Genomic DNA, 98,689 nt, shown 5'->3' on the forward strand with positions numbered 1-98,689 from the left:
CCGTGGCTGAGAAGATCCGCGAGCGCACCGAACAATTGCGCTTCGACTTTGCCGGGCAGCCACTCCAGCTCACCGTCAGCATCGGCTTGAGCACCCGGCAACGCGGCGATACCCTGCACAGCCTGATCGCCCTCGCCGACCACGCGCTGTACCGTGCCAAGCAAAGCGGGCGTAACCGCGTCTGCAGTGAAATCCCCAGGTCCGACCCGCCATGAGCGCTACCCCAAATGATCCCCGCCTGTGCCCTGCCTGTGGCGCCAGCAACCAGTGCAGCCTTGCCGATCCACGCAGTGCCGCGCAGGCCTGCTGGTGCTACAGCGTGCAGATCGACCCCAAGGTGCTCGAGGCGCTGCCCGCCGAGCTGCGCGACACCGCCTGCCTGTGCCCGCGCTGCGCGCAAGTCGAGGCACACGTGCAAGCAGCCAGGGCCGCGCGCAGCCGGTAAACTGCGCGTCCGCACGTCCAGCCGAAGCACGCCATGCGCCTTGATCGTTTTTTGAGCAACCTACCCAATTTCAGCCGCCAACAGGTACGCCTGCTGCTGGTCGAACGGCGCGTGCGCGTGGATGCCCAGGTGGTGGCCGACCCGCACCACGAGGTGCGTGAGTTCAGCCGCGTGGAGGTCGACGATCAGTTGCTGCAAGCAGGACGCCCGGCGCGCTATTTCATGCTGCACAAACCGGCCGGCTGTGTCAGCGCCACGTTCGACCGGCAACACCGCACCGTGCTCGACCTGCTCGACGAGCCGGACAAAGATGACCTGCATATTGCCGGCCGCCTTGACTACAACACCACCGGGCTGCTGCTGATCACCAACGACGGCCAATGGTCGCGGCGCCTGACCCAGCCCCGCACCAAGCTGCCCAAGGTGTACTACGTGGAGACCGAGCAGCCGATCGAAGCCGCCTATGTGGCGAAGTTTCTCGAAGGGTTCTATTTCGCCTTCGAAGACCTCACCACCCTGCCCGCACAGTTGCTGCCACTGAGCAGCCACAGCGCCCGGCTGAGCATCGTCGAAGGCCGCTACCACCAGGTCAAGCGCATGTTTGGCTTCTACAACAACAAGGTCACCCGCCTGCACCGCGAGCGCATGGGCCCGCTGAGCCTCGACCCGGCGCTGGCGCCCGGTGCCTACCGTGCCCTGCACCCCGCCGAAATAGCCGCGATCTAGACGCAGCGCCGCCTGGCAGAAAAAATCGGCAAATTACCCGAACGGCACTTGCGGGTTGTCCACTCGCCTGCTTGAATCCAATCGTCGGTCTGCATGTGACCAATCAGTCACGCCATTAGTCCAAGACACCTTTTTGCTGGCGACCCATGCCTTGAAGCGTGGGCGTCCGGCCGATTGCCCGCCGAACAATAAAACCCGTCGACCACTGCTGCAACGGATCGACAAGGGCCCCGCTTCAGTTCCAGGCGTATGCCTACCTGTCATAAAGAACGTGCAAGCTTGCTTGTGCGGATACCCTTTTTGCGCCAGGAGTCGATGACATGAGGCCAGAAATTGCTGTGCTGGATATACAAGGTCAGTACCGGGTTTACACGGAGTTCTATCGCGCAGACGCCGCCGAGAAAACGATCATTTTGATCAACGGCTCGCTCGCCACCACAGCCTCCTTTGCACAGACGGTGCGCAACCTGCACCCGCAGTTCAACGTGGTGCTCTACGACCAGCCGTATGCCGGCAAGTCCAAGGCGCACAACCGCAACGACCGTTTGCTGACCAAGGAAATCGAAGGGCAGATCCTGCTCGAACTGATCGATCACTTTGCCGCCGACCATGTGATGTCGTTCTCCTGGGGCGGCGCCTGCACGCTGCTGGCGCTGGCGCACAAGCCGCGGCGAATCGAGAAGGCGGTGGTCAGTTCGTTCTCGCCGGTGATCAACGAACCGATGCGCGACTACCTGGAGCGTGGCTGCCAGTACCTCAGCGCCTGTGATCGCTACCGGGTTGGCAACCTGGTCAATGACACCATCGGCAAGCACTTGCCGTCGCTGTTCAAACGTTTCAACTATCGGCACGTGAGCAGCCTGGACAACCACGAATACCAACAGATGCACTTCCACATCAATCAGGTGTTGGAGCATGACCTGGAGCGGGCCTTGAAGGCGGCGCAGGCCATCGACATTCCGGTGCTGTTCGTCAATGGCGAGTGGGACGAATACACCACCATCGACGATGCCCGGCAGTTTGGCAGGCACGTGCGCAACAGCCACTTCAGCCATATCCAGGGGGCCGGGCACTTCCTCGACATGGAGCACAAGGCGGCCTGCCGCGACACGCGTGAAGCCTTTTTGGGCTTCCTGAAACCGGCCCTGCGCGAGTCGCGCCATCGCTACCACTACGTGCAGGAGCAGCATGCGCTGGCCATCTGAACGACACGGGCGCCTCTAGCGCAGCCGCCGGCATCACCTGCCCGCATGGGCAGAAGGAAGATGCAGACCCTGCGCCAGAGGTCGCCGACAAAGAAGAATTCGCAATCAAGGCTTCAAATCGTCACGCTGTTCTGGTACAAAGTGCGCCTGAAAGCGGGTGTCGTATAATGGCATTACTCCAGCTTCCCAAGCTGATAACGAGGGTTCGATTCCCTTCACCCGCTCCAGTTTCCCTCCCCGCGTTACCCCTCCTGTTCGCTTCACACACTTGGCAATGATTTTTCAAGCGGCATTTGCGCACGCCTGAACCTGCCCCTGCACCCACCCTGTTCTGCCTGCACGCCTTGTATCGCGGCCCTGTCCGGCAATTTCCCGCATCACTTGCCGATCCGCGAGCACGCCACCGTCTGCCATCGTTTCCCCTGCAGCCGGCATTGCTCCGAGCAAAGCACTAGGCGCACTCATTTTCAGTGTGTACCATACACACCATCGTTCCATGGAGGGACGCATGCGCAGTCGAGAGGTGATCAGGATGATCGTTGCCGCCAGTTGGTACGAGGTGGCCTGCAAAGGCAGCCACCATCAATTCAAACACCCGCTGCGTGCCGGGCGGGTTACCGTCCCGCACCCGCAAAGTGACCTACCGATTGGCACAGTGATGAACATATTCAAGCAGGCCGGCCTCGAGCGCAGCGGGCAGGTTCATTGAGTTATCAGGAGGTTTAAGCCATGCAATTTCCTGTTGTACTGCACAAGGATGCCGCCGCCGATTACGGCGTGAGCATTCCCGATCTGCCCGGTTGTTTCTCTGCCGGGGCCACCGTTGCCCAGGCGCTGGAGAACACCCTTGAGGCCATGGCCCTGCATTTCGAGGGCCTGGTCGCCGACAACCAGCCGCTGCCGCGCGCCCAGGAAATCGACGTGCACATCGGCAACCCGGATTTCGAAGGCGGGATCTGGGCCGTGGTGGATTTCGACATCACGCCGTATCTGGGCAAGTCGGTCCGGTTCAACGCCAGCCTGCCGGAAAACCTCCTGCAACGTATCGACGACCGCGTACAAAAGGATCATCGTTACGCATCCCGCTCGGGTTTCCTGGCAGCCGCAGCCCTGCGCGAACTGCTCAGCTGAAGCCCTGCCCCACCACGAAACATTCAAAGGATTGGTACATGTTTCTTTCCCGCTGGCTTCCGGGCCTGGCCAACCTGCTGCAGTACCGCGCCGAGTGGTTCCGTCCGGACTTGCAGGCCGGCCTGTCGGTGGCCGCCATCCAGATCCCGATCGCCATCGCCTACGCGCAAATCGTCGGCCTGCCACCGCAGGTCGGCTTGTATGCCTGCATCCTGCCGATGATCGTGTATGCCTTGGTCGGCAGTTCCCGCCAACTGATGGTCGGCCCGGACGCGGCCACCTGCGCCATGGTCGCCGGCGCCGTGGCGCCCTTGGCAATGGGCGACCCGGAGCGGGTGGCGCAGTTGTCGGTGATCGTTACCGTGCTCGTGGGGCTGATGCTGATTGGCGCCGGGGTGGCACGGGCCGGGTTCATTGCCAGCTTCTTCTCGCGGCCGATCCTGATCGGCTACCTGAACGGCATCGGCCTGAGCCTGCTGGCCGGGCAACTGGGCAAGGTGGTGGGCTTCGAAATCCATGGCAACGGCTTCATCCTCAGCCTGATCGACCTGGCCCAGCGCCTGAACGAAATCCGCTGGCTCACCCTGGCCCTGGGCCTGGCCGCGCTCGGCCTGCTGATCGCCCTGCCACGGCGCTACCCGAAACTACCGGCGGCACTGGTCACGGTGATTGTCGCCACACTGATCGTCGCGCTGTTCGGGCTGGACAAGCATGGCGTCGCAGTGCTCGGTCATGTGCCAGCGGGCATGCCGAAACTGGCCTGGCCGCAGACCAACCTGGAAGAGATGAAAAGCCTGCTGCGCGACGCCCTCGGTATCGCCACGGTGAGCTTCTGCAGCGCCATGCTCACCGCGCGCAGCTTTGCCGCCCGACATGGCTACGCCATCAATGCCAACCATGAGTTCCTCGCCCTCGGCGTCTCCAACCTGGCCGCCGGTGCCTCCCAGGGCTTTGCCATCAGCGGCGCCGATTCGCGCACTGCGGTCAACGACATGGTCGGCGGCAAAAGCCAGCTGGTCGGCATCATTGCCGCACTGGTGATTGCCGTGATCCTGCTGTTCTTCACCACGCCGATGGCCTGGATTCCACAGGCGGCGCTCGGCGCGGTGCTGTTGATGGCCGGCTGGGGGCTGATCGACGTGAAGTCGCTGGGCAAGATCTACAAGCTCAGCCGCTTCGAGTTCTGGCTGTGTGTGCTGACCACCGTCGGCGTACTCGGGCTAGGCGTGTTGCCGGGGATCATCCTGGCGGTGACGCTGGCGATCCTGCGCCTGCTGTACAGCATCTACCAGCCGACTGACGCGGTGCTGGGCTGGTCGCCGGGCATCGAGGGCCAGGTCGACATCAGCCGCCACGAAGATGCGCGGACCGTACCGGGGCTGGTGGTGTACCGCTTCGACGATGCGATCCTGTTCTTCAATGCCGACTACTTCAAGATGCGCCTGCTGGACGCCGTGCAACGCGAGAAAGAGCCGAAAGCCGTGCTGTTCGATGCCGAGGCGGTGAGTTCGATCGACGTCAGCGGGATTGCCGCGCTACGCGAGGTGCGCGATACCCTGCATGCCCAGGGCATCGTGCTGGGCATTGCCCGGGCCCGCGGGCGCTTCCTGCGAATGCTGGTGCGCTCGGGGTTGGCGCGGGAGATGGAGGGTCACCTGTTGTATGGCTCGGTCAGGGCCGGGATTCGAGCGTATCGATTGTGGCGCAACAAGTTGCGCCGGGAGGCTTCCGGCGCATAACCGCGCAGCGCCCCTTAGCTGGCGCGCGACGGCAACAAACCCGGCAGTGCATGCAGCAACGCATTCAGCGCGAAACCGATGAACATCAGCCCGCAGGCACGGGTGATCCACAGTTCGTAGCGGCTGTAGACACTGCGTACGTGCCGGGCGCCGACGATGCCGATCAGGATTACATAAGCCAACAGGCCGCCAACGAAACTCAGGGCGATCAGCATCGGCAGCATCGACCAGTCGAGCACTTCGGCGCGGCTGGAGAGCAAGGCGGTAAAGGTGGCCACCGCAACCGGGTAGGCCTTGGGATTGGTCAGGCCGAACACCACGCCATGCCAGAACGGCTGGCGCACCGGGCCATCCTGAGTGCTGCCGTTGCCCGGCCGGCTGCGCAAGGCCCGCACGCCGAGCCAGAACAGGTACAGGCCGCTGATCAGGCCGAGGATGTCGAACACCGAACTGCCGATCTGCCGCGCACCGACAATCGCCACCAGCGCGGTGCTGCACCAGAGCACGTCGCCGAGCAGGTGCCCGCAGAGAAAGCCGGCGCCAGCACGGCGCCCACGTGTGGCGCCGATACCGAGTACGGCCAACACGCCAGGACCGGGCGTGATGCCATAAATGAAACCGGAAGCAAGCACGGCGAGCAGCAGCGAGAAGGTCATCGGGGCCAGGATCCTGTGGCAGGCGAAAGGCCAGAGTCTACGCCAGGCGTGCCGTGCGGAACCAGTTACGCAGTCGCCGGCGCTGATGAGAACACGCTTGCGTGCTACAGTCGCGCCCTGCGATTTGCAACAACCTCCGATGAGATGCCCATGTCCGCCGCCGACTTCGATGCCACCCTTGCCCCCTGGCCACAGCTCAAGCGCAGCCACCCGTGCAGCGGCCTGCTGCTGGGCAACGGCGCCAGCCGCGCGGTGTGGCGGCCGTTCGCCTACTTCTCGCTGTTCGAGCTGGCCCAACGGGTGCGCAACAAGCCGCTCGGGCTCACCGACCAGGCACTGTTCAAGTCGCTGGACACCGAACTGTTCGAGCCAGTGCTAAGCGCGCTGAACACCACCGTGCAGGTCAATGCTGCACTGGCGATCAGTTCCTCGGCACCGCTGAACCGCTACTACGCGATCAAGGAAGCCCTGATCCATGCGGTGCGCAGCGTGCACATTCCGTTCCGGCTGCTGCCGGCGGCGAACCTGCTGGCGATCAATGCCGAGTTGCGCAGTTACCGCAGTGTGTTTTCAAGCAACTACGACCTGCTCGGCCACTGGGCGGTCAGGGCCGCGCCGGAAGGGTTCCAGTCGTTGTTCGACGAGGAAGGCGATTTCGATGTCGCCCGTACCCATGGCAGCGGCACGCGCATGCTCTACCTGCATGGCGGCCTGCACCTGCTCAAGACTCAGGACGGCGGCACGCGCCAACGCGCTGCCGAAGGCAGTCAGTTGCTCAATGGATTTGCAATCAACACGCCGGGGGATGTGCCGCTGTTCGTCAACGAAGGGCTCAGCGACGACAAGCTGCGGGCGATTCGTGCATCGGACTACCTGACCTGGTGCTACGCCGAGCTGGCCGCGCACCACGAGGGGCTGTGCGTGTTCGGCCAGCATCTGGACCAGGCCGACCGGCACCTGCTACGGGCGATCCGCGAGGCACAACCGGCGCATGTGGCGGTAGGTATCCTGCCGGTGAGCGAAGCGGCGATTGTCAGCCAGAAGCAGCACTATACGCGGTTGTTCGAGGGGGCTGCGGCTGAGCTGCTGTTCTTCGATGCGTCGACCCATCCGCTGGGCGATGCTGCGCTGAATGTGCCAGCGCCAGCGGCCAGCGCGGTAAAGCGGCGGCGCTAAAACGCTACCGCGCCTGCCCCCCCACAGTGGTCGGCTTCGATTGAGCGGGCAGGTGCAAATCCACGTAGCAAATAACAATAATTATCGATACCATTCGCAACCTTTCTCGCCGCGACGCTCTGGAAAGCTTGCATGCAGCGCCCTAAACCCGACCCATTTGCGCATGAACCCTGCCGCGGTTTCTACGCCGATATCCTGTATTTCCTGCGCAAGCGCATGGACAACGCCAGCGATGCGGCCGACATCACCCAGGACGTGTTTACCCAATGGCTGGGGTACCGCGACAAGCACCGGGTCGAGCAACCCCGGGCGTTTCTGTTCCAGGTGGCGCGCAATCTGCTGCGTGATCACTGGCGTCGACAGAAAGTCCGGCATGCCGTCCTCGACGAGGACGCCGAGCTCTCCACTGAAGCGCCCGCCTCCCCGGTGACCGACCCGATGGCCAACGCGCAGACCCAGCAACGCCTTGAGCAGTTGAAAATTGTTCTTGCCGAACTCTCGCCGCGCCGCCGCGAAGCCCTTATGCTGCACCGCTTTGAAGGTTTGAGTCAGGCGCAGATCAGCGAACGCATGGGGATTTCCATCAGCATGGTGGAGAAACATATCGCCGCCGCGCTCCTGCATTGCAAACAGCGCCTGGACCGCGAGCACGGCACGGAGCAGCCCCAATGAGCGTCACCCCTGAAATCGATAAGCGTTCGGTCGATGCCCAGGCGGCCAGCTGGTTCAGCCACAACCAGAACGCGCCTTCGCGCGCTGCGCGCAAGGCCTTCGAGCAATGGCTGGAAACACCCGAGCACGCTCGCGCCTACAGCCAGTTCGAACAGCTGTGGGCCGACCTGGCCGCGCTCAAGGCACTGAACAAACCGGCGCCCTTGCCGCAGCGCCAGGCCAAGGTCTGGCGCCCGGCCCTGGCGGCAGCCGCAGCGCTGGTCTGTACGCTGCTGGCGAGCAACCTCGGCGTGCCGAACACCGTTTTCGAGCAGCACCTGGCCAGCACGCACCAGGCACTGCACAGCGTGCGCCTGCCCGACGGCAGCGAACTGAACATGAACGCCAATACGCGCCTGCGTATCGACTTCAGCGCCGAACGCCGGTTGATCCATCTCGACCAGGGCCAGCTCTACATCGACGTCGCCGCGGACAAGGAGCGGCCATTGTTCGTCGACGCCGGCACGGCCCGCGTGCGTGTGGTCGGCACCGGTTTCGACCTGCGCCGCGGCCAGCGCGAACTGGTGCTCAGCGTCGCGCATGGCACGGTGGCCCTGGAAACCCCCGGCGAAGGCCGCGCGCCGGCGTTGCTCAACGCCCGTCAGCGCGTCACCTACGACCTCGCCCGCGGCAGCCTGAGCTGGCAGACCGTCAGCGCTCAGGAAGTCGCCGACTGGCGCAGCGGGCATGTGTCGTTCCGCAACCGCGAACTGGCCAGCCTGGTCGACGAACTGTCGATCTACCGCCCCAACGCCGTGCTGCTGGCCGATAGTTCCCTGGCTGGCTACAAGGTCTCCGGCAACCTCGATGTGCATGACCCGGACGCCCTGCTCAACGCCCTGCCGGCGCTGCTGCCGGTGAAAAGCGTGCCCTTGGCCGATGGCCGCCTGCGCATCGAGCGACGTTCGCAGTAAATCGCTGAGAATATTTTTCATTCGCATATGAGGGTTTTTCGACGCACCGCGTCTTCCTCCCGTCTGCGTAGTCATTGCAGGCCTTTCTGGCCTGTGTCGCCGTATTGGGGGATTTCATGTTGCGTGCGTTTCGACCTTTCAAACCGTTGCCGGTCCGTTCTTCGCTGCTCGCCGCGTGCCTCGCACTGAGCTTGCAGGCCCAGGCCACGCCGGTGCAGCTGCAATTGCCGGCGCAGCCGCTGGCCGTCTCGCTGAGCCAGCTGGCCCAGCAAGCCAAGGTGCAATTGCTGTTTGACGAATCGTTGCTGCGCAACGTCCAGGCCCCGGCTCTCAACGGCCCGTTCGAAGCCGCCGACGCCATTGCCCGCCTGCTGGCGGGTAGCCGGTTTGCCGTGGTCCAGGTTGGCAGCACCTACGTGGTGCGTCCGAAAGACGACGAAACCACCCCGCGCAGCGTCGATGCCAACGGTATCCAGCTCAACGCCCTGAGTATCGTCGGCAACGGTCAACAGGTCGACGCGGCCACCGTCGGCCGCTCGACCCTGACCCAGGTCGACATCGACCGGCACCAGCCGAGCAACATTCCCAACCTGCTCACCACCCTGCCCGGGGTGAACATGGGCGGCTCGCAGGAACCCGGCGGCCAGACCATCAATATCTGGGGCATGGGCGATGCCGAAGACGTACCACTGACCGTCGACGGTGCCACCAAAAGCGGCTTCGAGCGTTACTCGCAGGGCACCATCTTCATCGAGCCCGAGCTGATCAAGCGCATCGAAGTGGAAAAAGGACCGCACTCGACCTTCGTCGGTAACGGCGGCTTTGGCGGTAGCGTACACATGGAAACCAAGGACGCCCCCGACCTGCTGCAGGAAGGCCGTAACGCCGGCGCCATGGTCAAATACGGCTATTCCAGCAACGATCACCAGCAGATCTACAGCTCGGCGCTATTCGGCCGCACCGACGACGGCCGTGCCGATGCCCTAGTCTACCTGACCAAGCGCGATGGCGACGACATGAAGCTGGCCGGTCATCAGCCGAACAAGAACAACCAGTACCCGATCAACCCCAAGCGCCTGCCGAACACCGCGCAGGACCTGGACGGTGGCCTGTTCAAGCTGAACCTGCACCTGGACGACGAGAACAGCGTCAACCTGTCCTACTCGCGGTCGAACAACGAACGCTGGACACCGTTTTCCTCGATCAGCTACCCGACCCCACCGAGCCAGGCCAACATCGACAAGTACGGCTATGAAGGGGCGCTGCGGCGCTTCCTGGCCAACCGCCAGACCATCGACACCACCTGGTCGGCCACCTACAAGTACCAGCCAATCGACAACCCGCTGGTCGACCTGGAAGTCAGCTACTCCGAGTCCGACACCGAGCAGACCGACGAGCGCGACGCCACCGCGTACTTCCAGATGGCCACCGGCGGGCGCAAGATGGAGACCGCCTACAAGGACCGCATCGTCGAAGTGCGCAATACCGCGCTGTTCGCCAGCGGCCCGCTGGAGCATGCACTGACCACGGGCGTGCAACTGCGCCGGCACACGCGCGACACCGACATGTGGATGCCGGGCGCCATGTACGACAACGCCAAGTACAACTACGGCCACTTCCAGCCGTACTTCATGCCCAAGGGCAAGGTCGACACCGACAGCCTCTACGTGCAGGACGCGATCACTTGGGGCGACTTCACCCTGACCCCGTCGATGCGTTACGACCACGTGCGCAACGAAGGCGGCGGCAACGACGCGCCGTACTATGACAATCTGGCCGCCGGCCATGATTACAGCGCCCAGACCTACAGCGGCTGGTCGCCGCGACTCGGGCTGTTCTGGAAAGCCACCGAGCAGCAGGCGTTCTTCGCCGACTACAGCCAGACCTGGCGCGCCCCGGTGATCGACGAGCAGTACGAAGTCCAGGGTCTCGGCTCACGCACCGCTAGCAGCCGGGGCCTGGACCCGGAACGCATCACCGCCATTCGCCTGGGTAGCGTCACCAGCCTGTCCGACGTGTTCAGCGAACGCGACAGCGTGCAGATCCGCACCACCCTGTTCCAGAACCGGGTCAAGGACGAGATCGTCAAATCCACTGGTATCGAGTGCAACCAGCAGAACATCACCGGCGGCAACATCGGCAAGAGCTGCCCAGCGGGCCTGATCGCCAACTACCGCAACGTCAACGATGTGGTCTACAAGGGCTTCGATGTCGAAAGCTTCTACGACTCGACCTACCTGTTTGGCTCACTGTCCTACTCATGGATGACCGGCAAGCACGAAAACGCCTACACCAACCCGTGGGGCCCGAACGTCTGGGCACGCGATGTGCCGGCACCGAAATGGTTCGCCAGCCTGGGTGTGAAGATTCCGAGCTGGGATGCCCAGGTCGGCTGGACCGGGCTGTTCGTGCGCAAGACCGACCGTGTACCGAGCGACAAGTACTCGGGTAACGCCGCCAGCGTCCTGGGCGACAGCTACTACGACCAGCGCGAAAACGAATCGTACGACGTGCAAGGCCTGTTCGCCCGCTGGACCCCGCAGCAGCCGTACCTGAAAGGTACCGAGGTGAACCTCACCGTGGACAACCTGTTCAACCGTGACTACGCCCCCATGCTCAGCGGCGAGAACGTCTGGAGCCAGGGGCGCAACGCCAAGGTCAGCATCACCCGGTTCTTCTGACCCGAGCCGACGTCGGCCGCCTGCAACGGGTGGCCGGCGGCAACTGTACGGACACCTTTGTGTCCAGCTGTAACAAGATTCCCCTTCGCGCCTGTGGCTCAATGAGTGCACTTCCCCGTTTCAAGGCGCCTTCATGTCTTCCCGCGAAAACACCGGCATGGCCCTCGGCCTGCTCGGCGTAGTCATCTTCAGCCTCACCCTGCCCATGACGCGTATTGTCGTGCAGGAAATGCACCCCTTGCTCAACGGCCTGGGCCGCGCACTGTTCGCGGCGATTCCGGCGGCGCTGCTGTTGCTCTGGCGACGCGAGCGCTGGCCAAGCTGGCGGCAAGTGAAGGGGCTGAGCCTGGTAGCGTTGGGGGTGATTCTCGGCTTTCCGGTGTTCTCGGCCTGGGCCATGCAAACCGTGCCGGCCTCGCATGGCGCGCTGGTCAATGGTTTACAGCCGTTGTGCGTGGCGGTGTATGCCGCCTGGTTGTCGCACGAGCGGCCGTCGCGGGCGTTCTGGGCCTGCGCGGCGCTGGGCAGCGCGCTGGTGCTGAGTTATGCGCTGATCATGGGTGCCGGGCAGATTCAGGCGGGCGACCTGCTGATGCTGGCGGCGATCGCCGTGGGCGGTCTGGGGTATGCCGAGGGTGGTCGCCTGGCGCGGGAGATGGGCGGCTGGCAGGTGATCTGCTGGGCGCTGGTGCTGTCGAGCCCGTTGCTGCTAGGGCCGGTGCTGTACCTGGCGTGGCAGCAGGAGACGCCGATCAGCGCCAGGACCTGGTGGGCGTTTGGTTATGTGTCGCTGTTCTCGCAGTTCATCGGCTTCTTTGCCTGGTATGCCGGTCTGGCGCTGGGCGGGATTGCGCGGGTGAGCCAGGTGCAACTGACGCAGATCTTTTTCACCATCGCCTTTTCGGCGCTGTTCTTTGGTGAGCAGGTGGAACCGATTACCTGGCTGTTTGCCGGCGGGGTGATCCTGACGGTGCTGCTGGGGCGGCGGACCAAGGTGCATCCGGCGTCAGTCATTAAATTGCATTGAATTCATCGCGGAACGAGCCCGCGATGAGGCCCACACGCCTTAAGCCGGCAACAAGCCATCCGCCCGCAGCAGCGTTTCCAGGCAATGCTCCTGTACCCCATAGAACGCCTTCAACGCCTGAATCTTCTCCAGCAACGCCCCCGCCTCCAGCGGCTCGCGGCGCTTGGTGGCGAGGATCATCTTGTTCTTGTTGGTGTGCTCCAGCGAAATGAACTCGAATACCTTGGTGTCGTAGCCGCACGCCTCCAGGTACAACGCGCGCAGGCTGTCGGTCAGCATCTCCGCCTGCTGCCCGAGGTGCAGCCCATATTGCAGCATCGGCTTGAGCAGCCCCGGCGTGTGCAACTGCGGGCGAATCTGCTTGTGGCAGCACGGCGAGCACATGATGATCGCCGCCCCACAACGGATCCCGGTATGGATCGCGTAGTCGGTTGCTATGTCGCAGGCGTGCAGGGCAATCATCACCTCGATGGCACTCGGCACCACTGTGCGCACATCGCCATGCTCGAACACCAGCCCCGGATGCTCCAGGCGGGCCGCCGCGGCGTTGCACAGGTCGACCATGTCCTGGCGCAGTTCCACCCCGGTCACCTGCGCCTCGCGCTGCAGGGTATTGCGCAGGTAATCGTGAATCGCAAAGGTCAGGTAGCCCTTGCCCGAACCGAAGTCGGCTACCCGCAGCGGCTGCTCTGCCGTCAGCGGGGCACTGTTCAGGGCGTGGGAAAACACCTCGATGAACTTGTTGATCTGCTTCCACTTGCGCGACATCGCCGGGATCAGCGCCTGCTGCTGGTCGGTCACGCCCAGGTCGCGCAGGAACGGCCGGCTCAGCTCCAGGTAGCGCTTCTTCTCGCGGTCATGCTCGCCCGCCGGAACCACACGCGCCTGCTGCACGGCATTGCGGTGCAGCATCGGCTTGCCCTTCTTGCTGAACTCCAACTGCACTTCGTCGCTCAGGCTAAGCAGGTGGGCATTGCGGAACGATGCCGGCAGCAGCTCGGCAATCAGCGCCTGGGCGTCTTCCAGCGGCAGGTTGCGGGTGATGTCGCGAGTCTTGTAACGATAGACAAACGACAGGCTGGGCTGGCCCTTGACCATCAACGGCTTGGCGATCACCCGTTGCAGGTCGACCTCGTCGCCGACATGGCGCGCCAGCACCAGCTTGATGAAGGCTTCCTGTTGCAGGGCAGTCGCAAGCAGCGCCAGAAATTGCGCACGCGCATCCGGCGCGGCCTGGGCGGTGGAGGTGTCGGACATGGGGAATGGGTGCCTCGGGAATGACGGGGGCGCCGCAGGGCGCACGATGCCGGGCATTTTACGTGGATGCCCGGCGCACGCCCAGCGTTTGTCGATCAGCGCTGCCGCTTGCCCAGCACTAGCGCAGGATCACCAGGCGATTGGGCAACTCGTTGCGCGCCTGGGTCAGCGGCACGTGCTGGCTGAGCAGCTTGCCGCAGGCCTCGATGCAACTGACGAACCCCTGCACCGTCTGCCCGGCACGCACCTGCTCGGTGAAACGCTGCACGATGGCCTCCCACACCTGGTTATCCAGCCGCCGGGAAATCCCCTCGTCGACGAGGATCTCGACATACCGCTCGGCCTCACTGACAAAGATCAGCACCCCGGTGCTACCCAACGTGTGGTGCAGGTTCTGCTCCAGAAACTGCCGCCGCGCCAGGTTCGACGCACGCCAGTGGCGCACCGTACGCGGAATCAGCCGGGCGGTCAGGAATGGCAGGCGAAACAGCAGGCACAGCACCAGGAAACTCAGCCACTGCAGCATCAGCAAGCCGTGCACGCTGAACCAGCCGGTCAGGTAGAACACCAGTCCAGGCAGCACCAGCGCCAGCAGGCTGGCCCACAGCAACGGGATATAGGTGTAGTCGTCGGCGCGGGCGGCCAGCACCGTGACCAGTTCGGCATCGGTGTGCCGTTCGACTTCGGCGATCGCCTCGGCGACCTGACGTTGTTCGTATTCGCTGAGCAGTGCCATATCGCGCTTCACGTCTCTGTGAGTGTTGTTTTACCAGCCGCCCGACGAACCGCCGCCACCAAAGCTGCCGCCGCCACCGCTGAAACCGCCACCACCGCCACCGCCACCCAGACCGCCGAAACCGCCGCCCAGGCCACCGCCGAATCCGCCGCCGGAGCGTCCACCGCCCAGGCCCTGCAAGGCAAACACGATGATGATCAACAGAATGAACAGGCCCACACCCCAGGCCGTCGGGCCGTCTTCGCGACTGCTGCCAACGGCCCGCGCCGGCTCGGCCAGCGGCTCGCCGCCGAGTACCCGGAGCATCGCTGCGGTGCCTTGGAGGATGCCCTGGCTGAACTCGCCGCGGCGAAACGCCGGGGTGATCACGCTGTTGATGATGACCGAGGACTGCGCGTCGGTCAGGCGTTCTTCCAAGCCATAGCCGACTTCGATGCGCAGCTTGCGCTGGTTCGGGGCGACGATCAACAACGCGCCGTTGTCCTTGCCGCGCTGGCCGATGCCCCAGTGCCGGCCGAGCTGATAGCCATAGTCTTCGATGCCCTGGCCTTGCAGGTCGGGCACCGTCACCACGACTACCTGCTCGCCGCCGCTGGCCTGTTCATGTGCGGCAAGCATCTGCTCCAGCTGGGCGCGGCTGGCGGCGTCGAGCAGGTGCGCATCGTCCACCACCCGCCCGGTCAGGCTCGGGAATACCGGTTCGGCGCGCAGCAGCGCACTGGCCAGCAGCAGCGCCAGCAGCAACGCAGCCTTGAGCGCGCGCATCAGAATTTCACTTCAGGCGCTTTGTCGGCATCGGTGGCGGTGGCCTCGAAGGTTTCCCGCAGCGGCATGTCGCTGTACATCACGCTGTGCCAGATGCGTCCGGGGAACGTACGGATCTCGGTGTTGTAGCGCTGCACCGCCGCGATGAAATCCTTGCGCGCCACGGCAATGCGGTTTTCCGTGCCTTCAAGTTGCGATTGCAGGGCCAGGAAGTTCTGGTTCGACTTCAGGTCCGGGTAGCGCTCCGAGACCACCATCAGCCGGCCCAGCGCACCGCCCAACTGCTGCTGCGCAGCCTGGAACTGGCGCAGTTTCTCCGGGTCGTCCAGGGTACTGGCATCGACCTTGATCGAGGTGGCCTTGGCACGCGCCTCGATGACCGCGGTCAGGGTTTCCTGTTCCTGTTTGGCGTAGCCTTTGACTGTTTCCACCAGATTGGGGATCAGGTCGGCACGGCGTTGATACTGGTTCTGCACCTGCGCCCAGGCCGCCTTGACCTGCTCGTCGTAGTTGGGAATGTTGTTGATTCCGCAACCGGCCAGAAGGCTGGCCAGCACGACCAGCACCGCGAATCTTGCACGATGGATTACCTGCATCTTGGCAACGCTCCTTGAGTCTGCGTAAAGCCTCTGACTTGAGGCATAATCGCGAACCGCCGCTGGATGGCGACGGCCCGATCGGCTAAAAGATGCCCCAGCACACTACAACAATAGCCGCTTCCCCCATTTCGGCTGGGTCGTATCCCCGTGAATACGGCCGCAAGCCACGAGAGCTGAATACATGAACAAGCTGTGTTTGCTGGGCCTGCTCGTCAGCCTGGCCAGTCAGACGGCCTTGGCCGCTGCCCCTGCCGAGCCCCTGAAGAACAAGGACGCCTTCATCAGCGACCTGTTGAAGCAAATGACCGTGGAAGAAAAGATCGGCCAGTTGCGCCTGATCAGCATCGGCCCGGAAATGCCCCGCGAGCTGATCCGCAAGGAAATCGCGGCCGGGCGCATCGGCGGCACCTTCAACTCGATCACCCGCGACGAAAACCGGCCGATGCAGGACGCCGCGATCAACAACAGCCGGCTGAAGATCCCGATGTTCTTCGCCTATGACGTGATCCACGGCCACCGCACCATCTTCCCGATCAGCCTGGGCCTGGCGTCCAGCTGGGACATGGACGCCATCGCCCGCGTCGGCCGTACCTCGGCCATCGAGGCCGCGTCCGACGGCATCGACATGACCTTCGCACCGATGGTCGACATCGCCCGCGACCCGCGCTGGGGCCGCACCAGCGAAGGCTTCGGCGAAGACACCTACCTGGTCTCGCGGATCTCCCGCGTCATGGTCGAATCCTTCCAGGGCCAGAGCCCGGCGAATGCCGACAGCATCATGGCGGCGGTCAAGCACTTCGCCCTATACGGCGCGGTGGAAGGCGGACGCGACTACAACACCGTCGATATGAGCCCGGCCAAGATGTACAACGACTACCTGCCACCGTACCGCGCCGCCATCGACGCCGGTGCTGGCGGCGTGATGGTCGCGCTGAACTCGATCAACGGTGTGCCGGCCACCTCCAACACCTGGCTGATGAACGACCTGCTGCGCAAGGAGTGGGGCTTCAAGGGCGTCACCGTCAGCGACCATGGCGCCATCGGCGAACTGGTCCGCCACGGCGTGGCCAAAGACGGCCGTGAAGCGGCGAAACTGGCGATCAAGGCCGGCATCGACCTGAGCATGAACGACAGCCTGTACGGCGAAGACCTGCCGACGCTGCTCAAGTCCGGCGAGGTCAGCCAGGCCGACCTCGATAACGCCGTGCGCGAGATTCTCGGCGCCAAGTACGACATGGGCCTGTTCAAGGACCCGTACGTGCGCATCGGCCAGGCCAAGGACGATCCGGCCGACGTTTACGCCGACAGCCGCCTGCACCGCGACACTGCGCGCGACGTTGCCCGCCGCAGCCTGGTGCTGCTGGAAAACCGCAACCAGACCCTGCCACTGAAAAAAGCCGGGACCATCGCCCTGGTCGGCCCGCTGGCCGACGCCCCCATCGACATGATGGGCAGCTGGGCCGCCGCTGGCCGGCCGAAGCATTCGGTCACCGTGCGCAAAGGCCTGGAAACCGCACTGGGCGACAAGGCCAAGCTGGTCTACGCCAAAGGCTCGAACATCACCGCTGACAAGGCGATTGTCGACTACTTGAACTTCCTCAACTTCGACGCCCCGGAAATCATCGACGACCCGCGCCCGGCCGCGGTGCTGATCGACGAGGCGGTCAAGGCCGCGCAGCAGTCCGACGTAGTGGTGGCCGTGGTCGGCGAGTCGCGCGGCATGTCCCACGAATCGTCGAGCCGCACCAGCCTGGAAATCCCGGCGGCGCAGCGCGAGCTGATCAAGGCCCTGAAAGCCACCGGCAAGCCGCTGGTGCTGGTGCTGATGAACGGCCGGCCGCTGGCCCTGGCCTGGGAGCGCGAGCAAGCCGACGCGATCCTCGAAACCTGGTTCAGCGGCACCGAAGGCGGCAACGCCATTGCCGATGTCCTGCTCGGCGACTACAACCCATCGGGCAAGCTGGCGATCACCTTCCCGCGCTCGGTCGGGCAGATCCCGATGTACTACAACCACCTGCGCATCGGCCGGCCGTTCACCCCGGGCAAGCCAGGCAACTACACCTCGCAGTACTTCGAAGAGCCTAACGGCCCGCTGTATCCGTTCGGCTACGGCCTGAGCTACAGCGACTTCAGCCTTTCGAAGCTGAGCCTGTCGGCGAAAACCCTGAAGCAGGGGCAGAACCTCGACGCCAGCGTGGTGGTGAAGAACACCGGCAAGCGCGACGGCGAAACCGTGGTGCAGTTGTACATTCAGGACGTTGCCGCGTCGATGAGCCGCCCGGTCAAGGAATTGAAGAACTTCCAGAAGGTCATGCTCAAGGCTGGCGAGGAACGCACCCTGCACTTCAGCATCAAGGCCGACGACCTGAAGTTCTGGAACAACCAGCTGCAGTTCGCAGCCGAGCCGGGCGAGTTCAACGTCCAGATCGGCCTCGACTCCGAGGCGGTGCAACAGCAGAGTTTCGAGCTGCTGTAAGCCGCGCCCATGCTCACGGGGAAGTGCCAGGAAGCCTTCCCCATTGCCGGGATAGTGCCCGCCATGCCTTTTTCCTTGCGAGCCCTGCGTCTGGGGCTGATCCTCCTGTTGATCACCGCCGGCACCCTGCTGGCGGCCGGCTGGGCCATGCACCAGGCCAAGCGCCAGGCCATCGTCGAAGATGCCGGGCGCGCCAGCCAGCAACTGGGCCTCTACGCCACCTCGCTGCACACCCTGATCGAGCGCTACCGGGCCTTGCCGGCGGTGCTCGCGCTGGACCCGGAACTGATCGACGCCCTCGCCGCGCCAGTCGACCAGGCCACCCAGGATGCGCTGAACCTCAAGCTGGAACGGATCAACGGCGCCGCCAACTCCTCGACCCTGGAACTGCTCGACCGCAACGGCCTGGCCGTGGCCGCCAGCAACTGGCGCCTGCCGGTCAGCTATGTCGGCCAGAACTACGGCTTCCGGCCGTACTTCAAGCAGACCCGCACCCAGGGTAGCGGGCGCTTCTATGCGGTGGGGGTAACCAGCGGCATCCCCGGCTACTTCCTCTCCAGCGCCATCAACGGCGAGCAGGGCGAGTTCCTCGGCGCCATGGTGGTCAAGCTGGAGTTCCCCGAACTGGAGCGCGAATGGAGCCAGGGCAGCGACGTCCTGCTGGTCAGTGATTCGCGCGGCATCGTCTTCATTGCCAACCAGGAAGGCTGGCGCTACCGTGAACTGCGGCCACTGTCGGCGTCCGACTTCAACGAGCTGGAGGCCACCCGGCAGTACGACAAGCAGCCGCTGGTGCCGTTGCAGCGCCAGGTGCTCAGCCGCTTCGACGACAACAGCCATCTGGTCCGCGTGCAGGGCCCCGGCGGCAACCTCGATTACCTGTGGGAAAGCCTGCCGCTGGAAGCCGAAGGCTGGACCCTGCACCTGCTGCGCAAACCGCAGCCGGGCAACGACGGGCGCAATGCCGGCCTGGCCGCAGCGGCGATCTGGCTGACCCTGGTGTTCGCGATTCTTTTCGTCAGCCAGCGCCTGCGCCTGTCGCGGCTGCGCCAGCGTAGCCGGGAAGAACTGAAGGAACTGGTCGAATTGCGCACCCGTGACCTGCGCACCGCCCAGGAAGGCCTGGTGCAATCGACCAAGCTGGCCGCCCTCGGGCAGATGTCGGCGGCCCTGGCCCACGAACTGAACCAACCGCTGACCACCCAGCGCATGCAACTGGAAACCCTGCGCCTGCTGCTCGACAACCAGCGCTACGATGAAGCGCGCAAGGCCCTGCAACCGCTGGAGCAGATGCTCACGCGCATGGCCGCGCTCACCGGCCACCTGAAGACCTTCGCCCGCAACAGCCCCAGCGGCCTGCGCGAACGCCTCGACCTGGCCGGCGTGGTCGACCAGGCGCTGCAACTGCTCGACCCACGAATCCGCGCCGAGGAAGTCGGCGTGGCGCTGTACCTGGCCCGTCCGGCGTGGGTTCGCGGCGATGCCATCCGCCTGGAGCAGGTGCTGATCAACCTGGTGCGCAACGCCCTCGATGCCATGGCCGACAAGCACTACAAACGCCTTGAAATACGCATCGACATCGCTGCCGACTGCTGGCGCCTGAGCGTGCTCGACAGCGGCGGCGGAATTGCCGAGGAGCACCTGAACAGTGTGTTCGACCCGTTCTTCACCACCAAGCCGGTGGGCGAAGGCCTGGGCCTGGGCCTGGCGATTTCCTATGGCATCATCCACGAAGCCGGTGGCCGCCTGCAGGTCGACAACCAGCCCGGTGGTGCCCGCTTCAGCTTCACCCTGCCCATCGACCCGGAGCCTGTATGTTGAATTCGGTGATTGTCGTCGACGACGAAGCCAGTATCCGCAGCGCGGTCGAGCAGTGGCTGGGCCTGAGCGGTTTCGCCGTGCAGCCGTTCAGCCGTGCCGAGGACTGCCTGGCCCAGTTGCCGGCGCACTTTCCCGGGGTGATTCTCAGCGACGTGCGCATGCCCGGCATGGGCGGCCTGGCGTTGCTTGAGCAGTTGCAACAGCGCGATGCCGACCTGCCGGTGATCCTGCTCACCGGGCACGGCGACGTGCCGATGGCGGTCGAGGCGATGCGCAACGGTGCCTACGACTTCCTGGAAAAACCCTTCACCCCGCAAACCCTGCTCGACAGCCTGCGCCGCGCCCTGGAGAAACGCCAACTGGTGCTGGAGAACCGCCGCCTGCACGAACAGGCCGACCAGAAGTCGCGCCTGGAAGGCACCCTGCTCGGCATGTCGGCGGGCATGCAGCAATTGCGTCGGCAGGTACTCGACCTCGCCAGCTTGCCGGTCAACGTGCTGATCCGTGGCGAGACCGGTAGCGGCAAGGAGCGCGTGGCGCGTTGCCTGCACGATTTCGGGCCGCGTGCCGCGCAGCCGTTCGTGGCACTGAACTGCGCGGCAATTCCCGAGCACTTGTTCGAAGCCGAACTGTTCGGCCATGAAAGCGGCGCGTTTACCGGCGCCCAGGGCAAGCGCATCGGCAAACTGGAATATGCCAATGGCGGCACCGTGTTCCTCGACGAAATCGAGAGCATGCCGCTGGCCCAGCAGGCCAAGCTGCTGCGCGTGTTGCAGGAGCAGCAGCTGGAGCGCCTGGGCGCCAACCAGAGCATCAGCGTCGACCTGCGGATCATCGCCGCGACCAAACCCGACCTGCTCGAAGAAGCCCGTGCCGGGCGCTTTCGCGAGGACCTCGCCTACCGCCTGAACGTCGCCGAATTGCGCCTGGCGCCACTGCGCGAACGCCGCGAAGACATCCCGCTGCTGTTCGCACATTTCGCCCACACCGCCGCCGAGCGCCTCGGTCGCAGTGCCCCGGCACTGAACGCTGCACAGCTGGGCCGGCTGCTCGGCCAGGACTGGCCGGGCAATGTTCGCGAGCTGGCCAACGCCGCCGAGCGCCACGCCCTCGGCCTGGGTGAACCGCAGCCACTGGTCGCGACGGCCGGGCAATCGCTGGCGGCCCAGCAGGAAGCCTTCGAAGCGCAATGCCTGCGCGCCGCGCTGGCCCGGCACAAAGGCGATATCAAGGCGGTCATGGAAGAACTGCAACTGCCGCGGCGTACCCTCAACGAGAAGATGCAGCGGCACAACCTGCTGCGCGAAGACTTTCTCGATCGCCCCTAGCGATAGGCGGATTCTTGCCTATCGCTCCGCAGCATTGAGCGGATTTCCGCTCAACCATCACTGACAAACCCTTCTAATACGGGCCTTCGCGGCCTGGCACGGCTTCTGCTATAGCCGGGTAAGGCTGCGTTTCGGCGCGCTTCACAACAACAACTAGAAGGTCCCGTCCATGGATAACTCCACCACCCTGCCTGCCGGGGCGGCCATAGCGCCTGCTGCGGAAAAAACCACCTCCAGCCGCCTCAAGTCGATTTTCAGTGGCTCCATCGGCAACATGGTCGAATGGTACGACTGGTACGTCTACGCGGCATTCTCGCTGTACTTCGCCAAGGCCTTCTTCCCGGCAGGCGACACCACTGCGCAACTGCTCAACACCGCTGCGATTTTCGCCGTAGGCTTCCTGATGCGCCCGATCGGTGGCTGGCTGATGGGCCTGTACGCCGACCGCAAGGGGCGCAAGGCCGCCCTGATGGCTTCGGTGCTGCTGATGTGCGCCGGTTCTCTGGTGATTGCCCTGACCCCCGGTTATGAAACCATCGGCGTCGCCGCGCCGATCCTGCTGGTCATTGCCCGCCTGCTGCAGGGCCTCTCGGTCGGCGGCGAATACGGCACCTCGGCCACCTACCTCAGCGAGATGGCGACCAAGGAGCGTCGCGGCTTCTTCTCCAGCTTCCAGTACGTGACACTGATTTCCGGCCAGCTCATCGCGCTGGCGGTACTGATCATCCTGCAACAGACCCTGACCACCGAGCAGCTGTATGCCTGGGGCTGGCGTGTGCCGTTCGTGATCGGCGCGCTGTGCGCGGTGGTTGCGCTGTACCTGCGGCGTGGCATGGAAGAAACCACCTCGTTCACCAAGAAAGAGCAGGAAACCGACAAGCCGAAGGAAAGCCTGATGCGCACGCTGATGCGCCACCCGAAAGAGCTGGCCACTGTCGTCGGCCTGACCATGGGCGGCACCCTGGCGTTCTACACCTACACCACCTACATGCAGAAGTACCTGGTGAACACGGTGGGCATGAGCATCAGCGACTCGACCACTATTTCGGCGGCCACGCTGTTCCTGTTCATGTGCCTGCAACCGGTGATCGGCGCGCTGTCCGACAAGATTGGCCGACGGCCGATCCTGATCGCCTTCGGCGTGCTCGGCACACTCTTCACCGTACCGATCCTCAGCACCCTGCACACCATCGAAACCTGGTGGGGCGCGTTCTTCCTGATCATGGCCGCGCTAATCATCGTCAGCGGCTACACCTCGATCAACGCCGTGGTCAAAGCCGAGCTGTTCCCGACCGAGATCCGCGCGCTGGGCGTGGGCCTGCCGTATGCACTGACCGTGTCGATCTTCGGCGGTACCGCTGAATACGTGGCGCTGTGGTTCAAGAGCGCGGGCATGGAAACCGGTTACTACTGGTACGTGACGGCCTGCATCGCCTGTTCGCTGCTGGTGTATGTGTTCATGAAGGACACCCGCAAGCATTCGCGGATCGTCACCGACTGAGCGTCGCCGTCACCCAAAAAAGGGGCGCCCTGTGAAGGGCGCCCCTTTTTCATGGGCAATGCTCAGGACAGCTCTGCCACCGCCAGTCGGCTTTTGCGCTGGGTGACGTTGTAGGACAGGCCGATCATCCCCAGCAGAATCGCGCCAAGCACGGCGGACGAACCGACGGTGCCGAAGTCCAGCCCGCCCTTTTCATGCGGCTTGGTCAGGAAGTCGCCCAGGGTGGCGCCAAACGGCCGGGTCAGGACGAAGGCGACCCAGAACAGCAGCACCGCAGACAGGCGTGTCCAGTAGTGTGCCAGCACCACAACGCCGATGGCACTGCCAATGAGCAGGGCACCGCCGGCAAAACCCAGCCCCGAGTCGTCGGCCAGGTAGTCGCCCAGTGCCGTGCCGAGGGTGTTCGAGAACAGGATGGCCACCCAGTAGAACAGCTCGCCGCGCCGGCTGCGGATATTGTTGACGTTGAGCGGGTCGCCGCTCAGGCGCCAGATCGCGAAGGTCAGCAACAGGATGCCAATAAGGATCGCCGAGCCCGTGGCATAACCCAGGCCCAGGGTGCGGTCCATGAAATCGGACATGGTGGTGCCGGCGGTACTGGTGGAAAGAATCACCAGCCAGTACAGCACCGGGTGAAAGCGTTTGGACAGCAGCTGGGTCACCAGGGTGACGAGAAACACGCTGATCAGCAGCAGCGAGCTGAGCGCGTAGCCGACGTTGAGCGTCATCGACAGCAGGTCGCCTGCGGTTTCACCCAGGGTGGTGGCGCAGATTTTCATGATCCAGAACGCAAGCGTGATCTGGGGAAGTTTATTCATCGGGTGCCGCTCCTTTATTTGAGTGCGGCAAGGGTGCTCAGCAGCGCATGAAAAATCAGTTGGGGAGAAATGAAAAAAGTATTTGAGAGGGCGTTAATGCCCGATTAATTCGAGCTGGGCATTGTGCTTGGACCAGGAAACGACGGTATTGGCAATCGCGGGCTGACCTCGCAATTCAAGCATTACTGCCGAGTATCGAATCGATTGAATCGATATTTAAGCGCTAATTTTTGCGCTTTTTAATCAAATTAATCGGCGTAGCATTAAACCCATAGAAACAAACAACCCCACTACCCCGGAGCAACCACCATGAAAACCAACCTGATCCTGACCTTCGCTTTCTCCGTCCTGGCTGCCAGCGCTGCCTTCGCCGAAGACGGTTCCGAGCGCACCAACATCCACAGCTTCGCCGTTGAACAGACTCAACCGGTCAACGTCGCCGAAGATGGTTTCGATCGCACCGGCGCTGCCAAAGTCGCCGAAGACGGCTTCGATCGTACCGGCGCCGCCAAAGTCGCCGAAGACGGCTTCGATCGCACCGGCGCCGCCAAAGTCGCCGAAGACGGCTTCGATCGCACCGGCGCCGCCAAAGTCGCCGAAGACGGCTTCGATCGCACCGGCGCCGCCAAAGTCGCCGAAGACGGCTTCGATCGTACCGGCGCCGCCAAAGTCGCCGAGGATGGTTTCGATCGCACCCCGGCCCACCGCATCAGCTAACCCCCGATGCGCGTCGCCCCAGCCCGGCTTCGGCCGGGCTTAGTCGTTTTCAGGGCTCGCCGGTCTTGGCACACTAGGCCACCTTCACGCCCACAAGGCCCACCGATGTACTACTACGAACCCGCAAAAGGCCACGGCCTGCCCCACGATCCGTTCAACGCCATCGTCGGCCCGCGCCCGATCGGCTGGATCTCCAGCCAGGACCGCGACGGTCGCCTGAACCTGGCGCCCTACAGTTTCTTCAACGCCTTCAACTACATTCCGCCGATCATTGGTTTCTGCAGCGTCGGGCGCAAAGACAGCCTGAACAACATCGAGCAGACCGGCGAGTTCGCCTGGAACCTGGCCACCCTGCCACTGGCCCAGGCGATGAACCAGAGCTGCGCCGCCGTGGCGCCGGAAGTCGATGAGTTCGCCCTGAGCCAACTGACCCCGGTAGCCTCGCGGGTGATCGCCGTGCCGCGTGTGCAGGAAAGCCCGGTGTCGTTCGAATGCAAGGTCAGCCAGATCATCCAGCTGCAGCGCGCCGATCAGGTGCTGGTGCCGAGCTGGCTGATTCTCGGTGAAGTGGTGGCGGTGCACATTGCCGAGCACCTGCTCAAGGACGGCGTCTACGACACCGCCGCAGCCCAGCCGATCTTGCGCGGCGGCGGCCCGGCGGATTACTTCGAACTGGGCAACCTGTTCAAGATGCGGCGCCCCGAGGCCTGATCACCAGATCAGTTCGGCGTCGGCGCTGACCCCGACCAGGCGCTCGAGCTCGGCGCAAGCCGCTTCGTCGGCGGCCAGTGCGGTGCTGAAGGTTTGCCCGTCGAGCACCTTGTGAAAGCGCGGCGCGCCGCCAGCGCCCAGGCCTTTTACGGCGATCGCGGCGCTGTAGCCAGCCTCGCCCGGTACCACTGCCGAAACAGCTTCGAATGCCGCGAATTCTTTACGTGCCATGCCGGTTACATCCACATCGGTTGCAGGAAAGCGCGCATTCTACCCTGCGCTGAAGGTATGCAGGTCGAGGCTGTCCATCACCCGCGCCTGCACCAGTTCGGCAAACAGTTGCAGACTGGGCGAACTGAAGTAGTCGTTAAGTGCCGATTGATCGGCCCAGACCCCGTTGAGCAGCCAGAGGTCGGCGTCACAGGTCGAGCGTTGCAGGCTGAATTGCAGGCAGCCGGGGGTTTGTCGGGACGGTTCGAGCAACTGTTGCAGGCGCACCCCGAGTTCGGCCGAGCGCCCTGCGCTGGCGCGAACGAAGGAGAGATGGCTGACCGGTGGTGATGAAGTCATGGGCGTAGCTCCTGTGAAGCGGCCAGAGGGAAATCTGCCAGGCTGCCAAGGTTACGAGGGCCAGGTACCGGGGTGGTAGGCGGATCCTGTCGGCGGATTGCCTGATCCTGCGCGAACGGCGATCAAGAGCATCGCGGGACGAGCCCGCTGCCACAAGGCCAGTGCAAACCATGTGGAAGCGGCGGTGCGGCGAAGCGACTCGTCCCGCGATGGGGTCCGCAAGCCAGCAGAAACAGGATCAGGCAAGAACCCGGCAGCATCCAGCTAGCGCCAACGCTTGCACAAACCTATGCTGCGAAGGTCCGCCGAGGAATCCCCGCCATGTCCGCCCCCGAACCCCTTCACCCGCCGCTCGACCCTGCGCTGGAACGGCTGCGCCAGGAGCTGGCCGAGCTGATCCAACGCCATGGCGTCGGCACGTCCGGGGTGCCGTCGGCCATCGCCGACCTGTTCCTGGTGCGTTACGAGCAAAGCGTGCGGTCGATGCCGGCGCTGACGCAGCCGGCGTTGTGCATCCTGGCCCAGGGCAGCAAGGAAGTGACCCTCGGCGAAGAAACCTACCTCTACGATCCGCTGCATTACATGGTGGTGTCGGTGGCGATGCCGATCAGCGGCGTGCTGCTCGAAGCCAGCCCGGAGAACCCCAGCCTGGGCATCCGCCTGGACATCGACCCGGCCGAAATCAACAGCCTGATCGCCGAAACCGGGCCGATGGGCGTGCCGTCATTGCCGTCGGGGCGCGGCTTGTATGTGGAGCGGCTGGACACGCACCTGCTCGATGCCCTGCTGCGGCTGATCCGCCTGCTCGACGCCCCCAAGGATATCCCGGTGCTGGCACCGCTGATTCGCCGCGAGATTCTCTACCGGCTGCTGCGCGGGCCACAGGGCTCGCGGCTGTATGAAATTGCCATGGCCAATACCCAGACCCACCGAGTGTGCCAGGCGATCCAGTGGCTCAACGATTACTTCCACAAGCCGTTGCGGATCGAGGACCTGGCACGGGAAGTGAACCTGAGTGCATCGACCTTGCATCATCGGTTCAAGGCGGTGACCTCGATGAGCCCATTGCAATATCAGAAGCAACTGCGCTTGCAGGAAGCGCGGCGCTTGATGCTCAACGATGGGCTGGAGGCCTCGGTGGCGGGGTATCGGGTCGGCTATGAAAGCCCATCGCAGTTCAGCCGGGAATATAGCCGGCTGTATGGAGCACCACCGTTACGGGATATGGCCAGGTTACGTAGCACCCTTTGAATTGCTATCGCCGGCAAGGCCGGCGAAAAGGGCCTACAGCGCCCTCAGCACATGCTTGATTTCCTGAAACGCGCTCAGGCCCCAGGGCCCCAGCTCACGGCCGATACTGCTCTGCTTGTAGCCGCCCCACGCGGTCTGCGGGAAAATCACCTGCGGCGCATTGATCCACACCAGCCCGGCCTGCAACGCATTCGCCACCCGCTCCGCCGCTTCCAGGTCCTGCCCCACCACGCTGGCCACCAGCCCATACTCGCTGTCATTGGCCAACGCCAGGGCTTCGGCCTCGCTGGCCACCCGTTTCAGGCACAGCACCGGACCAAAGATCTCTTCGCGCCACAGCGCGCTGTCCAGCGGCACCTCGGTGAACACCGTGGGCTGCACAAAGTAACCGCACGGCTGATCCGCCACCCGCGCGCCGCCGCAGAGCAGGCGAGCGCCGGCATTCAGGCCACTGTCGATATGCCCGAGCACCCGCCGATACTGCGCCGCATTGACCAGCGGCCCCATGTCCTGCTCGGCCACGAACGGATCACCGACCCGAATCGCTGCCACCCGCGCCGTGAGCAAAGCGACGAAATCCTCGTACAGCGCATCGGCAATCAGCACCCGGCTGGTCGCCGAGCACATCTGTCCGGCATTGAAGAAGCCACCGGCACAGGCCAGTTCGACCGCCAGTTCCAGGTCGGCCGACGCCAGCACCAGCAAGGCCGACTTGCCGCCCAGCTCCAGGCTTACCCCTTTCACCGTTTCTGCCGCGCGCTGCATCACCTGCACGCCCACTGCATTGCTGCCGGTGAACGACACCTTGGCGATGCGCGGATCGCCGGCCAGCGGCGCGCCCACCGCCAGGCCGGTGCCACACACCAGGTTGAACACCCCGTTGGGCAAGCCGGCCTCGGCAATGATCGCCGCCAGTTCCAGCTCCGCCAGTGGCGTGACCTCGGACGGTTTGAGCACCACGCAGCAACCCGCGGCGAGCGCCGGCGCCAGCTTCCAGGCGGTGGTGACCATCGGGAAGTTCCACGGCACGATCAGCCCGACCACCCCGCACGGCTCGCGCCGCACCCGGGCGACAAACTCGTCGCTGGGCAAGGCCAGCGCACTGTCCTGCCCGGCCGCTGCGGCCAGCCCGGCGTAATAGTCGAACGTCGCGATCACGTCGTCGACGTCGATGGCCGATTCACCGAGCGGCTTGCCGCTGTTGCTCGATTGCAGCTCGATCAGCCGCTCGCGGCGCGCTTCGACGCCCCGCGCAATCGCCCGCAGCACGTCGGCGCGCTGGGCGCCACTGCTGCGCGACCAACCGGCGAAGGCTGCCTGCGCGGCAGCAGCCGCCGCGTTGAGCGTCTTGCCATCGCCGCCGGCCACCAGCGCCAGGGCCTGTTCGGTGCTCGGGTTGATCACTCCGAGCAGTTGCGGGCCATGCTGCCAGAGCCCGTCGATGTAAACGCCGGGCAGGGTCTGTTTGAGTGTCAGCATGTGCGCAGCGCCTCCAGCCACTGATTCTGGTCGATTTCGATCAGGCTCGGGCCCTTGCGATCGCAGGCCTGGCGCAGCGCGTCGCGCAGGCCGTCGACACTGTTGACCGCTTGCGCGGCACAGCCCAGGGCCTTGGCCACGCCGATGAAATCCGGGCTGTAGATGTCGACGCCGACCGGCTCGATGGCACGGTTGAGCATGTACTTCTTGATCTCTTCGTAGCCCTGGTTGTTCCACAACAGCACGATCAGCGGCACCTGCGCTTCGGCCGCGCTGGCCAGTTCCGAGAGAGTGAACTGCAAGCCGCCGTCACCAATCAGGCACACCGCCGGCAGACGCTCGGCCGGTTCAACGGCGCTGCCCAGCCAGGCGCCCATGGCGGCCGGCAAAGCGTAACCAAGGGTGCCGTAGCCGGTCGAGGCGTTGAACCAGCGCCGTGGATGGTCGAGGTCCAGGGTCAGGTTGCCGGTGTACACCGGCTGGGTCGAATCACCGACCAGCACGGCATTCGGCAGGGTTTCCAGGATGGTCTGCAGGAAGCGCGTCTGCGCCTGCATCGAGGCGTCCCACTCGGCGGCCAGGGTCTGGCGCAGGCGCGCGGCGCGGGCCACGCCCCAGTCGGCCGCGCGTACCGGCGCCGGCTGGTCGGCCAGGGCTTGCAGCAGGGCCTGGGTGGCCACGTCGGCATCGGCGACCAAGGCGACCTTGGGCGGGTAGTTGCGCACGCTCTGGTCCGGGTCGATGTCGATGCGCAGCAGCGTACCGGGGATCTCGAAGCCGCCCCTGAAGGTGATGTCGTAGTCGGTTTCGGCCAGCTCCGTGCCGATGGCCAGCACCACATCGGCCTCGCAGACCAGCGCGCGGGTGGCGAGCAGCGACTGGGTCGAGCCGATCAGCAGTGGGTGGCTGGCCGGCAGCATGCCCTTGGCATTGATGGTCAGCGCGGTCGGTGCCTGCAGGTAATCGGCCAGGCGGGTCAACGCGGCGCTGGCGTCGATGGCGCCGCCACCGGCAAGGATCAGCGGGCGCCGGGCAGCGGCCAGCAGCGCGGCCATTCTGGCGATTGGCGCCGGGGCGGCACCGGCACGGTCGACCCGCACTGGCGCGCAACCGAGCAGGTGGTCGGCGTCTTCGACCAACACATCCAGCGGGATTTCGATATGCACCGGGCGCGGCCGCGCACCGTCGAACACGGCGAAGGCGCGGGCCAGCACGGCGGGCAGATCGTCGGCCGACATCAGGGTGTGGGAGAACGCCGCCACGCCCGCCACTAGCGTGCTCTGCGCCGGCAGCTCATGCAGCTTGCCGCGGCCGCCACCCAGGGCAGTGCGCGATTGCACGCTGGAAATCACCAGCATCGGGATCGAGTCGGCGTAGGCCTGGCCCATCGCCGTGGCGATGTTGGTCATGCCTGGGCCGGTGATGATGAAGCAGACGCCCGGTTTGCCGCGGGTGCGTGCATAGCCGTCAGCCATGAACCCGGCGCCTTGCTCGTGGCGCGGGGTGATGTGGCGGATGCTGCAGCGGGCCAGGCCGCGGTAGAGCTCGACGGTGTGTACGCCGGGGATGCCGAAGACGTGATCGACGCCGTAGCCTTCAAGGAGTTTTACCAGTACTTCGCCGCATGTGGCCATGTTCGTCTGCCTGTGATTGTTCTGGAACAGAGCGTTATTGGACCGTCGGGCGGCTACCGGCACAATGCAAAAATCCTCATACTAGCCATGTCCCCAGATCATGGCTCAAGCACATGAAACGACTTCCGCCGCTCCCCGCCCTGCATACTTTCCTGGTCACGGCACAGTGCTGCAATTTCACCCGTGCAGCGCAGCAGTTGCACCTTACCCAGGGCGCAGTCAGCCGGCAGATTGCCGGGCTGGAGGAACACCTCGGCTACCCGTTGTTCGTGCGTCTGGCCCGAGGCCTGAGCCTGACCCGCGAAGGCCAGGACTGGCTGCCGCGGGTGCAACAGGTGTTCGGCTTGATCGAGGATGGTGTGCAGCAAGTGGGTGCGCGCAGCGCGACCTTGCACTTGAAGGCCCCGACCTGCGTGATGCGCTGGCTGCTGCCGCGCCTGATGGAGTGGCAGGCGCTGCGCCCGGATGTGCCGGTGGAGCTGACTACGTCGATGCAGTACGGGGTGGATTTTCGCCATGAGGCGTTCGATGCGGCGGTGGTCTATGGCGTGCAGCCCAATCATAGCGTGCAGGTGTTGAAGCTGTTCGACGAGCAGCTCACGCCGGTGTGTTCGCCGCAGTTGCTGGCGGGGCCGTTGCCGCTGCGCGCGGTGGCGGACTTGCAGCAGCACATGCTGCTGCACCCAGAGCGTAACGAGCGGGACTGGGCGTTGTGGTTGACGGCGGCCGGGGCCGAGTTGCCGCAGCAGGGTAAACGCCAGCACTTCGAGACGCTGGACATGGCCATGTCGATGGCGTCGCAGGGCAATGGGGTGGCGATTGGCGACTGGGCATTGATTGCCGAGGATCTGCGCAATGGCCGGCTGGTGATGCCGTTCGCTCTGCGTGTACCGACAGGCAAGGGCTATTACCTGGTGCGGCCACCAAGGTCATGTGCACCGGGGTTGCTGGAGTTGATGGATTGGATGGTGAAGCAGGTGTAGGCGCTGGCTTGCCTGCGCCTACAAGGAAAACGACCGTGCTTCAGTACCCGACCGTAAACCGCGCCCGTGGGTGCTGCGGGTTCTCCACCTCGTCGAGCATGGCAATCGCATAGTCGGCAAAAGTGATCCAGCTTTGGCCCTTGGCATCGACCAGCAACTGGTTCTCGCCGGTGCGGTACGTCCCGGTGCGCTCGCCTTCGACAAACAATGCCGACGGCGACAGGAAGGTCCAGTTCAACCCGCGTTCCTCGCGCAACGCATCAAGAAACGCACTCCCCGCCGCTGCCTCGGCCTTATAGGCCTCGGGGAAGTCCGGCTGGTCGATCACCCGCTCGCCCGACGGCAGCAGCAGGCTACCGGCCCCGCCCACCACCAGCAGGCGCTTGATGCCCGCCTGCTTCAGCGGCTCCAGCAGCACCGACGCCGGTACCGTGGCGAAATGCGCGGCGCTCAGCACCACGTCGCTCCCCGCCACGGCGGCTTGCAACGCCGCGCTGTCATGCACATCCAGCGCCTTCACGGTAATCCCGTCGCGGGCCAGCAACTGCCGCGGGTCACGGGCAATCGCCACCACGCTGTGGCCACGGCGCAGGGCCTCTTCCACCAACTCACTGCCGGCACGCCCGGTGGCGCCGATAATTGCGATCTTGCTCATGGAAAACCTCCGATCAGGATGGAACGACACTTACCACTTCATCTCGCCCTTGGCGACCTTGGCCCCAAGCTCCAGCGAGCTCTCTTCACCCAGGCCCGGGTAACGCTTCTTCATTGCCGCCACCAGCTCGGCCGAGTTGGCCGCCTTGGCGGTTTCTTCATCGAATGCGCGAATGTAGCCGGCAGTGAATTTCACCGCGTCCAGCGCACGGCTGCTGGTGCCCAGGTAATGCCCAGGAACCACGGTGGCCGGTGCCAACTGCTCGATTCGCTGCAAGGTGCCGAGCCAGTCCTGATGGGACGTGGCCGATTGCGTGTCGGCCATCCACACATGCAGGTTTTCCGCGACCACCACACCACCGACCACGGCCTTGATCGAGGGAATCCAGACAAAGCTGCGGTCTGGCTGCGGGCCGTCCAGGCCGAGCACTTCCAGTTGCTGACCTTCCAGGCTGAGGCGGTTGCCCTTGAGCACCTGCGGCACGACGAGCCGCTCAGGCTTGTCGGCGCCCATCTGCGGGCCCCAGTAGGCGAGCTTGGCATCCTTGGTCTGGTTGATATGGTCCACGGTCGCTTGCGAGGCCAGCACCTTGGCCTGCGGGTAGGCGCGGGTCAGGGTCTGCAGGCCGAAATAGTAATCCGGGTCGCCATGGCTGATATAGATGGTGGTCAGTTGCTTGCCGCTCGCTTTGAGCTTGTTCAGCAACTGCTCGGCCTGGCCCTTGCCGAACTGGGCATCGACCAGGATGGCGTCGTGCTCGCCACTGACAATCACCGAACTGACCGGGAACAGCGCGTCGCTGCCAGGGTTGTACACATCCAGCTTCAGCGGTGCGGCCGCCAGCGCCTGGCCCATCGCGCCAGCAGTGACGGCGGCCAGCAGTACGCGGCGTAGGGAAATGAATCGGGACATCGGGCAATACCTGTGCAAGGGGTCGATGGGGCACAGCTTAGTTGCACAAACCGTCACAAAAAATGCGATGCTTGGACATAGTTTGTTTCTGAAATCGGGCAAATCATGGATCGTCTTACCGCAATGCGGGTCTTCGTCACCGTCGTCGACCTGGGCAGCCAATCGGCCGCTGCCGACCAGTTGGACCTGTCGCGGCCGGTGGTGTCGCGCTACCTCGCCGAATTGGAAGACTGGGTCGGCGCACGCCTGATGCAGCGCACCACGCGCAAGCTCAGCCTGACCGCCGCCGGCGTGGAAACCCTGCCGCGCTGCCGGCAGTTGATCGAGCTGGCCGGCGACCTCAAAGCCGCCGTCAGCACCCCCGACGAAGCGCCGCGCGGCGAGCTGCGCATCAGCGTCAGCACCTCGTTCGGCCAGGCCCAGCTGGTGCAGGCGGTGGCCGAGTACGTGCAACGCTATCCGGGGGTGAAGGTCGACCTGCAAATGCTCGACCGCACGGTGAATCTGGTGGACGAGCGCATCGACCTGGCGATCCGCACCAGCAACGACATCGACCCCAACCTGATCGCCCGGCGCCTGTCGGTGTGCCGCTCGGTGATCTGCGCCTCGCCGGCCTACCTGCGCCAGCACCCGGCGCCGCAACAGGTGGCCGAGCTCAGCCGGCACAACTGCCTGACCCACTCCTACTTCGGCCGCAGCCTCTGGCACTTCGACGTGGCCGGCGAGCCGGTCTCGGTGCCGGTGCAGGGCAACATCAGCGCCAACGAAGCAATGACCCTGCAACGGGCGGCCCTGGCCGGCGCCGGCGTGGCGATGCTGCCGACTTACCAGGCCGCCTGTGCGCTGCGCAGCGGCGAGCTGGTGCGCCTGCTGCCGGATGCCAAGCCGCGCGAGCTGAACCTGAACGCCGTGTACACCTCGCGCAAGCACATGCCGGCCACCCTGCGCAGCATGCTCGACTTCCTCGCCGAACGCTTCACTGCCGAACCGCTGTGGGACCGCGACCTGGCCTAGCGGCACAGCACCGCCGCCAACGCTGAACTATGCTTGTGAACAGCACGCCAGTGTGGCTGACAGGAGGTAAGCGTGATGATCCTGAACTCCAGAAAATGCGCTGTGGTCTGCGCCCTTGCCGCCGTCGTCGGCCTGTATGCAGCCGCCGCCTACCGCGTCGAGCAGGCACGCCATCAACCGTATTCGGCGGCCAGTTGCAGCCTGGCGCATTGCGTACCGCACACTGCGACCCTCAGTGCGTTGAGGTAGACGCCCGCGGCTCGCGACGACGGAACTCGCGCGGTGACAGGCCGGTGAGTCGGCGGAAGAACCGCAAGAAGTACGCTGGCTCGGCAAAACCCAGGCTGTCCGAAAGCTGATTGATGGTCAGGCGGGTGTAGATCAGGTCACGCTTGGCTTCCAGCAGGAGCCGCTGAGGGAGGATCTGCAGCGCCGACTGCCCCGCCAATTGCCGGCACAGGCTGTTCAGCGACGCCAGCGAAACCCCGACCTGATGCGCCAACGGCTCGATGCTCGGTTGTTGGCGGAATTGTCGTTCAATCAATTGATTGAATCGTTGCAGGTGGCTCGAACAGGGCATGGTCGAGCTGCTGCGCGAAGCCTCACCGGCACTGCAGGCACAGCTACTGGAGACCTTCCGCAACCTGCTGCTCGGTAGCGCGGCGGTATCATTGCTCGGGCTGGTGGCGGCGGTTGCCCTGCCCAACCGCGAACTACGCGGGCATTGAGTACGCTGGCAGGTGCTCGCTATTGAGGTCACGAGCGGGAATCCTGTCCTGAGGACGCACTTGCGCCCTGAGCGGCCGGTGGACCTTCCGAGCCTTGCACACGTGGCTGCGCCTGGCCCCTGATCCGCCGTATCGCGCGTTGCAACGTGTGCATTTCCTGCTCGCTGCTGGACGGAAAGCGCCGCCCTTCCCTTCGTGCCGTGTTGCTCTCCTGCCTAAGTCGCAGAAGGCGAGCCTCCAGCTCCCGCGTTGGGCGAGCTCGGGCCTGTTGCGCCAAGACATCCGGGGCAAAAGGTGAGGTGCTCGGGCGCTCGGCGAGTTCATACCTCGGTGCTGCCTCTCTGGGGGCAGCAGGATGCGGGTCCACCAGCGAATACGGCGGAGGATACCCCGAGTGTATCGACGCAACCGAGCCGACGTCGCTGGCCCTCCTGCCGGGATAAACCGGTGGAATCGGGTCCAGTACCTGCCAACCAAGGCCGTTGGGCGCTTCCGCCAGGCTGCGCAGCGCGGGCGCACGGGGACGAACCCGGCGCAGTGGAAACAGATCGCCAAGCACTGAAACCGCCTTTGAAAAAGGACTATGGCCCGTCGGGTCTTTGCCGTTTGCCGGGTCTCCCAGGCAATACATATAGGCATTCATCCCGCCTGCGCCAAAAGGGCTCCAGCTATCGGGGCTGTTAAAGCGCATCAGCAGCGGAATGTAGTCGCGGTAGCCGGCGCCCAACGGATAGTGCCGGGTGGCCGCCTCGAACACCTCGCCGTTGAACCCCGGCAGGTCGTCCGCGTCGTCCTTGGCAAGGTGGAACCCATAAGGCAGGTAGGCACACCGGACCTCGGCCGCCGAGCCGGATGCCCCAAGAACCGATTGCTGCGCGTCGACCAGCAGCAACGCTGCCTCGACCTGCCCGGGCTGGCGCCGATGCTGGGCCAGCAGCCGATCAGCGTGCTGGAACAGCGAGCGCTGCGCGTCGCCGTCTATTTCGCTGACCCGGCGCTGGTGCGCATAAAAATAATGCCGGCTCGGCTGTCCAGATGCCTGAACACTGCTGAGCCGGTCGAGGCTATCGTAGCGCTGACGGTGAGTCGAGCCTGCATGAAGTGAAGCCATCGCGAGGGTTCCTGACAGCGGATTATTCCGCTGCGCAGCTTGCTGCACGCCTCGCAAGCTGTCGCCTCACAGAACTACCGGCGAGGTAGCGCCTAAGCGCGGCGCTGGGTCCAGGCCACGGCCAGGCCGCTCAAGCAGATCACAGCGATACCGACAATGCCGAACAGGTCGGGCATGTGCTCGAAGAGCAGGTAGCCATAGAGTCCGGCGAAGACGATCTGGCCGTAGCTGAACGGCGCCAGCATGGCCGGCGCGGCGTGGCGAAACGCCTGGGTCAGGAGCATGTGCCCGAGCATGCCGCAGGTGCCCAGGCCGAGCATGAACAGCGCGTGGCTGAGGCTGGGGGTGGTCCAGAAGAACGGCACCAGCGCGGTCATGATCAGGCTGTTGAGGATTCCGGTGAGGAAGTTGCTGGTGGTTGGACTGTCGATGCCGCTGAGCTTGCGCGTAAGCAGTTGGTAACAACCGAAACAGAACGCCGAACACAGCGGGTAGAGAATCGCCGGGGTGAACAGCACCCCACCCGGCCGCACCACAATCAGCACCCCGAGGAAACCGGCAATCACTGCCAGCCACTGGTGGCGGCTGACCCGTTCGCCGAGCAGCGGCACCGACAGCGCAGTCACCAGCAGCGGCGCCAGGAAGTTCACTGCGGTAGCCTCGGCCAGCGGGATATAGCGCAGCCCGGTGGTGAAGAACAGGCTGGTGCCGATCAGGCACAACGCCCGCGCCAGTTGCAGGCCGGGCCGGCGAGTGCGGACCACCGCCGAGAAGCCGCTGCGCGGCACGAAGACCACCAGCATCAACACCGTGTGTACGACGTAGCGCGCCCAGACCACCATGACGATGGCGTAAAACCCGGAGAGGTACTTCGACAGCGCATCGTGACTGGCGAACAGCAGCACCGCCAGGCAGATCAGGGCGATCCCTTTGAGGGGCTGTTCGGCTCCGCCAAGGCTGGGTTTGGCTGCGGTCATGCACGGCTCGATGAAAAATAATTAATTAGCCGGCTAACTAACCGGACATTGCCCGGCGCTTAAACTGCGCCGGGCCGGCTATTCTTGCCCGGCCCGCCCCAGGAAACAAATGCCTAGGCGCGTGCTACAAAGTTTAACAATCGCTCACAAATGCTCAATTGCGCAAGGCAGGGCTCAAGCGCAGCATATCCAGCCCGGCGTCGACCCATTTGCCGGCATCTTTTTGCAGTTCGAAGCTTTCCGGCAGCAGCAGCCAACGGCTGATGAGGCCATCGATATAGGCAAAAATCGCCACGGCCGCCCGCTCCGCGTGCAAGTCGGCGGGCAGTTGCCCACGGTTCACGGCGTTGCGCAAGGTCAGCACGATGTCGCCATGGCAGTCCAGCGTCGAGGCCTGCCGCTGCTGGCGAATGTCGCACATGTCATCGGTGAACTCGCACTTGTGGTGCAGAATTTCATAAATGCGCCGGGTTTTCGGGTCCAGGACCGTCTGATGAAACACCTGGATCAACAACTGTCGCATGCAGCCGAGCGGGTCCGGCTCTTCTTCGCTTTCACTGGCCCGGGCCAGCGCATCGAGCGGTTCGCGCAAACTGTCGAGCATGGCCTGAACCAGTTCGGCCTTGTTATTGAAATGCCAGTAGATGGCGCCTCGGGTCACCCCGGCAAGCTCGGCGATGTCGGCTAGGGTAGTACGGGCAACCCCGCGCTTGTAAAAGGCTTTTTCCGCGGCTTCGAGGATCTGGCTACGGGTTTCCAGGGCTTCCTCTTTGGTTCGACGGACCATGGCAGTACAACCTCATCAAAGGGCCGGGCGCACGCTGCAGGCGCCTGGGTGCTATGCCGGTAATGCCGGGCTCGGGCAGCTACCGAATGTCTAATATTGCTCTACGCGGGTCATGCTGGACCAAACGTGAGGTGTTTACAAACAACCATGAATGTAAGTATATTCGTTAGTAAGCTACTTATCCACTCAGGAATGTTTTTTCCTACACCCCGTTTCCATTACTCTTGAGCGTCTTCAGCTCTTTCTGACCCGAGGATCTTCATGCAATTCAAGCCAGCTGTTACCGCTCTGGTTTCCGCCGTCGCCCTGGCAACACTGCTCAGCGGCTGTAAAAAGGAAGAAGCGGCGCCCGTGGCGCAGGTTCCTCAGGTCGGCGTCGTAACCCTGCAACCACAAGCCTATACCCTGACCTCCGACCTGCCCGGCCGCACCACGGCGTTCCGCGTAGCCGAGGTTCGCCCACAGGTGAACGGCATCATTCTCAAGCGCCTGTTCAAGGAAGGCAGCGACGTGAAGGAAGGGCAGCAGCTCTACCAGATCGATCCGTCGGTATACGAGGCCACCCTGGGTAGCGCGCAAGCCAACCTGCAATCGACCCGTTCGCTGGCCGAGCGCTACAAGCAACTGGTCGCCGAGCAGGCGGTCAGCCGCCAGGAATACGACGACGCGAACGCCAAACGTTTGCAGGCTGAAGCCAGCCTGAAAAGTGCCCAGATCGACCTGCGCTACACCAAGGTGCTGGCCCCGCTCAGCGGTCGTATCGGGCGTTCTTCGGTTACCGAAGGCGCACTGGTGAACAACGGCCAGGCCGACGCCATGGCGGTGATCCAGCAGCTCGACCCGATCTACGTTGACGTCACCCAGTCTTCGGCCGAGCTGCTCAAGCTGCGCCGCGAGCTGGAAAACGGCCAGTTGCAGAAGATCGGCAGCAACGCCGCCCAGGTCAAGCTGGTGCTGGAAGACGGCAGCCAGTACGCCCACGCCGGGCGCCTGGAATTCTCCGAAGTCTCGGTCGACCAGACCACCGGCTCGGTGACCCTGCGCGCGGTGTTCCCGAACCCCGACCACAACCTGCTGCCGGGCATGTTCGTGCACGCCCTGCTCGGCGCCGGCGTCAAGGACGCCGCGATTCTCGCCCCGCAACAAGGCGTGACCCGCGACCTCAAGGGCCAGCCAACGGCCCTGGTGGTCAACCAGGACAACAAGGTCGAACTGCGCCAGCTCAAGGCCAGCCGTACCGTGGGTAGCGACTGGCTGATCGAGGAAGGCCTGAACGCCGGCGACCGCCTGATCACTGAAGGCCTGCAGTTCGTCAAGCCGGGGATCGAAGTCAAGGCCAACCCTGCCAGCAACGTCAAGCAAGCCCAGCCAACCCAGGCCAATGCAGCACCTGCAGGGGCCAAAGGGGAGTAAACCATGTCGAGATTCTTTATCGATCGCCCGATTTTTGCCTGGGTGATCGCCCTGGTGATCATGCTGGTCGGCGCCTTGTCGATCCTCAAATTGCCGATCAACCAGTACCCGAGCATCGCCCCGCCGGCCATCGCCATCGCCGTGACCTATCCGGGCGCCTCGGCGCAGACCGTGCAGGACACCGTGGTTCAGGTGATCGAGCAGCAGCTCAACGGGATCGACAACCTGCGTTATGTTTCCTCGGAAAGTAACTCCGACGGCAGCATGACCATCACCGCGACCTTCGAGCAGGGGACCAACCCCGACACCGCGCAGGTCCAGGTGCAGAACAAGCTCAACCTGGCCACCCCGCTGCTGCCGCAAGAAGTGCAGCAGCAGGGTATCCGCGTGACCAAGGCGGTGAAGAACTTCCTGCTGGTCATCGGCCTGGTGTCCGAAGACGGCAGCATGAGCAAGGACGACCTGGCCAACTACATCGTCTCGAACATGCAGGACCCGATCTCGCGTACCGCGGGCGTCGGTGACTTCCAGGTGTTCGGTGCGCAGTACGCCATGCGTATCTGGCTCGATCCGGCGAAGCTGAACAAGTTCCAGCTAACCCCGGTCGACGTGCGCACCGCGGTTGCCGCGCAAAACGTCCAGGTGTCGTCCGGTCAGCTCGGCGGCCTGCCGGCCCTGCCCGGCCAGCAACTGAACGCGACCATCATCGGCAAGACCCGTCTGCAGACCGCCGAGCAATTCGAGAAGATCCTGCTCAAGGTCAACCGCGACGGCTCGCAAGTGCGCCTGGGCGATGTCGCCAAGGTTGGCCTGGGTGGCGAGAACTATGCCATCAGCGCCCAGTTCAACGGCAAGCCGGCGTCCGGCCTGGCGGTAAAACTGGCCACCGGTGCCAACGCCCTGGACACGGCCAAGGCCCTGCGCAAGACCATTACCGACCTGGAACCGTTCTTCCCGCAAGGCATGAAGGCGGTCTTCCCGTATGACACCACCCCGGTGGTGACCGAATCGATCAGCGGGGTAATCCATACCCTGGTCGAAGCGATCGTGCTGGTGTTCCTGGTGATGTACCTGTTCCTGCAGAACTTCCGCGCCACGGTGATCACCACCATGACGGTGCCGGTGGTGTTGCTGGGGACCTTCGGCATCCTCGCGGCGGCCGGCTTCAGCATCAACACCCTGACCATGTTCGGCATGGTGCTGGCCATCGGCTTGCTGGTGGACGACGCCATCGTCGTGGTGGAAAACGTCGAGCGGGTGATGTCCGAAGAGGGCCTGTCACCCAAGGAAGCGACCAAGAAATCCATGGGTCAGATCCAGGGTGCCCTGGTCGGTATCGCCCTGGTTCTGTCGGCGGTACTGCTGCCGATGGCGTTCTTCGGTGGTTCCACCGGGGTGATCTACAAGCAGTTCTCCATCACCATCGTCTCGGCCATGGCGCTGTCGGTACTGGTCGCACTGATCTTCACCCCGGCGCTCTGCGCCACCATGCTCAAGCCGATTCAGAAAGGCGAGCATCACGTTGCCAAGCGCGGCTTCTTCGGCTGGTTCAACCGCAACTTCGACCGCAGCGTGCAAAGCTACGAACGCGGCGTCGGCAACATGTTGCGGCACAAGGCGCCGTACCTGCTGGCCTACCTGTTGATCGTGGTCGGCATGATCTGGCTGTTCACCCGCATCCCTACCGCGTTCCTGCCGGAAGAAGACCAGGGCGTACTCTTCGCCCAGGTGCAGACCCCGGCCGGCTCCAGTGCCGAGCGTACCCAGGTGGTGATCGACGAGATGCGCGCCTACCTGCTGGACAAAGAGGCCGACACCGTCGCCTCGGTGTTCACCGTGAACGGCTTCAACTTCGCCGGTCGTGGGCAGAGCTCGGGCCTGGCGTTCATCATGCTCAAGCCATGGGGCGAACGTTCCGCCGAGAACAACGTGTTCAACCTGGCGGCGCGGGCCCAGCAGCACTTCTTCAGCTTCCGCGATGCGATGGTGTTCGCCTTTGCCCCGCCGGCAGTACTGGAGCTGGGTAACGCCACCGGTTTCGACGTGTTCCTGCAGGACCGTGCCGGCGTTGGCCACGAAAAGCTGATGCAAGCCCGTAACCAGTTCCTCGGCATGGCCGCGCAGAGCAAGATCCTCTCGGCGGTGCGTCCGAACGGCCTGAACGATGAACCGCAGTACCAACTGACCGTCGACGACGAGCGTGCCAGTGCCCTGGGCGTGACCATCACCGACATCAACAGCACCCTGTCGATTGCCCTGGGTGCCAGCTACGTCAACGACTTCATCGACCGCGGTCGGGTGAAGAAGGTCTACATCCAGGGCGAAGCCGCGTCGCGCATGAGCCCCGAAGACCTGCAGAAATGGTACGTGCGCAACGCCGCTGGCGAGATGGTGCCGTTCTCCGCCTTCGCCAAGGGTGAGTGGATCTACGGTGCACCGAAGCTGTCGCGTTACAACGGTGTCGAAGCCATGGAAATTCTCGGTGCGCCAGCCCCTGGCTACAGTACCGGCGAGGCCATGGCCGAGGTCGAGCGCCTGGCCGGTCAACTGCCGGCCGGTATCGGTTACTCGTGGACCGGCCTGTCGTACGAGGAGCGCCTGTCCGGCTCCCAGGCGCCGGCGCTGTATGCGCTATCGCTGCTGATGGTGTTCCTGTGCCTGGCGGCGCTGTATGAAAGCTGGTCGATCCCGATCGCCGTGATGCTGGTGGTGCCGTTGGGGATCATCGGTGCGCTGCTGGCCACCAGCCTGCGCGGCCTGTCCAACGACGTGTACTTCCAGGTGGGCCTGTTGACCACCATCGGTCTGGCGGCGAAGAACGCGATCCTGATCGTCGAGTTCGCCAAGGAACTGCACGAACAGGGCCGCAGCCTGATCGATGCCGCCATCGAAGCCTGCCGGATGCGTCTGCGGCCGATCATCATGACCTCGCTGGCGTTCATTCTCGGCGTGGTCCCGTTGGCCATCTCCAGCGGTGCCGGCTCGGGCAGCCAGCACGCTATCGGTACCGGGGTAATCGGCGGGATGCTGACGGCCACGATACTGGCGATCTTCTGGGTACCGCTGTTCTTTGTCAGTGTGTCGTCATGGTTCGGCAGCAAGAAGCCCGAAACCGACGATGCCCCCGAAACTCCACGCTATGAGGCTGGGCAATGAGTAAGTCCCTGTTGTCTTTGGCGGTCACCGCTTTCATTCTTGGCGGCTGTTCGCTGATCCCCGATTACCAGACCCCTGAGGCGCCGGTGGCGGCCCAGTGGCCGCAAGGTCCGGCGTACTCGCCGGCCGAGTCGGCCGCGGTCGCGGCGGCCGAGCAGGGCTGGCGTCAGTTCTTCCACGACCCGGCACTGCAACAGCTGATCCAGACGTCGCTGGAAAACAACCGCGACCTGCGTGTCGCGGCGCTGAACATCGACGCCTACCGCGCGCAATACCGCATCAGCCGTGCCGACCTGTTCCCGGCCATCAACGCCAATGGCAGCGGTAGCCGCCAGCGCGTGCCGGCCAACGTCTCGCAAAGCGGCGAAGCGGCTATCAACAGCCAATACTCGGCCACCGTCGGCGTCAGTGCCTACGAGCTGGACCTGTTCGGCCGGGTGCGCAGCCTCAACGAGCAGGCACTGGAAACCTACCTGTCGAGTGAACAGGCGCGACGTTCCACGCAAATCGCCCTGGTGGCCAGCGTGGCCAATGCCTACTTCACCTGGCAGGCCGACCAGGCCCTGCTCAAGCTGACCGAAGATACCCTCAAGACCTACGAGGAAAGCTACGCGCTGACCAGCCGTAGCAACGAAGTGGGGGTGGCCTCGGCGCTGGACCTGAGCCAGGCGCGTACCGCGGTTGAAGGGGCGCGGGTCAAGCTGGCGCAGTATCAGCGCCTGGTAGCCCAGGACCTGAACAGCCTGACCGTGCTGGTCGGGACCGGGATTCCAGCGACCCTGCCGGCGGCGCAAAAGCTCGATGCCGACCTGCTCAGCGAAGTACCGGCCGGCCTGCCGTCCGAGCTGCTGCAGCGCCGTCCTGACATCATGGAAGCCGAGCACCTGCTCAAGGCTTCCAATGCCAACATCGGTGCGGCGCGTGCGGCGTTCTTCCCGAGCATCAGCCTGACCGCCAATGCCGGGACCTTGAGCCCGGACATGGGTGGCCTGTTCAAGGGTGGCTCGGGCACCTGGCTGTTCCAGCCGCAGATCAGCATCCCGATCTTCAACGCCGGCAGCCTGAAGGCCAGCCTGGATTACTCGAAAATCCAGAAAGACATCAACGTTGCCAAGTATGAGAAGACCATCCAGACCGCCTTCCAGGAAGTCTCCGATGGCCTGGCGGCGCGTCAGACCTTCAACGAACAGTTGCAGGCACAGCGCGATCTGGTGGCGGCCAACCAGGACTACTACCGCCTGGCCGAGCGTCGCTACCGGATCGGTATCGACAGCAACCTGACCTTCCTCGATGCCCAGCGTGGCTTGTTCAGTGCGCAGCAGTCGCTGATCAGCGATCGCCTGTCGCAGCTGGTGAGCGAGGTCAACCTGTACAAGGCGCTGGGCGGCGGCTGGTACGAGCAGACCCAGCCACAAGCCAAGGCAGCAACGCCGAAGGGTTGAGTGCGGTTTGTGTTGCAGAAGCCCGGCATCCGCCGGGCTTTTTTATGCGTCCCGCGATGGATTCACCATAATCCCGTTCGATTACCGCCCAATTCCGTTTGCAACGAATTGCTTCGCCCTCGCCCGCTCGCACACCATCGCAGCGCAGCTTCCTGCAACGCTCACCCTAAAAGATCGTGCCCCGGCCTGAGACGCTTATCCGTCGCAGCGCAGGGTTTCGGCTTAATAAAAACAAGAGAACAGCACCCGATGACAACTCAGCAGCCCGCACGCCACTTGCTTTCCGGTCTTCTCGTCATGACTTGCGCGGCCCCCACCCTGGCCGCCGACAGCGGCTTTGTCGAAGGCGCCACGGCAAGCGTCAACCTGCGCAATTTCTACATCAACCGCAACTTCGTCGACCCTAACAATGCCCAGAGCAAGGCCGAGGAATGGACCCAGAGTTTCATCCTCGACGCCAAGTCCGGCTTCACCCAGGGCACCGTCGGTTTCGGCGTGAACATCCTCGGCCTGCACTCGGTCAAGCTCGACGGTGGCAAAGGCACCGCCGGTACCCATCTGCTGCCAGTGCACGACGACGGCCGTCCGGCCGACGACTTCGGGCGCCTTGGCGTCGCCTTGAAAGCGAAGGTCTCCAACACCGAACTGAAGGTCGGCGAATGGATGCCGGTGCTGCCGATCCTGCGTGCCGACGACGGTCGTTCGCTGCCACAAACCTTTCGCGGCGGCCAGCTCACCTCCCAGGAAATCGCCGGCCTGACCCTTTACGCCGGCCAGTTCCGTGGCAACAGCCCACGCAACGACGCGAGCCTGGAAGACATGTCGATGAACGGCAAAGCCGCGTTCACTACCGAGCGCTTCAACTTTGCCGGTGGCGAATACAGCTTCAACGACAAGCGCACTGTGGTCGGGGTGTGGAATGCCCAGCTCAAGGACATCTACAACCAGCAGTACCTCAACCTGGTGCACAGCCAGCCGCTCGGCGACTGGACCCTGGGGGCGAACCTCGGCTACTTCAGCGGCAAGGAGGACGGCAGCGAACGTGCCGGGAAACTGGACAACCGTACGGCGTCGGCGATGCTCTCGGCGCGCTATGGCGGCAACACGTTCTATGTCGGCTTGCAGAAGGTCAGCGGCGACGATGCCTGGATGCGGGTCAATGGCACCAGTGGCGGCACCCTGGCCAACGACAGCTACAACGCCAGCTTCGACAACGCCCAGGAGCGCTCCTGGCAACTGCGTCACGACTACAACTTCGCCGCCCTTGGCGTACCCGGGCTGACCCTGATGAACCGCTACATCAAGGGTGACAACGTGCATACCGCGCGTGTCAGCGATGGCCAGGAGTGGGCGCGGGAGTCGGAGCTGGCGTATGTGATCCAGTCCGGAATGTTGAAGAACCTGTCGTTCAAGTGGCGCAACTCCACCCTGCGGCGCGATTTCAGCAGCAACGCGTTCGATGAGAACCGGCTGATCGTGAGCTACCCGATCAGCCTGTTGTAACGGCGGCGACACTATCGCGGGACGAGCCCGCTGCTTCAGAAACGTTGCACGGCGCTGCGCTTCCGGGGAGCGGACTCACCCGCCCTCAGGCGGCTTTCACAACATGTACCGTTGACCCACGGGCTCTATTCATATGCAAATAAACTCTAAAAAACATAAAGATACTTAATTGACGGAATAATGGCGTGCATTTAAAAACGCAGTCTGCCGTGGCGACAACAACCTTCGCCCTCTTTTAGGAATGCCGGAAAAGCACATGGACCTCCGTCAGCTACGTTACTTCATCGCCCTCACCGAACACCGCAGCTTTGTCCGCGCCGCCGACGCCATGGGCATCACCCAGCCGGCGTTCAGCCGCAGCATTCAGGGCCTGGAGCAGGCGTTCGGCTGCGTACTGGTCGACCGTGGCAACAAGGACCTGCGCCCCACCCCCGAAGGCCAGGTGGTGCTGCAGCATGCGCTGCGCCTGGTGCAGGGTGCGGCGCAGCTGTCCAGCGAGGTGCAGCAAATGACCAAGCTCGACGCCGGCGAACTGCGCTTCGGCTGCGGCCCGGTGCCGGCGGTGAACCTGGTACCGCAGGCGGTGGCGCAGTTCATCGACCGCTACCCCAAGGTGCGCACCTGCTTCGAAGTGGATAACTGGGAAAAGCTCAGCCGCGCCCTGAGCCGCGAAACGATCGAGTTCTTTGTCGCCGACATCCGTCATTTCGAGGCCGATCCGAACTTCCAGACCCAGCCACTGAAACCACGTCGCAGTCTGTATTACTGCCGCCCCGGGCACCCACTGCTGGCCAAGGACAGCCTGTCGACCAACGACATGTTCGATTATCCGCTGGCAACCACGCTGATTCCGCCCGGCGTGCGCAAGCTACTGGCCAACCTGAGCGGCAAGACCGATTTTTCGCCGCAGGTGGAATCCGAGCATCTGCCGACGCTGGTGAAGATCGTGCTGAGCACCAATGCCATCGGTATCGGCAGCGAAGAAGCATTCAGCGAGGCCATCGCCCGTGGCGAACTGGCTCGCCTTTACTGGCGCAACCTGCCGGCGAACATGGAAAGCATGAATGTTCGCTGCGGCATCGTCAGCCGCAGCGGGTATCGCCTGTCGCCGGCAGCCCGGGCAATGATCGAGACGCTGATCAGCGTGGATCGCCAGGCAGTAGCAGCGTAACCCCGATCACCCGCAGGTAACGTCGATCGGTCTGGCCACCGGCTGAGCCCCATGACCTGGCCAAGTCGCCAGCGGACACGTTGCTGACGTTACGCGGCGAGTGGCAGGAGCATGTCGCAGAGAGCGGGGTAATCCTCAGTCAGGCGCCGTGCCAGCCGGATTAGCCATCCGCGCCAGGTGAGCAGGGTCGAGGATTTCGATCTCGCCGTAGCCCAGGCGCAACGCGCCGTCCTGTTGCAAGGTCTTGAGGATCTGGTTGGTGGTCTGGCGCGACAGCGAAAGCATCAGCGCCAACTGCTCCTGGGACAACTGCAACAGCCGGCGCGGCCCTTCCACCTCGCCGTAGCCGGCGGCAATCTGCAACAGCCGGCAGGCGACCCGGGGTGCCGCACCGAGCAGCGCCTGCTGCTCCAGGGCGACAAATACCCAGCGTAGTTTCTGGCTCATCAGCAGGGCGAAGTCGCGCCAGTGCTGCGGGTGTTTTTCCAGCAGCGCCAACACCGCCGCTTGAGGCACCCAGAGCAGGTTCACCGGGCCTTCGGCGAACGCATCATGGGTGCGTGGCTGACCGTCGAACAGACTGATTTCGCCAAACCACTGCGGGGCTTCGACCAGCGCCAGCAGGGCTTCCTTGCCCTCGGCGCTGACCGCACCGACGCGCATCGCACCGTGCACCACCGCATACACGCCGCAGGGCGCGTCGCCACGCTGGAACAGGCATTCGCCGCTGGCCAGGGCGCGCGGGCGGGCGGCCCGCAACAGGCTATCCTGCAAGGTAACGGGCAAGTGCTTGAACCAGTGGCCGTGCAACAGTTGCTCACGCCAAATGTGCGTTGTGTTCATCCGCGCCTCGACGCTGACTCTGTCGGCTAGGCGACAGACGGTGGATAACCGGGCAGTGCATGCTCGGCCCTACCCTACAGGAGGCACAATAATGAAAAACCTCGTGCAACACCTCAGTCAATATGCGGCGTATCACCGTGACCCGCGCAATATTGCTACGCACTTTGTTGGGATTCCGATGATTGTGGTGGCGGTGACGGTGCTGTTATCGCGGCCAGGCTGGGATGTCGGCGGCGTATGGCTGTCGCCGGCGTTGCTGGTGGCGGCGTGGTCGGCGTGGTTCTACCTGCGCCTGGATGGGCGCTTCGGGCTACTGATGAGTGCGTTGCTGGGGCTGTGCCTGTGGGCCGGACAGGCACTGGCGGTGCAAAGCACCATGGCCTGGCTGAGCGCTGGACTGGGGGTGTTCGTGCTGGGCTGGGTGATCCAGTTTGTCGGGCACTATTACGAAGGGCGCAAGCCGGCGTTTGTCGATGATCTGAGTGGGTTGATCGTCGGGCCGTTGTTCGTGGTGGCGGAGCTGGCGTTCCTGCTCGGGTTGCGGGCGGAATTGAAGGCAGCCATCGAGCAGAATGCCGGACCGGTGGCGGTTCGGCAGAAGAAGGCGGTGATCTGACCGACGCCATCGCGGGGCGAGCCGACTCGTCCCGCGATGAGGCCCGCACGTCACTCCCGCGATTCAACCCCCAACTCATCCCACACCGATTCGGCCAGGTGGAAAGTCGCATTGGCCGCCGGAATCCCGCAGTAGATCGCGCTCTGCATCAGCACCTCCTTGATCTCCTCCCGCGTAACCCCATTGCTCGCCGCCGCGCGCAGATGCAACTTCAACTCGTCATTGCGATTCATCCCGATCAACATCGCAATGGTGATCAGGCTCCGCGTATGCCGCGGCAACCCCGGCCGGGTCCAGATATCGCCCCAGGCATGCCGGGTGATCATTTCCTGAAACTCGCCATTGAACGCATTCAGGTTGTTCAGGCTCCGGTCCACATGCGCATCGCCCAACACTGCCCGACGCACCTGCAGCCCTGCTTCATAGCGCTCTTTCTCGTCCACCAATCGCTCCTCAACGGGCCAGCAGAAAATCAATCAGACGCCGGCTGAACGGCCCGCCGACTTCCACGTTGGACAGATGCGCCGCACGAAACTCGGCGTACTCCGCCCCCACTACCCGCTCTTGAATGAACAGGCTACCGGCGGGCGGCGTCACCGCATCCTCGGTGCCGGCAATCACCAGCAATGGCAGCCGAATCGCCCCCACCTGATCGCGGAAGTCCGCATCGCGCACCGCCCCGCAGTTGGCCGCATAGCCTTCGGGCGAGGTCGCCGCGAGCATGTCGGTAATCCGCTTGGCCTGCGCCGGGTTGGCCGCCGCATAGGCCTGGGTGAACCAACGCTCGATGGAGGCATCGCGCAAACCGACCATCGCCGCCTGTCCCTCGCGCAAGACCCTCTCGATCCGTGGGTTCCAGGTCTCCGGGCTACCGATCTTCGCCGCCGTGTTGCACACCACCAGACGCTGCAAACGCTCGCCGGCATTGATGCCCAGCCACTGGCCAATCAAGCCGCCCATCGACAACCCGCAAAAGTGCGCGCGCTCGATGTTCAGCGCATCCAGCAGCGCCAGCACATCGCGGCCCAGCTGTTCGATGCTGTAGGGGCCCTCGGTGACCAGCGAGCCACCATGCCCACGGGTGTCATAACGCAACACCCGAAAATGCGCGGTCAACGCCGGCATCTGCGTATCCCACATGTGCAAGTCGGTGCCCAGCGAGTTCGACAGCACCAGCACCGGCGCAGTCGCCGGCCCTTCCAGCTGATAATTCAGTACGCCATCGGCGAGTTGTACGCTTCCCACAAAAACCTCCTTCAGGCACTCAAGCGTTGATGTTCGGTGACCGCCCTGGCGACCCAGACGCGGGCCTGGCCCAGGTAATGCGCCGGGTCAAGCAGACGGTCCAGCTCGTCGGCCGACAGCTCGGCGCTCACCTGCGGGTCGTCGCCCAGCACCGCGCGCAGCTGCCGCTGCTCGGCCACGGCGCGCTGGCAACAGCGCTCCAGCAAGTGATGGGCGGTATCGCGGCCCAGCCGCTGGGCCAGCACGCTGCTGACCGCCTCGGCCAGCACCAGGCCCTGGGTCAGGTCGAGGTTGCGACGCATGCGCGCGCTGTCTACTTCCAGCCCCTGGGCAATGGTCTGCGCCTGACGCAAGGCGCCAGACACCAAGCAGCAGATTTCCGGCAAGGTTTCCCACTCGGCATGCCACAAACCAAGGCTGCGCTCGTGCTCCTGCGGCATCGCCGAAAACAACGTGGCAAGCAGCCCCGGCACCCGCGTCGCAGCGCTGATCAGCACCGCCGCGCCCACCGGGTTGCGCTTGTGCGGCATGCTTGAGGAACCGCCCTTGCCCGGTGCCGAAGGCTCGAACACCTCACCCGCCTCGGTCTGCATCAGCAAGCTGACATCGCGCCCCAGCTTGCCCAGGCTGCCGGCGATCAGACCGAGCACCGAAGCCAACTCTACCAACCGGTCGCGCTGGGTATGCCACGGCTGCTCCGGCACGTTCAGACACAATTGCTCGGCCAATGCCTGGGACACCGGCAGGGCCTTGTCACCAAGCGCCGCCAGGGTCCCGGAAGCACCGCCAAACTGCAGGCTGAGCAGGCGCGGCTTGAGCTCGCTGAGGCGCTGCCGATGCCGGGTCAGCGCCCCCAGCCAGCCGGCGATTTTCATGCCCAAGGTCACCGGCGTGGCATGTTGCAGCCAGGTGCGCCCGGCCAGCGGTACGTCGGCGTAAACCTGGGCCTGATGCGCCAGGGTGTTGGCCAACTGTGCAAGGTCGGCCTCGATCAGCGCCAGCGCAGCGCGCAGTTGCAGCACCAACCCGGTGTCCATCGCGTCCTGGCTGGTCGCGCCCAGATGCACATAACGTTCGGCTTCCGGCACGCCGCTGGCGATCACCCGCCCCAGTGCCTTGACCAGCGGAATCGCCGAGTTGCCAGCCACCGCGATGGCCTCGGCCAACGCACCAAAATCGTAGCGCTCGGCTTTGCATGAGGCCTCGATCGGCGCCACCGCCACCTGCGGGATCAGCCCCACACTGGCTTCGGCACGGGCCAGCGCCGCTTCGAAATCGAGCATGCCCTGCACCCGGCCACGGTCGCTGAAAATCTCGCGCATGGCCGGCGCCGTGAAGTAGGCATCGAACAACTGATTGCCCGGTCGTTGAGTCATGGCAGGTCCTTCAACAGGGCGCGCCCGCAAGGGGCGCACCGGCAGGTCAATGGTCGTGGTGCAGGTACGCGGCCTGTTTGGGCAGGCGCAGGCTGAACAGGAAGGCAATCGCCATCATCGCGGTAACGTAGCAGTAAAAGGCCAGGAGCGAGCTGCTGACGGTTTTCAGCGCCAGCAGGATCGGCACGCCGGTCATGATGAAGCTGGCGGTCTTGGCACTCATGCCCGCCGTGTTCACCAGATACTTCTGCATGTAGGTGGTGAAAGTGTAGAAGATCAGCGAGCCAGCGGCGGTGTAGCCGAGCCCGGCGATGCTGCCGGCGTCCTTGTCCTGGCGGGTTTCGGCGCTGCTGGTTTCTTCCAGCGAGCGGCGCAGGAACAGCGAGATCACCGCCGCAATGACGCCGACGATGGCGAAGATGCGCTTGCTGCGTTCTTCGCCAGTGTAAAAAGTTGTGGGCATGAGGGAATACTCCTGGAGGGCCACTGAAGTCTAGACACACTTAGTAACACCCACGTTCCGCAGAACAATCACCCCGTCGCCCTTGGCCTTGCGTGGAAGCCGCCGGCGACGGGGTCATTGGTTTACACGCGCTCGATGGCCAGGGCCAGGCCCTGGCCGACGCCGACGCACATGGTCGCCAGGCCTTTGCGTCCGCCGGTTTTCTCCAACTGGTGCATGGCCGTGAGGACCAGCCGCGCACCACTCATACCCAGCGGATGCCCAAGGGCGATGGCCCCACCGTTCGGGTTGACCTGCGCCGCGTCGTCGGCCAGGCCGAGTTCGCGCAGCACCGCCAGGCCTTGGCTGGCAAAGGCTTCGTTGAGTTCGATGACATCGAAATCGCTGACCGCCAGGCCCAGGCGCGCGGTGAGTTTGCGCACTGCCGGCACCGGGCCGATGCCCATCAGCCGTGGCGCCACCCCGGCGCTGGCCATGCCGAGCACCCGGGCGCGCGGCGTCAGGCCGTGCTTTTTCAGCGCCTCGGCAGAGGCCAGAATCAGCGCTGCGGCACCGTCGTTGACGCCCGAGGCGTTGCCGGCGGTGACGGTCTTGTCCGCGCCGTTGACCGGTTTGAGCCTGGCCAACGCTTCGAGGGTGGTGTCGGCACGCGGGTGTTCGTCGTGCTCGACCACGGTCTCGCCCTTCTTATGCGCAATGCGCACCGGGACGATTTCTTCGGCAAAGAAACCGGCGGCCTGGGCCTTGGCGGTGCGTTGCTGGCTGCGCCAGGCGAAGGCGTCCTGATCGACGCGCGAGACCTGGTAGTCGTCGGCGACATTGTCGGCGGTTTGCGGCATGGCATCGACGCCGTACTGGGCCTTCATCAGCGGGTTGATGAAGCGCCAGCCGATGGTGGTGTCTTCCAGCTTCATGTTGCGCGAGTAAGCGTTGTCGGCCTTGCCCATGACGAACGGCGCACGCGACATCGACTCGACCCCACCAGCAATCGCCAGCTCCATCTCGCCACTGGCAATGGCACGGAAAGCGCTGCCGACCGCGTCCATGCCCGAGGCACACAGGCGGTTCAGGGTGACGCCTGGCACGCTGTCGGGCAGCCCGGCCAGGAGCAGGGCCATGCGCGCGACGTTACGGTTGTCTTCGCCGGCCTGGTTGGCGCAGCCGAAGAACACTTCGTCGAGCTGCGCCCACTGTACCGACGGGTTACGCTCGATCAACGCCCTGAGCGGCACGGCCGCCAGGTCGTCGGCACGCACGCCGGCCAGCGCGCCGCCGAAGCGGCCGATGGGGGTACGAATGGCGTCGCAGATAAATACCTCGCGCATCACGCTTCTCCTGGCGCTTGGCCGTGGGCGGCGGCGGTGCGCGCTTCCAGATCGCGCAGGGCGGCCAGTTCGGTTTCGCTGGGCGCGCCCGTGATCGCGACGTTGTCGGCAAAGCGGATCGCCCAACCGGTGGCGGCGACGATCTGCTCGCGGGTCACCCCCGGATGAATCGCGGTAACCACGAACTCATGGCTGCCGGCTTCCGGCTCCATGATGCACAGGTCGGTGATGATCCCCACCGGCCCTTCGCCGGGCAGGCCGAGGCGCTTGCGCGAATCGCCACCTTCGCCATGCCCGACCGAGGTAATGAAGTCGAGCTGGTCGACGAAGGCGCGGGCCGACTGTTTGAGGATGATCAGCACCTTCTTCGCCGAGCCGGCAATCTCCGGTGCGCCGCCGGCACCTGGCAGGCGCACTTTCGGGTTGTGGTAGGCGCCGACCACGGTGGTGTTGATGTTGCCGAAGCGGTCGACCTGGGCGGCGCCGAGGAAGCCGACGTCGATACGCCCACCTTGCAGCCAGTAACGGAAGATCTCGCCGGTCGGCACCACGGTGTCGGCGGTGTCGGCCAGTTCGCCGTCACCGATGGACAGCGGCAGCACGCTCGGTTTGGCACCGATCGGGCCGGACTCGTAGATCAGCACCACGTCCGGCGAGGAGGTCAGCCGCGCCAGGTTGGCGGCTTTCGATGGCAGGCCAATGCCGACAAAGCACACGGCGCCGTTTTGCAGGCGACGGGCGGCGGCGACGGTCATCATTTCGTGGGTGGAGTAGCTCATTGTGCAGCCTCCGGGGCGCAGGCCAGTTTTGCCTTGAAGGCGGTGAAGTCGGCGGTGCCGCGGATGTACTTGTCGATCCAGGCACTGAAGGTGTCGCGGTTGCGCGCAATCGGGTCCCAGGCCTGGTAGAAACGGTTGTCGCGCTCGTAGTACCCGTGGGCGTAGGAAGGATGCGCGCCGCCTGGGACCAGGCACACGGCAGACAGTGCCCAGGTCGGCAATACGCAAGCGTTCATCGGTGCGTTGAGGTCGTCGACGATTTCTTCGACGGTGACGATGCAGCGCTTGGCGGCCAGGGCGGCTTCCTTCTGCACACCGAGGATGCCCCAGAGCAGCACGTTGCCCTTGCGGTCGGCTCTCTGGGCGTGGATCACGGTGACGTCCGGGCGCACCGAAGGCACGGCGGCGAGCACTTCGCCAGTGAACGGGCAGGTGACGCTCTTGATCAGCGGGTTGACCTTCGGCAGGTCAGAGCCGGCGTAGGCGCGCAGCACCGCGAACGGCAGGCCGGAGGCGCCGGCCACGTAGGCGTTGGCCAGGTCGGCGTGGCTGTGCTCTTCGATTTCCATGGCGTGCGGCCATTGTTTTTCAACGGCATCGCGCAGGCGGTGCAGCGAGCCGACGCCCGGGTTGCCCCCCCAGGAGAATATCAGCTTGCGGGCGCAGCCGGCGCCGATCAGTTGGTCGTAGATCAGGTCGGGGGTCATGCGTACCAGGGTCAGATCCTTTTTGCCCTGACGAATGATTTCATGACCGGCAGCGGTCGGGATCAAGTGCGTGAAGCCTTCGAGAGCGATGCTGTCACCATCGTTGACGAACTGCTTCACGGCGTCGTGGAGCGAGAGGATTTCAGCCATTGCAGACTCCTGGAGATACGCTGGACAGGGCGCCAGGGACAGCGCCGGTATGCAGCCAGATTACGGCGCTGAACCCGGCCGATTCAATCCGATAATCGACTATCCGTTCGTTTATCGAACAGATGTTTGTCGACACTGGCGTGCCTGCGCCGACAAGGAGCCGTTAGCCCCTAAGTGGCATCCGCGTGACTGACCACCCCCTTGATCACCACCGCCACCGTCGCGATCCCGGCCGGGATTACCAGCGCGGTCAGCACCTGTTCGAAGTTCCAGCCCTGGCCTAGTAGGGTCGCGCCCATCCACGCGCCCAGAATCGCGCCGAAACGGCCAATGCCGAGCATCCACGACACCCCGGTCGCCCGCCCCTGGGTAGGGTAGAAGCGTGCCGCCAGCGACGGCATCGCCGACTGCGCACCGTTCACGCACATGCCAGCAATCAGCACTAGCGTCGCCAGCACGGTAATGCTGCCCAGGCTCTGCCCCACGGCGTAGGCAAACACCCCAGCCAGCAGGTAAAAGATACCGATCACCTTGTGCGGGTTGTAGCGGTCCATCGCCCAGCCCACTGCCACGGCGCTGAGCACGCCGCCGAACTGGAACAGCGCGCCGATGAAGGCCGCTTGCTCCATGCTCGCACCACTGTCGCGCATCAGCGTCGGCAGCCAGCTGGTCAACAGGTAGACGATCACCAAGCCCATGAAATAGGTCAGCCAGAGCAGCAAGGTGCCAATGCTGTAAGTGCCGGAGAAGATCACCGCGAACACGTTGCGCGCCTTCACGCTCTTCTGTTCCGGCACGCTGAAGCTCGCTGCCAGGGCAACGCTGGCCGGGTCGATCGGCGCCAGGGTCTGGCGCACCTTCTCGGTGCCACGATTACGCACCACCAGGTAGCGCGCCGACTCCGGCAACCAGATCAGCAGCACCACCACCAACAGCAGCGGCAGCAGGCCACCGATCAACAGCAGGCTGTGCCAGCCGAACGCCGGGATCAATTTGGCAGAAATGAAACCGCCGCCGGCCATGCCCAGGTTGAAGCCGCAGAACATGCTGGTGACCAGCAGCGACTTGTGCCGCTCCGGGGTGTATTCGGAGAGCAGCGTAGTGGCGTTCGGCATTCCCGCGCCCAGCCCCAGCCCGGTCAGGAAGCGCAGCACGAGCAGTTGGTCGACGTTAGTCGCGTAGGCCGAGGCCAGGCTGAAGGCACCGAACAGCAGCACCGCCCCCACCAGCACCATTTTGCGGCCAAAGCGGTCGGCCAGCGGCCCGGAGCCAAGCGCACCGAACACCATGCCAATCAGCGCAGCACTCATCACCGGGCCGAGGCTGGCGCGGTCGATGCCCCAGTCCTGCGACAGCGCCGGGGCAATAAAGCCCATCGCGGCGGTGTCCAGGCCATCGAGGAAGACGATCAGAAAACAAAGAATCACCACACGCCATTGATAACGCGACAACGGCTGGGCATTGATAAAAGCCTGCACATCCAGGCAGTTTCCGACAGCCGCTTGAGGACTATTCATTATTTTTATCCAGAAGAAGCGCGCGAGTGTGCGGGTGCGCGCGTGAACGGCACAGACAGTCAGGGACGGTTATTCGGGAATGGCTAACGGCCGTGCAGTCGACAGATAAAACGCTGCAGGCGGAACAAGGATGGGGAGCGAGTCATGGGGCGGTGCCTCTCGTTCATTATTATTGCGAGGGACATTAATTAGCTGCCGGGCGGGGCGCAATTCGCCAAATACGACTCTGTGCGTTTATCGAACAGGAAGTTAAAAAGCTTCGCGGGACGAGCCCGCTTCCACAGAGTTCACACCGGACCCTGTGGGAGCGGGCTCGTCCCGCGATCAGGCCCTATCAGGCAAACAGCTGGGTGCTCAGATCCCGGCTGGCGGCCAACATGATCGGCAAGAATTTCTGCTCCAGCTCGCTGCGGCTGACGCGCCCGGCATGGGTGCTGACGTTCAGCGCCGCCAGTACCTGGCCAGAGGCGTCGTATACCGGCACGGCAATCGACCGCAGGCCCTGCTCCAGTTCCTGGTCGACCACGCACCAGCCCTGTTCGCGCACCTGCTGGAGGATCTCCAGCAGCGCCTGCGGATCATGCACGGTGCGGCTGGTCTTGGCCTGCAGGTCGGCATGTTCGAGGTATTCATGCAGCGTGGCGTCGTCCAGCGCGGCCAGCAGGATGCGCCCCATCGAGGTGCAATAAGCCGGTAATCGCCCGCCCACCGACAGGTCCACCGAGATCAGCCGCTGCACCGTGGCCGAGCGGGCTATATAAAGAATGTCGTCGCCTTCGAGGGTGGCCATGTTACAGGCCTCGTGCAACTGGTCGCTCATGCGGTCCAGGTACGGCTGCGCCGACACCGCCAGCGGCGTGGACGACAGGTAGGCATGGCCCAGGGTCAGCACCTTGGGCAGCAACGAGTAGGTGCGCCCGTCGGTGGTCGCGTACCCCAGCTTGATCAGGGTGTGCAGGCAGCGCCGCACCGCTGCGCGGGGGATCTCGGTGCGGTGGCTGATCTGGGCGATGGTCAGGTGCCGCTTGCGCTCCTGGAACGCCTGCACCACGGCCAGACCACGGGCCAGCGAAGTCATGAAATCCGGATCGCCGGTAAACGCCTGGATCCGCTTGGCCGGCGACGCCACGATCGGCGGTGCCAGGGACGCAAAGGAGCTACGCACGTTGTCGTTCAATCCTGCGCCCTTGGGGGTTGTTTCTTCACTCATGACTCACCTCGGCAACACACGCTAGGGGCGATTATCGAACCATCGACCGATAATCGCAATTGACCGACACACACAATTACTTATACCTTTCCTCTGCCACCATGTGGCTTCTTGGAGAGACTGGTCAGGTACCCACCGTAGAAGTCCCAGGCACGGCCTCGTTACCTAGCGAGGCCGTTTTTATTTACAGCGTGACAACACAGCAGCGGCGACTTCATTTAAATGAACAAAAGCCCTGCACTTAATGTCGGGACTTCATACGTAGGGAGAGATTCCGTCAGGCGAAGTGCTTGCTATACTCAGCACTTCCCGACCGCGCTCAAACGGGGTCGAATGGATCCGGCTTTAACCACGCCCGCCCCTGCCAGGCCAAGGCCACAGCTCTCTGGCAGGCACGCGTGAGGATATTCATGACTGTTGCTGCGACAGCCACTACTACTTGGCAGCGTAGCCGTGTGTGCAACGTGCAACTTGCCGGTGGCACAACCACGTTACTGCCAGCGTAACTTTCAACTATCAGGTAGCACTGTGACTAAAGATGAACTGCGCGCGGAACTTGAGCGCCAGGAACAACGCTACAAGGACGTTTACGGCGGGGAAGTCACCACCTACGCCGCGCAACCCGACCCGGAGCGCAAGCCTTGGCGCAAACGCGCCAGCATTCTCGACCAGGCCTTCGCCCAGGAACTGCAAAAGATCGAAAAGGAACTCAAGGCCGAGGAGCCCTGAGCGGTTTCAGCCGCTACGCCAGCGAGGTTCGGGGCCCCTGCATGGGCGGCCCCGGTCGTGCATTTACCCTGCCGATTGCAACCTGGAAACGGATTCTCACAAATTTCATACAGCCGTTTGAAACATTTCAAGCATCTGCCAATTTTCATTTTTTCGTTTGAAATCCGCTATTTACGGGGCTTCCAGGGAACTTTCCGGATAAAACCGGCTCTGCAAATGTGACCTGACGCCCGTCAGACGGCATGCACCAATCAGCACCTGGTGCATCGATTTACAGGGATTTCTGGCATAATCGCGCCCCCTTATGACCGGGTCAGAAAACCTTCATGATCGATTTATTCAGCGGACTTGATGCCTGGGTACTGGTGAGCTTGCTGCTCGCCTTGACCTTCGTGCTCGCCTTCGAGTTCATCAATGGCTTTCATGACACCGCTAACGCGGTAGCTACAGTCATCTATACCAAAGCCATGCCACCGCACCTCGCCGTGTTCTTCTCCGGCGTGTTCAACTTCCTCGGTGTTCTGCTCGGCGGTGTCGGCGTGGCGTACGCCATCGTCCACCTGCTGCCGGTCGAGCTGCTGATCAATGTGAACACCGGGCACGGTCTGGCCATGGTCTTTTCCTTGCTGGCAGCAGCCATCACCTGGAACCTGGGCACCTGGTACTTCGGTATTCCGGCGTCCAGCTCGCACACCCTGATCGGTTCGATCCTCGGTGTGGGCCTGGCCAACGCGCTGATCAATGACATCCCGCTGGGCGATGGCGTGAACTGGCAGAAAGCGATCGACATCGGCATGTCGCTGGTGGCCTCGCCGCTGGCGGGCTTCGCGGTGGCGGCCCTGCTGCTGATCGGCCTGAAATGGTGGCGCCCACTGTCGAAGATGCACAAGACGCCGGAACAGCGTCGCAAGCTCGACGACAAGAAGCACCCGCCGTTCTGGAACCGTCTGGTTCTGGTAATTTCGGCCATGGCGGTGAGCTTCGTGCACGGTTCCAACGATGGCCAGAAAGGTATCGGCCTGATCATGCTGGTGCTGATTGGTATCGTCCCGGCCCAGTTCGTACTGGACCTGAACAGCACCACCTACCAGATCGAGCGTACCCGTGACGCCACCTTGCACCTGAACCAGTTCTACCAGCGCAACGAAGCCACCCTGGGCGAGTTCCTGGCCCTGGGCAAGGCGAAGGAAGGCGACCTGCCGGAGCAGTTCAGCTGCAACCCGCAGCAGACCGAGCCGACCATCAATGCCCTGCTGCAGTCGCTCAAAGGCGTATCCGACTACCGCTCGCTGTCGCCTGAGCAGCGTGTCGAAGTCCGTCGTTACCTGCTCTGCCTGGACGACACCGCGAAGAAGGTCGGCAAGCTGCCGGGCCTGCAGGCGCGCGAGAAGGCCGACCTGGACAAGCTGCGTAAAGACCTGACCGCGACCACCGAATATGCGCCGTTCTGGGTCATCCTGGCAGTGGCCCTGGCACTTGGCCTGGGTACCATGGTTGGCTGGAAGCGCGTAGTACTGACCATTGGTGAGAAGATCGGCAAATCGGGCATGACCTATGCCCAGGGCATGTCGGCGCAGATCACCGCCGCCTGTGCGATTGGCCTGGCGAACATCTTCAGCCTGCCGGTATCGACCACCCACGTATTGTCGTCCGGTGTGGCCGGGACCATGGTGGCGAACAAGAGCGGCCTGCAAGGCGGCACCGTCAAGACCATCCTGCTGGCCTGGGTGCTGACCCTGCCGGCGTCGATGGGCCTGGCTGCCGGTTTGTTCTGGCTGGCGTCGAAAGCGATCAACTGATTGATCCAGCAATGAGAAAGGCGCCTTCGGCGCCTTTTTTGTTGGCATCAGTGAAGCCTCCATCACGGGACGAGCCCGCGCCCACAAGAGCACCACAACCCCTTGTGAGAGCGGGCTCGTGCCGCGATGGGGCCCTTCGCTACTTGCGCTTAGTACCCAACAACGACCCCATCAAGCCGCGCACCAACTGCCGACCAAACTGGTTCGCTGCCTGCCGTACCGCCGACTTGATCGCCTGCCCGGCCGCACTCTGCAGGAACTCCCCAGCCTTGTCGGCAAAACTCTCCTCGGCCGGCGCCGCCGGCGCTTGTCCGGCCGGGGCGGCGCCCTTGCGCGCCAGCAGCATTTCATACGCCGACTCCCTATCGATCGGCTTGTCATAGCGCCCCAGCAACGGCGACGCGGCAATCAGTGCCGCCCGCTCCGCCGCACTCAACGGCCCGATCCGCGACTGCGGCGGAGCGATCAGCACGCGCTCGACCATCGCCGGCGTGCCCTTGTCCTGCAAGGTGCCGACCAGTGCTTCGCCAATCCCCAGCTCGGTCAGCACGCTCAAGGTGTCGAACGCCGGATTCGGCCGGAAGCCGTCCGCCACCGCCCGCAGCGACTTCTGCTCCTTGGCCGTGAACGCGCGCAAGCCATGCTGAATCCGCAAACCGAGCTGTGCCAGCACATCGTCCGGCAGGTCGCCCGGCGACTGGGTGACGAAATACACTCCCACGCCCTTCGAGCGAATCAGCCGCACCACTTGCTCCAGCCGATCCTGCAAAGCCTTCGGCGTACCATTGAACAGCAAGTGCGCTTCGTCGAAGAACAGCGCCAGCAGCGGCTTCTCCGCATCGCCACGCTCGGGTAGCTGCTCGAACAGCTCGGCCAGCAACCACAGCAGGAAGGTCGCATAGACCTTCGGTGCCTCATGCACCAGGCGGCTGGCGTCCAGCAGGTGAATCCGCCCGCGGCCATCGCTGCCCGGCTGCAGCAGGTCTTCAAGCCGCAATGCCGGCTCGCCGAACAGGGCCTCGGCACCCTGCTGTTCCAGCGTCGCCAGCCGGCGCAACAACGCCTGACTGGAACCGCTGGTCATCAGCGCACTGTCTTCGCCCAGCACCTCGGGATTGTCCTTGAGGTGAGCGAGCAGCGCCTTGAGGTCCTTGATGTCCAGCAGCAACAAGCCTTCGCGGTCGGCCACCTTGAATGCGGCATACAGCGCCGCCTGCTGGCTGTCGTTCAGTTCCAGCAGGTTACCCAGCAGCAACGGCCCCATTTCGCTCAGGGTGGTGCGCAGCGGATGACCGGATTGCCCGTGAATGTCCCACAAGGTCAGCGGATAAGCCTGCGCCCGATAATCCAGCCAGGGCATCCCGGCAATCCGCTCGGCCACCTTGCCCTGCGGGTTGCCGACGGCGCCCAGCCCGCACAGGTCACCTTTCACGTCGGCGGCAAACACCGCCACGCCGGCGTCGCTGAAGGCCTCGGCGAGGTGTTGCAGGGTGACGGTCTTGCCCGTACCGGTCGCGCCAGCCACCAGCCCGTGGCGGTTGGCCAGGCGCATCGCCTGCCCCAGCGGTTGCCCGGCAAGGTCGGCGCCCAGCACGAATTGCGATGAATCAGCCATGATTTTTTCACCCTTTGTTTAAGCTTTGCCCTGAAACAGCCGATAACACTCTAGTGATAGATCAATGGAAAGACAGGTACACCCCGACAAGGACATGGGAACTGCACTGCTTTCAAACTGCCCTGTGTGCGAACGACCCGGATAACAAGACCTTTGCGGACCCCTACGCCATGAACAAAAGCCTCCGTTTCAGCCACAAGATTTTGCTGGCCGCCTCACTGATCGTGATGGTCGCATTCACCCTCTTCACCCTGTACAACGATTACTTGCAGCGTAATGCGATTCGCGAAAATCTGGAAAGTTATCTCAATGAAATGGGCGACTCGACGTCGACCAACATCAAGAACCTCTTCGATGGCCGCATCCAGCTGGTCAGCAACGTCGCCCAGAACATCGCCAGCTTCCCCGACAGTGCCGGTAACCTGCTTGGCCAGCAAGCGCTGGTGTCGAGCTTCCTGACCATTTACCTGGGCGACGTCAACGGCGGCTTTACCATTCGCCCGCAAACCAAGATGCCCGATGGCTATGACCCGCGTGTACGGCCTTGGTACAAGGACGGTCTGGCGGCCAACGGGCCGATGCTGACCGAGCCCTACATCGACATGAGCACCGGCAAGATGGTCATCTCGGTGGTCGCTACGGCTGCGCGTAATATCGGTGTGGTGGGCGGCGACCTGGCCCTCGACGGCCTGGTCGAGATCATCAACTCGCTGAACTTCGGCGGCATGGGCTATGCCTTCCTGGTCAACGATCAGGGCAAGATCCTGGTGCACCCGGACAAGAACCTGGTGATGAAGAACCTGTCCGACATCTTCCCGCAGAACACCCCGCGGCTGACCAAGGAACTGACCGAAGTCCAGCTCAACGGCGAGGAGCGCATCCTCACCTTCAGCCCGGTGAAGGGCCTGCCGTCGGCCAACTGGTACATCGGTCTGTCGGTAGACAAGGACAAGGCCTACAAGATGCTCAGCAAGTTCCGCACCTCGGCGGTGATTGCCACCCTGGTCGCGGTGGTGATCATCATCGCCCTGCTCGGCCTGCTGATTCGCGTGCTGATGGCACCGCTGCACACCATGACCCGCGCCATGGAAGACATCGCCCAAGGCGAAGGCGACCTGACCAAGCGGCTGGCCATTCACAACCACGACGAGTTCGGCATCCTCGGCAAGGCCTTCAACAGCTTCGTCGAGCGTATCCACACGTCGATTCGCGAAGTGTCCTCGGCCACCGAACAGGTCAACGAAGTCGCCCTGCGCGTGGTCAGCGCGTCGAATTCCTCGATGGTCAACTCCGACGAGCAGTCCAACCGCACCAACAGCGTCGCCGCCGCGATCAACCAGCTCGGCGCCGCCGCCCAGGAAATCGCCCATAACGCGGCGCAAGCCTCGCAACAGGCCAGCTCGGCGCGGCACCTGGCCGAAGAAGGCCAGCAGGTGGTAGACCGCAGCATTCAGGCGATGAACCGCCTGTCGGACCTGATCTGCACCTCCAGCGCGCACATCGAGACGCTGAACAGCAAAACCGTGAACATCGGTCAGATCCTCGAAGTGATCACCAGCATTTCCCAGCAAACCAACCTGCTGGCACTCAACGCAGCCATCGAAGCGGCGCGCGCCGGCGAAGCCGGACGGGGCTTTGCGGTGGTAGCCGACGAGGTCCGCAACCTGGCCCACCGCACCCAGGAATCAGCGCAGCAAGTACAGAACATGATCGAGGAACTGCAGGTCGGCGCCCGCGAGTCGGTCGACACCATGAGCCAAAGCCAGCGCCATAGCCAGGACAGCGTGTCGATCGCCAACCAGGCCGGCGAGCGCCTGGGCAGCGTGACCCAGCGTATCGGCGAGATCGACGGGATGAACCAGTCGGTGGCCACCGCCACCGAAGAGCAGACCGCCGTGGTCGACTCGATCAACATGGACATCAACGAAATCAACATGCTCAACCAGGAAGGCGTGGAGAACCTGCAGTCCACCCTGCGCGCCTGTTCCGACCTGGAGCAGCAGGCCAGCCGCCTGAAACACCTGGTCGGCAGCTTCCGCATCTAAACCGCAAACGCCCGGCGGCCAGTACGGCGCCGGGCAGCCAATCGCGATCGAACAAACTATCCTTCATAGAGGTCAACCCTAGGGCGCGTCATCCGCTGCGTTGCAGTTGCCGATGACACACCCTGGAGACGATCTCGGAGGGATGCTGATCGTGCACATAGCCGACATCACCATGTTCTACGCCCCCGCCAGCGGCGGTGTGCGTACCTATCTGGATGCCAAGCACCGTCGTCTCAGCCTGAGCCCCGGCGTGCGTCACAGCCTGTTGATTCCCGGCGCGGCCGCCGGCCATGAAAACGGCATCCACCACGTTGCCGCCCCTGCCCTGCCATTTGGCAACGGCTACCGCTTTCCGCTGCGCCTGGGGCCCTGGCGCAATGTGCTGCGCGAGCTGCATCCGGACCTGATCGAAGTCGGCGACCCCTACCTTACTGCCTGGGCAGCGCTGGACGCACGGCGTTATCTGGATGTGCCGGTGATCGGCTTCTACCACTCCGACCTGCCACTGCTGGTGCGTAACCGCATGGGCAACTGGGTCACGCCAAATGTCGAAGCCTACGTGAGCAAGCTCTACGGCAATTTCGACCGGGTGCTGGCGCCCAGCCAGGTAATGGCCGACAAGTTGCGCGGGCTGGGCCTGGGCAATGTGCATGTGCAGCACCTGGGCGTCGACCTGGCGACTTTCCAGCCGGCCCGGCGCGCCCCCGACCTGCGCCGCGAACTGGGGGTTGCCGACAACACCCGGCTGCTGGTGTTTGCCGGACGTGGCTCGCGGGAGAAGAACCTGCCGCTGCTGCTGGAGTGCATGCGGCGCCTGGGCAAGCATTACCACCTGCTGCTGGTCGGCTCCAACATGCCAAGCAATGTGCCGGCCAACGTCAGCATCATCAATCGCTTCTGCCCGGCCACCGAGCTCGCCCGCCTGCTCGCCAGCGCCGACCTGCTGTTGCATGCCGGCGATCAGGAAACCTTTGGCCTGGTGATTCTCGAAGCCATGGCCAGCGGTATCCCGGTGGTGGCGGTGGCTGCCGGGGCGTTCAAGGAAATCGTCAGGCCGCACTGCGGCCGGCTGTGCACGCCGAACGATAGCCTGGCCATGGCCCGCGCGGTACGCGAAGTGTTCGAAGACGGCGTCGAGCAACTCGGCCAGCAAGCGCGCGCTCACGTGGCACAGCACTACGCCTGGGACACCGTGGTCAACGGCCTGCTCGAGCATTATCACGCAGTGCTCGGTGACCACGCGCAACCGGTGCGCGCGCATGCCTGAGGCCAGCAACTGCAACGCCGCCGGGCGCAGCGTGCTGCTGGTGCTGCACGACGTTGCCCCGGAAACCTGGCCCGACTACCGGCCCTTTGTCGAAGCCGTCGACGCCCTCGGTAACGTGCCGATGACCTGGCTGGTGGTGCCGGACTTCCACAAACGCAACGACCTGGAGCACGCCCCGGACTTTCGCCGAATGCTGGAGCGGCGCCTGCTGCGCGGCGACGAACTGGCCTTGCACGGCTACTACCATGCCGACGACGACCCACCGCCGCGCAGCCCACGCGCCTGGTTCATGCGCCGTGTGTACACCTGGGAAGGCGAGTTCTACGGGCTGGACGAAGCCCAGGCCCTGTACCGGCTGGAGGCCGGCATTGCGCTGTTCCAGCGCCACCACTGGCCGCTGTCCGGCTTCGTTGCGCCGGCCTGGCTGATGAGCGCCGGCACACGCCAGGCCCTGCGCCAATTACCGCTGCGCTACACCAGCGACCGGCAGCATCTGTATCGGCTGCCGGATTTCAGCCGGGTCAGGGCCCCCGGTCTGGTCTGGAGTGCGCGCAGTGCCTGGCGGCGTGGACTGTCGAAAGCCTTCAGCGAGCTGCACGAGCAACGCCTGCAACAGGCCGCGACCGTGCGCCTGGGCCTGCACCCGGTGGATATGCGCCACGGCTACGCCCGTGATTACTGGTTCGACAGCCTGCAACGCCTGCTGCGCGACGGCCGGACGCCGATGACCAAGATGGCCTGGCTGGCCAGCAGGCCGGGCGGCTAAGTCGCCTCGGCGGCTTGCGCTTGAATAGCTGCCGGCTGGCGCGCTTGCGCATCGGCGTCAGCCAGCGCCGCCTGGTGCGGCGCTGACAACTGCTGCCAAAGCGCGGCGGCACCGGGGAACTCGGTGCCATCGTCGCTGCTCAGGGCTTCAGGGTCGTAGCGGCTCAGGCACCCCTCGCCCAGCGTCGGCGGCGCCGTGGCGCAGGCCTTGTCGAACGGGTTGCCCATACGCTTACCTGCCTTGCCCGGCCCGGCGTATCAGTTGAACACCACGGTTTTGTTGCCGTGCACCAGCACGCGGTCCTCGAGGTGATAACGCAGGCCACGGGCCAACACCATCTTCTCGACGTCGCGACCGAAGCGCACCATGTCATCGATGCTATCGCTATGGCTGACACGCACCACGTCCTGCTCGATGATCGGCCCGGCGTCAAGCTCTTCGGTCACGTAGTGGCAGGTCGCACCGATCAGTTTCACGCCACGCAGCGAGGCCTGATGGTACGGCTTGGCACCGACGAACGAAGGCAGGAAGCTGTGGTGAATGTTGATCACCTGCTGGGCGTATTCCTGGCACAGGTCCGGCGGCAGGATCTGCATGTAGCGCGCCAGCACCACCACGTCGGCCGTGTGCTCCTTGACCAGGCGCGAGACTTCGGCGAAGGCCGGCTGTTTGTCTTTCGGATCGACCGGCACATGGAAGAACGGAATGCCGTGCCACTCGACCATGCTGCGCAGGTCGTTGTGGTTGGAAATGACACACGGGATATCACAGTCCAGTTCGTTGCTGTGCCAGCGATGCAGCAGATCGGCCAGGCAGTGCGACTCGCGACTGGCCATCAGCACGACGCGCTTCTTCTGGTCGGTGTCGGTGATCCGCCAGACCATCGAGAACGCTTCGGCGATGGGCGCAAAAGCCTCGCGGAACGCTTCGATACCGAACGGCAGGGTGTCGGCACGAATCTCGTGACGCATGAAGAACCAGCCACTCTGGCTGTCGGAATGGTGACTCGCTTCAGTAATCCAGCCGTTGTAGGACGCCAGGAAATTACTGACTTTGGCGACGATGCCGACACGGTCGGGGCAAGCAATCACCAGGCGATAGGTGCGCATGAAACGGACTCCAAGAACTTCGCAAAGGCGCACATTCTAACGATTGCCCGGGAAAACTGCAGTATTCATTGCACACCACGCCTCCGCCAGCCGCCGCCGACGCCGGCTGCCCCGGGCATGGTTTCCCCCTGACAGTCAGGCAAAGTTATGTGTTGCAAAAAGTCAGTCATTTGTAAATTTCACACACTTGAATACACCTATTCATTAAAAGGCATTGAAGGAATTACTCGGTTTAATGTTTACTTGGCCCAACTGCCTGACTATTATTGCAGCACTGTTACCCTGTCCCCTTTACCTAGGAACGTCATAATGTCCCTGATCAACGAATACCGCGCTACCGAAGAAGCCATCAAAGAACTGCAGGCACGCCTGGCCAATCTGTCGAATGACGACAAGCTGAAGAAAGAGCTGGAGTTCGAAGGCAAGCTGCGCAACCTGATGGGCGAATATCAGAAGTCGCTGCGCGATATCATTGCTCTGCTGGACCCAGAAGCCAAATCGAGCAAAGGCCCACGGGGTGCAGTGAAAACCACCGGCACCAAGCGCGCGCGCAAGGTCAAGCAATACAAAAACCCACACAACGGCGAAGTCATCGAAACCAAAGGTGGCAACCACAAGACCCTGAAAGAGTGGAAAGCCAAGTGGGGCGGCGACGTCGTTGAAGGTTGGGCTACCCTGCTCGGCTAATCGCGATTTAGCTAAATCCGGCATAACGGCCAGATTTACCGCTATTGAAAAACGCCAGCATCCTGGCGTTTTTTATTGCCTGTTGATTACAACTGCAAACGTTGCCGCAAGCCTGTGGCATGTTCCCGCCACTGCTCCAGCAAAGCCTGCTGCGCGCTATCGGCATCGGTCCAGGCGGCCTGCAAGGCCTGTTCGAACGCCACCAGGGTATTCGGCGCGCCCATCGCCGGGTCGCTCAGGCGTTGCTGACAGAACTGCTGCCAGCGCTGTGCCTCCTGGCTATTGAGGGTGTTCGGGAAGTTGCGTGCACGATAACGGAACAATAATTCCGGCAGCCGCGCATCGTCGAACATCCATTGGCCACTGGCCAACTGCTCGGGGTCGACACTGCGTACTTGTTCACACAGGCGCCGGTCGCGATCACCGATAAAACCGTCATACAACTGCTGCTCGGGATCTTCGCTCGACGCACATTCATCGCCGCTATAGAGGCTGGCAAGTTTCTCCTGCCAGATCGCCTGGGTGCTTATCAGTTGGCTCGCCCGCGCCTGCACATCGGCTATATTCAGGCCCAGCCGCTCACGGTCTTCGGCGCGGATTACATTCAATGGCGCGAGCACCGGGCAACGGTTGATATGTATTAATTTCAGCGGCACCGCTAGTTGACCTTCGGCCAATGCATCGCGCCGGGTGTAAAGTCGCTGGCGGAGAACTTCCGGGGCTTCTTCGAGTAACGGTTCAACCGCCAGGTGCAGATCGCAAACGATCAGCGCATTGCGATTACGCGGGTGCCAGGCTAATGGCAGAACCACGCCGAGATAGTTACGCTCGGCGGAAAAGCGCCCGGAAATATGTACCAGCGGCTGCAACAGGCGCACCTGATCGAGCACTTTCTGTTTGCTGCGCAACTGGAACAGCCAGTTGTACAAGCGTGGCTGCCGTTGGCGAATCAGTCGGGCCAGGGCGATGGTCGCGCGCACGTCGGAGAGGGCTTCATGGGCCTGGCCATGGTCGATGCCGTTGGCCGCGCTGAGCAGTTCCAGCTTCAGGCTGACCCGGCCCTCGCGCTGTGGCCACTCGATACCTTCCGGGCGCAACGCATAGGCCGCGCGTACGGTGTCGATCAGGTCCCAACGGCTGTTGCCGCCCTGCCACTCGCGGGCGTACGGGTCGAAAAAGTTGCGGTAGAGGCTGTAGCGGGTCACTTCGTCGTCGAAGCGCAGGGTGTTGTAGCCGGCGCCGCAGGTGCCAGGGCGCGCCAGTTCGGCATGCACGCGGGTCATGAACTCGGCTTCGCACAGGCCGCGCTCGGCAAGCTGCTGCGGGGTGATCCCGGTAATCAGGCAGGCGGCCGGGTGCGGCAGGATGTCGTCGCTGGGCTGGCAGTAAAGATTGACCGGGGCTTCGATCTCGTTGAGTTCCAGGTCGGTGCGGATCCCGGCAACCTGCAGCGGGCGGTCGCTGCGCGGGTTGATACCGGTAGTTTCGTAGTCGTGCCAGAAGATCGAGCTCACGGCGGCGTCCTGTGCAAAAAGTCGCCGTGAGTCTACCTCAAGCCGATGCGCTCAACGGTCTGAAGCTGAAATAGTTGCGCAGGGCGCCCACCAGTTGCTCGTACTCGCGCGGCGCCTGCAACAGCATGAAGCCGGAGTCGTAATGCCCGGGGTTGGCATCCTCGTGGCACCACAGGCAACTGGCAGTGAGGTTGATCAGGTGCAGGGCGCCGGCAGGGCCGGGCACCTTGAGCTGCAACTCGAAATCCGGGCCAACCAGCAACGGCAGATCGCTGATCAGCATCAGGCCATCTTCGGACACGTTACCCAGGTAGCCGATCGGCTGGTCGGTGTAACGGTTGAAGACCTTCAAGTAATAAGGAAGCAGATGACGCTCTATACGGCGTTCGGTAAACATGGTCGCGGTCGCTGTCGAAGACCCTTGAGCAGGGTCGCGCTAGTGCTGCTTGTTGTGTGGCGCTGCAACTGAAGCTTAGCCCAAGCTGGCCCTGGCGTCATAACTGCGCCTTGACACTTTAGTCTTAGCGCCAGCTGGCGGTGCTGGCCGGGCGCGTGACGACCGGTTGAGCGTCGCGCAGGTGGCCGAGCTTCTCCAGGGTTTGCAGGCGGGCCCGGGCGCGGTAGGCATATTCGTTCTGCGGGTACTGGGCAATGATGTACTGGTAGGTCTGCGCGGCGTCGACATAGAGCTTCTGGCGCTCCAGGCACTGGCCACGCAGCAGCGCGGTTTCCGGCCAGATGAACGGCCGCGCGCGGCTGGTACGGTCAACCTGCGACAGCTCCAGGGTGACGCGCTCGCAGTCGCCACGGTCGTAGGCGCGGTAGGCGTTGTTCAGGTGGTGGTCCATGGACCAGCGGGTGCAGCCGACGACACTGGTCGCCAGCGCCAAAACGATCAGGGCGCGCATGGGGGATCTCCTTTGATGAGGAGTGTATCGGCAGAGTAGCTGCAAGCTGAAGCTTCAAGCTGCAAGAGAAAAGCCAGAAGCGCCAGCCTCAGCCCTTGCAGCTTGTCACTTGCAGCATTCCCAACCCACCAAGGTAGTGCAAAGGAACAATGACTACAGACATTTTCCAGAGTAGCCTTTCGCTGCGCTTCACTACAGGAGTCTGTGCATGACCATCCGCCGTACCAAAATCGTCGCCACCCTTGGCCCCGCCAGCAACTCGCCGGAAGTACTCGAGCAACTGATCCTCGCCGGCCTGGATGTCGCCCGCCTGAACTTCTCCCATGGCACCCCGGACGAGCACAAGGCTCGTGCCCGCCTGATCCGCGAGACCGCCGCCAAGCACGGCCGCCACGTCGCCCTGCTCGGCGACCTGCAAGGTCCGAAGATCCGTATCGCCAAGTTCGCCAACAAGCGAATCGAACTCAAGGTCGGCGACCATTTCACCTTCTCCACCGCCCACCCGCTGACCGATGGCAACCAGTCCATCGTCGGCATCGACTACCCGGACCTGGTCAAGGACTGCGGTGTCGGTGACGAACTGCTGCTCGACGACGGCCGTGTGGTCATGCGTGTCGAAACCGCCACGGCCGACGCCCTGCACTGCGTCGTGCTGATCGGTGGCCCGCTGTCCGACCACAAAGGCATCAACCGTCGCGGCGGCGGCCTGACCGCCCCGGCCCTGACCGAAAAAGACAAGGCCGACATCAAGCTGGCCGCCGAGATGAAACTGGACTACCTGGCCGTTTCCTTCCCGCGCGATGCCGCCGACATGGAGTACGCCCGTCGCCTGCGCGACGAAGCCGGCGGTACCGCCTGGCTGGTGGCGAAAATCGAACGCGCCGAAGCGGTCGCCGACGATGAAACCCTCGACGGCTTGATCCGTGCGTCCGACGCAGTGATGGTTGCCCGTGGCGACCTCGGTGTGGAAATCGGCGATGCCGAGCTGGTGGGTATTCAGAAGAAGATCATTCTGCACGCCCGTCGCCACAACAAAGCGGTGATCACGGCAACCCAGATGATGGAGTCGATGATCCAGAATCCGATGCCGACCCGCGCTGAAGTGTCCGACGTGGCCAACGCCGTGCTCGACTACACCGACGCCGTGATGCTCTCGGCCGAAAGTGCTGCTGGTGCCTATCCGCTGGAAGCCGTGCAGGCCATGGCGCGAATCTGCCTCGGCGCAGAGAAGCACCCGACCAGCAAGACCTCCAGCCACCGCATGGGCACGCAGTTCACCCGTTGCGACGAGAGCATCGCGCTGGCCGCCATGTACACCGCCAACCACTTCCCGGGCGTGAAGGCGATCATCGCCTTGACCGAGAGCGGTTACACCCCGCTGATCATGTCGCGGATCCGCTCCTCGATCCCGATCTTCGCCTTCTCGCCGCACAGTGAGACCCAGGCGCGGGTGGCCATGTTCCGTGGCGTCTACACCGTCCCGTTCGATCCGGCGGCAATGCCACCGGAGAAGGTCAGCCAGGCGGCCGTCGACGAGTTGCTCAAGCGCGGCGTGGTCGAGCAAGGCGACTGGGTCATCCTGACCAAAGGCGACAGCTATCACACCATCGGTGGCACCAACGGGATGAAGATCCTGCACGTGGGCGATCCACTGGTTTGAGACGTGGCCTGAAGTGAAAGAGCCCCGCCTTCATGGCGGGGTTTTTTGTGGGTTTTCAGGCATGCCCGACGAACACATCGGCAAACAGCTGATTCCTCGGCAAGCCCGCCAGAAACATCTGCCGCGCAAACTGCTCGACACTCGCCGGTGCGCCACAGGCCAGTGCCACCGTCTGGCGCGACTGCACGCGCAACGCCGCCAGCGCCTGCGGCAACGCCAGCGGCGTCACCAGTTCCACCTGCAACGCTGGATGCCCAGTCGCCAACCCGCGCAACGCCTCGGCCAGGTAATGCTGCCCAGCGTCCTGCGCCACATGCAGCAGCCTGATCGGCCCCTGATGATCCTGGCGCAGCGCTTCGCGCAAGATCCCCCACAACGGCGCGAGCCCGGTGCCTGCCGCCAGCAACCACAACGGTCGCGCCTGCCAGTCGGGATCGTAATGCAGCGCACCACCGCGCAACTCGCCCAGGCGCAACGGATCGCCCACCTTCAAGCCACGCGCCGCATCGCAGAATGCCCCCGGCTGGCGGCAATCCAGATGAAACTCGAGAAAGCGCTCTTCCTCCGGCAGGCTAGCCAGCGAGTACGGCCGCGCCACGCCCGCAGTATTCCACAACACCAGGTGCTGCCCGGCCCGATAGCGCAACGGCCGCTGCGGCTGCACACGCAGCCGCAACACGTCCGGCGCCAGCCAGTCGAGCGCGCACACCTGCGCCGGCAAGCCATCGTGCAGCGGGTCGAACAGCGCCACGCGCAAATCCGTATCGACCCGGCACTGACACGCCAGCCGCCAGCCCTCGTCACGTTGCGCGGCGCTCAGCGCCTCGGGCCTGGCATCCGCCGGCAGCCCTTCCAGGCATCGCACCAGACAGGCATGACAGCTCCCCGCCCGGCAGCTGTAGGGCACGGCAAAACCTTCGGCATTCAAGGCATCGAGCAGGTTGCTGCCCGGCGCTACCGCCCAGCTGCGCGCGGCTACCCGTAACTCAGGCATCGACCACCTCCCATGCCGCTTCGCAACGGTTGCGGCCAAGCCGCTTGGCCCGGTACAAGGCCTCGTCGGCACGGTGCAGGGCGGTATCGAGGTCGTCGCCCTCGGTCAGCAGGGTCATCCCCGCCGACAGGCTCAACGGCGCCACGCGCAACCCCACTGCACCCGGCTGGGTATCGGCAAAGGCCAGACGAATGCACTCGCAGCGTTCCACCAAGGCCTCCGCCGTGCAGTCAGGCATCAGCAGCACGAACTCCTCACCGCCATAGCGCGCGAGCACCGCGTTGTCGTCCAGGCAGCCGTTCGCCGCCTGGGCAAAGGCCTGCAACACCTGATCGCCGGCGGCGTGGCCGTAGACGTCGTTGATCCGTTTGAAATGATCGAGGTCGATCAGCGCCAACCCGTGCCGCACATTCCCGCGCAGTTGCTCCAGCTCGCGGCCAGCCAGACGCAGGAAATGCCGACGGTTGAACAATCCGGTCAACTCGTCGGTGGCCACCAGTTCTTCGAGTTGGCCCATCATGCCCCGCAGGGTGTCCCGATGCGCCTGCAAGGCGAAGCGACGCTGACGCATGCGCTGGCGCGAGGCCTGCACGTAACTGGCATAGAGGCACAACCAGGTCAGCACGACGAACAGCGTACACACCTGCAACACCGCCAACGGCGGGTCGCTGAGCGTGCCGCCATGGGCTTCGAGGAGGATCAACCCGGTAAAGCTGAAAAACACCACCAGCGCACAGCGCACGAAGGCCCGCCCGCTGAGATGGAACAGCCCGAACATGAGGATCAGCGGGTAGATCACCAGGAACGTCCCGCGGGCCTGGTCGAGGTTGGCCAGCAGCCAGGTCTGCCAGGCCAGCGCCAGCAATACCTGGCACTCGGTCAGGCTCGGATCGCGGCAGCGCAGGTTGCGTCCGCTGACGAACACCCAGCCGAGCAGCAGTTGGCTGAACAACAACAGCCCGGTGCCGACGGTCATTACCGCCAGTGGCGCCAGCACATGGCCGCCAAGAATCGCCATCCATACCAGCAGCAACACCATCAGGTAGGTGCAGCCGGCCAGCAGGAAGCGCTTGAGGAGAAGTTTCTGCAGCGCGGATTCGGTCACAGGTGAAATACCGGCCCTGGTAATGGCAAAGAAAATTATGGCCAGCTGCCACTTTAGGGGGTGTCTGACGTTATTGCCATGTTTGCCAGGCTTGGCAGGCAAAAACAGTGCCTGCCGCCAGGCGACCTTGGTGGGGAGCACTGGCCCATGTGCCTGGAGCGCAGACGCGCTATACTGCCGCGCCTTTTTTGCGTCGACCCTTGCGTGTCGGCGCGCCTTGAAAGGTGGCTTCGGCGTCCTGGCCTGTCCGCGCCGAACTACCTTAATGAATGTTCCCGTCTTTAAGAGGAGCGCGCTGCATGACCGTGATCAAGCAAGACGACCTGATTCAGAGCGTTGCCGACGCCCTGCAGTTCATTTCGTACTACCACCCCGTTGACTTCATCCAGGCCATGCATGAGGCCTATCTGCGTGAAGAGTCGCCTGCCGCGCGCGACTCCATCGCCCAGATTCTGATCAACTCGCGCATGTGCGCCACCGGCCACCGGCCGATCTGCCAGGACACCGGTATCGTTACCGTGTTCGTGCGCGTCGGTATGGATGTGCGCTGGGATGGCGCCACCATGAGCCTGGACGACATGATCAACGAAGGCGTGCGCCGCGCCTACAACCTGCCGGAAAACGTCCTGCGTGCTTCGATCCTGGCCGACCCGGCCGGTGCGCGCAAGAACACCAAGGACAACACCCCGGCGGTCATTCACTACTCCATCGTCCCGGGCAACACCGTGGAAGTGGACGTGGCGGCCAAAGGCGGCGGCTCCGAGAACAAGTCGAAGATGGCCATGCTCAACCCGTCCGACTCGATCGTCGACTGGGTACTGAAGACCGTGCCGACCATGGGTGCCGGCTGGTGCCCACCGGGCATGCTCGGTATCGGTATCGGCGGTACTGCCGAGAAAGCCGCGGTCATGGCCAAGGAAGTGTTGATGGAATCCATCGACATTCACGAGCTCAAGGCCCGCGGCCCGCAGAACCGCATCGAAGAGATCCGTCTGGAGCTGTTCGACAAGGTCAACCAGCTGGGCATCGGTGCCCAGGGCCTGGGCGGCCTGACCACCGTGCTCGACGTGAAGATCATGGACTACCCGACCCACGCTGCCTCGCTGCCGGTGTGCATGATCCCGAACTGCGCCGCCACCCGTCACGCGCACTTCGTGCTCGACGGCTCCGGCCCGGCCGACCTCGAAGCGCCGTCGCTGGACGCCTACCCGGAAATCGTCTGGGAAGCCGGCCCGTCGGCCCGTCGTGTCGACCTCGACACCCTGACCCCGGAAGACGTGCAGAGCTGGAAACCGGGCGAGACCATCCTGCTCAACGGCAAGATGCTCACCGGCCGCGACGCGGCGCACAAGCGCATGGTCGAGATGCTGAACAAGGGCGAAGCGCTGCCGGTCGACCTCAAGGGTCGCTTCATCTACTACGTCGGCCCGGTTGATCCGGTGGGCGACGAAGTGGTTGGCCCGGCGGGCCCGACCACCGCCACGCGGATGGACAAGTTCACCCGTCAGATCCTCGAGCAGACTGGCCTGTTGGGCATGATCGGCAAATCCGAGCGCGGCCCTACCGCAATCGAAGCGATCAAGGACAACAAGGCGGTGTACCTGATGGCCGTGGGTGGCGCTGCCTACCTGGTGGCTCAGGCGATCAAGAAATCCAAAGTGCTGGCGTTCGCCGAGCTGGGGATGGAAGCGATCTACGAGTTCGAAGTCAAGGACATGCCGGTCACCGTCGCGGTGGACAGCAACGGCGAGTCGGTGCACATCACTGGCCCAGCGATCTGGCAGAACAAGATCGCCGAAAGCCTGGCGGTGGAAGTGAAGTAAACCTGCGGGTTTGTTTCAGCGAAAAAGCGGCAATGGGTGCAGACCCCTTGCCGCTTTTTTCGTTTCAGAGCGACTGACTGGCCGCGCTGGCGTGTAGCTGCAAGCGGCGCTGGCCGTACAGCGCCACGCCCAGCACCACGACGCCGGCCAGCAGCGCCACGACAAAGCCGCTACGCGCATCGAACGCATCCACTACCTGCCCCGCCGCTGCCGCGCCCAGTGCCACGCCGATGCCGAGGCCGGAGATCAGCCAGGTCAGCGCTTCGGTTAAGCGCGCGCCGGGGACCATCTGCTCGGCCAGGGTCATGGCCACGATCAAGGTCGGGGCGAAGAATATGCCGGCGATCAACACCGCCAGCGACAGCCCGAAAATCGTGCTGGACACCAGCAGCGGCAGCGTGGTGGCGGCCGTCGCCAGCCCGCACCAGAGGAACAGTCGCGGCAGCGGCGTGCGCAGTTTCAGGCCGCCGAAGACCAGCCCGGCGATACACGACCCGAGGGCATACACCGAAAGCACGATACTCGCAGCTGCCGGCTGGCCTTCCTGCTGGGCGAACGCCACGCTGACCACATCGATGGTACCGACGATGGTGCCCATGGCGACCAGCAGCAACACCAGCACACGCATGCACCCGAGGCGGATCACCGATTGCCGGTGCTCGGCGGTGACCGGCTGCACAGGAGGTTCGGTACGGCGCTGGACGACGAATGCGTACACGCCGATCGCCAGCAGCAGCGCCGCCACCAGCGGCCCGGCTTGCGGGAACAGGGCCACGCTGAGGCCGACGGCCAGCGGTGGGCCGGCGATGAAGCAGACTTCGTCGAGTACCGATTCCAGCGCATAGGCAGTGTTCAGCTGCGGTGTGCCGCGGTAGATCTGCGTCCAGCGGGCGCGCACCATGGCCGACATGCTCGGCATGAAGCCGCTGAACACGGCACAGACGAACAGGCTCCAGTCCGGCGCTGGCCAGTGCGCGCAGGCCAGCAGCGCGAGCAGGCCGCTGGTACTGATGGCTGCGGCGCCGGGCAGGACCTTGTGCTGGCCGAAGCGGTCGACCAGCCGGGAAATCTGTGGGGCGAGCAGCGCCGTGGTCAGGGCGAAAGTGGCGGCCACCGCCCCGGCCAGGGCGTAGTTGTCGCGCAACAAGGCGAGCATGGTAATCAGGCCAATACCGGTCATGCCGATCGGCAGGCGGGCAATCAGCCCCGCCAGCACAAAACCGCGGCTGCCGGGTTGGTCGAACAGTTCACGGTAGGGGTTGGCCATCTTGGCACGCTCTTGCTTTCGATAAGGCGAACAGTGAATATTACATACGCTACGTATGTCAAATCACATTCTGGAGTCATTCATGCCCCGTCGAACCCGTGCCGACATGATTGAAGACACCCGCGCCCGGCTGCTGGCAGCAGGCCGCGAGGCATTTGGGCGCCGGGGCTACGCGCAGGCGTCGATGGACGATTTCACCGCCGGCGCCGGCTTGACGCGGGGGGCGCTGTATCACCATTTCGGCGACAAGCAGGGCTTGCTGGCGGCGGTGGTCGCGCAGATCGACGCGGAAATGGACGCGCGCCTGCGCGCAATTTCCGCGGCGGCGCCGGATGCCTGGACGGGGTTCAGCGAGCGCTGCCGGGCGTATCTGCAGATGGCCCAGGAGGCGGAGATTCAACGACTGGTGTTGCAGGATGCGCGGGCGGTGCTCGGCGCGACGACGGCGGTGTCGCAACAGCAGTGCATTGGGTCGATGCAAGGAATGTTGCAGGACCTCATGGATGCGGGCGTGGTGCGCCAGGTGGATGCCGCAGCGCTGGCGCGGATGCTGTATGGCGCGCTGGCCGAGGCGGCCGGCTGGATTGCCCAGGAGGAATATGGGCAGGCGCGGTTGCACCAGGCACTGGGGGCGCTGGAGGTGATGTTGCAAGGGATTCAGGTAACTGAAACCCGATGAAGTGGCGCTCAGCGCTCCTGCGCCACGCCCAGGCTTGCGTACCTGATATTTTTGCCAGGTGACAGGCTGTAAAGCGAGGAACACAGTGGGCACCGGGATAGCCCTTGCGGAACCTCACCATGTTGCCGTGCAATAAACACCTGTTGTGCCGTAATCGCTACGACGTCCTGGATCGGCTAGGCAGCGTAGACCTTGCCGAGCAGGCGAGCCTACTTTGTTTCTACAGCGGCAAACGCCGGGTCACCGAAGTAGCGGACAACCGACAGCGCTCGCTGTTGTTGCACGACGATCGACTGCTCGCCCAACATCGAGGCCAAACTGGATCGGGCGAGACAGCGTTATTGCTTACCGATCGTCAACAGTCGATTCTGGGCGTAGCGGCGACCACCTCTGGGTCAGCCTATCTGCCGTTTGGCTTCCACGCCCCCATGAGCCAGGTGGCGGGCTTGCCGGGGTTCAACGGCGAGCCATGCGAGCCGACAACCGGGCACTATCTGTTGGGCAATGGCTACCGCGCGTATCTCCCGCAGTTGATGCGCTTCAACAGCCCCGACAGTTGGAGCCCGTTTGGCCAGGGTGGGTTGAATACCTACGGGTATTGCCTGGGGGATCCGGTCAATACCCGCGACCCGAGCGGGCATTTCCCCAACCCGTGGAAAGCCCTGAAAAGGCTGTTCGGCTCTGGCAAGCCGCTGAGGCGTGCAGCCACGCGGGTCGACAATCCGCCAGTGGCAACTCCCATCAGCACGGCTACTGGCACAGCTGCCCCGCCGCCTTACAGCCGATTCGCCCGCCCCGCCCCACCGCCTTATACCGCCGAAGGCGCCAACGTAGCGATTCCCCCAGTGGCAAACGGGATGCCGCCGGCCTACACACCTTTCGTGCTGCCGCCTTCATATCCGCACGGTCAGCGCTTCATGGCGTCGGGCTATACTCCAGATCCGCTCGTGCGAAAACTAGACGACGCGCTCAGCGTTACCGACCCTTACATTCATGACCCACATATCGACGAAGCCCTGCACGCCGCCTCGCTGGTCGAGCGAGACCCATGGGCCTGGTCACTGTCGCCGTCCAGCGTTCGCCGCTGACAGGCCGCCGCGCAGACGGACAGCATCGCCGGCAAGGCCAGCGCGCGCAGCGCCAAGGGGCGCAGGGGGAGACAGCCTCCCGCCACTCAGTTGCGCCGATCCAGCACATTCACCACCAACCGGTCCAGCCAGCCCCACACCCGCTGCTGCACCCGCCGCCACAGCGGTCGTGCCTGCCAGTGATCCAGATCGACTTCCAGGCTCTGCGCGAAGTCCCGCTCGAAGCTCGCCGCCACCGCACCGGTCAACCCCGGATCGATCGCCTCGACATTCGCCTCAAGATTGAAGCGCAAATTCCAATGATCGAAATTGCACGAACCAATGCTCACCCAGTCATCCACCAGCACCATCTTCAGGTGCAGGAAACACGGCTGGTACTCGAAAATCCTCACCCCGGCGCGCAGCAACCGCGGGTAATAACGATGCCCGGCATAGCGCACCGACGGGTGATCGGTACGCGGCCCGGTCAGCAGCAAGCGCACGTCGATGCCCCGCGCGGCGGCCCGACGTAACGACCGGCGCACCTTCCAGGTCGGCAGAAAATACGGCGTCGCCAGCCAGATCCGCCGACTGCCGCTGTTCAACGCCCGCACCAGCGCCTGCAGGATGTCGCGGTGCTGACGGGCATCGGCATACGCCACCCGCCCCAGCCCTACGCCGCTCATCGGCACCCGTGGCAAATGCGCCAAACCGAAATGCGTCGGCGGTCGCCAGGCCGTGCGCCGCAGGTTGGCCCGCCACTGCCGGTCGAACAGCATCTGCCAGTCCGCCACCAATGGCCCTTCCATCTGCACCATCACTTCATGCCATTCGCTGCTGTCTTCGCCCGGCCGCCAGAACTGATCGGTCACCCCGGTCCCGCCGACCATCGCCCAGCGCTGGTCGACCAGCACCAGCTTGCGATGGTCGCGGTAAAGATTGCGCACACCGCGTCGCCAGCGCAGCCGGTTGTACAAGCGCAGCTCGACCCCGGCCGCCTGCAAGCGCTGGCGCAGGCTCAGGGTGAGGGCCAGCGAGCCGTAATCGTCGAACAGGCAGCGTACCTGCACGCCACGCTCGGCCGCCGTGACCAGCGCCTGCACCATCACCTCGGCGCACGCCCCGGCCTCGACCAGGTACAGTTCCAGATCGACCTGGAACTCGGCGCGAACAATCGCCGTGAGCATGCGCGGAAAGAACGCGGGGCCGTCAATCAGCAGCTCGAACTGGTTGCCGGAGCGCCAGGGAAAGACCGGCCCGGCCATCTCAGCGCGCCGTGAAGATCAGCACCGCACCCACCGGCACCGACAGGTTGATCGACTTGAGCCCAGCCAGCTTGCGCAGCCGGGTCAGCCCCGGCACCAGGTCGAAATGCTCGGCGCGCAGCACCAGTGGCTCCAGGGTCACCACCTGAAAACGTCGCTCGTCCAGCCGGGTCGCCAGCAACTGGGCGTTGTAGCTGTGCGACTTGCCATGCAGGTTGACCGTCAGCGGCAGGCGCAACTCGACCTGGGCACCATTGGCCAGGTCGTTGATCGGACGCAAATCGAGCTGCGCCTCGACGGTGGCCTCGGGGAAGCTGGCCACCTGGAACAGTTCCTTGCGCATGCGCTCGTCGCGCAGCGGGATGCCACTGTTTACCGAGTCCATCTCGATCTGCAACTGCGCGGCGCCCTTGCGGTCGACCTTGCCGTGCAGCACCAGGAACCGATGCACCTCGGATACGTCGCCGTTCTTGCTGGTGATGAACGACAACCGCGACGACTCGTTGTCCAGATACCAGTTGGCCTGGGCCGGCAGGGTGAACAGGGCCAACAGGGCGAGAAGGAGGCGGCAACGGCTGAACATGCGAAATCCTGAAACGTAGGGGTCGCCAACCTTAACCGCCCGAGCCTTGCGGCAGCAAGCGACAGCCCTCGCGGGTGCCCAGCCACACTGCCGTATTGCGTCGGCCCAGGCCTTCGGCGCTGACCCGACGACGCGGCGGCTCGTCCTCCAGCCAGCTCAACGGCAGGTACTGCTGGACGTAACCCTGGCAGTAGGCGGCATCGAACCCCATGACATACCGGCAGGAACAGTATTCCTTGGCCGAGTAGGCGCTGAGGACATCCGGAAAGTCGCCCAGCGCCTCGCGCTCGTACCAGGCCCAAGCGCCGAGCAGCGCCAGCAGGATCAGCAGCAAACGCTTCATGGCCAGTCTCCGGGAAACGCCGCCAGCACCCGTTTGAGCAACTCGTTGTGCTGGTAGCTGCCATCGCGGTCATCGCCATAGCGCACGATCACCAGTTGCCGGCTCGGCAGCACATACAGTGCCTGGCCCCAATGCCCGAGCGCGGCGAAGGTGTCCGCCGGGGCATCTGGCCACGGCCGTGATGCATCACCCAGCGAGCTGTTCAACCACCAGTGTCCGCCCGGTGTCGCTTCGCCCGGCTCGACGCCAGCCTGTACAAAGGGCGTGCGGTTGAACGTCACCCACTCGGCCGGCAGCAACGGCTGGCCATTCCAGCGCCCATTGCGTTGCATCAACAGGCCGATGCGCGCCAGGTCGCGGGCACTCAGGTACAGGTAGGAGGAGCCGACAAACGTACCGCTGGGGTCTTGCTCCCAGGTGGCCTGGCGAATCCCCAACGGTTCGAACAATGCCTGCCACGGGTAGGCGTCGTACTGCTGGCTGCCGAGCATACCGCGCAAGGCGGCAGCCAACAGGTTGCTGTCACCACTGGAATAACGGAAGCGCTTACCCGGCTCCGCCAGCGTCTCATGCCCGGCGGTGTAGGCGGCCATGTCGAGGCGACCACGGGTGTAGAGCATGGCCACCACCGAGGACTTGAGCGGGGCGTATTCGTAGTCCTCCTGCCACTCCAGGCCGCTGGCCCAATGCAGCAGGTCCTTGAGGCGGATCCCCGGGTGCGCCTGCAACGGCGGGTAAAAACGCGCGGCCGAGTCGTCGAGGGTGAACCGACCTTGACCGTAGGCAACGCCGAGCAGGGTCGCCAGGACGCTCTTGCTGATCGACCAGGTCAGGTGCGGGGTGGTCACCGTGGTGGGCGCCGCGTAGCGTTCATAGACGATGCGCCCTGCCTGCACCACCAGCAGCGCATCGCTGCGCACGCCGCTACGCTGGCTCGAGTCGCGCGGGGGAAAGGCGTACTGGCCAAGCGCCTGGACCGCCGGCCCGGTATTCACCGGTGCCACCTGCCAATCCGGGATCGGCCAACTTTCGGCGCCGGCCGTGGTGCTCCAGCAGCCGGCAACGATCAACAGCCAGGACAGCCGCGTTTTACCCATGACCCGCTCTCAAGGCGATGATCGGCCAAGGCTAGCAGGCGTTCATGACAATCCCGCAGCGGCCCAGGCTTTAGCCAGGCGCTTGGCCCGCGCCGCGCCAGCCAGTTCGAGGATGCCGCGATCGCGTTGCCAGAGCTCGGCGCAGGCGCCCGGGGCCGTCAGCAGCGCCGCATCGAGTTCGCCGCGCAAGGCACCAAACTGGGCAAACAGACCACCCAGCAACAGGTGCGTGGACGGCGCGTCGGCGCATTGCCGGCTGGCTTCGGCGCAGCCACCGAGCACGCTGATCAACCGTAGCTGCAAGCCTTGCGGCCATTGGCTGACGCGGCCCACACCATAGAGCCAGGCCACCAGTGCGCTGAGCACGTACAGGTCTTCCAGCGAACGGAACGGCTTCACGTAGTTGTCCCAGCCATCCCCGGCCAGCCGCTCGCACAGGGCCTGCTCCAGGTGCAGCCGGGCGTGGCCCACTTCGGGCATCAGCGGCAGCGTCGGCAACGGTTCCAGGCTGACCCCCGGCTCGCCGGGATAGACCACCGCCAGACGCAGGCAGGGCGACTCGCCAGGCGCCTCGACACGGGCGGCGACCAGCAGCCAGTCGGCCTCCAGCCCGGCGGTGACGAAATCCTTGCTGCCGGTAAGGCGCAGCGCGTCCAGGTCCAGGCGCATGCGCATGTCGGCCGGGCGCACACTGCGCTGTTCGGTCGCACACAACGCACCCAGGCTGGGCGGTGCGCTGGGCCATAACACGCGCAATGCCGCCTGGTAACCGACCAGGAAGGCCAGCCCCGGCGTGGGCATCCGCTGACCGCCGAGCACAGCCAGTTCGAACGGGCCGACCGGGCCCAGACCGTCAAGCAAACTGGCGTAGGTGTCGCCCAGGCTGCCCAGCAGCGGCTGCGCCTGCGGGTGATTGAGTCGTTCCAACCAGGTCATGCACACACTCCTTGGGGGCTGTCATCCAAGCATCACCAATTGTTCACGGCGGTGACACCACGGCTACCTAGGCTGAGCTTGCACAACAAAGTCGACCGGCCGCAACCCCATGGCTGGCTTATGGAGACTCGCAATGACTCAGATCGCTCGCTCTGGCGACAACAGCACTGACCGCCGTCTGCAAGCCGAACGTCTGGTTGGCCCGGCGGCCCTGCAGGAAGCCCAAGCCCTTCGCTTCAGCGTCTTCAGCGCGGAGTTCAAGGCCAAACTCAAAGGCGCCGAACTGGGCCTGGACATGGACGACTACGATATCCATTGCCGACACATCGGCGTGCGCGATCTGAACAGCGGCCGCCTGGTGGCCACCACCCGCCTGCTCGATCACCAGGCTGCCAGTAGCCTGGGCCGGTTCTACAGCGAAGAGGAATTCAGCCTGCACGGCCTCGGCCACCTGCAAGGGCCAATCCTCGAACTGGGCCGCACCTGCGTCGACCCGGCCTACCGCAACGGCGGCACCATCGCCGTGCTCTGGGGCGAGCTGGCCGAAGTGCTCAACGAAGGCCGCTACAGCTACCTGATGGGCTGCGCGAGCATCCCCATGCAGGACGGCGGCGTGCAGGCCCACGCGATCATGCAGCGCCTGCGTGAACGCTACCTGTGCACCGAACACCTGCGCGCCGAACCGAAGAAGCCATTGCCGAGCCTCGACCTGCCGGGCAACGTCATCGCCGAAATGCCGCCGCTGCTCAAGGCTTACATGCGCCTCGGCGCGAAGATCTGCGGCGAGCCGTGCTGGGACGAAGACTTCCAGGTCGCCGACGTATTCATCCTGCTCAAGCGCGAGGAGTTGTGCCCGCGCTACGCCCGGCACTTCAAGGCGGCAGTCTGATGCAGCGCGTGCGCGTGACCGCGCGCATCCTGCGGGTGCTGCTGGTGGTGCTGTTCGGCCTGGGCATGGCGACCCTGTTCAGCCTCTACGAGCGCCTCGGCATGCCGGCCCCGGCACAACGCCGGCAACGCTGGTCGCAGCTGTTCATGCGCCGCCTGGCCGGCGCTCTGCCGTTCAAGGTGCGGGTAGTCGGCCAACTGCCGAGCCGACCGATGCTGTGGCTCAGCAACCATGTGTCGTGGACCGACATCCCACTGCTCGGCATGCTTGCCCCGCTGTCGTTCCTGTCCAAGGCCGAAGTGCGCGCCTGGCCGGTGGCCGGCTGGCTGGCACTGAAGGCCGGCACACTGTTCATCCGGCGTGGCGGTGGCGACAGCCAACGGTTGCGCCAGCAGATCAGCCAGCACCTGGAGCAGGCCTGCTCATTACTGATCTTCCCCGAAGGCACCACCACCGACGGGCGCAGCCTGCGCACCTTCCACGGCCGGCTGCTGGCCAGCGCCATAGACACCGGCATACCGCTGCAACCAGTGGCCCTGCGCTACCTGCGCGACGGCAAGCCCGACCCGGTAGCGCCCTTTATCGGCGACGACGACCTGCTCTCGCACCTGCTGCGGTTGTTTGCCAATGACTGCGCCGAGGTCGAAATCAAGCTGCTGACGCCGATTGCCAGCGCGGGTGAAGAACGTGCGGCGCTAGCGTTCAAGGCGCAACAGGCGGTGCAAATCGCACTGTTCGGCGCCGAGCCGGCCATGCCGCTGCCGCGGCGGGCGAAAGCCGCTTAAGCTGGTTGCCGGGCCTTGCCGGCAAAGGCCTGCAGCTCGGGGTAGAACGCGCGAAAGTCATCCAGCAGCGGCTGGTACAACGCTGCCACTTCGTCCAGTGCGCCCTCCAGGCCCTCGGGCCGCGACAGGCGCCGGGCGATGCCGCGAAACACCTGCCCGAGCACTGTGAACTCACGGTACGAACCCAGCCAGTCGTCGGCGGCCATGTACGGCGCAATCTGCGCCAGCCGTCCTGGCAAGTCCGCTTGCGCCGCCAGTACCCGGTACACGCGCCCGGTGAACTGCTCCAGCGGCTGCCCGGCGTAATCCTGCCAGTGCAGGGCCAGGCAGTGGTCGAAAAACACATCGAGCATGATCCCGGCATAGCGTCGCCGTCCCGCCGGGAAGCGCGCCAGCGCGGCCAGCACCAGCGGGTGGCGGTCGGTGAACACATCGATTTGCCGGTGCAGACGGATCGCCGCTTCCAGCGGTTGCGGAAAGCGCCCAGCCAGCGGGCCTTTGACGAAATCACCATAGAGGCTGCCGAGCAGTTGCTGCGGCTGCTCGCCGCCCAGGTGAAGGTGTGCGAGGTAGTTCATGCTGCGCAGTCTAGCACCGGGCGACCAATATCGTTATAACCCGATATAGCGATTTACGCTGCGCTAAGAACCACATCATATTTGTATATCGCGAAATACCGATTTATATTTCGCTCCATCGCGATATACCGCTACAACACGAGCCCAACTCCCATGCCTCTCGATCTCGACGAAATAATAAAAGCCCTGGCCCACCCAGTACGGCGAGAAATCCTCAACTGGCTGAAAGACCCGGACCTGCAGTTCCCCGACCAGCATCACAGCACCGAACACGGTGTCTGTGCCGGCCAGATCGATCAACGCTGCGGCCTGTCGCAGTCGACGGTCTCAGCCCACCTGGCGACCCTGCAGCGCGCGGGCTTGGTGACCAGCCAGAAGGTCGGGCAGTGGAACTTCTTCAAACGCAACGAGGACACCATCCAGGCCTTCCTCAAGCAGATGAGCCAAGAGCTCTGACAAGGACCTTGCAATGCCCCTTTCACTCCTGATCCTGGCGCTCAGCGCCTTCGCCATCGGCACTACCGAGTTCGTCATCATGGGCCTGTTGCCCGAGGTGGCCAGCGACCTCGGTGTGTCGATCCCCGGCGCCGGCTGGCTGGTTACCGGCTACGCCCTGGGCGTGGCCATCGGCGCGCCGTTCATGGCCCTGGCCACTGCGCGCCTGCCGCGCAAGGCCGCCCTGGTGGCCCTGATGGGTGTGTTCATCGTCGGCAACCTGCTGTGCGCGCTGGCCAGCGACTACAACGTGCTGATGTTTGCCCGCGTGGTCACCGCGCTGTGCCACGGCGCCTTCTTCGGTATCGGTTCGGTGGTCGCCGCCAGCCTGGTGCCGGCCAATCGCCGCGCCTCGGCCGTGGCCCTGATGTTCACCGGCCTGACCCTGGCCAACGTGCTCGGCGTGCCGCTGGGAACCGCGCTGGGTCAGGTAGCCGGCTGGCGCTCGACCTTCTGGGCCGTGACCGTGATCGGCGTGGTTGCCCTGATCGGCCTGATCCGCTTCCTGCCGCTGCGCCATGACGAGGAAAAACTCGACATGCGCGCCGAGCTGGCCGCCCTCAAAGGCGCCGGTATCTGGCTGTCGTTGTCGATGACCGTGCTGTTCTCGGCGTCGATGTTTACCCTGTTCACCTACGTTGCGCCGCTGCTCGGCGACGTTACCGGGATCTCGCCACGCGGTGTGACCTGGACCCTGCTGTTGATCGGCCTGGGCCTGACCCTGGGCAACATCGTCGGCGGCAAGCTCGCCGACCGCCGCCTGGGCGCCACCCTGCTCGGTGTATTCGCCAGCATGGCGCTGGTGTCCACGGTACTGAGCTGGACCAGCGCTGCGCTGATCCCGGCAGAAATCACCCTGTTCCTCTGGGCCACCGCCGCCTTCGCCGCGGTGCCGGCGCTGCAGGTCAACGTGGTGACCTTCGGCAAGGCTGCGCCGAACCTGGTCTCGACCCTGAACATCGGCGCGTTCAACCTGGGCAACGCCCTGGGCGCCTGGGTTGGCGGCACGGTCATCGCCCAAGGCCTGGGCCTGACCCGCGTACCGCTGGCGGCAGCGGCCCTCGCGGTGCTGGCGCTGATCGTCACGCTGATTACTTTCCGTCAGAACGGCGCCGACGCCGAACTGGCTCCTGCCACTCACTGATTGCTACGAGGTTCATGCACATGACGACTCTTTTCGACCCGATTACCCTCGGCGATCTGCAACTGCCGAACCGCATCATCATGGCCCCGCTGACCCGCTGCCGCGCCGACGAAGGCCGCGTGCCCAACGCGCTGATGGCCGAGTACTACGTGCAGCGCGCCAGCGCCGGGCTGATTCTCAGCGAAGCCACCTCGGTGACGCCGATGGGCGTTGGCTACCCGGACACCCCAGGGATCTGGTCCAACGACCAGGTGCGGGGCTGGACCAACATCACCAAGGCGGTACACGGCGCCGGTGGGCGGATCTTCCTGCAACTGTGGCACGTGGGGCGGATTTCCCACCCCAGCTACCTGAACGGCGAAACCCCGGTAGCACCGAGCGCCATCCAGCCCAAGGGGCATGTGAGCCTGGTGCGACCGATCACCGAGTTCCCAACGCCGCGGGCGCTGGAAACGGCAGAAATCGCCGATATCGTCGAGGCGTACCGCACGGGGGCCGAGAATGCCAAGGCGGCCGGTTTCGATGGTGTAGAGATTCATGGGGCCAACGGCTACCTGCTCGACCAGTTCCTGCAAAGCAGCACCAACCAACGCACCGACCTGTATGGCGGCTCGCTGGAGAACCGCGCGCGTCTGCTGCTGGAAGTGACCGATGCGGCCATCGAGGTGTGGGGTGCCCACCGGGTCGGCGTACACCTGGCACCACGCGCCGACAGCCACGACATGGGCGATGCCAATCGGGCCGAAACCTTTACCTATGTGGCGCGTGAGCTGGGCAAGCGCGGCGTGGCATTCATCTGCTCGCGGGAGAAGGAAGGCGACGACAGCATCGGGCCGTTGATCAAGGAAGCCTTCGGCGGGCCATACATCGTCAACGAGCGCTTCGACAAGGCCAGCGCCAATGCGGCGCTGGCGAACGGCACGGCGGACGCCGTGGCGTTCGGTATTCCGTTTATTGCCAACCCTGACCTGCCGGCACGGCTGGCAGCGGATGCACCGCTGAACGAGCCGCACCCGGAGACCTTCTATGGCAAGGGCCCGGTGGGTTACATCGATTATCCGCGGCTGTAACTGAGGCCCCTATCGCGGGACGACTCGTCCCGCGATGTTTTTCAGGGCCGCGCGTTGATCTGCTGTTGCAGGTTCTGCACCTGGCTTTGCAAGGTATTGATGTTGCGCGTCACCTGCCCACGGAAGGCGTCGAACTCTGCCGTCGATGCACCATTGGCTGCAGGTGCCGGGCGGTTCTCCTGCTCGCTCTTGAGCACGATCAGGTCCTGTTCCAGCCGCTGGATCGCCACGTTCGGATTACCCTGCTTCTTCAGCGCGGCAATCTCCGCCCCCAACTCCTTGAGCTGTGCATCGACCTTGCTGGTGTCGGCTTGCGCCGCTTTCAGCGTGGTCAGCTCCGTGGCGAGCACTTTCATCTGCTCCTGAAGCTGGGCATTCTGTGCCTGTTGCGCAGCCACCTGCGCCAGCGCTTCGTTCAGCCGCTTGCCCAGATCGCCGGCCTGCCCGGCCACCCCCTCCTGCTGCTTGCCCTGCTCCAGCAGGCTGGCCTGCAACTGCTTGATCTGCAACTTCAGCGCTTCGCTGCCGGAATTCACCGTACTCTCGCTGGCATCGACCTTGCCGCTGATCGCCTGCAAGCGCCCGGCCGCCTCTTCGCTGATCCGCGCAAAGGCTTCCTGGGTCGCCACCAGTTGCTGCTCCATCAGCGACATCTGCTGGAAGCTCCACCAACCCAGACCGCCCAAGGCAATGAACGACGCCCCCAGCAACGCCCACAACGGCGCCGTCAGCGGCTTGCGCGCCGCCTGCAGCTTGGCTATGCGCGGGTTGGCCAGCGGGGCAAACTCATCGTCATCGCGCACCACTGCCTTGAGGGTGGGCACATTGTCAAAATCGTCATCGCGAGCATCGTTACGCATGTAGGGTTTTCAACCGCCGTGATAGCAAATGAGCACTAGTATAAACCGTCAAAATGACACCCCGGTCGACCGCGTTCCAGCACATCGGTTCACTGCGGGCGCTGCTGCGCCTTCCACCAGCCACAGAATTCATCCAGCGCGGTCCACACGCTGACCTGCGGTCGGTAGTCGAGCATCTGCCGCGCGCGGCTGATGTCCAGGCTGAAATCCTTGTTCATCACCTGCACGCCGAGACGCGACAGGGTTGGCTGCGGACGCCCCGGCCAGAGCAGGCAAGCCGCCTCGTTCAAGGCCGCGGCGCTGTAGGCCAGGCCGAAGGAGCGGTAGCGGGTCACTTGCGGCAAGTGCATCTGGCGCATCACGTAGTTGACCACGTCCCACAGCGGCAGCGGCTGGCCGTTGCTGATGTTGTAGGCCTGGCCGAGGGCTTCGTTGCCGGCGTTCAGCGCACTGAGCAAGGCCTCGTTGAGGTTCTGCACGCTGGTGAAGTCGACCTTGTTCAGGCCGTTGCCGACAATTGCCAGGCGCTTCTTGCGCTGCATCTGCAACAGCCGCGGGAAGATGCTCACATCGCCCGCGCCGGTGACGAAGCGCGGGCGCAGTGCCAGCACTTCGAGACCAAATTCCTGGGCCCCGAAGACCTTCTGTTCGGCGAGGAACTTGGTGCTCGCGTAATGATCGTGGAACCGCCGCGGCACCTGTTCTTCGCGGATATTGCTCTGCGAGCGACCGTTGAAATAGATCGACGGCGACGACAGGTGCACCAGCCGGCGCACATGTTCCTTCAGGCAGGCCTCGACCACGTTTTCGGTAACCACCACGTTGCCCTGGTGGAAATCCTGATAACGTCCCCAGTTGCCCACCGCACCGGCGCAATGCACCACGCTGTCGACGCCCTGGCACAGGCGCCGGGCCAACTCCGGGTCGCCGAGATCGCCGGGAATGTATTGCGCGCCGCGCCGCACCAGGTGCTCGACGCCCTCGGCACGCCGGCCATTGACCCGCACGTCCAGGCCCTGCTCCAGGGCAAAACGCGCAAAGCGCCCGCCAATGAAGCCGCTCGCGCCGGTGACCAGAATTCGCATGAAGCACTCCGCCTACAGATTTTTTCCAGATGCTGCTGACGCCGGCAACCCCGCCCACGGCACCAGCCAAGTGCCGGCGTGCTGCCGCAAGTGATCGGTGAGGTGTTCGAGCAGTTGCCCGCCATTGCGCCAATGATGCCAGTACAGCGGCACGTCGATGGGTTTATTGGCCAGGATTTCCACCAGTTGCCCGCTGGCCAGCTGTTCGCGGACCTGCAATTCGGGCACCAGCCCCCAGCCGATGCCGGCTTCGGTCAGGCGGGTGAAGCCTTCCGAAGACGGACACAGATGATGCAGGAAACCGCCGGTAATGCCCAATGAAGCCAGGTAGCGGTGCTGCAGAAAATCGTCCGGGCCGAACACGATGCCCGGCGTATGAGCCAGCCGGCTGGCATCGAAACCCTGCGGGAAGTGCCGGGCCATGAACGCCGGGCTGGCCAGCGCACGATAGCGCATGGCCCCGAGCAACTCGCTGCGCGCCCCGGCCACCGGCCGCTCGCTGGCACACACGCAGGCCGCCACCTCGCCGGCGCGCATGCGCTTGAGGCCGACTTCCTGGTCTTCCACCACCAGGTCCAGCAACACCTGCTGGCCGGCGCAGAACTCGCCTACCGCCACGCCCCACCAGGTCGCCAGGCTGTCGGCGTTGAGGGCGACCCGCAAACGTTCCGGCAGGCCTTCTTCATCCAGTGCCGGCACCTGGCCTTGCAGGTCGCGCTCAAGCAAGCGTACCTGCTGCACATGGTTGAGCAAGCGCTTGCCGACCTCGGTCGGGGTCGGCGGGTTGGCCCGCACGAGCACCGGCTGGCCGACCCGCGCCTCAAGCAGTTTGATCCGCTGCGAGATTGCCGATTGCGACAGCCCGAGCAACTGTGCCGCACGCTCGAAACCGGCCTGCTCGACCACGGCGGCGAGCGCCGAAAGCAGTTTGTAATCGAACATTATTTTTCCTAATGCCTGATCAGCTTTATTTGTTTTTCTTATACCCAGGTTGTCCGCAGAATAGCCAGCATCCTCTCGTTGTTTCCCACAGCCTGTCGGGCTGTTTTCCTGGAGTTAGCGCCATGTGGCAAAGCTATTTGAATGGCCTGCTGGTCGCGTTCGGCCTGATCATGGCGATCGGCACCCAGAACGCCTTTGTCTTGGCGCAAAGCCTGCGCCGCGAGCACCACCTGCCGGTGGCCATGCTGTGCGTGTTCTGCGACGCGGTGCTGGTGGCCGCCGGCGTATTCGGCCTGGCCACGGTGCTGGCGCAAAACCCGACCCTGCTCGCCATGGCGCGCTGGGGCGGGGCGATCTTCCTCATCTGGTACGGCGCCAAGGCCCTGCTGCGCGCCTGCTCGAAACAAAGCCTGGAGCAGGGCGACGGCCAGGGCCTGCGCTCGCGCCGCGCGGTGCTGCTGAGTGCGCTGGCGGTCACCCTGCTCAACCCGCATGTGTACCTGGACACGGTACTGCTGATCGGCTCGCTCGGCGCCCAGCAAAGCGTGCCCGGCGCGTACGTGGCCGGTGCCGCCAGCGCCTCGCTGATCTGGTTCTCGACCCTCGCCCTCGGCGCCGCCTGGCTGGCTCCATGGCTGGCGCGGCCAGGCACCTGGCGCATGCTCGACCTGATGGTAGCGGTGATGATGTTTGCCGTGGCGACCCAACTGATCCTCGGCTAAGTCGCCGTCGGTCAACTGCCGGCAAAGGCTCTGGAACCTCTTTTCCGTACACTTGTTGCGTGGTTAAGCCTGGGGCCCGGTGCTATGATCGGGCCCTTGCGTCGCAAAGAGTACAAACTCGCCGACGCTCTTCCGGCCGCCCGTGATCGGCCTTGCGCTCACCGCAACAGACCTGATTAGGAGATTCACCATGGCTTTTGAATTGCCGCCGCTGCCTTACGCCCACGATGCCCTGCAGCCGCACATTTCCAAGGAAACCCTGGAATACCACCACGACAAGCACCACAACACCTACGTCGTGAACCTGAACAACCTGGTGCCAGGCACCGAGTTCGAAGGCAAAACCCTGGAAGAAATCGTCAAGACTTCCTCGGGCGGTATCTTCAACAACGCCGCTCAGGTCTGGAACCACACCTTCTACTGGAACTGCCTGGCGCCAAACGCCGGCGGCCAACCTACCGGCGCCCTGGCTGAAGCCATCAACGCGGCGTTCGGTTCGTTCGACACGTTCAAGGAAGAGTTCACCAAGACCTCCGTCGGCACCTTCGGTTCCGGCTGGGGCTGGCTGGTGAAAAAGGCTGACGGTTCCCTGGCCCTGGCCAGCACCATCGGCGCCGGCAACCCGCTGACCAACGGCGACACCCCGCTGCTGACCTGCGACGTCTGGGAACACGCCTACTACATCGACTACCGCAACGTGCGTCCGAAGTACGTCGAGGCGTTCTGGAACCTGGTCAACTGGAAGTTCGTTGCCGAGCAGTTCGAAGGCAAGACCTTCACTGCCTGAATCGACCACGGTTGATTGAAAAGCCCACCCACTGCGGTGGGTTTTTTTTTGCCTCCGGGTTATCCCACAGGAATATCTGCCCACCGCTTGCCCCCCACCCAGAGCGCGCTAACATCAAATGTTGGGAAACTACTTCCCTCGTATTAAAGTCGCAGGCCGGGGTAACCGATACAGTGATTCAGGATCCTGTTAGAGGGCCTGTGGACGGCCGATAGTGGATTGCCACAAAATGGTGGCAAAATGCTGCCATGCGCATGGATTAAGGAAACCCCATTGAAGCTGGAACTCAAGAACAGCTTATCGGTCAAGTTGCTCAGGGTCGTCCTGCTCTCGGCGCTGGTCGTCGGAGTGGTGCTCAGCTGTGCGCAGATCGTTTTCGATGCCTACAAGACTCGCCAGGCGGTCGCCAGCGATGCGCAGCGCATCCTCGACATGTTTCGCGACCCCTCGACCCAGGCGGTGTACAGCCTCGACCGGGAAATGGGCATGCAGGTCATCGAAGGCCTGTTCCAGGACGAGTCGGTGCGCATGGCTGCCATCGGCCACCCCAACGAAACCATGCTTGCGGAAAAATCCCGGCCCTTGCAGGAAGAGCCTACGCGCTGGCTCACCGACCTGATCCTCGGCCAGGAACGCACCTTCAGCATCCAGCTGGTCGGTCGCGGCCCGTATAGCGAGTATTACGGCGACCTGAGCATCACCCTGGACACCGCCGACTACGGCAAGGGTTTCATCGTCAGCTCGGTGATCATCTTCATTTCCGGCGTACTGCGCGCCCTGGCCATGGGCCTGGTGCTGTACCTGGTCTACCACTGGCTGCTGACCAAACCGCTGTCGCGGATTATCGAGCACCTCACCCAAATCAACCCCGACCGCCCCAGCCAGCACCAGTTACCGCTGCTCAAGGGCCACGAGAAGAACGAGCTGGGCCTGTGGGTCGATACCGCCAACCAGCTGCTGGCCTCGATCGAGCGCAATACGCACTTGCGCCACGAGGCGGAAAACAGCCTGCTGCGCATGGCCCAGTACGACTTCCTTACCGGCCTGCCGAACCGCCAGCAATTGCAGCAACAGCTGGACAAGATCCTGGTCGACGCGGGCCGCCTGCAACGCCGGGTCGCTGTGCTGTGTGTGGGCCTGGACGACTTCAAGGGGATCAACGAGCAATTCAGCTACCAGGCCGGCGACCAACTGCTGCTGGCCCTGGCCGACCGTCTGCGCGCCCACAGCGGCCGCCTCGGCGCGCTAGCCCGGTTGGGCGGCGACCAGTTCGCCCTGGTCCAGGCCGATATCGAGCAGCCCTACGAAGCCGCCGAGCTGGCGCAGAGCATCCTCGACGACCTGGAGGCCCCGTTCGCCCTCGATCACCAGGAAATCCGCCTGCGCGCCACCATCGGTATCACCCTGTTTCCGGAAGACGGCGACAGCACCGAGAAGCTGCTGCAAAAAGCCGAACAGACCATGACGCTGGCCAAGACCCGCTCGCGCAACCGCTACCAGTTCTACATCGCCAGCGTCGACAGCGAGATGCGCCGGCGCCGCGAACTGGAAAAAGACCTGCGCGAAGCCCTGCCGCGCAATCAGCTGTACCTGGTCTACCAACCGCAAATCAGCTACCGCGACCACCGCGTGGTCGGCGTCGAGGCGCTGTTGCGCTGGCAGCACCCGGAACTGGGCATGGTGCCGCCGGACCAGTTCATCCCGCTGGCCGAACAGAACGGCAATATCATCGTGATCGGTGAGTGGGTGCTCGACCAGGCGTGCCGACAACTGCGCGAGTGGCACGATCAAGGCTTCAGCGACTTGCGCATGGCAGTCAACCTGTCCACCGTGCAACTGCACCACAGCGAGCTGCCGCGGGTGGTCAACAACCTGCTGCAGATCTACCGCCTACCGCCGCGCAGCCTGGAACTGGAAGTGACCGAAACCGGCCTGATGGAAGACATCAGCACCGCTGCCCAGCACCTGCTGAGCCTGCGGCGCTCCGGCGCGCTGATCGCGATCGACGACTTCGGTACCGGCTACTCGTCGCTCAGCTACCTGAAGTCGCTGCCGCTGGACAAGATCAAGATCGACAAGAGTTTCGTCCAGGACCTGCTCGACGACGACGATGATGCCACCATCGTCAGGGCGATCATCCAGCTGGGCAAGAGCCTGGGCATGCAGGTCATTGCCGAAGGCGTGGAAACTACCGAGCAGGAAACCTACATCATCGCCCAGGGCTGCCACGAAGGTCAGGGCTATCTCTACAGCAAACCCCTGCCCGCACGCGAGCTGACCGCATTCCTCAAGCAGGCCCAGCGCAACTCCGTTTCGATTCTCTGAACACCCGGTACTGCGGGGCCTTGCCGGGAAACATCCATTTGAATATTTCCACGGCACCCCCTTTACACAAAATGCAAATCTTTCGCATTATGTGACGGATTTGCGTGCATGGGCACGCCTGTTCAACCTCTCGACGCAGGAATTCGCCATGATTCGTATGCCTCTGGCCACCGCCAGTTTGCTGGCCATTGCCATCTCCCTCGCCGGCTGTGGCGATGACAAGGACAAGGCCGCTGCCCCACAAGCGCAAGCGCCGGCCGCCGCCACGACTGCCCCGGCAGCTGGCGCAGTCGACGAGGCCGCCGCCAAGGCCGTGGTCAAGCATTACACCGACATGGTGTTTGCCGTGTACAGCGACTCGCTGAGCACCGCAAAAACCCTGCAGAGCGCCATCGACGCCTTCCTCGCCACCCCGAACGACGACACCCTGAACGCAGCCAAGGCTGCCTGGGTTGCCGCCCGTGTGCCGTACCTGCAGAGCGAAGTGTTCCGCTTCGGCAACACCATCATCGACGACTGGGAAGGTCAGGTGAACGCCTGGCCACTGGACGAAGGCCTGATCGACTACGTCGACAAGAGCTACGAGCACGCCCTGGGCAACCCTGGTGCTGCCGCCAACATCATCGCCAACACCGAGATCCAGGTTGGCGAAGACAAGGTCGACGTCAAGGACATCACCCCTGAGAAACTGGCCAGCCTGAACGAACTGGGCGGTTCCGAAGCGAACGTCGCCACCGGCTACCACGCCATCGAATTCCTGCTCTGGGGCCAGGACCTGAACGGCACCGGCCCTGGCGCAGGCAACCGCCCAGCGTCGGACTACCTGGAAGGCAAAGGTGCCACCGGCGAGCACAACGAGCGTCGGCGCGCCTACCTGAGGGCCGTGACCCAACTGTTGGTGAACGACCTGGAAGAAATGGTCGGCAACTGGAAACCGGACGTCACCGACAACTACCGCGCCACCCTGGAAGCTGAGCCGGTTGCCAATGGCCTGCGCAAAATGCTCTTCGGCATGGGTTCGCTGTCGCTCGGCGAACTGGCTGGTGAACGCATGAAGGTCTCGCTGGAAGCCAACTCGCCGGAAGACGAGCAGGACTGCTTCAGCGACAACACCCACAACTCGCACTTCTACGATGCCAAGGGCATTCGTAACGTTTACCTGGGCGAGTACACCCGTGCCGACGGCAGCAAACTGAGCGGCCCAAGCCTGTCTTCGCTGGTGGCCAAGGTCGACCCTGCGACCGACAGCACGCTGAAGGCCGACCTGGAAGCGACCGAAGCCAAGCTCCAGGTCATGGTTGATCACGCCAACAAGGGTGAGCACTACGACCAACTGATCGCCGCCGACAACGCGGCCGGCAACCAGATCGTGCGTGACGCCATTGCCGCGCTGGTCAAGCAGACCGGTGCAATCGAGCAGGCGGCAGGCAAGCTGGGCATCAGCGACCTGAACCCGGACACCGCCGATCACGAATTCTGATCGCCGTTTTCAGGTTTTAAACGCATCGCGGGACGACTCGTCCCGCGATGGCGATGGCACGTTGAAAGCGATTTCATCCAGCAAACGCAAATCCCTCTTATTCATACCCCTTGGCTCCTGCTAAGCTTGCACGCCGGTTTTCGCTCGCTCTACAGGATTCTCCATGTCCTTGTTGCTTCGCCGCCTCACACCTCTGCTTCTGGCCCTGACCCTGGCCGGCTGCGATGAAGCTCCGCGCTTCACCCAGGCCGAACCGGGCGAAGCGCGCGCCGGCGGTGCAGCGACGGTGAACAAGCGTGACCAGAACGCTTACTCCATGCCTTCGGCCAACCTCGCGCCGAGCCGCCGCCTGGATTTCAGCGTGGGCAACAGCTTCTTCCGCAGCCCCTGGGTGATCGCCCCGTCGACCACTACTGCCCGCGATGGCCTCGGCCCGCTGTTCAACACCAATGCCTGCCAGAACTGCCACATCAAGGACGGCCGCGGCCACCCGCCGGCGCCCGGCGCCAGCAACGCAGTATCGATGCTGGTGCGCCTGTCGATTCCCGACCAGCCGCAGTACGCCAAGCTGATCGAGCAACTGGGCATCGTCCCCGAGCCGACCTACGGCGGCCAGCTCCAGGACATGGCCGTGCCCGGCGTCGCCCCCGAAGGCAAGGTACGCGTCGAGTACAGCACGCACACCGTCACCTTCAAGGATGGCAGCAGTGTCGAGCTGCGCCAGCCGCAGTTGCAGATCAGCCAGCTCGGCTACGGACCGATGCACCCCGACACACGGTTCTCCGCCCGTGTCGCCCCGCCCATGATCGGCCTGGGCCTGCTGGAAGCCATCCCCGAAGCCGACCTGCTGGCCAATGCCGACCCGGACGATCGCAACGGCGACGGCATTCGCGGGCGCCCCAACCGTGTCTGGGACGACGCCCTGGGCAAGACCGTGCTGGGCCGCTTCGGCTGGAAGGCTGGGCAACCGAACCTCAACCAGCAGAACGTGCACGCGTTCTCCGGCGACATGGGCCTGACCAGCGGCCTGCGCCCTGTCGACGACTGCACGCCGGCGCAGCACGACTGCCTGGCCGCACCGAACGGTAACGACGCCAATGGCGAGCAGGAAGTCAGCGACAATATCCTGCGTCTGGTGCTGTTCTACACCCGCAACCTGGCCGTGCCGGTGCGCAGGGATGTCGACTCGGCGCAGGTGCTGGCCGGCAAGAACCTGTTCTTCGAGGCCGGCTGCCAGGGCTGTCATACCCCGAGCTTCACCACGGCCGCCGAGGCCGCCGAACCGGAGCTGGCCAACCAGACTATCCGCCCCTACAGCGACCTGTTGTTGCACGACATGGGCCCGGGCCTGGCCGACAACCGTAGCGAATTCGCTGCCGGTGGCCAGGACTGGCGCACCGCACCATTGTGGGGTATCGGCCTGAACGAGACCGTCAGCGGCCACACCCAGTTTCTCCATGACGGCCGGGCACGCAACCTGCTCGAAGCCGTGCTCTGGCACGGCGGCGAAGCAGCAGCGGCACGCCAGCACGTCCTGACCTTCAATGCCGAGCAGCGCGCTGCGCTGCTGGCGTTCTTGAACTCACTCTAGAGAAAGGAGCCGGACATGTTCCGTCCCAAGCTGTTGTTCACCAGCCTTGCTGCCCTTGCGCTAGGCGCCTGCTCGCCGCAGGACCCACAGGCCGTGACCTCCGCCGCGATTGCCAAACAGGTGATCCTGCCGACCTACAGCCGCTGGGTCGAAGCCGACCGCCAGCTGGCCGTCAGTGCCCTGGCTTTCTGTGAAGGCAAGGCCGACCTGGCCACCGCCCGCGCCGACTTCCTCCACGCGCAGAAGGCCTGGGCCGAGTTGCAGCCCCTGCTGATCGGCCCGCTGGCCGAAGGCAACCGCGCCTGGCAGGTACAGTTCTGGCCGGACAAGAAAAACCTGGTCGGCCGTCAGGTCGAGCAACTGGTCAACGGCGACCAGCCACTGGACGCTGCCACCGTGGCCAAATCCAGCGTGGTGGTGCGCGGCCTGTCGGCCTACGAGTACATCCTCTTCGACAGCAAGCCGGACGCTGCCAACGCCGAACAGAAGGCGCGCTACTGTCCGCTGTTGGTGGCCATCGGCGAGCACCAGAAGGTTCTGGCCGAGGAGATCCTCAAGAGCTGGAACAACACCGACGGCATGCTCGCGCAACTGACCACGTTCCCGAACCAGCGTTACGCCGATTCGCACGAAGCGATCGCCGACCTGCTGCGCGCCCAGGTCACGGCCCTGGACACCCTGAAGAAAAAGCTCGGCACGCCGATGGGCCGTCTGAGCAAGGGCATCCCGCAGCCGCTGCAGGCCGAAGCGTGGCGCAGCCATTCCTCGCTGAAAAGCCTGGAAGCCAGCCTGAAAGCCGCCGAGACCGTCTGGGTCGGCGTCGACAACCGGGGTATTCGTGGCCTGCTGCCCAAAGCGCAGAAGCCGCTGGCCGAGAAGATCGACGCGGCGTACGCGACAGCGCTGAAACTGCTGGCCGACAACAACCGCACCCTCGGCGAACTGCTTGAGGACGAAGCGGGTCGTCAGCAGTTGAATACCCTCTACGACAGCCTGAACCTCGTTCATCGCCTGCATGAGGGTGAACTGGCCAAGGCACTCAATATCCAGCTGGGCTTCAATGCCAACGACGGTGACTGATCATGTTGCGACGCCAGGCGCTGAAACTCGGTAGTGTGCTGCTCAGCGCGTTGACGCTAGGCGGCTGGACCCTGTTCCGGAACAAGCAGCAGCCGCCCCTGCTGCTGTCTGCACGGGACGATGCCGATGGTAGCCATTACGCCGTCGGCTATCGCCTCGATGGCACCCAGGTGTTTGCCACCCGGGTCGGCCAGCGTTGCCACGACATCATCAATCACCCGCAATTGCCGATTGCGCTATTCGTCGCACGTCGCCCCGGCACCGAGAGCTACCTGATCGACTTACGTGACGGCCGTTTGCTGCAAACGCTCGCCTCGCAACCGAATCGGCACTTCTATGGGCATGCGGTCATCCATCACAGCGGTGAATGGCTGTATGCAACCGAAAACGACACCACCGACCCTGGGCGTGGGGTATTGGGGGTCTATCGTTTCGAGGGGGAGCGGCTGGTGCACAGCGGTGAGATTTCCACCCATGGCATCGGCCCGCACCAAGTGTCGTGGCTGCCCGATGGCGAAACGCTGGTGGTGGCCAACGGCGGCATTCGCACCGAGGCCGAAAGCCGGGTGGAAATGAACCTGCATGCCATGGAGCCGAGCCTGGTGCTGATGCAGCGCGATGGCACCTTGCTGAGCAAAGAGACCCTCGGCCAGCAGATGAACAGTGTGCGGCACCTGGCGATTGCCAAAGATGGCACGGTGATCGCCTGTCAGCAGTTCATGGGCGACGCCGACGAGACCGCCGAGCTGCTGGCGATCAAACGGCCGGGGCAGGCGTTTGCCGCCTTTGCGGTGCCGGAGCATCAGTTGCAGTCGATGGCGCAATATACCGCCAGTGTGGCGGTGCATGATGAATTGCGGCTGGTGGCGCTGACGGCGCCACGGGCGAATCGGTTGTTTATCTGGGACCTGGATACGGCCGAGGTCAAGCTCGATGCGTCGATGCCCGACTGTGCTGGGGTTGGTGCGGTTGCCGATGGCTTTGTGGTGACGTCCGGGCAAGGGCGGTGCCGGTTCTATGATTGCCGCCAGGCAGAACTGACCGGGGTGCCGATGCAACTGCCTTCCGGGCTTTGGGACAACCATCTGCATCTGGTGGCTTGAGGGCTGACATTCCATCGTGGGTTCTAGATTCCCTATAGGACCTGGCATCTCTGTGTGTGGCCTTGCCGACGATGTGCTTGATCTTTGTGTACATATCCATTGGCTGTGGCGAGGCCACTTCACCTTTCCGCCCTGACGGCGGCTTACTTTGGCAAACGCCCCAAAGTAAGCAAAGGGCTTGCCCCACCTCTCGGCCCTACGCTGCGCTTCGGGTCCCCTCCCTCCGCCTACGATCCGCAGGGACCGCGCCGACGGCCCATCCATGGGCCAACGGCGCTTTCGGGCCATCCATGGCCCTCACCCCACAGATCGCAGGCTCCACTCGGCCTCGGGTTAAC

At 64.1% G+C, this 98,689-nt stretch carries 93 protein-coding genes, 1 tRNA gene and 3 pseudogenes (1 of these 97 running past the window's edge); 53 read left to right on the forward strand and 44 right to left on the reverse strand.

The genetic code is table 11. From position 1 onward, the window contains the following. The 8 genes from DCO48_RS10140 to DCO48_RS10175 all read left to right on the forward strand — a co-directional run. Nucleotides 1-215, forward strand: partial view of a sensor domain-containing diguanylate cyclase gene (locus tag DCO48_RS10140; protein WP_116550470.1) — the final stretch only. It extends 1,273 nt beyond the left edge of the window; 215 of the gene's 1,488 nt are visible here — the last part of the coding sequence; its start codon lies off the left edge, out of view; the stop codon is at nt 213-215. Further along, the gene (locus tag DCO48_RS10145; protein ID WP_116550471.1) at nt 212-445 is read left to right on the forward strand and encodes a cysteine-rich CWC family protein; all 234 of its coding nucleotides are present in this window, start codon (nt 212-214) and stop codon (nt 443-445) included. Before DCO48_RS10140 ends, DCO48_RS10145 begins: the two co-directional genes overlap by 4 nt. A 33-nt stretch (nt 446-478) precedes the next feature. Continuing rightward, complete coding sequence (locus DCO48_RS10150; RefSeq protein WP_116550472.1) at nt 479-1,171, forward strand: pseudouridine synthase; 693 nt, start codon at nt 479-481, stop codon at nt 1,169-1,171. A gap of 320 nt (nt 1,172-1,491) precedes the next feature. Beyond that, a complete protein-coding gene (locus DCO48_RS10155; RefSeq protein WP_116550473.1) occupies nt 1,492-2,376 on the forward strand; it encodes an alpha/beta fold hydrolase in 885 nt (294 codons plus the stop codon). Nucleotides 2,377-2,529: 153 nt separating this feature from the next. Further along, a tRNA-Gly gene (locus tag DCO48_RS10160) sits at nt 2,530-2,603 on the forward strand. A 281-nt stretch (nt 2,604-2,884) separates the two neighbouring features. Continuing rightward, the gene (locus tag DCO48_RS10165) at nt 2,885-3,085 is read left to right on the forward strand and encodes a type II toxin-antitoxin system HicA family toxin (RefSeq protein WP_116550474.1); all 201 of its coding nucleotides are present in this window, start codon (nt 2,885-2,887) and stop codon (nt 3,083-3,085) included. Between the two features lie 20 nt (nt 3,086-3,105). Then, nucleotides 3,106-3,507, forward strand: a complete 402-nt coding sequence (locus DCO48_RS10170) for a type II toxin-antitoxin system HicB family antitoxin (RefSeq protein WP_116550475.1) — start codon at nt 3,106-3,108, stop codon at nt 3,505-3,507. 38 nt (nt 3,508-3,545) lie between these two features. Then, the gene (locus tag DCO48_RS10175) at nt 3,546-5,246 is read left to right on the forward strand and encodes a SulP family inorganic anion transporter (RefSeq protein WP_116550476.1); all 1,701 of its coding nucleotides are present in this window, start codon (nt 3,546-3,548) and stop codon (nt 5,244-5,246) included. Between the two features lie 14 nt (nt 5,247-5,260). Here DCO48_RS10175 and DCO48_RS10180 read toward each other — a convergent pair whose 3' ends face one another. Continuing rightward, complete coding sequence (locus tag DCO48_RS10180) at nt 5,261-5,902, reverse strand: LysE family translocator (protein ID WP_116550477.1); 642 nt, start codon at nt 5,900-5,902, stop codon at nt 5,261-5,263. Nucleotides 5,903-6,052: 150 nt separating this feature from the next. On the opposite strand from DCO48_RS10180, the gene DCO48_RS10185 reads away from it, so the two are divergent. The 5 genes from DCO48_RS10185 to DCO48_RS10205 all read left to right on the forward strand — a co-directional run bounded on the left by DCO48_RS10185 (nt 6,053) and on the right by DCO48_RS10205 (nt 12,411). Then, on the forward strand, nt 6,053-7,078 hold the full coding sequence (locus tag DCO48_RS10185) for a DUF4917 family protein (protein ID WP_116550478.1): 1,026 nt from the start codon (nt 6,053-6,055) through the stop codon (nt 7,076-7,078). A gap of 132 nt (nt 7,079-7,210) precedes the next feature. Continuing rightward, a complete protein-coding gene (locus DCO48_RS10190) occupies nt 7,211-7,750 on the forward strand; it encodes an RNA polymerase sigma factor (protein ID WP_116550479.1) in 540 nt (179 codons plus the stop codon). Continuing rightward, a complete protein-coding gene (locus DCO48_RS10195; RefSeq protein ID WP_116550480.1) occupies nt 7,747-8,703 on the forward strand; it encodes a FecR domain-containing protein in 957 nt (318 codons plus the stop codon). Before DCO48_RS10190 ends, DCO48_RS10195 begins: the two co-directional genes overlap by 4 nt. Nucleotides 8,704-8,819: 116 nt before the next feature. Beyond that, entirely contained in the window at nt 8,820-11,384 is a 2,565-nt protein-coding gene (locus tag DCO48_RS10200) for a TonB-dependent receptor (RefSeq protein ID WP_116550481.1), read from the forward strand. A gap of 133 nt (nt 11,385-11,517) precedes the next feature. Beyond that, entirely contained in the window at nt 11,518-12,411 is an 894-nt protein-coding gene (locus DCO48_RS10205) for a DMT family transporter (protein WP_116550482.1), read from the forward strand. 39 nt (nt 12,412-12,450) lie between these two features. On the opposite strand, the gene DCO48_RS10210 is transcribed toward DCO48_RS10205, so the two are convergent. From DCO48_RS10210 to DCO48_RS10225, 4 genes are all read right to left on the reverse strand, one after another. Then, complete coding sequence (locus DCO48_RS10210) at nt 12,451-13,668, reverse strand: SAM-dependent methyltransferase (RefSeq protein WP_116550483.1); 1,218 nt, start codon at nt 13,666-13,668, stop codon at nt 12,451-12,453. A 118-nt stretch (nt 13,669-13,786) separates the two neighbouring features. Continuing rightward, nucleotides 13,787-14,404 (reverse strand): TPM domain-containing protein, encoded by a 618-nt coding sequence (locus DCO48_RS10215; protein ID WP_116550484.1) that lies wholly within the window; start codon nt 14,402-14,404, stop codon nt 13,787-13,789. Between the two features lie 30 nt (nt 14,405-14,434). Continuing rightward, nucleotides 14,435-15,169, reverse strand: a complete 735-nt coding sequence (locus DCO48_RS10220; RefSeq protein WP_116550485.1) for a YgcG family protein — start codon at nt 15,167-15,169, stop codon at nt 14,435-14,437. Then, nucleotides 15,169-15,765, reverse strand: coding sequence for a LemA family protein (locus DCO48_RS10225; RefSeq protein WP_116550486.1), 597 nt, complete (start codon nt 15,763-15,765; stop codon nt 15,169-15,171). Before DCO48_RS10225 ends, DCO48_RS10220 begins: the two co-directional genes overlap by 1 nt. A gap of 184 nt (nt 15,766-15,949) precedes the next feature. Between DCO48_RS10225 and bglX the strand changes: the two genes are divergently transcribed. The 4 genes from bglX to DCO48_RS10245 all read left to right on the forward strand — a co-directional run bounded on the left by bglX (nt 15,950) and on the right by DCO48_RS10245 (nt 22,894). After that, the gene (gene bglX, locus DCO48_RS10230) at nt 15,950-18,244 is read left to right on the forward strand and encodes a beta-glucosidase BglX (RefSeq protein WP_116550487.1); all 2,295 of its coding nucleotides are present in this window, start codon (nt 15,950-15,952) and stop codon (nt 18,242-18,244) included. Between the two features lie 63 nt (nt 18,245-18,307). Then, nucleotides 18,308-20,065 carry an ATP-binding protein gene (locus DCO48_RS10235; RefSeq protein WP_116550488.1) on the forward strand — a complete coding sequence of 586 codons (1,758 nt, stop codon included), beginning with the start codon at nt 18,308-18,310 and terminating at the stop codon, nt 20,063-20,065. Next, on the forward strand, nt 20,059-21,393 hold the full coding sequence (locus DCO48_RS10240; protein ID WP_116550489.1) for a sigma-54 dependent transcriptional regulator: 1,335 nt from the start codon (nt 20,059-20,061) through the stop codon (nt 21,391-21,393). The genes DCO48_RS10235 and DCO48_RS10240 overlap by 7 nt, the downstream gene beginning before the upstream one ends. A 169-nt stretch (nt 21,394-21,562) precedes the next feature. After that, complete coding sequence (locus DCO48_RS10245) at nt 21,563-22,894, forward strand: MFS transporter (protein ID WP_116550490.1); 1,332 nt, start codon at nt 21,563-21,565, stop codon at nt 22,892-22,894. 62 nt (nt 22,895-22,956) lie between these two features. Here DCO48_RS10245 and DCO48_RS10250 read toward each other — a convergent pair whose 3' ends face one another. Beyond that, nucleotides 22,957-23,712, reverse strand: a complete 756-nt coding sequence (locus DCO48_RS10250) for a hypothetical protein (RefSeq protein WP_116550491.1) — start codon at nt 23,710-23,712, stop codon at nt 22,957-22,959. A gap of 309 nt (nt 23,713-24,021) precedes the next feature. Here DCO48_RS10250 and DCO48_RS10255 point away from each other — a divergent pair, with 309 nt between their 5' ends. Both DCO48_RS10255 and DCO48_RS10260 read left to right on the forward strand, forming a co-directional pair. Further along, nucleotides 24,022-24,429 (forward strand): heme utilization protein, encoded by a 408-nt coding sequence (locus tag DCO48_RS10255; protein WP_116550492.1) that lies wholly within the window; start codon nt 24,022-24,024, stop codon nt 24,427-24,429. A 105-nt stretch (nt 24,430-24,534) separates the two neighbouring features. After that, the gene (locus DCO48_RS10260) at nt 24,535-25,140 is read left to right on the forward strand and encodes a flavin reductase family protein (protein WP_116550493.1); all 606 of its coding nucleotides are present in this window, start codon (nt 24,535-24,537) and stop codon (nt 25,138-25,140) included. Here the strand turns inward: DCO48_RS10260 and DCO48_RS10265 are convergent, their stop codons facing one another. After that, a complete protein-coding gene (locus DCO48_RS10265; protein ID WP_116550494.1) occupies nt 25,141-25,371 on the reverse strand; it encodes a hypothetical protein in 231 nt (76 codons plus the stop codon). Nucleotides 25,372-25,410: 39 nt separating this feature from the next. Next, nucleotides 25,411-25,710: a putative quinol monooxygenase gene (locus tag DCO48_RS10270; RefSeq protein ID WP_116550495.1), complete on the reverse strand. Its 300-nt coding sequence runs from the start codon at nt 25,708-25,710 to the stop codon at nt 25,411-25,413. 321 nt (nt 25,711-26,031) lie between these two features. Here DCO48_RS10270 and DCO48_RS10275 point away from each other — a divergent pair, with 321 nt between their 5' ends. After that, complete coding sequence (locus DCO48_RS10275) at nt 26,032-26,961, forward strand: AraC family transcriptional regulator (RefSeq protein ID WP_116550496.1); 930 nt, start codon at nt 26,032-26,034, stop codon at nt 26,959-26,961. A 33-nt stretch (nt 26,962-26,994) separates the two neighbouring features. On the opposite strand, the gene DCO48_RS10280 is transcribed toward DCO48_RS10275, so the two are convergent. Both DCO48_RS10280 and DCO48_RS10285 read right to left on the reverse strand, forming a co-directional pair. Beyond that, a complete protein-coding gene (locus DCO48_RS10280; protein ID WP_177410605.1) occupies nt 26,995-28,437 on the reverse strand; it encodes an aldehyde dehydrogenase family protein in 1,443 nt (480 codons plus the stop codon). Then, a complete protein-coding gene (locus DCO48_RS10285; protein WP_116550498.1) occupies nt 28,434-30,074 on the reverse strand; it encodes a 5-guanidino-2-oxopentanoate decarboxylase in 1,641 nt (546 codons plus the stop codon). The genes DCO48_RS10280 and DCO48_RS10285 overlap by 4 nt, the downstream gene beginning before the upstream one ends. Before the next feature lie 113 nt (nt 30,075-30,187). Here DCO48_RS10285 and DCO48_RS10290 point away from each other — a divergent pair, with 113 nt between their 5' ends. Then, nucleotides 30,188-31,057: a LysR substrate-binding domain-containing protein gene (locus DCO48_RS10290; protein WP_116550499.1), complete on the forward strand. Its 870-nt coding sequence runs from the start codon at nt 30,188-30,190 to the stop codon at nt 31,055-31,057. A gap of 40 nt (nt 31,058-31,097) precedes the next feature. Here DCO48_RS10290 and DCO48_RS10295 read toward each other — a convergent pair whose 3' ends face one another. Further along, nucleotides 31,098-31,712, reverse strand: a complete 615-nt coding sequence (locus tag DCO48_RS10295) for an NAD(P)-dependent oxidoreductase (RefSeq protein ID WP_116550500.1) — start codon at nt 31,710-31,712, stop codon at nt 31,098-31,100. Nucleotides 31,713-31,742: 30 nt separating this feature from the next. Continuing rightward, on the reverse strand, nt 31,743-32,624 hold the full coding sequence (locus DCO48_RS10300; RefSeq protein WP_116550501.1) for an MBL fold metallo-hydrolase: 882 nt from the start codon (nt 32,622-32,624) through the stop codon (nt 31,743-31,745). A gap of 105 nt (nt 32,625-32,729) precedes the next feature. Between DCO48_RS10300 and DCO48_RS10305 the strand changes: the two genes are divergently transcribed. Together DCO48_RS10305 and DCO48_RS22715 are read left to right on the forward strand one after the other, a co-directional pair. Further along, nucleotides 32,730-33,638: a LysR family transcriptional regulator gene (locus tag DCO48_RS10305; RefSeq protein ID WP_116550502.1), complete on the forward strand. Its 909-nt coding sequence runs from the start codon at nt 32,730-32,732 to the stop codon at nt 33,636-33,638. A 72-nt stretch (nt 33,639-33,710) separates the two neighbouring features. Continuing rightward, the gene (locus tag DCO48_RS22715) at nt 33,711-33,887 is read left to right on the forward strand and encodes a hypothetical protein (protein ID WP_165840758.1); all 177 of its coding nucleotides are present in this window, start codon (nt 33,711-33,713) and stop codon (nt 33,885-33,887) included. On the opposite strand, the pseudogene DCO48_RS10310 reads toward DCO48_RS22715, so the two are convergent. Then, a pseudogene (locus tag DCO48_RS10310) lies at nt 33,871-34,203 on the reverse strand (helix-turn-helix domain-containing protein); the annotation flags it as partial. The gene DCO48_RS22715 and the pseudogene DCO48_RS10310 sit on opposite strands and share 17 nt — an antisense overlap. 13 nt (nt 34,204-34,216) lie before the next feature. Here DCO48_RS10310 and DCO48_RS22720 point away from each other — a divergent pair. Continuing rightward, nucleotides 34,217-34,366 (forward strand): hypothetical protein, encoded by a 150-nt coding sequence (locus tag DCO48_RS22720; RefSeq protein ID WP_165840759.1) that lies wholly within the window; start codon nt 34,217-34,219, stop codon nt 34,364-34,366. A gap of 28 nt (nt 34,367-34,394) precedes the next feature. Here DCO48_RS22720 and DCO48_RS10315 read toward each other — a convergent pair whose 3' ends face one another. From DCO48_RS10315 to DCO48_RS10325, 3 genes are all read right to left on the reverse strand, one after another. Beyond that, nucleotides 34,395-35,477: an RHS repeat-associated core domain-containing protein gene (locus tag DCO48_RS10315; protein ID WP_116550504.1), complete on the reverse strand. Its 1,083-nt coding sequence runs from the start codon at nt 35,475-35,477 to the stop codon at nt 34,395-34,397. Between the two features lie 92 nt (nt 35,478-35,569). Further along, complete coding sequence (locus tag DCO48_RS10320) at nt 35,570-36,454, reverse strand: DMT family transporter (protein ID WP_116550505.1); 885 nt, start codon at nt 36,452-36,454, stop codon at nt 35,570-35,572. Nucleotides 36,455-36,608: 154 nt separating this feature from the next. Then, nucleotides 36,609-37,241, reverse strand: coding sequence for a TetR family transcriptional regulator (locus DCO48_RS10325; protein WP_116550506.1), 633 nt, complete (start codon nt 37,239-37,241; stop codon nt 36,609-36,611). Between the two features lie 261 nt (nt 37,242-37,502). On the opposite strand from DCO48_RS10325, the gene DCO48_RS10330 reads away from it, so the two are divergent. From DCO48_RS10330 to DCO48_RS10350, 5 genes are all read left to right on the forward strand, one after another. Then, nucleotides 37,503-38,654 (forward strand): efflux RND transporter periplasmic adaptor subunit, encoded by a 1,152-nt coding sequence (locus DCO48_RS10330; RefSeq protein WP_116550507.1) that lies wholly within the window; start codon nt 37,503-37,505, stop codon nt 38,652-38,654. Nucleotides 38,655-38,657: 3 nt separating this feature from the next. After that, nucleotides 38,658-41,810, forward strand: a complete 3,153-nt coding sequence (locus tag DCO48_RS10335) for an efflux RND transporter permease subunit (protein ID WP_116550508.1) — start codon at nt 38,658-38,660, stop codon at nt 41,808-41,810. Beyond that, a complete protein-coding gene (adeC, locus tag DCO48_RS10340) occupies nt 41,807-43,252 on the forward strand; it encodes an AdeC/AdeK/OprM family multidrug efflux complex outer membrane factor (protein WP_116550509.1) in 1,446 nt (481 codons plus the stop codon). The genes DCO48_RS10335 and adeC overlap by 4 nt, the downstream gene beginning before the upstream one ends. 249 nt (nt 43,253-43,501) lie before the next feature. After that, entirely contained in the window at nt 43,502-44,755 is a 1,254-nt protein-coding gene (locus DCO48_RS10345) for an OprD family porin (RefSeq protein WP_116550510.1), read from the forward strand. 256 nt (nt 44,756-45,011) lie between these two features. After that, nucleotides 45,012-45,926 carry a LysR family transcriptional regulator gene (locus DCO48_RS10350; RefSeq protein WP_116550511.1) on the forward strand — a complete coding sequence of 305 codons (915 nt, stop codon included), beginning with the start codon at nt 45,012-45,014 and terminating at the stop codon, nt 45,924-45,926. 135 nt (nt 45,927-46,061) lie between these two features. On the opposite strand, the gene DCO48_RS10355 is transcribed toward DCO48_RS10350, so the two are convergent. Next, nucleotides 46,062-46,769, reverse strand: a complete 708-nt coding sequence (locus DCO48_RS10355; RefSeq protein WP_116550512.1) for a Crp/Fnr family transcriptional regulator — start codon at nt 46,767-46,769, stop codon at nt 46,062-46,064. A gap of 91 nt (nt 46,770-46,860) precedes the next feature. Between DCO48_RS10355 and DCO48_RS10360 the strand changes: the two genes are divergently transcribed. Next, nucleotides 46,861-47,385 (forward strand): DUF962 domain-containing protein, encoded by a 525-nt coding sequence (locus DCO48_RS10360; protein WP_116550513.1) that lies wholly within the window; start codon nt 46,861-46,863, stop codon nt 47,383-47,385. Nucleotides 47,386-47,435: 50 nt separating this feature from the next. On the opposite strand, the gene pcaC is transcribed toward DCO48_RS10360, so the two are convergent. The 9 genes and pseudogenes from pcaC to pcaR form a co-directional block, all read right to left on the reverse strand. Continuing rightward, nucleotides 47,436-47,828: a 4-carboxymuconolactone decarboxylase gene (gene pcaC, locus DCO48_RS10365; protein ID WP_116550514.1), complete on the reverse strand. Its 393-nt coding sequence runs from the start codon at nt 47,826-47,828 to the stop codon at nt 47,436-47,438. A 10-nt stretch (nt 47,829-47,838) separates the two neighbouring features. After that, nucleotides 47,839-48,630 (reverse strand): 3-oxoadipate enol-lactonase, encoded by a 792-nt coding sequence (gene pcaD, locus DCO48_RS10370; RefSeq protein ID WP_116550515.1) that lies wholly within the window; start codon nt 48,628-48,630, stop codon nt 47,839-47,841. Between the two features lie 11 nt (nt 48,631-48,641). Continuing rightward, nucleotides 48,642-50,006, reverse strand: coding sequence for a 3-carboxy-cis,cis-muconate cycloisomerase (locus tag DCO48_RS10375; RefSeq protein ID WP_116550516.1), 1,365 nt, complete (start codon nt 50,004-50,006; stop codon nt 48,642-48,644). Nucleotides 50,007-50,052: 46 nt separating this feature from the next. Next, nucleotides 50,053-50,430: pseudogene (locus tag DCO48_RS10380) on the reverse strand (hypothetical protein); the annotation flags it as partial. Between the two features lie 161 nt (nt 50,431-50,591). Then, entirely contained in the window at nt 50,592-51,797 is a 1,206-nt protein-coding gene (gene pcaF, locus DCO48_RS10385; RefSeq protein WP_177410601.1) for a 3-oxoadipyl-CoA thiolase, read from the reverse strand. Further along, nucleotides 51,794-52,573 (reverse strand): CoA-transferase subunit beta, encoded by a 780-nt coding sequence (locus tag DCO48_RS10390; RefSeq protein ID WP_116550518.1) that lies wholly within the window; start codon nt 52,571-52,573, stop codon nt 51,794-51,796. Before DCO48_RS10390 ends, pcaF begins: the two co-directional genes overlap by 4 nt. After that, nucleotides 52,570-53,430 carry a CoA transferase subunit A gene (locus DCO48_RS10395; RefSeq protein WP_116550519.1) on the reverse strand — a complete coding sequence of 287 codons (861 nt, stop codon included), beginning with the start codon at nt 53,428-53,430 and terminating at the stop codon, nt 52,570-52,572. The genes DCO48_RS10390 and DCO48_RS10395 overlap by 4 nt, the downstream gene beginning before the upstream one ends. 170 nt (nt 53,431-53,600) lie before the next feature. Further along, nucleotides 53,601-54,947 carry an MFS transporter gene (locus tag DCO48_RS10400; RefSeq protein ID WP_116550520.1) on the reverse strand — a complete coding sequence of 449 codons (1,347 nt, stop codon included), beginning with the start codon at nt 54,945-54,947 and terminating at the stop codon, nt 53,601-53,603. A 334-nt stretch (nt 54,948-55,281) separates the two neighbouring features. Further along, the gene (gene pcaR, locus DCO48_RS10405) at nt 55,282-56,157 is read right to left on the reverse strand and encodes a pca regulon transcriptional regulator PcaR (RefSeq protein ID WP_177410602.1); all 876 of its coding nucleotides are present in this window, start codon (nt 56,155-56,157) and stop codon (nt 55,282-55,284) included. A gap of 528 nt (nt 56,158-56,685) precedes the next feature. Here pcaR and DCO48_RS10410 point away from each other — a divergent pair. Continuing rightward, nucleotides 56,686-56,886 carry a hypothetical protein gene (locus tag DCO48_RS10410; protein WP_116550522.1) on the forward strand — a complete coding sequence of 67 codons (201 nt, stop codon included), beginning with the start codon at nt 56,686-56,688 and terminating at the stop codon, nt 56,884-56,886. A gap of 326 nt (nt 56,887-57,212) precedes the next feature. Then, a complete protein-coding gene (locus DCO48_RS10415; protein WP_116550523.1) occupies nt 57,213-58,685 on the forward strand; it encodes an inorganic phosphate transporter in 1,473 nt (490 codons plus the stop codon). A 139-nt stretch (nt 58,686-58,824) separates the two neighbouring features. On the opposite strand, the gene DCO48_RS10420 is transcribed toward DCO48_RS10415, so the two are convergent. After that, nucleotides 58,825-60,300 (reverse strand): helicase HerA-like domain-containing protein, encoded by a 1,476-nt coding sequence (locus DCO48_RS10420; protein WP_116550524.1) that lies wholly within the window; start codon nt 60,298-60,300, stop codon nt 58,825-58,827. Nucleotides 60,301-60,527: 227 nt separating this feature from the next. Between DCO48_RS10420 and DCO48_RS23220 the strand changes: the two are divergent. The 4 genes and pseudogenes from DCO48_RS23220 to DCO48_RS10435 form a co-directional block, all read left to right on the forward strand. Continuing rightward, a pseudogene (locus DCO48_RS23220) lies at nt 60,528-61,487 on the forward strand (cache domain-containing protein); the annotation flags it as partial. A gap of 93 nt (nt 61,488-61,580) precedes the next feature. Further along, a complete protein-coding gene (locus tag DCO48_RS23225; RefSeq protein WP_371919499.1) occupies nt 61,581-62,345 on the forward strand; it encodes a methyl-accepting chemotaxis protein in 765 nt (254 codons plus the stop codon). Nucleotides 62,346-62,487: 142 nt separating this feature from the next. After that, nucleotides 62,488-63,612: a glycosyltransferase family 1 protein gene (locus tag DCO48_RS10430; RefSeq protein ID WP_116550526.1), complete on the forward strand. Its 1,125-nt coding sequence runs from the start codon at nt 62,488-62,490 to the stop codon at nt 63,610-63,612. Further along, complete coding sequence (locus tag DCO48_RS10435; protein ID WP_116550527.1) at nt 63,605-64,378, forward strand: DUF2334 domain-containing protein; 774 nt, start codon at nt 63,605-63,607, stop codon at nt 64,376-64,378. The genes DCO48_RS10430 and DCO48_RS10435 overlap by 8 nt, the downstream gene beginning before the upstream one ends. On the opposite strand, the gene DCO48_RS10440 is transcribed toward DCO48_RS10435, so the two are convergent. Beyond that, a complete protein-coding gene (locus DCO48_RS10440) occupies nt 64,375-64,605 on the reverse strand; it encodes a hypothetical protein (protein ID WP_116550528.1) in 231 nt (76 codons plus the stop codon). The two genes, DCO48_RS10435 and DCO48_RS10440, sit on opposite strands and share 4 nt — an antisense overlap. A 30-nt stretch (nt 64,606-64,635) precedes the next feature. Next, nucleotides 64,636-65,487 carry a formyltetrahydrofolate deformylase gene (gene purU / locus DCO48_RS10445; protein ID WP_116550529.1) on the reverse strand — a complete coding sequence of 284 codons (852 nt, stop codon included), beginning with the start codon at nt 65,485-65,487 and terminating at the stop codon, nt 64,636-64,638. A 309-nt stretch (nt 65,488-65,796) separates the two neighbouring features. On the opposite strand from purU, the gene mvaT reads away from it, so the two are divergent. After that, a complete protein-coding gene (gene mvaT / locus DCO48_RS10450; protein WP_116550530.1) occupies nt 65,797-66,174 on the forward strand; it encodes a histone-like nucleoid-structuring protein MvaT in 378 nt (125 codons plus the stop codon). Nucleotides 66,175-66,260: 86 nt separating this feature from the next. On the opposite strand, the gene sbcB is transcribed toward mvaT, so the two are convergent. From sbcB to DCO48_RS10465, 3 genes are all read right to left on the reverse strand, one after another. Further along, entirely contained in the window at nt 66,261-67,688 is a 1,428-nt protein-coding gene (sbcB, locus tag DCO48_RS10455) for an exodeoxyribonuclease I (protein ID WP_116550531.1), read from the reverse strand. Between the two features lie 37 nt (nt 67,689-67,725). After that, nucleotides 67,726-68,085 (reverse strand): PilZ domain-containing protein, encoded by a 360-nt coding sequence (locus tag DCO48_RS10460; protein WP_116550532.1) that lies wholly within the window; start codon nt 68,083-68,085, stop codon nt 67,726-67,728. Nucleotides 68,086-68,209: 124 nt separating this feature from the next. Beyond that, complete coding sequence (locus DCO48_RS10465; protein WP_116550533.1) at nt 68,210-68,596, reverse strand: tetratricopeptide repeat protein; 387 nt, start codon at nt 68,594-68,596, stop codon at nt 68,210-68,212. Between the two features lie 208 nt (nt 68,597-68,804). On the opposite strand from DCO48_RS10465, the gene pyk reads away from it, so the two are divergent. Beyond that, a complete protein-coding gene (gene pyk, locus DCO48_RS10470) occupies nt 68,805-70,256 on the forward strand; it encodes a pyruvate kinase (protein WP_116550534.1) in 1,452 nt (483 codons plus the stop codon). 55 nt (nt 70,257-70,311) lie between these two features. Here pyk and DCO48_RS10475 read toward each other — a convergent pair whose 3' ends face one another. Together DCO48_RS10475 and DCO48_RS10480 are read right to left on the reverse strand one after the other, a co-directional pair. Beyond that, entirely contained in the window at nt 70,312-71,250 is a 939-nt protein-coding gene (locus DCO48_RS10475) for an iron-sulfur-binding ferredoxin reductase (RefSeq protein WP_116550535.1), read from the reverse strand. Beyond that, nucleotides 71,243-72,355, reverse strand: coding sequence for a diguanylate cyclase (locus DCO48_RS10480; protein ID WP_116550536.1), 1,113 nt, complete (start codon nt 72,353-72,355; stop codon nt 71,243-71,245). Before DCO48_RS10480 ends, DCO48_RS10475 begins: the two co-directional genes overlap by 8 nt. Before the next feature lie 299 nt (nt 72,356-72,654). Between DCO48_RS10480 and DCO48_RS10485 the strand changes: the two genes are divergently transcribed. Further along, a complete protein-coding gene (locus DCO48_RS10485) occupies nt 72,655-74,178 on the forward strand; it encodes a fumarate hydratase (RefSeq protein ID WP_116550537.1) in 1,524 nt (507 codons plus the stop codon). A 64-nt stretch (nt 74,179-74,242) separates the two neighbouring features. On the opposite strand, the gene DCO48_RS10490 is transcribed toward DCO48_RS10485, so the two are convergent. Further along, nucleotides 74,243-75,445, reverse strand: a complete 1,203-nt coding sequence (locus DCO48_RS10490) for an MFS transporter (protein WP_116550538.1) — start codon at nt 75,443-75,445, stop codon at nt 74,243-74,245. Between the two features lie 82 nt (nt 75,446-75,527). On the opposite strand from DCO48_RS10490, the gene DCO48_RS10495 reads away from it, so the two are divergent. Next, nucleotides 75,528-76,124 carry a TetR/AcrR family transcriptional regulator gene (locus DCO48_RS10495; protein ID WP_116550539.1) on the forward strand — a complete coding sequence of 199 codons (597 nt, stop codon included), beginning with the start codon at nt 75,528-75,530 and terminating at the stop codon, nt 76,122-76,124. 119 nt (nt 76,125-76,243) lie between these two features. Continuing rightward, complete coding sequence (locus tag DCO48_RS10500) at nt 76,244-77,212, forward strand: RHS repeat-associated core domain-containing protein (RefSeq protein ID WP_116550540.1); 969 nt, start codon at nt 76,244-76,246, stop codon at nt 77,210-77,212. 86 nt (nt 77,213-77,298) lie between these two features. On the opposite strand, the gene DCO48_RS10505 is transcribed toward DCO48_RS10500, so the two are convergent. From DCO48_RS10505 to DCO48_RS10525, 5 genes are read right to left on the reverse strand one after another with little or no spacing between them, the layout of a single operon-like run. After that, the gene (locus DCO48_RS10505; protein ID WP_116550541.1) at nt 77,299-78,456 is read right to left on the reverse strand and encodes a phosphatidylserine/phosphatidylglycerophosphate/cardiolipin synthase family protein; all 1,158 of its coding nucleotides are present in this window, start codon (nt 78,454-78,456) and stop codon (nt 77,299-77,301) included. Nucleotide 78,457: 1 nt separating this feature from the next. Beyond that, nucleotides 78,458-79,039, reverse strand: a complete 582-nt coding sequence (locus DCO48_RS10510) for a YceI family protein (RefSeq protein ID WP_116550542.1) — start codon at nt 79,037-79,039, stop codon at nt 78,458-78,460. A 31-nt stretch (nt 79,040-79,070) separates the two neighbouring features. After that, nucleotides 79,071-79,382 carry an amidase gene (locus DCO48_RS10515; RefSeq protein WP_116550543.1) on the reverse strand — a complete coding sequence of 104 codons (312 nt, stop codon included), beginning with the start codon at nt 79,380-79,382 and terminating at the stop codon, nt 79,071-79,073. Then, the gene (locus DCO48_RS10520; protein ID WP_177410603.1) at nt 79,379-80,479 is read right to left on the reverse strand and encodes a serine hydrolase; all 1,101 of its coding nucleotides are present in this window, start codon (nt 80,477-80,479) and stop codon (nt 79,379-79,381) included. The genes DCO48_RS10515 and DCO48_RS10520 overlap by 4 nt, the downstream gene beginning before the upstream one ends. A gap of 42 nt (nt 80,480-80,521) precedes the next feature. Next, on the reverse strand, nt 80,522-81,415 hold the full coding sequence (locus DCO48_RS10525; RefSeq protein ID WP_116550544.1) for an acyl-CoA dehydrogenase: 894 nt from the start codon (nt 81,413-81,415) through the stop codon (nt 80,522-80,524). Between the two features lie 133 nt (nt 81,416-81,548). Here DCO48_RS10525 and olsB point away from each other — a divergent pair, with 133 nt between their 5' ends. Both olsB and DCO48_RS10535 read left to right on the forward strand, forming a co-directional pair. Continuing rightward, nucleotides 81,549-82,304 (forward strand): L-ornithine N(alpha)-acyltransferase, encoded by a 756-nt coding sequence (olsB, locus tag DCO48_RS10530; protein WP_116550545.1) that lies wholly within the window; start codon nt 81,549-81,551, stop codon nt 82,302-82,304. After that, nucleotides 82,304-83,089, forward strand: coding sequence for a lysophospholipid acyltransferase family protein (locus DCO48_RS10535; protein ID WP_116550546.1), 786 nt, complete (start codon nt 82,304-82,306; stop codon nt 83,087-83,089). The genes olsB and DCO48_RS10535 overlap by 1 nt, the downstream gene beginning before the upstream one ends. Here DCO48_RS10535 and DCO48_RS10540 read toward each other — a convergent pair. Further along, a complete protein-coding gene (locus tag DCO48_RS10540) occupies nt 83,086-83,667 on the reverse strand; it encodes an ACP phosphodiesterase (RefSeq protein ID WP_116550547.1) in 582 nt (193 codons plus the stop codon). The two genes, DCO48_RS10535 and DCO48_RS10540, sit on opposite strands and share 4 nt — an antisense overlap. A 153-nt stretch (nt 83,668-83,820) precedes the next feature. On the opposite strand from DCO48_RS10540, the gene DCO48_RS10545 reads away from it, so the two are divergent. The 3 genes from DCO48_RS10545 to DCO48_RS10555 are packed head-to-tail and all read left to right on the forward strand — an operon-like array spanning nt 83,821 to nt 86,376. Then, nucleotides 83,821-84,123: a helix-turn-helix transcriptional regulator gene (locus DCO48_RS10545; protein ID WP_116550548.1), complete on the forward strand. Its 303-nt coding sequence runs from the start codon at nt 83,821-83,823 to the stop codon at nt 84,121-84,123. Nucleotides 84,124-84,136: 13 nt separating this feature from the next. Continuing rightward, a complete protein-coding gene (locus DCO48_RS10550; protein WP_116550549.1) occupies nt 84,137-85,306 on the forward strand; it encodes an MFS transporter in 1,170 nt (389 codons plus the stop codon). A 20-nt stretch (nt 85,307-85,326) separates the two neighbouring features. Beyond that, nucleotides 85,327-86,376, forward strand: a complete 1,050-nt coding sequence (locus DCO48_RS10555; protein WP_116550550.1) for an alkene reductase — start codon at nt 85,327-85,329, stop codon at nt 86,374-86,376. Between the two features lie 41 nt (nt 86,377-86,417). On the opposite strand, the gene DCO48_RS10560 is transcribed toward DCO48_RS10555, so the two are convergent. The 3 genes from DCO48_RS10560 to DCO48_RS10570 all read right to left on the reverse strand — a co-directional run bounded on the left by DCO48_RS10560 (nt 86,418) and on the right by DCO48_RS10570 (nt 89,263). Continuing rightward, on the reverse strand, nt 86,418-87,236 hold the full coding sequence (locus tag DCO48_RS10560) for an ATPase (protein WP_116550551.1): 819 nt from the start codon (nt 87,234-87,236) through the stop codon (nt 86,418-86,420). Nucleotides 87,237-87,325: 89 nt separating this feature from the next. Continuing rightward, nucleotides 87,326-88,321 carry an NAD(P)-dependent oxidoreductase gene (locus tag DCO48_RS10565; protein WP_116550552.1) on the reverse strand — a complete coding sequence of 332 codons (996 nt, stop codon included), beginning with the start codon at nt 88,319-88,321 and terminating at the stop codon, nt 87,326-87,328. Between the two features lie 12 nt (nt 88,322-88,333). Beyond that, a complete protein-coding gene (locus DCO48_RS10570) occupies nt 88,334-89,263 on the reverse strand; it encodes a LysR family transcriptional regulator ArgP (protein ID WP_116550553.1) in 930 nt (309 codons plus the stop codon). 122 nt (nt 89,264-89,385) lie between these two features. On the opposite strand from DCO48_RS10570, the gene DCO48_RS10575 reads away from it, so the two are divergent. From DCO48_RS10575 to DCO48_RS10605, 7 genes are all read left to right on the forward strand, one after another. Continuing rightward, complete coding sequence (locus DCO48_RS10575; RefSeq protein WP_116550554.1) at nt 89,386-89,985, forward strand: LysE/ArgO family amino acid transporter; 600 nt, start codon at nt 89,386-89,388, stop codon at nt 89,983-89,985. Nucleotides 89,986-90,175: 190 nt separating this feature from the next. Beyond that, complete coding sequence (locus DCO48_RS10580; RefSeq protein WP_116550555.1) at nt 90,176-90,772, forward strand: superoxide dismutase; 597 nt, start codon at nt 90,176-90,178, stop codon at nt 90,770-90,772. Nucleotides 90,773-91,012: 240 nt separating this feature from the next. Further along, nucleotides 91,013-93,097, forward strand: coding sequence for a putative bifunctional diguanylate cyclase/phosphodiesterase (locus DCO48_RS10585; protein ID WP_371919497.1), 2,085 nt, complete (start codon nt 91,013-91,015; stop codon nt 93,095-93,097). A gap of 148 nt (nt 93,098-93,245) precedes the next feature. Then, nucleotides 93,246-94,577: an imelysin family protein gene (locus DCO48_RS10590; protein WP_116550557.1), complete on the forward strand. Its 1,332-nt coding sequence runs from the start codon at nt 93,246-93,248 to the stop codon at nt 94,575-94,577. Nucleotides 94,578-94,740: 163 nt separating this feature from the next. After that, nucleotides 94,741-96,168, forward strand: a complete 1,428-nt coding sequence (locus DCO48_RS10595; RefSeq protein WP_116550558.1) for a di-heme oxidoredictase family protein — start codon at nt 94,741-94,743, stop codon at nt 96,166-96,168. 15 nt (nt 96,169-96,183) lie between these two features. Next, entirely contained in the window at nt 96,184-97,248 is a 1,065-nt protein-coding gene (locus tag DCO48_RS10600) for an imelysin family protein (RefSeq protein ID WP_116550559.1), read from the forward strand. Between the two features lie 2 nt (nt 97,249-97,250). Beyond that, nucleotides 97,251-98,351 carry a DUF1513 domain-containing protein gene (locus DCO48_RS10605; RefSeq protein ID WP_116550560.1) on the forward strand — a complete coding sequence of 367 codons (1,101 nt, stop codon included), beginning with the start codon at nt 97,251-97,253 and terminating at the stop codon, nt 98,349-98,351. Nucleotides 98,352-98,689 lie beyond the last annotated feature (338 nt).

Origin of the sequence: Pseudomonas sp. SDI (assembly GCF_003105155.1) — a bacterium.
Lineage (GTDB): Bacteria > Pseudomonadota > Gammaproteobacteria > Pseudomonadales > Pseudomonadaceae > Aquipseudomonas.

What these genes read in the sequence shown, in the direction of transcription:
- DCO48_RS10510 (WP_116550542.1), bottom strand. Translation starts at nt 79,039, where the DNA reads ATGTTCAGCCGTTGCCGCCTCCTTCTCGCCCTGTTGGCCCTGTTCACC.
- pcaR (WP_177410602.1), bottom strand. Translation starts at nt 56,157, where the DNA reads ATGAGTGAAGAAACAACCCCCAAGGGCGCAGGATTGAACGACAACGTG.
- DCO48_RS10570 (WP_116550553.1), bottom strand. Translation starts at nt 89,263, where the DNA reads ATGTTCGATTACAAACTGCTTTCGGCGCTCGCCGCCGTGGTCGAGCAG.
- DCO48_RS10395 (WP_116550519.1), bottom strand. Translation starts at nt 53,430, where the DNA reads ATGGCTGAAATCCTCTCGCTCCACGACGCCGTGAAGCAGTTCGTCAAC.
- DCO48_RS10355 (WP_116550512.1), bottom strand. Translation starts at nt 46,769, where the DNA reads ATGAACACAACGCACATTTGGCGTGAGCAACTGTTGCACGGCCACTGG.
- DCO48_RS10590 (WP_116550557.1), top strand. Translation starts at nt 93,246, where the DNA reads ATGATTCGTATGCCTCTGGCCACCGCCAGTTTGCTGGCCATTGCCATC.
- DCO48_RS10285 (WP_116550498.1), bottom strand. Translation starts at nt 30,074, where the DNA reads ATGGCCACATGCGGCGAAGTACTGGTAAAACTCCTTGAAGGCTACGGC.
- DCO48_RS10520 (WP_177410603.1), bottom strand. Translation starts at nt 80,479, where the DNA reads ATGGGTAAAACGCGGCTGTCCTGGCTGTTGATCGTTGCCGGCTGCTGG.
- DCO48_RS22720 (WP_165840759.1), top strand. Translation starts at nt 34,217, where the DNA reads ATGGTCGAGCTGCTGCGCGAAGCCTCACCGGCACTGCAGGCACAGCTA.
- DCO48_RS10180 (WP_116550477.1), bottom strand. Translation starts at nt 5,902, where the DNA reads ATGACCTTCTCGCTGCTGCTCGCCGTGCTTGCTTCCGGTTTCATTTAT.
- DCO48_RS10255 (WP_116550492.1), top strand. Translation starts at nt 24,022, where the DNA reads ATGAAAACCAACCTGATCCTGACCTTCGCTTTCTCCGTCCTGGCTGCC.
- DCO48_RS10555 (WP_116550550.1), top strand. Translation starts at nt 85,327, where the DNA reads ATGACGACTCTTTTCGACCCGATTACCCTCGGCGATCTGCAACTGCCG.
- DCO48_RS10205 (WP_116550482.1), top strand. Translation starts at nt 11,518, where the DNA reads ATGTCTTCCCGCGAAAACACCGGCATGGCCCTCGGCCTGCTCGGCGTA.
- DCO48_RS10290 (WP_116550499.1), top strand. Translation starts at nt 30,188, where the DNA reads ATGAAACGACTTCCGCCGCTCCCCGCCCTGCATACTTTCCTGGTCACG.
- DCO48_RS10335 (WP_116550508.1), top strand. Translation starts at nt 38,658, where the DNA reads ATGTCGAGATTCTTTATCGATCGCCCGATTTTTGCCTGGGTGATCGCC.
- DCO48_RS10550 (WP_116550549.1), top strand. Translation starts at nt 84,137, where the DNA reads ATGCCCCTTTCACTCCTGATCCTGGCGCTCAGCGCCTTCGCCATCGGC.
- DCO48_RS10295 (WP_116550500.1), bottom strand. Translation starts at nt 31,712, where the DNA reads ATGAGCAAGATCGCAATTATCGGCGCCACCGGGCGTGCCGGCAGTGAG.
- DCO48_RS10240 (WP_116550489.1), top strand. Translation starts at nt 20,059, where the DNA reads ATGTTGAATTCGGTGATTGTCGTCGACGACGAAGCCAGTATCCGCAGC.
- DCO48_RS10375 (WP_116550516.1), bottom strand. Translation starts at nt 50,006, where the DNA reads ATGACTCAACGACCGGGCAATCAGTTGTTCGATGCCTACTTCACGGCG.
- DCO48_RS10400 (WP_116550520.1), bottom strand. Translation starts at nt 54,947, where the DNA reads ATGAATAGTCCTCAAGCGGCTGTCGGAAACTGCCTGGATGTGCAGGCT.
- DCO48_RS10215 (WP_116550484.1), bottom strand. Translation starts at nt 14,404, where the DNA reads ATGGCACTGCTCAGCGAATACGAACAACGTCAGGTCGCCGAGGCGATC.
- DCO48_RS10270 (WP_116550495.1), bottom strand. Translation starts at nt 25,710, where the DNA reads ATGACTTCATCACCACCGGTCAGCCATCTCTCCTTCGTTCGCGCCAGC.
- DCO48_RS10500 (WP_116550540.1), top strand. Translation starts at nt 76,244, where the DNA reads ATGTTGCCGTGCAATAAACACCTGTTGTGCCGTAATCGCTACGACGTC.
- DCO48_RS10430 (WP_116550526.1), top strand. Translation starts at nt 62,488, where the DNA reads ATGCTGATCGTGCACATAGCCGACATCACCATGTTCTACGCCCCCGCC.
- DCO48_RS10225 (WP_116550486.1), bottom strand. Translation starts at nt 15,765, where the DNA reads ATGCAGGTAATCCATCGTGCAAGATTCGCGGTGCTGGTCGTGCTGGCC.
- DCO48_RS10525 (WP_116550544.1), bottom strand. Translation starts at nt 81,415, where the DNA reads ATGACCTGGTTGGAACGACTCAATCACCCGCAGGCGCAGCCGCTGCTG.
- DCO48_RS10420 (WP_116550524.1), bottom strand. Translation starts at nt 60,300, where the DNA reads ATGGCTGATTCATCGCAATTCGTGCTGGGCGCCGACCTTGCCGGGCAA.
- DCO48_RS10595 (WP_116550558.1), top strand. Translation starts at nt 94,741, where the DNA reads ATGTCCTTGTTGCTTCGCCGCCTCACACCTCTGCTTCTGGCCCTGACC.
- DCO48_RS10415 (WP_116550523.1), top strand. Translation starts at nt 57,213, where the DNA reads ATGATCGATTTATTCAGCGGACTTGATGCCTGGGTACTGGTGAGCTTG.
- DCO48_RS10190 (WP_116550479.1), top strand. Translation starts at nt 7,211, where the DNA reads ATGCAGCGCCCTAAACCCGACCCATTTGCGCATGAACCCTGCCGCGGT.
- DCO48_RS10565 (WP_116550552.1), bottom strand. Translation starts at nt 88,321, where the DNA reads ATGCGAATTCTGGTCACCGGCGCGAGCGGCTTCATTGGCGGGCGCTTT.
- DCO48_RS10165 (WP_116550474.1), top strand. Translation starts at nt 2,885, where the DNA reads ATGCGCAGTCGAGAGGTGATCAGGATGATCGTTGCCGCCAGTTGGTAC.
- DCO48_RS10580 (WP_116550555.1), top strand. Translation starts at nt 90,176, where the DNA reads ATGGCTTTTGAATTGCCGCCGCTGCCTTACGCCCACGATGCCCTGCAG.
- DCO48_RS10210 (WP_116550483.1), bottom strand. Translation starts at nt 13,668, where the DNA reads ATGTCCGACACCTCCACCGCCCAGGCCGCGCCGGATGCGCGTGCGCAA.
- DCO48_RS10150 (WP_116550472.1), top strand. Translation starts at nt 479, where the DNA reads ATGCGCCTTGATCGTTTTTTGAGCAACCTACCCAATTTCAGCCGCCAA.
- DCO48_RS10145 (WP_116550471.1), top strand. Translation starts at nt 212, where the DNA reads ATGAGCGCTACCCCAAATGATCCCCGCCTGTGCCCTGCCTGTGGCGCC.
- DCO48_RS10325 (WP_116550506.1), bottom strand. Translation starts at nt 37,241, where the DNA reads ATGGTCCGTCGAACCAAAGAGGAAGCCCTGGAAACCCGTAGCCAGATC.
- DCO48_RS10360 (WP_116550513.1), top strand. Translation starts at nt 46,861, where the DNA reads ATGAAAAACCTCGTGCAACACCTCAGTCAATATGCGGCGTATCACCGT.
- olsB (WP_116550545.1), top strand. Translation starts at nt 81,549, where the DNA reads ATGACTCAGATCGCTCGCTCTGGCGACAACAGCACTGACCGCCGTCTG.
- DCO48_RS10275 (WP_116550496.1), top strand. Translation starts at nt 26,032, where the DNA reads ATGTCCGCCCCCGAACCCCTTCACCCGCCGCTCGACCCTGCGCTGGAA.
- DCO48_RS10235 (WP_116550488.1), top strand. Translation starts at nt 18,308, where the DNA reads ATGCCTTTTTCCTTGCGAGCCCTGCGTCTGGGGCTGATCCTCCTGTTG.
- DCO48_RS10600 (WP_116550559.1), top strand. Translation starts at nt 96,184, where the DNA reads ATGTTCCGTCCCAAGCTGTTGTTCACCAGCCTTGCTGCCCTTGCGCTA.
- DCO48_RS10490 (WP_116550538.1), bottom strand. Translation starts at nt 75,445, where the DNA reads ATGGCCAACCCCTACCGTGAACTGTTCGACCAACCCGGCAGCCGCGGT.
- DCO48_RS10265 (WP_116550494.1), bottom strand. Translation starts at nt 25,371, where the DNA reads ATGGCACGTAAAGAATTCGCGGCATTCGAAGCTGTTTCGGCAGTGGTA.
- DCO48_RS10155 (WP_116550473.1), top strand. Translation starts at nt 1,492, where the DNA reads ATGAGGCCAGAAATTGCTGTGCTGGATATACAAGGTCAGTACCGGGTT.
- pyk (WP_116550534.1), top strand. Translation starts at nt 68,805, where the DNA reads ATGACCATCCGCCGTACCAAAATCGTCGCCACCCTTGGCCCCGCCAGC.
- DCO48_RS10170 (WP_116550475.1), top strand. Translation starts at nt 3,106, where the DNA reads ATGCAATTTCCTGTTGTACTGCACAAGGATGCCGCCGCCGATTACGGC.
- DCO48_RS10440 (WP_116550528.1), bottom strand. Translation starts at nt 64,605, where the DNA reads ATGGGCAACCCGTTCGACAAGGCCTGCGCCACGGCGCCGCCGACGCTG.
- DCO48_RS10185 (WP_116550478.1), top strand. Translation starts at nt 6,053, where the DNA reads ATGTCCGCCGCCGACTTCGATGCCACCCTTGCCCCCTGGCCACAGCTC.
- purU (WP_116550529.1), bottom strand. Translation starts at nt 65,487, where the DNA reads ATGCGCACCTATCGCCTGGTGATTGCTTGCCCCGACCGTGTCGGCATC.
- DCO48_RS10575 (WP_116550554.1), top strand. Translation starts at nt 89,386, where the DNA reads ATGTGGCAAAGCTATTTGAATGGCCTGCTGGTCGCGTTCGGCCTGATC.
- DCO48_RS10465 (WP_116550533.1), bottom strand. Translation starts at nt 68,596, where the DNA reads ATGCGCGCCCTGATCGTTTTGGCGCTGGCGACCAGTGTCGTCGGCTGC.
- adeC (WP_116550509.1), top strand. Translation starts at nt 41,807, where the DNA reads ATGAGTAAGTCCCTGTTGTCTTTGGCGGTCACCGCTTTCATTCTTGGC.
- DCO48_RS10220 (WP_116550485.1), bottom strand. Translation starts at nt 15,169, where the DNA reads ATGCGCGCGCTCAAGGCTGCGTTGCTGCTGGCGCTGCTGCTGGCCAGT.
- DCO48_RS10535 (WP_116550546.1), top strand. Translation starts at nt 82,304, where the DNA reads ATGCAGCGCGTGCGCGTGACCGCGCGCATCCTGCGGGTGCTGCTGGTG.
- DCO48_RS10585 (WP_371919497.1), top strand. Translation starts at nt 91,013, where the DNA reads ATGCTGCCATGCGCATGGATTAAGGAAACCCCATTGAAGCTGGAACTC.
- DCO48_RS10605 (WP_116550560.1), top strand. Translation starts at nt 97,251, where the DNA reads ATGTTGCGACGCCAGGCGCTGAAACTCGGTAGTGTGCTGCTCAGCGCG.
- DCO48_RS10540 (WP_116550547.1), bottom strand. Translation starts at nt 83,667, where the DNA reads ATGAACTACCTCGCACACCTTCACCTGGGCGGCGAGCAGCCGCAGCAA.
- DCO48_RS10460 (WP_116550532.1), bottom strand. Translation starts at nt 68,085, where the DNA reads ATGTTTACCGAACGCCGTATAGAGCGTCATCTGCTTCCTTATTACTTG.
- DCO48_RS10200 (WP_116550481.1), top strand. Translation starts at nt 8,820, where the DNA reads ATGTTGCGTGCGTTTCGACCTTTCAAACCGTTGCCGGTCCGTTCTTCG.
- DCO48_RS10515 (WP_116550543.1), bottom strand. Translation starts at nt 79,382, where the DNA reads ATGAAGCGTTTGCTGCTGATCCTGCTGGCGCTGCTCGGCGCTTGGGCC.
- DCO48_RS10435 (WP_116550527.1), top strand. Translation starts at nt 63,605, where the DNA reads ATGCCTGAGGCCAGCAACTGCAACGCCGCCGGGCGCAGCGTGCTGCTG.
- DCO48_RS10545 (WP_116550548.1), top strand. Translation starts at nt 83,821, where the DNA reads ATGCCTCTCGATCTCGACGAAATAATAAAAGCCCTGGCCCACCCAGTA.
- DCO48_RS10495 (WP_116550539.1), top strand. Translation starts at nt 75,528, where the DNA reads ATGCCCCGTCGAACCCGTGCCGACATGATTGAAGACACCCGCGCCCGG.
- DCO48_RS10260 (WP_116550493.1), top strand. Translation starts at nt 24,535, where the DNA reads ATGTACTACTACGAACCCGCAAAAGGCCACGGCCTGCCCCACGATCCG.
- DCO48_RS10315 (WP_116550504.1), bottom strand. Translation starts at nt 35,477, where the DNA reads ATGGCTTCACTTCATGCAGGCTCGACTCACCGTCAGCGCTACGATAGC.
- DCO48_RS10345 (WP_116550510.1), top strand. Translation starts at nt 43,502, where the DNA reads ATGACAACTCAGCAGCCCGCACGCCACTTGCTTTCCGGTCTTCTCGTC.
- DCO48_RS10330 (WP_116550507.1), top strand. Translation starts at nt 37,503, where the DNA reads ATGCAATTCAAGCCAGCTGTTACCGCTCTGGTTTCCGCCGTCGCCCTG.
- DCO48_RS10320 (WP_116550505.1), bottom strand. Translation starts at nt 36,454, where the DNA reads ATGACCGCAGCCAAACCCAGCCTTGGCGGAGCCGAACAGCCCCTCAAA.
- DCO48_RS10250 (WP_116550491.1), bottom strand. Translation starts at nt 23,712, where the DNA reads ATGAATAAACTTCCCCAGATCACGCTTGCGTTCTGGATCATGAAAATC.
- DCO48_RS10390 (WP_116550518.1), bottom strand. Translation starts at nt 52,573, where the DNA reads ATGAGCTACTCCACCCACGAAATGATGACCGTCGCCGCCGCCCGTCGC.
- DCO48_RS23225 (WP_371919499.1), top strand. Translation starts at nt 61,581, where the DNA reads ATGGTCAACTCCGACGAGCAGTCCAACCGCACCAACAGCGTCGCCGCC.
- mvaT (WP_116550530.1), top strand. Translation starts at nt 65,797, where the DNA reads ATGTCCCTGATCAACGAATACCGCGCTACCGAAGAAGCCATCAAAGAA.
- DCO48_RS10300 (WP_116550501.1), bottom strand. Translation starts at nt 32,624, where the DNA reads ATGTCCCGATTCATTTCCCTACGCCGCGTACTGCTGGCCGCCGTCACT.
- DCO48_RS10195 (WP_116550480.1), top strand. Translation starts at nt 7,747, where the DNA reads ATGAGCGTCACCCCTGAAATCGATAAGCGTTCGGTCGATGCCCAGGCG.
- DCO48_RS10245 (WP_116550490.1), top strand. Translation starts at nt 21,563, where the DNA reads ATGGATAACTCCACCACCCTGCCTGCCGGGGCGGCCATAGCGCCTGCT.
- bglX (WP_116550487.1), top strand. Translation starts at nt 15,950, where the DNA reads ATGAACAAGCTGTGTTTGCTGGGCCTGCTCGTCAGCCTGGCCAGTCAG.
- DCO48_RS10505 (WP_116550541.1), bottom strand. Translation starts at nt 78,456, where the DNA reads ATGGCCGGGCCGGTCTTTCCCTGGCGCTCCGGCAACCAGTTCGAGCTG.
- DCO48_RS10485 (WP_116550537.1), top strand. Translation starts at nt 72,655, where the DNA reads ATGACCGTGATCAAGCAAGACGACCTGATTCAGAGCGTTGCCGACGCC.
- DCO48_RS10560 (WP_116550551.1), bottom strand. Translation starts at nt 87,236, where the DNA reads ATGCGTAACGATGCTCGCGATGACGATTTTGACAATGTGCCCACCCTC.
- DCO48_RS10350 (WP_116550511.1), top strand. Translation starts at nt 45,012, where the DNA reads ATGGACCTCCGTCAGCTACGTTACTTCATCGCCCTCACCGAACACCGC.
- DCO48_RS10175 (WP_116550476.1), top strand. Translation starts at nt 3,546, where the DNA reads ATGTTTCTTTCCCGCTGGCTTCCGGGCCTGGCCAACCTGCTGCAGTAC.
- DCO48_RS10475 (WP_116550535.1), bottom strand. Translation starts at nt 71,250, where the DNA reads ATGCCTGAGTTACGGGTAGCCGCGCGCAGCTGGGCGGTAGCGCCGGGC.
- DCO48_RS10305 (WP_116550502.1), top strand. Translation starts at nt 32,730, where the DNA reads ATGGATCGTCTTACCGCAATGCGGGTCTTCGTCACCGTCGTCGACCTG.